General features: G+C 53.2%; 87 protein-coding genes (2 of these 87 running past the window's edge). 33 read left to right on the top strand and 54 right to left on the bottom strand.

Annotated features, from left to right (window positions below):
* A protein-coding gene (locus DCC81_RS07785) for a S8 family serine peptidase (protein ID WP_165806480.1) crosses the window boundary here: on the top strand, positions 1-149 show its 3' end. It extends 1,534 nt beyond the left edge of the window; 149 of the gene's 1,683 nt are visible here — the last part of the coding sequence; the start codon falls outside the window, past its left edge; the stop codon is at positions 147-149.
* A gap of 63 nt (positions 150-212) precedes the next feature.
* The gene (locus DCC81_RS07780) at positions 213-1,427 is read left to right on the top strand and encodes an MFS transporter (protein WP_108685984.1); all 1,215 of its coding nucleotides are present in this window, start codon (positions 213-215) and stop codon (positions 1,425-1,427) included.
* On the opposite strand, the gene DCC81_RS07775 is transcribed toward DCC81_RS07780, so the two are convergent.
* The 3 genes from DCC81_RS07775 to DCC81_RS07765 all read right to left on the bottom strand — a co-directional run bounded on the left by DCC81_RS07775 (position 1,417) and on the right by DCC81_RS07765 (position 7,035).
* Complete coding sequence (locus tag DCC81_RS07775) at positions 1,417-2,574, bottom strand: RsmB/NOP family class I SAM-dependent RNA methyltransferase (RefSeq protein WP_108685983.1); 1,158 nt, start codon at positions 2,572-2,574, stop codon at positions 1,417-1,419. The two genes, DCC81_RS07780 and DCC81_RS07775, sit on opposite strands and share 11 nt — an antisense overlap.
* A 96-nt stretch (positions 2,575-2,670) precedes the next feature.
* Positions 2,671-4,230, bottom strand: a complete 1,560-nt coding sequence (gene odhB, locus DCC81_RS07770) for a 2-oxoglutarate dehydrogenase complex dihydrolipoyllysine-residue succinyltransferase (protein WP_108685982.1) — start codon at positions 4,228-4,230, stop codon at positions 2,671-2,673.
* A gap of 54 nt (positions 4,231-4,284) precedes the next feature.
* Positions 4,285-7,035, bottom strand: coding sequence for a 2-oxoglutarate dehydrogenase E1 component (locus tag DCC81_RS07765; protein ID WP_108685981.1), 2,751 nt, complete (start codon positions 7,033-7,035; stop codon positions 4,285-4,287).
* Between the two features lie 361 nt (positions 7,036-7,396).
* On the opposite strand from DCC81_RS07765, the gene rpsT reads away from it, so the two are divergent.
* Both rpsT and DCC81_RS07755 read left to right on the top strand, forming a co-directional pair.
* Positions 7,397-7,651 carry a 30S ribosomal protein S20 gene (gene rpsT / locus DCC81_RS07760; protein ID WP_108686511.1) on the top strand — a complete coding sequence of 85 codons (255 nt, stop codon included), beginning with the start codon at positions 7,397-7,399 and terminating at the stop codon, positions 7,649-7,651.
* 128 nt (positions 7,652-7,779) lie between these two features.
* Positions 7,780-9,546, top strand: a complete 1,767-nt coding sequence (locus DCC81_RS07755; RefSeq protein ID WP_108685980.1) for a M14 family zinc carboxypeptidase — start codon at positions 7,780-7,782, stop codon at positions 9,544-9,546.
* Here the strand turns inward: DCC81_RS07755 and DCC81_RS07750 are convergent, their stop codons facing one another.
* The 12 genes from DCC81_RS07750 to DCC81_RS07695 all read right to left on the bottom strand — a co-directional run bounded on the left by DCC81_RS07750 (position 9,547) and on the right by DCC81_RS07695 (position 20,932).
* A complete protein-coding gene (locus DCC81_RS07750) occupies positions 9,547-10,818 on the bottom strand; it encodes an RNA polymerase sigma factor (RefSeq protein ID WP_240612927.1) in 1,272 nt (423 codons plus the stop codon).
* A 15-nt stretch (positions 10,819-10,833) separates the two neighbouring features.
* On the bottom strand, positions 10,834-11,181 hold the full coding sequence (locus DCC81_RS07745; protein WP_108685979.1) for a YciI family protein: 348 nt from the start codon (positions 11,179-11,181) through the stop codon (positions 10,834-10,836).
* A gap of 82 nt (positions 11,182-11,263) precedes the next feature.
* Positions 11,264-12,322, bottom strand: coding sequence for a beta-ketoacyl synthase chain length factor (locus DCC81_RS07740; RefSeq protein ID WP_108685978.1), 1,059 nt, complete (start codon positions 12,320-12,322; stop codon positions 11,264-11,266).
* A gap of 9 nt (positions 12,323-12,331) precedes the next feature.
* Positions 12,332-13,537, bottom strand: a complete 1,206-nt coding sequence (locus tag DCC81_RS07735) for a beta-ketoacyl-[acyl-carrier-protein] synthase family protein (protein WP_108685977.1) — start codon at positions 13,535-13,537, stop codon at positions 12,332-12,334.
* Between the two features lie 5 nt (positions 13,538-13,542).
* On the bottom strand, positions 13,543-13,806 hold the full coding sequence (locus DCC81_RS07730) for a phosphopantetheine-binding protein (RefSeq protein ID WP_205686267.1): 264 nt from the start codon (positions 13,804-13,806) through the stop codon (positions 13,543-13,545).
* Positions 13,807-13,894: 88 nt separating this feature from the next.
* Positions 13,895-15,181 (bottom strand): ABC transporter permease, encoded by a 1,287-nt coding sequence (locus DCC81_RS07725; protein WP_108685976.1) that lies wholly within the window; start codon positions 15,179-15,181, stop codon positions 13,895-13,897.
* A 111-nt stretch (positions 15,182-15,292) separates the two neighbouring features.
* Complete coding sequence (locus DCC81_RS07720) at positions 15,293-16,042, bottom strand: ABC transporter ATP-binding protein (protein WP_240612926.1); 750 nt, start codon at positions 16,040-16,042, stop codon at positions 15,293-15,295.
* A gap of 6 nt (positions 16,043-16,048) precedes the next feature.
* Entirely contained in the window at positions 16,049-17,056 is a 1,008-nt protein-coding gene (locus DCC81_RS07715; protein WP_165806479.1) for a BtrH N-terminal domain-containing protein, read from the bottom strand.
* Between the two features lie 64 nt (positions 17,057-17,120).
* Complete coding sequence (locus tag DCC81_RS07710; RefSeq protein ID WP_108685974.1) at positions 17,121-17,522, bottom strand: hypothetical protein; 402 nt, start codon at positions 17,520-17,522, stop codon at positions 17,121-17,123.
* Between the two features lie 141 nt (positions 17,523-17,663).
* Entirely contained in the window at positions 17,664-18,806 is a 1,143-nt protein-coding gene (locus DCC81_RS07705) for a beta-ketoacyl-ACP synthase III (protein ID WP_108685973.1), read from the bottom strand.
* 142 nt (positions 18,807-18,948) lie between these two features.
* Positions 18,949-19,869, bottom strand: coding sequence for a hypothetical protein (locus DCC81_RS07700; RefSeq protein ID WP_108685972.1), 921 nt, complete (start codon positions 19,867-19,869; stop codon positions 18,949-18,951).
* 349 nt (positions 19,870-20,218) lie between these two features.
* Positions 20,219-20,932 (bottom strand): head GIN domain-containing protein, encoded by a 714-nt coding sequence (locus tag DCC81_RS07695; RefSeq protein ID WP_108685971.1) that lies wholly within the window; start codon positions 20,930-20,932, stop codon positions 20,219-20,221.
* A gap of 136 nt (positions 20,933-21,068) precedes the next feature.
* On the opposite strand from DCC81_RS07695, the gene guaA reads away from it, so the two are divergent.
* The 5 genes from guaA to DCC81_RS07670 all read left to right on the top strand — a co-directional run bounded on the left by guaA (position 21,069) and on the right by DCC81_RS07670 (position 27,546).
* Positions 21,069-22,607: a glutamine-hydrolyzing GMP synthase gene (gene guaA, locus DCC81_RS07690; RefSeq protein WP_108686507.1), complete on the top strand. Its 1,539-nt coding sequence runs from the start codon at positions 21,069-21,071 to the stop codon at positions 22,605-22,607.
* A gap of 117 nt (positions 22,608-22,724) precedes the next feature.
* Positions 22,725-24,023 (top strand): ABC transporter substrate-binding protein, encoded by a 1,299-nt coding sequence (locus tag DCC81_RS07685; RefSeq protein ID WP_133177597.1) that lies wholly within the window; start codon positions 22,725-22,727, stop codon positions 24,021-24,023.
* A gap of 82 nt (positions 24,024-24,105) precedes the next feature.
* Complete coding sequence (locus DCC81_RS07680; protein ID WP_108685969.1) at positions 24,106-25,194, top strand: ligase-associated DNA damage response exonuclease; 1,089 nt, start codon at positions 24,106-24,108, stop codon at positions 25,192-25,194.
* Positions 25,195-25,220: 26 nt separating this feature from the next.
* Positions 25,221-26,816, top strand: coding sequence for an ATP-dependent DNA ligase (locus DCC81_RS07675; RefSeq protein ID WP_108685968.1), 1,596 nt, complete (start codon positions 25,221-25,223; stop codon positions 26,814-26,816).
* A 52-nt stretch (positions 26,817-26,868) separates the two neighbouring features.
* Positions 26,869-27,546, top strand: coding sequence for a hypothetical protein (locus DCC81_RS07670; RefSeq protein ID WP_133177595.1), 678 nt, complete (start codon positions 26,869-26,871; stop codon positions 27,544-27,546).
* A gap of 87 nt (positions 27,547-27,633) precedes the next feature.
* Here the strand turns inward: DCC81_RS07670 and DCC81_RS25520 are convergent, their stop codons facing one another.
* Positions 27,634-27,771 carry a hypothetical protein gene (locus DCC81_RS25520; protein WP_165806478.1) on the bottom strand — a complete coding sequence of 46 codons (138 nt, stop codon included), beginning with the start codon at positions 27,769-27,771 and terminating at the stop codon, positions 27,634-27,636.
* 29 nt (positions 27,772-27,800) lie between these two features.
* On the bottom strand, positions 27,801-28,220 hold the full coding sequence (locus DCC81_RS07665) for a hypothetical protein (RefSeq protein ID WP_108685966.1): 420 nt from the start codon (positions 28,218-28,220) through the stop codon (positions 27,801-27,803).
* 151 nt (positions 28,221-28,371) lie between these two features.
* Here DCC81_RS07665 and DCC81_RS07660 point away from each other — a divergent pair, with 151 nt between their 5' ends.
* The 6 genes from DCC81_RS07660 to DCC81_RS07635 all read left to right on the top strand — a co-directional run bounded on the left by DCC81_RS07660 (position 28,372) and on the right by DCC81_RS07635 (position 35,589).
* Positions 28,372-29,445, top strand: coding sequence for an LD-carboxypeptidase (locus DCC81_RS07660; protein WP_108685965.1), 1,074 nt, complete (start codon positions 28,372-28,374; stop codon positions 29,443-29,445).
* A gap of 1 nt (position 29,446) precedes the next feature.
* Complete coding sequence (locus tag DCC81_RS07655; RefSeq protein WP_165806477.1) at positions 29,447-30,316, top strand: AraC family transcriptional regulator; 870 nt, start codon at positions 29,447-29,449, stop codon at positions 30,314-30,316.
* 75 nt (positions 30,317-30,391) lie between these two features.
* Positions 30,392-31,264, top strand: a complete 873-nt coding sequence (locus DCC81_RS07650) for an SMP-30/gluconolactonase/LRE family protein (RefSeq protein ID WP_108685963.1) — start codon at positions 30,392-30,394, stop codon at positions 31,262-31,264.
* 46 nt (positions 31,265-31,310) lie between these two features.
* Positions 31,311-33,965: a ligase-associated DNA damage response DEXH box helicase gene (locus DCC81_RS07645; RefSeq protein ID WP_108685962.1), complete on the top strand. Its 2,655-nt coding sequence runs from the start codon at positions 31,311-31,313 to the stop codon at positions 33,963-33,965.
* A 48-nt stretch (positions 33,966-34,013) separates the two neighbouring features.
* Positions 34,014-34,661 (top strand): ligase-associated DNA damage response endonuclease PdeM, encoded by a 648-nt coding sequence (gene pdeM, locus DCC81_RS07640; RefSeq protein ID WP_165806476.1) that lies wholly within the window; start codon positions 34,014-34,016, stop codon positions 34,659-34,661.
* Between the two features lie 25 nt (positions 34,662-34,686).
* The gene (locus tag DCC81_RS07635) at positions 34,687-35,589 is read left to right on the top strand and encodes a histone deacetylase family protein (protein ID WP_108685960.1); all 903 of its coding nucleotides are present in this window, start codon (positions 34,687-34,689) and stop codon (positions 35,587-35,589) included.
* 40 nt (positions 35,590-35,629) lie between these two features.
* Here DCC81_RS07635 and DCC81_RS07630 read toward each other — a convergent pair whose 3' ends face one another.
* A complete protein-coding gene (locus tag DCC81_RS07630) occupies positions 35,630-38,593 on the bottom strand; it encodes a DNA polymerase III subunit alpha (RefSeq protein ID WP_108685959.1) in 2,964 nt (987 codons plus the stop codon).
* Complete coding sequence (dinB, locus tag DCC81_RS07625) at positions 38,583-39,836, bottom strand: DNA polymerase IV (RefSeq protein ID WP_108685958.1); 1,254 nt, start codon at positions 39,834-39,836, stop codon at positions 38,583-38,585. Before dinB ends, DCC81_RS07630 begins: the two co-directional genes overlap by 11 nt.
* A gap of 198 nt (positions 39,837-40,034) precedes the next feature.
* Here dinB and DCC81_RS07620 point away from each other — a divergent pair, with 198 nt between their 5' ends.
* Positions 40,035-40,700 (top strand): SdpI family protein, encoded by a 666-nt coding sequence (locus DCC81_RS07620; RefSeq protein ID WP_165806475.1) that lies wholly within the window; start codon positions 40,035-40,037, stop codon positions 40,698-40,700.
* A gap of 90 nt (positions 40,701-40,790) precedes the next feature.
* On the opposite strand, the gene DCC81_RS07615 is transcribed toward DCC81_RS07620, so the two are convergent.
* Positions 40,791-41,243, bottom strand: coding sequence for a hypothetical protein (locus tag DCC81_RS07615; RefSeq protein WP_108685956.1), 453 nt, complete (start codon positions 41,241-41,243; stop codon positions 40,791-40,793).
* A gap of 150 nt (positions 41,244-41,393) precedes the next feature.
* On the opposite strand from DCC81_RS07615, the gene DCC81_RS07610 reads away from it, so the two are divergent.
* The gene (locus DCC81_RS07610) at positions 41,394-42,146 is read left to right on the top strand and encodes an XRE family transcriptional regulator (protein WP_108685955.1); all 753 of its coding nucleotides are present in this window, start codon (positions 41,394-41,396) and stop codon (positions 42,144-42,146) included.
* 287 nt (positions 42,147-42,433) lie between these two features.
* Here DCC81_RS07610 and DCC81_RS07605 read toward each other — a convergent pair whose 3' ends face one another.
* The 11 genes from DCC81_RS07605 to trpS all read right to left on the bottom strand — a co-directional run bounded on the left by DCC81_RS07605 (position 42,434) and on the right by trpS (position 60,710).
* Complete coding sequence (locus DCC81_RS07605; protein WP_108685954.1) at positions 42,434-43,756, bottom strand: aspartate kinase; 1,323 nt, start codon at positions 43,754-43,756, stop codon at positions 42,434-42,436.
* 21 nt (positions 43,757-43,777) lie between these two features.
* Positions 43,778-44,854, bottom strand: a complete 1,077-nt coding sequence (locus DCC81_RS07600) for an Ldh family oxidoreductase (protein WP_108685953.1) — start codon at positions 44,852-44,854, stop codon at positions 43,778-43,780.
* A gap of 62 nt (positions 44,855-44,916) precedes the next feature.
* Positions 44,917-45,231, bottom strand: coding sequence for a DUF3467 domain-containing protein (locus DCC81_RS07595; RefSeq protein ID WP_108685952.1), 315 nt, complete (start codon positions 45,229-45,231; stop codon positions 44,917-44,919).
* Positions 45,232-45,315: 84 nt separating this feature from the next.
* Complete coding sequence (locus DCC81_RS07590; RefSeq protein ID WP_108685951.1) at positions 45,316-46,650, bottom strand: SusD/RagB family nutrient-binding outer membrane lipoprotein; 1,335 nt, start codon at positions 46,648-46,650, stop codon at positions 45,316-45,318.
* 20 nt (positions 46,651-46,670) lie between these two features.
* Positions 46,671-49,928 (bottom strand): SusC/RagA family TonB-linked outer membrane protein, encoded by a 3,258-nt coding sequence (locus DCC81_RS07585; RefSeq protein ID WP_108685950.1) that lies wholly within the window; start codon positions 49,926-49,928, stop codon positions 46,671-46,673.
* A 361-nt stretch (positions 49,929-50,289) separates the two neighbouring features.
* Positions 50,290-51,678 carry a SusD/RagB family nutrient-binding outer membrane lipoprotein gene (locus DCC81_RS07580; protein ID WP_165806474.1) on the bottom strand — a complete coding sequence of 463 codons (1,389 nt, stop codon included), beginning with the start codon at positions 51,676-51,678 and terminating at the stop codon, positions 50,290-50,292.
* Between the two features lie 105 nt (positions 51,679-51,783).
* Complete coding sequence (locus tag DCC81_RS07575; RefSeq protein ID WP_108685948.1) at positions 51,784-55,053, bottom strand: SusC/RagA family TonB-linked outer membrane protein; 3,270 nt, start codon at positions 55,051-55,053, stop codon at positions 51,784-51,786.
* A gap of 683 nt (positions 55,054-55,736) precedes the next feature.
* Entirely contained in the window at positions 55,737-57,773 is a 2,037-nt protein-coding gene (locus tag DCC81_RS07570; protein WP_165806473.1) for a ComEA family DNA-binding protein, read from the bottom strand.
* Positions 57,774-58,014: 241 nt separating this feature from the next.
* Entirely contained in the window at positions 58,015-58,827 is an 813-nt protein-coding gene (locus tag DCC81_RS07565) for a hypothetical protein (protein WP_133177593.1), read from the bottom strand.
* 202 nt (positions 58,828-59,029) lie between these two features.
* The gene (locus DCC81_RS07560) at positions 59,030-59,665 is read right to left on the bottom strand and encodes a deoxynucleoside kinase (protein ID WP_108685945.1); all 636 of its coding nucleotides are present in this window, start codon (positions 59,663-59,665) and stop codon (positions 59,030-59,032) included.
* 46 nt (positions 59,666-59,711) lie between these two features.
* Positions 59,712-60,710, bottom strand: a complete 999-nt coding sequence (trpS, locus tag DCC81_RS07555) for a tryptophan--tRNA ligase (protein ID WP_108685944.1) — start codon at positions 60,708-60,710, stop codon at positions 59,712-59,714.
* 166 nt (positions 60,711-60,876) lie between these two features.
* Here trpS and gatC point away from each other — a divergent pair, with 166 nt between their 5' ends.
* The 3 genes from gatC to DCC81_RS07540 are packed head-to-tail and all read left to right on the top strand — an operon-like array spanning position 60,877 to position 62,459.
* Positions 60,877-61,167: an Asp-tRNA(Asn)/Glu-tRNA(Gln) amidotransferase subunit GatC gene (gene gatC, locus DCC81_RS07550; protein WP_108685943.1), complete on the top strand. Its 291-nt coding sequence runs from the start codon at positions 60,877-60,879 to the stop codon at positions 61,165-61,167.
* 3 nt (positions 61,168-61,170) lie between these two features.
* Entirely contained in the window at positions 61,171-61,872 is a 702-nt protein-coding gene (locus DCC81_RS07545; RefSeq protein WP_108685942.1) for an ABC transporter ATP-binding protein, read from the top strand.
* Between the two features lie 14 nt (positions 61,873-61,886).
* Entirely contained in the window at positions 61,887-62,459 is a 573-nt protein-coding gene (locus DCC81_RS07540) for a cob(I)yrinic acid a,c-diamide adenosyltransferase (RefSeq protein WP_108685941.1), read from the top strand.
* A gap of 75 nt (positions 62,460-62,534) precedes the next feature.
* Here the strand turns inward: DCC81_RS07540 and DCC81_RS07535 are convergent, their stop codons facing one another.
* Positions 62,535-63,209: an ABC transporter ATP-binding protein gene (locus tag DCC81_RS07535; protein WP_108685940.1), complete on the bottom strand. Its 675-nt coding sequence runs from the start codon at positions 63,207-63,209 to the stop codon at positions 62,535-62,537.
* Positions 63,210-63,306: 97 nt separating this feature from the next.
* Here DCC81_RS07535 and DCC81_RS07530 point away from each other — a divergent pair, with 97 nt between their 5' ends.
* Positions 63,307-63,528 carry a DUF2795 domain-containing protein gene (locus DCC81_RS07530; RefSeq protein WP_012794455.1) on the top strand — a complete coding sequence of 74 codons (222 nt, stop codon included), beginning with the start codon at positions 63,307-63,309 and terminating at the stop codon, positions 63,526-63,528.
* 138 nt (positions 63,529-63,666) lie between these two features.
* On the opposite strand, the gene DCC81_RS07525 is transcribed toward DCC81_RS07530, so the two are convergent.
* From DCC81_RS07525 to DCC81_RS07505, 5 genes are all read right to left on the bottom strand, one after another.
* Positions 63,667-64,479, bottom strand: a complete 813-nt coding sequence (locus tag DCC81_RS07525) for an enoyl-ACP reductase FabI (protein ID WP_108685939.1) — start codon at positions 64,477-64,479, stop codon at positions 63,667-63,669.
* Between the two features lie 61 nt (positions 64,480-64,540).
* Positions 64,541-66,193, bottom strand: a complete 1,653-nt coding sequence (recN, locus tag DCC81_RS07520; protein ID WP_108685938.1) for a DNA repair protein RecN — start codon at positions 66,191-66,193, stop codon at positions 64,541-64,543.
* A gap of 155 nt (positions 66,194-66,348) precedes the next feature.
* Positions 66,349-67,833, bottom strand: coding sequence for a tetratricopeptide repeat protein (locus DCC81_RS07515; protein ID WP_165806472.1), 1,485 nt, complete (start codon positions 67,831-67,833; stop codon positions 66,349-66,351).
* Positions 67,834-68,109: 276 nt separating this feature from the next.
* On the bottom strand, positions 68,110-68,862 hold the full coding sequence (locus DCC81_RS07510; RefSeq protein ID WP_108685936.1) for a zinc ribbon domain-containing protein: 753 nt from the start codon (positions 68,860-68,862) through the stop codon (positions 68,110-68,112).
* A 3-nt stretch (positions 68,863-68,865) separates the two neighbouring features.
* Complete coding sequence (locus DCC81_RS07505; protein WP_108685935.1) at positions 68,866-69,960, bottom strand: Nif3-like dinuclear metal center hexameric protein; 1,095 nt, start codon at positions 69,958-69,960, stop codon at positions 68,866-68,868.
* 172 nt (positions 69,961-70,132) lie between these two features.
* On the opposite strand from DCC81_RS07505, the gene DCC81_RS07500 reads away from it, so the two are divergent.
* The 8 genes from DCC81_RS07500 to DCC81_RS07465 all read left to right on the top strand — a co-directional run bounded on the left by DCC81_RS07500 (position 70,133) and on the right by DCC81_RS07465 (position 84,144).
* Entirely contained in the window at positions 70,133-71,635 is a 1,503-nt protein-coding gene (locus tag DCC81_RS07500; RefSeq protein WP_108685934.1) for a carboxypeptidase M32, read from the top strand.
* A 259-nt stretch (positions 71,636-71,894) separates the two neighbouring features.
* The gene (locus DCC81_RS07495; RefSeq protein ID WP_165806471.1) at positions 71,895-76,793 is read left to right on the top strand and encodes a PKD domain-containing protein; all 4,899 of its coding nucleotides are present in this window, start codon (positions 71,895-71,897) and stop codon (positions 76,791-76,793) included.
* A 151-nt stretch (positions 76,794-76,944) separates the two neighbouring features.
* Complete coding sequence (locus DCC81_RS07490) at positions 76,945-79,836, top strand: gliding motility-associated C-terminal domain-containing protein (protein WP_108685932.1); 2,892 nt, start codon at positions 76,945-76,947, stop codon at positions 79,834-79,836.
* Between the two features lie 25 nt (positions 79,837-79,861).
* Positions 79,862-80,878 carry a PorP/SprF family type IX secretion system membrane protein gene (locus DCC81_RS07485; protein ID WP_108685931.1) on the top strand — a complete coding sequence of 339 codons (1,017 nt, stop codon included), beginning with the start codon at positions 79,862-79,864 and terminating at the stop codon, positions 80,876-80,878.
* A 77-nt stretch (positions 80,879-80,955) separates the two neighbouring features.
* Entirely contained in the window at positions 80,956-81,957 is a 1,002-nt protein-coding gene (locus DCC81_RS07480) for a hypothetical protein (RefSeq protein WP_133177591.1), read from the top strand.
* A gap of 62 nt (positions 81,958-82,019) precedes the next feature.
* Complete coding sequence (locus tag DCC81_RS07475; RefSeq protein ID WP_108685929.1) at positions 82,020-83,021, top strand: hypothetical protein; 1,002 nt, start codon at positions 82,020-82,022, stop codon at positions 83,019-83,021.
* 158 nt (positions 83,022-83,179) lie between these two features.
* Positions 83,180-83,647, top strand: coding sequence for a redoxin domain-containing protein (locus DCC81_RS07470; RefSeq protein WP_108685928.1), 468 nt, complete (start codon positions 83,180-83,182; stop codon positions 83,645-83,647).
* A gap of 146 nt (positions 83,648-83,793) precedes the next feature.
* Complete coding sequence (locus DCC81_RS07465) at positions 83,794-84,144, top strand: T9SS type A sorting domain-containing protein (protein ID WP_108685927.1); 351 nt, start codon at positions 83,794-83,796, stop codon at positions 84,142-84,144.
* A 236-nt stretch (positions 84,145-84,380) separates the two neighbouring features.
* On the opposite strand, the gene DCC81_RS07460 is transcribed toward DCC81_RS07465, so the two are convergent.
* From DCC81_RS07460 to DCC81_RS07400, 13 genes are all read right to left on the bottom strand, one after another.
* Entirely contained in the window at positions 84,381-84,911 is a 531-nt protein-coding gene (locus DCC81_RS07460) for a flavodoxin domain-containing protein (protein WP_108685926.1), read from the bottom strand.
* Positions 84,912-85,083: 172 nt separating this feature from the next.
* A complete protein-coding gene (locus DCC81_RS07455) occupies positions 85,084-87,189 on the bottom strand; it encodes a formylglycine-generating enzyme family protein (RefSeq protein ID WP_205686266.1) in 2,106 nt (701 codons plus the stop codon).
* Between the two features lie 57 nt (positions 87,190-87,246).
* The gene (locus DCC81_RS07450) at positions 87,247-88,647 is read right to left on the bottom strand and encodes a sugar porter family MFS transporter (protein WP_108685925.1); all 1,401 of its coding nucleotides are present in this window, start codon (positions 88,645-88,647) and stop codon (positions 87,247-87,249) included.
* 8 nt (positions 88,648-88,655) lie between these two features.
* Positions 88,656-89,741: a DUF4434 domain-containing protein gene (locus DCC81_RS07445; protein ID WP_108686505.1), complete on the bottom strand. Its 1,086-nt coding sequence runs from the start codon at positions 89,739-89,741 to the stop codon at positions 88,656-88,658.
* A gap of 34 nt (positions 89,742-89,775) precedes the next feature.
* Positions 89,776-90,726, bottom strand: coding sequence for a GRP family sugar transporter (locus DCC81_RS07440; protein WP_240612925.1), 951 nt, complete (start codon positions 90,724-90,726; stop codon positions 89,776-89,778).
* Positions 90,727-90,848: 122 nt separating this feature from the next.
* Positions 90,849-91,793 (bottom strand): ribokinase, encoded by a 945-nt coding sequence (gene rbsK / locus DCC81_RS07435; RefSeq protein WP_240612924.1) that lies wholly within the window; start codon positions 91,791-91,793, stop codon positions 90,849-90,851.
* A gap of 13 nt (positions 91,794-91,806) precedes the next feature.
* The gene (locus DCC81_RS07430; RefSeq protein ID WP_108685922.1) at positions 91,807-94,134 is read right to left on the bottom strand and encodes a DUF4434 domain-containing protein; all 2,328 of its coding nucleotides are present in this window, start codon (positions 94,132-94,134) and stop codon (positions 91,807-91,809) included.
* The gene (locus tag DCC81_RS07425; protein ID WP_108685921.1) at positions 94,131-96,458 is read right to left on the bottom strand and encodes a sialate O-acetylesterase; all 2,328 of its coding nucleotides are present in this window, start codon (positions 96,456-96,458) and stop codon (positions 94,131-94,133) included. The genes DCC81_RS07430 and DCC81_RS07425 overlap by 4 nt, the downstream gene beginning before the upstream one ends.
* A 50-nt stretch (positions 96,459-96,508) precedes the next feature.
* Positions 96,509-97,567 (bottom strand): DUF4434 domain-containing protein, encoded by a 1,059-nt coding sequence (locus DCC81_RS07420; protein WP_108685920.1) that lies wholly within the window; start codon positions 97,565-97,567, stop codon positions 96,509-96,511.
* Positions 97,568-97,601: 34 nt separating this feature from the next.
* Positions 97,602-99,560, bottom strand: a complete 1,959-nt coding sequence (locus DCC81_RS07415; RefSeq protein WP_108685919.1) for an NPCBM/NEW2 domain-containing protein — start codon at positions 99,558-99,560, stop codon at positions 97,602-97,604.
* 26 nt (positions 99,561-99,586) lie between these two features.
* Positions 99,587-101,209, bottom strand: coding sequence for a RagB/SusD family nutrient uptake outer membrane protein (locus tag DCC81_RS07410; RefSeq protein WP_108685918.1), 1,623 nt, complete (start codon positions 101,207-101,209; stop codon positions 99,587-99,589).
* Positions 101,210-101,229: 20 nt separating this feature from the next.
* Complete coding sequence (locus DCC81_RS07405; protein WP_108685917.1) at positions 101,230-104,406, bottom strand: SusC/RagA family TonB-linked outer membrane protein; 3,177 nt, start codon at positions 104,404-104,406, stop codon at positions 101,230-101,232.
* Positions 104,407-104,457: 51 nt separating this feature from the next.
* Complete coding sequence (locus DCC81_RS07400; RefSeq protein ID WP_108685916.1) at positions 104,458-105,681, bottom strand: AGE family epimerase/isomerase; 1,224 nt, start codon at positions 105,679-105,681, stop codon at positions 104,458-104,460.
* A gap of 155 nt (positions 105,682-105,836) precedes the next feature.
* Here DCC81_RS07400 and DCC81_RS07395 point away from each other — a divergent pair, with 155 nt between their 5' ends.
* Positions 105,837-107,078, top strand: coding sequence for an ROK family protein (locus tag DCC81_RS07395; RefSeq protein WP_108685915.1), 1,242 nt, complete (start codon positions 105,837-105,839; stop codon positions 107,076-107,078).
* Between the two features lie 17 nt (positions 107,079-107,095).
* Here the strand turns inward: DCC81_RS07395 and DCC81_RS07390 are convergent, their stop codons facing one another.
* Positions 107,096-108,268 carry a class I SAM-dependent rRNA methyltransferase gene (locus DCC81_RS07390; RefSeq protein WP_108685914.1) on the bottom strand — a complete coding sequence of 391 codons (1,173 nt, stop codon included), beginning with the start codon at positions 108,266-108,268 and terminating at the stop codon, positions 107,096-107,098.
* A gap of 187 nt (positions 108,269-108,455) precedes the next feature.
* Between DCC81_RS07390 and DCC81_RS07385 the strand changes: the two genes are divergently transcribed.
* From DCC81_RS07385 to DCC81_RS07375, 3 genes are all read left to right on the top strand, one after another.
* Positions 108,456-109,013, top strand: a complete 558-nt coding sequence (locus DCC81_RS07385; RefSeq protein ID WP_108686504.1) for a nucleotide exchange factor GrpE — start codon at positions 108,456-108,458, stop codon at positions 109,011-109,013.
* A gap of 19 nt (positions 109,014-109,032) precedes the next feature.
* Positions 109,033-110,190 carry a molecular chaperone DnaJ gene (gene dnaJ / locus DCC81_RS07380; protein WP_108685913.1) on the top strand — a complete coding sequence of 386 codons (1,158 nt, stop codon included), beginning with the start codon at positions 109,033-109,035 and terminating at the stop codon, positions 110,188-110,190.
* A 90-nt stretch (positions 110,191-110,280) separates the two neighbouring features.
* Positions 110,281-111,228: a class I SAM-dependent methyltransferase gene (locus DCC81_RS07375; RefSeq protein WP_240612923.1), complete on the top strand. Its 948-nt coding sequence runs from the start codon at positions 110,281-110,283 to the stop codon at positions 111,226-111,228.
* On the opposite strand, the gene DCC81_RS07370 is transcribed toward DCC81_RS07375, so the two are convergent.
* From DCC81_RS07370 to DCC81_RS07360, 3 genes are all read right to left on the bottom strand, one after another.
* The gene (locus DCC81_RS07370) at positions 111,229-113,010 is read right to left on the bottom strand and encodes a vWA domain-containing protein (RefSeq protein WP_108685912.1); all 1,782 of its coding nucleotides are present in this window, start codon (positions 113,008-113,010) and stop codon (positions 111,229-111,231) included.
* 187 nt (positions 113,011-113,197) lie between these two features.
* Positions 113,198-113,734, bottom strand: coding sequence for a hypoxanthine phosphoribosyltransferase (gene hpt / locus DCC81_RS07365; RefSeq protein ID WP_108685911.1), 537 nt, complete (start codon positions 113,732-113,734; stop codon positions 113,198-113,200).
* Between the two features lie 161 nt (positions 113,735-113,895).
* Positions 113,896-115,343, bottom strand: the 3' portion of a protein-coding gene (locus DCC81_RS07360; RefSeq protein WP_165806470.1) for a glucosaminidase domain-containing protein. The gene runs 100 nt beyond the window's last position; the window shows 1,448 of its 1,548 coding nt (coding positions 101-1,548); its start codon lies beyond the right edge, outside the window; the stop codon is at positions 113,896-113,898.

Here is a 115,343-nt window from a genome sequence, read left to right as displayed (position 1 = left end):
TACGCCGGCAAACGGTGGCCGCACCTGCAAATGGCCTGGGCACCACGGAGTGGAACGATACCGGTAGCCTGGCTCCTGGCCCGTATTTCCTGCACTACGTGCAAGGCTCTGCGAGGGCCGGCACTAAACTCATCAAGCTAAATCAATAACACTGCGCTGACAAATAGCAATCCCGCCCACCGTAACTTTGCGGCCTCGATCAACGTAAGGACATGAACGCACCAAAAAGATTCAAGGAAGAACATAAGACGATTGCCACCCTGCTTGCCTTTGCCCTCATTCCATTGTCGGGCTTTGCCATAGACATTTATATTCCTTCCCTGCCCAGCATGGCCGCGGATATGGGCGTGAGCAACATCCAGGTACAACTTACCATCAGTATATTTTTGATCAGCTATGGCCTGTCCCAATTGTTTGTGGGCAGCCTGGTAGATAGTTTTGGCAGGTTCCGGCTCAGCATGTGGGGGCTGGCCCTCTTTGCGCTTGCCAGCCTGGTGATTGCCAATACACACAACATCTACGTGGTGTACGGCATGCGCGCCATTCACGGCCTCACCGTGGCCCTGGTGGTAGTAGCCAAACGCGCGTTTTTCGTGGATGAATACAAGGGGGAAAAACTCACCCATTACCTCAGCATTTTTACCATTATCTGGTCTACCGGCCCTATCCTGGCGCCCTTCCTGGGCGGGCACCTGCAAACGGTGTGGGGCTGGCAGTCTAACTTTTATTTCCTGGCCGGCTTTGCCACGGTGATAGGCGTGCTGGAATATATTTACAGTGGGGAAACGCTTAAAATATTTGCGCCATTCAAACTGGCCGCTATCCTGGATACCTATGCGCGCATGGTGCGCACCGCCAGTTTTACCATGGGCGTGTTGATGCTGGGGGTATCTTACTCCATGGTGATGATCTACAACATGACCGGCGCCTTCATCATCCAGCACCACTTTAATGGCAGCCCGGTAATGTCTGGCAATGCGTCCCTGATACTCGGCATGGCGTGGATGACCGGCGGCTTCATTGGTAAGGCCACCATCCATTATCCCTTCTTTGAAAAACTGGTGTACAACCTCGGTATACAGATCCTGCTGGTCATTGCCATGATCGTGAGCATCCACTACATGGAGAACCTGTACACCATGATCGGCTTTGCGTTCCTCATCCACGTAACAGCGGGCTTCACTTACACCAACTACTTTTCCTACTGCCTCAGCAAGTTTCCGGAAAATGCCGGCATCGCCAGCGGCCTTTGTGGTGGCATCAACTACATGGTAGTATCGCTCATGAGTTACCTCATCGTCACCGGCCTCCCGGCAAAAGATGAGCGCAACCTGGGTTTCAGCTATGCAATGCTGATCTTCCTGGCCGCGCTCATTATGTTTGGCGTATATCGCTTCAATAAAAGAAAGTTAGTTGTTACCCCTTAACAAACCTCACGGCAAACATACTATCCGCTCCCAGCGTCATGCCCTGTATCAGGCCACCTTCCCGGGCACGCAGGGAAGTATTGGTTTCCAGCCAGCGCACCATGTTCTCATTTTCTGAAGCAAATACGGAGCAGGTGATGTAGACCAGCTGGCCGCCCTTTTTCAGGTAAGGCACTACGTTGGTAGTAATGTTGCGCTGCAGCATTTCATACTTGCGCAACTGGCCTTCCTGGAAGAAGAACAAATTCTCCGGGGAGCGCGCCCAGGTGCCGGCCCCGCTGCACGGTGCATCCACGATGATCCCATCAAACATCTGGGGACGGAAATCATCATGCTTAAACGGATTGGAGAGGTCCATCACGTACCCCCGGTAGCCATCTATGCGGGCGTCGCGGAAGCGGTGGGCCAGGTTGTCCAGGATAGATCTGCGTATATCCGATACCGTTAGTTCCACATCGGGAAATTTATCCCGCAGCAGGATGGACTTGCCGCCACTGGCAGCGCAGGCATCCCACCAGGACTCACCATTGTGTGCTTTGAACAGGTGGCCGGTTTGCTGGGAAGCGGCGTCCTGCACTACATACCAGCTCTTCTCTGTGATGATGTTTTCAATACGGGTGCCATTAGGCATGGCTATGCAACCCTCAAAAGGAATCTCAAACGGCACTTCGTTTTGTTGCAGCAGTTGCACGATGGCAGCCTGCTTGCCCCGCCGTGCCCGGATAAACACTTTGGGCTGGCTCAGGAAAGAGCGCACAAAGGCCTGCACATCCAGCCCCTCGGAAAGATATTCCGGAAAGGGGAATATATCACCGGCTGTAATGCCCGCCAGTTGCAGCTTTTCATCGATGGGCAGTGCTGTTTTTTCATTCCACTCCGGCTTCAGTAAGGCCAGGATGTCATTGGGTGTCTGCTCGCAGATAAAAGTGCCGGCCAGTAATCTTTCTTCCACGCGCAGGCCTGGCTTGTTCCAATGCCCCAGGCGATAATAATGATATACCAGCTGGGAGATCCAGCGCCGGTCACGGCTGCCCATCTGGGGATTTACTTTGAAAAAATCTTTGAGGTAATGGTGCAGGGGCAGCTTCCCGTCGTACGACGTGATCACTTTTTCTGCGGATAAGATATAAGATTCCCAACGGGTCATGTGCTCACAGTTTTAATACAGCGCAAGGAGCGCTAAAAACGCGAAAGGTAAAATGCGCCTGCATTTTACCTTTCACAAATATGGGAAGGGCAGTTACTACAGCTTCAGCAGGGCCTTTACGGGGTCCTTGCCAAAAAGCAACTGTTCCGGGTTTTCCAGCAGTTCCTTCACTTTTACCAGGAAGCTTACCGACTCACGGCCGTCAATGATGCGGTGGTCGTAGCTGAGTGCCAGGTACATCATGGGGCGGATCACCACCTGGCCGTTGATGGCCATGGGGCGGTCCTGGATCTTGTGCATACCCAGGATGGCGGATTGCGGCAGGTTAATGATCGGGGTGCTCATGAGGGAACCAAACACACCACCATTAGTGATGGTGAAGGTACCACCGGTCATTTCATCCATGGTCAGTTTATTCTCACGGGCCTTGGTGGCCAGTTCTACTACTTTCTTTTCAATATCTGCCATACCCAGGCTTTCCGCGTTCCGGATCACCGGTACCACCAGGCCTTTGGGGGCAGATACCGCGATGGAGATATCGCAATACTCATGGTACACCAGTTCTTCCCCGTCAATATAGGCATTCACGGCAGGGAATTCCTGCAGGGCGTAGCACACGGCTTTGGTAAAGAAGCTCATGAAGCCCAGGTTCACTTCGTGGGCTTTCTTGAACACCTCCTTGTATTTGGCGCGGATGTCCATGATAGCGGTCATGTCCACTTCGTTGAACGTGGTGAGCATGGCCGTGGTATTCTTGGCTTCCACCAGGCGGCGGCTCACGGTTTTACGCAGGTTGCTCATGCGCTCGCGACGGTCTGTGCGGCTGAAGAGCTCCTGCCCGATGGCCACACCCGGGTTTTGCAGGGCGGCAAATACGTCGTCCTTCATGATCTTCCCATGGGCGCCGGAACCGGTGATGCTCTTGGGATCTACGTGCTTATCCGCTATCACGGCGGCAGCTACCGGGGAGGCTTTAATATCGTTGGGGATGGCCGTTACAGGCGCCTGCTGTGCCTGGGGCTGTGCAGCCGGTGCGGCGGTGGCGGCGGGAGCAGCTGCAGGAGCGGCTTTGCCGGCCGGGCGAGCTGCAGCAGTATCGATCTTGCCTACAATGTCGCCGATCTTCAGCACGTCACCTTCCTTGGCTACGCGTTGCAGGGCGCCGGCTTCTTCGGCATTGAGCTCAAAGGTTGCTTTTTCAGATTCGAGCTCGCACACAACTTCGTCGCGCTCTACATATTCATTATCGGCCTTTATCCAGCGCACGAGGGTCACCTCGCTGATGGATTCGCCAACGGTGGGCACCTTCAGGTCTACCACGCCTTTGTTCACCGCGGGTGCAGCGGGTGCCGGGGTGGGCGCGGGCGCAGCAGCAGCGGGGGCCGGGGCGGGTGCAGGCTCACTGCCTGCCGGAGCGGCGGCATCGGTGTCTATGCTGCCCACTACATCGCCTATCTTCATCGTGGCACCTTCTACGGCCACAATGTGAATGCGGCCTGCTTTTTCTGCATTCAGCTCAAAAGTGGCTTTCTCAGATTCCAGTTCACACAGCACCTCGTCCTGCTTCACATAATCACCATCCTTCTTCAGCCATTTCGCAATTGTTACCTCGCTAATAGATTCTCCTACCGTCGGAACTTTGATTTCGATAATCATATGTCAATAGTTGTTAAACGGCCTGCAACGTATGCTGCAGGCCTGATAGCTTCCTTAAATATTAAATGCTGTTTCGATGATCTCCTGTTGTTCACGGGTATGCACTTTGCCGTAACCGGTGGCCGTGGCGGCGCTGGGGTTGCGGCTGATCACGCCGTAATTGAGCTGCTTCAGGTTCATTTGCAGGAAAGAGGCAGCGCCCATGTTCAGCGGCTCTTCCTGTACCCAGAAGCAGGTGGCACCTTTATATTTCTGGTGGATGGCCTCCAGCTGTTTCACCGGCAGCGGGTACAGCTGCTCTACGCGCACAATAGCCACATCCTTACGGTTGTCCTTCGCCTGTTTTTCACTCAGGTCAAAATACATTTTACCGGTGCACAGCAGCACTTTCTTCACAGCGGCAGCATCGGTGATGAACGGATCGTCCAGTACTTCCCTGAAGCCACCGGTGGTAAACTCACTCATGGAAGAGTAAGCACCCACGTGGCGCAGGTTAGCCTTGGGCGAGAAATTCACCAGCGGTTTGCGGAACGGCCAGGTGAGCTGGCGGCGCAGCGCGTGGAAGAAGTTTGCAGCTGTAGTGATATTGGTAACAATGATATTGTCTTCGGCACAGCACTGCAGGAAGCGCTCGGGGCGGGCATTGGAGTGGTCCGGGCCACCGCCTTCGTAGCCGTGCGGCAGCAGCAGCACCAGGCCGTTCTGCGTGCCCCACTTGGTTTCTGCACTGGTAATATATTGGTCAATGATGGTCTGCGCACCGTTGGCAAAGTCGCCATACTGCGCTTCCCACAACACCAGGCTATTGGGCGTGGCCATGGCATAACCATACTCGTAACCCATTACACCAAATTCGCTGAGCAGGGAATTGTAGATCCGGAACTTGTTGGTGCCGTTGCCAATATTGCCCAGGCGGTTGTAAGTGGCGTTGGTGTTCTCATCAAACAATACGGCGTGGCGGTGGGAGAAAGTACCGCGCTTCACGTCTTCACCGCTCATGCGCACGTCCTTGCCTTCCGCCAGCAGGCTGGCGTAAGCCATCAGTTCACCGGTGGCCCAGTCTACCTTGCCTTCTGCTTCATATAATTTGATCTTGTCCTGGAGCAGCTTTTCTACTTTGCGCAGGGGCACAAAGTCGGAAGGCCAGCTCATTAACTGGGAGAATAATTTTTTGAATTCTTCTTCTTTGATGGCAGTGGCCGGGGAAGCGTCAAAATCACCGGGCTGGCTTTTGCGCAGGGCAGCCCACCATTGTTCCGGCTTTTGCGGGGTGTAGGGCAGCGGGTGCTGTTTCACTTCATCCAGGCGTGCCTGCAGGTCGGCCCAGAACTTCTGTTCCATTTCCTTGGCCAGGGCCTGTGCATCGGGCTCACCATTATTGAGCAGGTATTGCACGTACACCTCGCGGGGATTGGGATGTTTTTCAATGAGGGCGTACAGGCTGGGCTGGGTAAACTTGGGCTCATCGCCTTCGTTGTGGCCATGCTTGCGGTAGCACACCATATCTACAAACACATCGCTGTTAAATTCCTGGCGGAAGCGGGTGGCTATCTCAGATACTTTCACCACCGCTTCGGCGTCATCGCCATTCACATGAAATACCGGCGCCTGGATCATGGATGCCACGCTGGTACAGTAATCGGAAGAGCGAGCGTCGTCAAAATCAGTGGTGAAGCCGATCTGGTTATTGATCACCAGGTGCATGGTGCCACCGGTGTAATAACCTTTCAGGTTGGCCATCTGGGCTATTTCGTAGATGATGCCCTGCCCGGCCACGGCGGCGTCGCCATGGATGAGGATGGGCATTACCTTATCGTAATCGGAGTTGTAGATCACATCTGCCTTGCTGCGGGCAAAACCCAGTACCACGGGGTCTACCGCTTCCAGGTGGGAAGGGTTGGGGGCCAGCTGCAGGTTCACTTTTTTGCCACCGGGGGTGGTATGCTCCGCACGGAAGCCCAGGTGGTACTTCACGTCACCACTGCCCATGGTGCTGTCGGGGATCACCTTACCTTCAAACTCGGAGAAGATCTGCTCATAGGTTTTGCCCATGATATTTGCCAGCACATTAAGGCGGCCGCGGTGGGCCATCCCGATCACCACTTCCTGTACCCCGTCATCGCCGGCTACATTGATCATGGCATCGAGGGAAGGGATGGTGGATTCGCCACCTTCCAGGCCAAAGCGTTTCTGGCCGATATACTTGGTATGCAGGAATTTTTCAAAGATCACCCCCTGGTTCAGTTTCTGCAGGATACGGCGTTTTTGCTCCACGCTGGCGGGCTTTTGCATGGCCGTTTCAAAGGCCTGCTGCAGCCACTCCACTTTTTTGGCGTCATTAATATACGTGTACTCCATACCTACGGAGCCGGTGTAGATCTTTTTCAGGAAAGCCAGGATGTTTTCCAGGGACATTTTACCCAGGCCCAGTACCTGTGCGCTGTAGAACTCTGTTTTGAGATCGGCATCCGTAAGGCCGAAGAAAGAGATGTCCAGGTTAGCGTGGCGGTCTTTTCTTTCGCGGATGGGGTTGGTCTTGGCAACCAGGTGGCCCCGCTTGCGGTAAGCATGGATAAGGCGGTACACGCCCAGCTCTTTCACCAATTGTTCGTTGGACACCAGTGCCCCGTTGCTGCTGGCAGCGCCAGGCCCTGCTTTACCGTTTACCTGTGATACTGCGAAATCAAACCCCTCGAAAAATTTAACCCATTCAGGATCCACCGACGCCGGGTTCTTGGTAAAATCCTGGTATAACGATTCAATGTAAGCAGGATGTGAGTTAGTGACAAATGAAAAATCCTTCATTTCCAACGTGTTTTTCTTGATCTACGGTTCTAAAGCTAAGCGTGAAATGCCCCGTAATAATAGTGTACGGGATGCAAATATCCGCTCTTTTTTGTGATATTCTGTCAAAAAAAATGCTGCAATTTTGCATTATTTATTTTAAAATATGAATAGCCTTTCCCTCGTGCCGACCGGCCATGAACGGGCAATTTTCGGTTAAAATCGGGCAAGGCAGTTTGGGAAATTTAACTTAATTTTGTGCCTGGCCCCGGCTGGCAAAATCGGGGTTTCCAAGGTAGCCGGCCAGGATTTTTTGAGAAAAGATTTTTTTGAACCGGGAAAAGGATTACCTTTGCCGTCCCATAACAAGAATACAAAACTAATGGCAAACCATAAAGCAACAAAAAAGGACGTACGTCAGAGCAGAAAGCGTAATGAGCGTAACCGTTACTACGGTAAGACGACGCGTAATGCCATCCGTGATTTGAAAGCAATTACCGACAAAGCTGAAGCAGGTAAAGAACTGCCGGAAGTGATCGCTATGATCGACAAACTGGCCAAACGCAATGTTATTCACAAGAACAAAGCATCTAACCTGAAGAGCAAACTGGCTAAAAAAGTAAACGCTTTAGCTTAAGTTCCTTAAACGGTATAAACCATACTACAGCTCCTTCTGGAAACGGAAGGGGCTTTTTTTGTGCTGCGCAAACCGCTATCTTCGACCCTTCTATTTGCTCATCAACCAAAAACCTGTATAACATTACCATGCGCAAACGCTACCCTGCACGCCTCCTTGGCACCATTGCCCTGGCTGCACTGCTGGCCCTCGGCCACAGCCACCAGGCAAAGGCACAAGACCTGATCACCGTATTTGAAAAGACCAAAGGCGAAGCTACCGTGACCTATGCCCAGTGCATTGCTTACTACCAAACCCTGGTAAAACGCTTCCCCACCAAAATGAAGCTGCTCACCATGGGCGAAACAGACGCCGGCCTTCCCCTCCACCTCCTGGTGTATAGCAACGACGGCGACTTCAACTTTACCAGCCTCCACAAAAAGAACCGGCGCATTATCCTTATCAATAACGGCATCCACCCCGGCGAACCGGACGGGATAGACGCCAGCATGCTGCTGCTCCGCGACATAGCCCAGGGTAAGAAAACCCTCCCTGCCAATGTAACGCTCGCCGTCATCCCCATCTACAACATCGGTGGCGCCCTGAACCGCAGCACCGATTTCCGGGTAGACCAGAACGGCCCTGCCGCCTTTGGCAGCCGGGGCAATGGCCAGAACCTGGACCTGAACCGGGATTTCATCAAGTCCGATTCAAAGAACGCCCTGGCCTTCCAGCAGATCTACCAGCTCACAGACCCGGACGTGTTTGTAGACAACCACGTGAGCAACGGGGCCGATTACCAGCACATCATGACCCTGCTCACCACCCAGCCGGACAAGCTGGGCGGCGTCATGGGCGATTTTATCCGCAACCGGTTTGAGCCCGGCCTCTTTACCCAGATGAAGGAAAAAGGCTATGACCTGGTACCTTACGTAAACCATACCGGCGACCTGCCAGACAGTGGCTGGGTGGCCTACCAGGACAGTCCCCGCTATTCCAGCGGCTACACCACCCTGTTCCACACCTTTGGCTTTGTGCCGGAAACCCACATGCTTAAGTCGTACGACCTGCGTGTGAAGGCCACCTATGCGCTCATGGAATGCTTCATCAGCTTCACCAGCCAGCATAGCGATGAAATAGCGCGCCTGCGCGCCCAGACCAAAAAAGAAGTGCTCACCCAAACTTCTTTCCCCCTGGAATGGACCGTGGACAAGCAGCGCGATACGCTTATCCCCTTCAAAGGCTTCCAGGCAGGATATAAGCCCAGCGCCATTTCCGGCCTGCCCCGCCTCTGGTACGACCGCAGCCAGCCCTTTACCAGACCCGTGAAATTCTACAACCACTTTACACCCGGTAACTACGTGACCCGGCCCCAGGCTTACATCATCCCCCAGGGCTGGTGGAAAGTGATCCGTATCCTGCAGAACAACAACGTGCATATGCAGCGCCTGGCCCAGGATACCACGATAGCAGTGGAGGTATACCACATAGACCAGTATAAATCTCTGCCACGCCCCTACGAAGGCCACTTCCTGCACAGCGGCGTAAAAACCAGCACCAGCGTGCAAAAGATCGCCTTCCGCAAAGGCGATTACCTCATTCCCATGAACCAGGTGGCTAACCGCTACCTCATGGAAACACTGGAACCTGCCGCGGGAGATTCTTTCTTTGCATGGAACTTCTTTGATAGTGTGCTGGGGCAGAAAGAGGGGTATTCTGATTACGTGTTTGAAGATATTGCCGCAGATTACCTGAGCAAACACCCGGAGCTGCAGGATGCCCTGGCTAAGCAAAGGACCGCCGACACTGCATTTGCAAAAAGTGCGGATGCACAGTTGAATTTCGTGTACAAGCACTCCCCGTATGCAGAACCTGCATTCCTGCGTTACCCGGTGTTCCGGTTAATGGGGAAATAATTATGCAGATAACGATGCTATCTTTTTCGTGAGCAACGCCTTATCACCCGCCGCAGTGGCCAGTGATAAGGCTTTTTCCAAATGATGCCTTGCCTGCTGCACCTGCACGGTCATGTACAGCTCTCCCAGCAAACTGTGATACCCCAGGCTTCCTTCCAGCCCTAATTTCTCCGCTTCGGCAATGGCTGCTTCCGGCCCAGCCGTTTTAGACAAGGCATATGTCCTGTTCAAAGCCGCTATGGGAGAGTATTCCAGGATGAGCAGGCGGTTGTATAACTGCAACACGTTTTCCCATTTCTCCGTCGTATTGGCCTTAATGGTATGCCAGTAAGCAATGCCCGCTTCCAGGTGGTAGCGCGATAGTTCCGTGCCACGGGAGGCCCGCTCCATGAAATAATGGCCTTGCGCTATCAGCTTCATATCCCACAGGCTTTCATCCTGGTCGTCGTAGCGCACAGCGTGCCCCATGTCATCAAAGCGGGCATCAAAGCGGGAGGTCTGGAAGCTCATGAGGGCCAGCAAGGCATTCACCGGCGGCAGGTCTGTAGGCCCATGCTGCACCAGCAGGTGGGTGAGGCGCATGGCCTCTCCACAAAGATCGCGGCGGATAGCGCCATTCTGGTGGGCGGAGTAATAGCCTTTGTTAAACAACAGGTACAACGTAGTGAGCACCCGGGAAAGCCGTGCCGTGAGCAGCTCCGGGGGCGGGCATTCCATGCCTACATTTTCCGTGCGCAGCTTTTCCCTGGCGCGGAACAAACGTTTGTTGATCGTTTCCTTATTACTCAGGAAAGCATCCGCAATTTCTTCTATCCCAAAACCGCACAGTACCCGCAACGCCAGCCCCACCTGGGCTTCCGGCGGGATGCAGGGATGGCACACGGCAAACATCATCTGCAACTGGCTGTCTGCAATATTAGGCCCGGAAAGGTCTATTTCAAACACATCGCCCGCCTGCTGCTGGCGCAGGGCGGGACTGATCTTCTCGGCAAACAACCGGTTGCGGCGCAGGTAGTTCAGTGTCTTGTGCTTGGCCACCGTGTATAACCAGGCTGCCGGGTTTTCCGGTAAGCCTTGCTGGGGCCAGCTTTCAGAGGCCTGCAAAAAAGTATCGCTGGCTATGTCCTCTGCAATTTCCATGTGGGCCAGGCCAAAGCGCTTGCAGAGCACTGCCGTGATCTTGCTGTACTCCGTACGGAAAAGATGGGGAAGGAGGCTCTTGTTTTCCATAAATACCAAAAGCCCCTGTGGTGCTACCACAAAGGCTTTCATGGGTTTTAGAATGGTTTAGGAAACGGGCGAGAAGGCACGCACTTCCACGGTGCCGGCACCGCCCAGCAGCACGGGGCAACCGGATGCGATCTGGCAGGCCTCTTCATAACTTGCGGCCTTGATCACGGAATAACCCAGCACGGATTCCTTTACTTCCGTGTAAGGCCCGTCGGTGATCACACCCTGCGGGCGTACCACTTTGCCTTCCGGCGCCAGGCGGTTGCCTACGCTGGCCAGTTTGTTCTGTGCGGCAATACCGCCTATCCAGTCCATCCAGGACTTGGTGCGGGCCTGCATTACTTCGGGGGAAGCGGTGGCCAGGGCTGCCTGGTCTCCACGGTAGATCATGATGTACTCTTCCATTGCTTAATGTTTTTGGGTGATGGTATAAGCAAATGACAAACGGCATTTGCCAAATTGGACAAATGCCGTTAAAAATTTTTTTCTACGCCATCTTTTGCAACAGGATAAAGGCGTGTTGCTCCCCGTAATACTGATTGTAAAGTAAGACGTTTTCCAGTTTAGAAGGCCATGGCGTATCCGCCGGGAACCACTGCTGTGGCGCCTTTCCGGCCTTTATCATTTCCGCGCCCAGCCACATACCAAACGCATGCGCCGTTTCATACTCCCCGCTCAGCGGTTTAAAAGACACTTCCGGCACACCAGGCAGTGCTGCGCTTATCTGCTCATAAAAATGCTGGTAGTTGCTATCCCCGTTCCGGCCGCTGAGCAGCAGGTCTGGCTGCACCTGGTGCGTAGCCAGCAGCGTTTGCAATGCCCCTTCCAGCTTTGCCGCGCCGGGGCGGTTCAGCAGGCGTATGCCCGCAATCTTTGCATAGCTATTGGCCGCAGGCTGATCCCCTAATAAAAAGAAGGCGGCCCCCTCCCCTGCAATGGTACCGGGCGATACGTGTTGCAGCAGGTCTGCGCTGTGGATCTTCTCTTTCTTCCACCAGCCGCTGTGGCTTTTGATCTGGAACTGGTCCGCTGTTACTTCATCAAAACCACCCAGCAGCACCAGTTGTTTGCCTTCCGCCAGTTGCAGCATGGCATCCAGCAGGGCGCTTTCAAAAGACAGGCCGCGGTGTACAAACGTGTTGTTATAGCGGGTGTTTTGTTGCTGCAGGGCGATGAGCCCGTTCACCGCATTGAAGGTGGATTGTATGAACTGCGTTGGGTTCAGCGCGGTTTCCTGGTAGGTTACAATGTCTTTGATAAACTTTTCCATGTCCTGCAGGCTGCCCTTGCCGGTGCCGGTAATGATGGCATCGGGCTGTGGATGACCGGCATCTGCCAGGCATTGCACCGCCGTGGCCAGGCCCATTTTCAGCACCTTGCTCATGCGGCGCAGCGCATTGGGCGGAATGAGGCCCGCATAATCGGGTGGCAGCACCTGCAGCATATTGTCATCCGTGGTAACAAGGGGTGCGGAAAAGATGTCCGCCTTAAAGGTGTGTTGCGGAGAAATGGCGCACTGGTGCTGTATGTAACATGGAAAGTTCATGGCTTCTCCTTAAAATTTACTGATCACCAGCGATGCATTGTTCCCTCCAAAACCAAAGGAATTGGAGATCACGTTTTCTACCGGTGCGGTGCGTAGTTCCGTATTGGGAACAATGTCCAGCTCCTCCATTTTTTCAGAAAAATTGAGGTTGGGGAACAATACCTGCTGGCGAATGGCCAGCACGGAAAAAATGGCTTCCACGGCGCCGGCGGCGGCCAGGGTATGGCCGGTGAAGGGCTTGGTAGAACTGAAGGGCGGTACCGCCTGGCCAAAGAGGCGTTGCAGGGCCTTGCCTTCTGCGGCATCATTGGTGAGTGTGGCGGTGCCGTGCACATTGATATACTGCACCTGGTCCAGGCTTCTGCCGCTCATTTGCAGGGCGTCCCGCATGGCGGCAAAAGCGCCATCGCCCTCCGGTGAAGGCGCCGTGGCGTGGAAAGCCTCGTTGGTATTGGCGTAGCCCGTAAGCTCCGCCAGCACGTGGGCCTGGCGCTGCTGCACCAGTGCCTCGCTTTCCAGCACCAGGTAAGCTGCCCCTTCCCCCAGGTTCAGGCCATTGCGCTGCTGGTCAAAAGGGCGGCAGGGCTGCCGGTCCATATTTTTAAGGGAATTAAATCCGTTGATCGTAAAGCGGGTAAGGGCTTCTGTGCCCCCGCAGATGGCGCGGTCTAGCAGGCCCTGTTTGATCATGCGTGCGCCCAGCATCAGTGCATTGGCCGCAGAAGAGCAGGCAGTACTGATGGTGGTCACAAACTCATCGATGTGCACTGCGGCGGCTATGTGCTGGGTGCAATCCCCACAGTCCAGCAGGTCTGCACTGGCCACGTACTCCCCTTCCCGGGCAGGATCGGTGAGATCAAAGTACACGCGCTCTGTTTCCACCATACCCCCCACCGTGGTGGCGTTGATAAAGCCAGTGCGGGCGTTCTGCACATCCGGGCTGCCGGCGCTGCGCAGGGCTTCCTGCATGGCCACCAGGCCCAGTAAGGTGGTGCGGGTGTACCCGTCTGTACCAGGCAAACCGGCCATGGTGGCCAGCGCTGCGTCTGTATGCTTTACCTCGGCCACGGGCAGCACGTGCTGGTGCACGGTGTTCACATAATCGGTAAAGCCAAGCCCACTCCGGACATTCAGCAGGCGTTCCAGGTGCTGCTGCACATCATCGCCCATGGCGGTGATTATCCCCACTCCTGTGATCAGCACGCGTTGCCCCATAACGTTTAGGCGGGTTGTTTGGAAAGAATGAATTCAGCCATGGACTGTACGGATTGCAGGATCTTGCGGCCTTCGCGCGGATCTTCTACTTTAATGTGGTAGCTTCTTTCCAGCAGCACCATCAGTTCCAGGGAATCAATGCTGTCCAGGCCCAGTCCTTCACCGAAGAGCGCTGCCTGGTCGTCAATATCTGCCGGTTTGATGTCCTGTAGGTTCAGGGCCTCAATGATCTGTTCTTTCAGTTGCTGTTTTAATGCTTCTATTGTCATAATGTGCAGGTTTTTAGCGCTGTAGGTGACGCGGGCAAACCGTAGCCCTTGCTTGTATGAATTGGGTAAAAATAATGTTTTGTACGGACTAATTGATCCTCCTTTTCTCCGCCCACGCGGCAATACCCAATAGGGCGCCGGCAAAGGCCAGGAGCAGCCCCACCTGCTTCCACACGCTGCCCATGCCGCCGTGGCGCAGGTAAATATTATTGATGGCATCCAGCCCCCAGCTGAGGGGCGACAGGTGCCCGATGGTCTGCATGTGGCGGGGCATTACTTCCAGCGGGATCCAGATGCCGCCAATGGCAGACAGGATGACGATGGAAATGGCCCCGAAGTTCAGTGCCTGGTTCGGTGTTTTAAAAACCGTGCCGATCAGGATGCCATAGGCCGTGGCGGCCAGCCCTATACAGGTGGCTATTACAAACGTGGGCAGGTACAGGCTGCCCATTTCCAGCCGGGGCAGGCCCAGCAAAGGCAGCAGGTACACCCCTACCAGCATCATCAGGTAAAACTGCACTACGCAGATGGACACAAAGAACAACATCTTGCCCGCCAGGATGGCCAGGTAAGAACCAGGGATCAGTTTCATGCGCAGCAGGCTGCCATCTTCCCGCTCGCGGATCATATTACCCGCAATGGGGATCACGATGAAGAACATGGCAAAGATGCTCCACGCCGGCACATTGTGCTGCACGGAGTTGGAGATCACGTCCGGCCCGGCATCTGCCGCGGTGGTCTGCTCCTGCAGCCCGATGGCTTTCAGTTGTATGTTCAGTGAGTCCTGTTCCGGCGCTCCCTTGGCTTTGAGTTGCTGCTGGATGCGCTCTATCAGCAGGTCTGTTTCCACCTGGGTGAGGAAATTATCCAGGGCCTGGTGGATGGCGCTTTTAAAAGCTTTCTTGGCCGCGGGATCAAAGTAGATCACCACGTTCAGCGAATCATCATGCAGCTTTACCGGGGCCGTGACCGGCAGTCCCATGCGGCGGCTCAGGTCATTGGTGATCTTATTGGCATTGCTCACAATGGCGCCCGTGGCGCCGTGTGGAATAATGATGCTGATCTTATAATCACCTTTGTTCACCAGTTCCTTGGCCCGCTCCTGCGTAAGCGCCTGCCCGTCCAGGGTGTCTATCACGCGGAACTGGCCGCTGTGTGCCAGCCCTTCCCTGATGTAACGTGCCAGGCGCCCGTGATCATTGTCTACCGTAAGGATATCAAACTTCAGTTCCTGGTAGTCCTTGAACGGTGCATCCTGTATGAGCGCCATCACCGTGATCAGGATCACCGGCATGAGGAATAGCAGGCTAAGCCCCATCTTATCTCTGAACAGGAGCCGGTACTCTTTGCGGATGGTGGAGAAAAGTCTTAACATCTGTACAATGTACAACGTACAGTGTACAACGTACCTGCACGTGTAAGATTTATTGCGTTTGGTTCAAACAGCGGTACGTTGTACGTTGTACGCAGTACGCTGTACAATTTCTTAATCCCTCAGCGCGTGTCCTGTATAATGTAAGAACACATCTTCCAGGTGGCGGCAGCCGGGGTTGGCGCTGACCAGGGTTTGCGGGTTGCCCTGCAGCACTTGTTTGCCTTCATCCATGATCACCACTTCTTCGCAAAGATGCTGGGCTTCTTCCAGCAGGTGGGACGTATAGAGAATGCTCACGCCTTCCGCGCGGTTATAGTCTTTGAGGAATTGAAGGATCATGGTGCGGGACTGTACATCCACGCCGGCCGTAGGCTCATCCAGGATGAGGAGGCGGGGGCGGTGTAAAATAGCGGCGATGATATTGGTGCGGCGTTTCATGCCGCCGGAAAATTTGCCGGTTTCCTTGTGGGCGGCCTTTTCCAGGCCAAACTGCTCCAGCAGGGACAGGATCTGGCTTTTAAGGCCGGGGCCTTTGAAGCCATACAGGTTGCCAAAATATTCCAGGTTTTCATAGGCGGTGAGCTGCGGGAACAAGGCTATCTGCTGTGGCACTACGCCCAGTGCGGACTTGATCTTTTCCCGGTGCACGGCATCCTGGGTAAGGCCCATCACTTCCACGCTGCCACTGCCGGCTTTTACCAGCCCGCAGAGGATGGAAATAGTGGTGGTCTTGCCGGCACCATTGGGCCCCAGCAGGCCGGCTATCTTCCCTTCGTGAAAGCGGAAGGAAAGGCCGCGCAGCGTAGTTTCCAGGCTACCCGGGTAGGTTTTGTGCAGGTCCTGCACCGCTATACTGTACATGGTCACTTAAAATTTTACCTGGGCCAGTTTGCGGAACAGTACTTCTTCCGCGGCGGAACATTGTATCATCATTTCGCCCAGTTCCTGGTAAGAGCCGGTATCGCCCGCGCGGCTCTTGCACACGCGGCCCGCCTGGAAAGCGAAGTTGCGCCACAGGTCGCCCACGGACGTGAGCTCCGCGCCCAGCCTGGAAAGCTCCGGCTTATTCAGCTTCAGCGCGGCTTCCTGCAGGAAGGCGGCATACATGAAGCGGAAGCCGGCCCCACCGGTGCCTATTTCTTCCTGCATGCGGATCACATTGCCCAGGAACAACCCTGCCTTGCGCTCCCCCACTTTTTCCGGGTAGCGCTGTATGCGTTTGGCCAGGAAGCGCATGCCTTTTACGCCAAACAGGGGTACGGGAATTTTCAGCATATAATGGCAGGCCTGCTCAATGCCTTGTTTAATGGGCGTTTCCCAGGATACACTGTCCGGCATGGACACGGGGTAATACATTTTCCCCTTGGGCTCCGGGAAGCCTTTGGCAAAGCGGGCCTGGGCCAGGCTTTCCGGATCTATCTCGGTGGCAACGTCCATGATCGGGTCGCTCACCAGGTAGTTGCCTTCTTCACTCTTTCCATACACCACGAGGTTGTGCGCATTGAAATGAAAACGGTATGCGGGCGGAAAATAAGGCAGGTAGTATACGCTGGAAAGCAACCCCACGGGCGTACCCTGGGCTATTTTTTCATCCAGCGCCTCCATGGCCCTTTCCACGTTGCGGAAAGATTCCGATCTAACGGTAACGCCTAAACGCTGACTGGCTTTATTAAAAATGGCTCCCGGGAAAATACGGTAAGTAGTACCCGGTACGCCGTTCACTTTCACAAAAGGCAGGTGGCCAAAGAAGATGCCGGCCCCAATGCCAAACGCCATCGGCTCACTGATCTCCAGGCCATGATGACGGAACAGGCTGGACACCACGCCACTTTCACAGTGCGCGGACTGTGAATGCCGGAAATCGATATTACTCATAGTTGTAGTTGCGGACATCTGCTTAAATTGTCAGATTGTAGAATTGGTAAGTTGCCCGGACAATTTAACGTCCAAACTGCTTCAGCTCCTGCACACTGATCTTAAATACAGCGGCATATTTCTGCAGTAGTGTATCGGGTAAGGTTTTGAAAACGGAAGGTTTCAGGTGGCGTTTCACCTGCCACTGGAACTTGCCCACGTAGCCGGCCAGGATCTCGGGCGTCATCAGCTCCTTTTCCATGAAATAGGCAATGGGGCTCAGTTTCCCGTCCTTCACGGCCTGCAGGGTAGCTTCGGTTTTCTGGTGAATCTCATCCCAGGCCTGGGCCATGGCCACGTTCTCCGGTTCCCAGCCTATGCTGGATACCTGCACGTATTCCCCTTCCTTGTTCACGGCATAAAATAGCTGGCTGAATTTGCCTCCGGTGAGGCCGTTGCCATCCTGGGGTACTTCTTCCTGTTTCATGCTTGCTGTATTTTAACATTAATGGTTAAAGGGTAAAAGTTAACCGCCGTTTTGTTCCGGTTATACAGTGCCGGAAACACTACGATATACGATTAACAATCAGCCTTTAACCATCTAACAATTTGACGATCCATCACTCCCCTATACCACCGTAATATGCGCGTAGGCATACGTGAAGCGGGCACTTTCCGGCACCATCATTACAATGGTCTGGCCTTTTTTCAGGCGGCCGGTATTCAGCAGCTCTTCCAGCATCAGGTAGGGAGAGGCGGTGCCGATGTTGCCCACGTTCACCAGGTTGGTGAACCATTTTTCCTGCGGGATGGGAACACCCAGGCGCGCAATCTCTTCATCGATCTTGAAGCGGAAAAATTCGGAGGACAGGTGGGGCAAAAAGAAATCAATCTCATCAAGGTGGATGTTATGCTTTTCCACCATTTCTTTCCACATCTGTGAGCCTACCGGTACAATATTCTTGCCGAGCAGGCGGGTATCCTGTTTAAAGGAGAACACCGAGTGCTGCGCCCATTCTTCCGGTGTCATATCTATCCAGCCTTTCGTAGTGCCATCAGCATTCTTGATAGCGCCGGCATACATACAGGTTTCCAGTTCATTGGCGTAAGAGGCCAGCTCTACCCAGTTCACGCGGAGTGACAAGCCTTCTTCATTGGGCTTGTCCTGGAAAAGGGCTGCGGATGCGCCATCAGAGAGCATCCAGCGGAGGAAGTCCTTTTCAAAGGCAATGATAGGATTTTCATCCAGGCTCTTGAGGTTCTCCGCTTCCGGCTGGAATTTCTGTGCCAGCAGCCAGCTGGAAAATTTTTCAGACCCGGTGCTCACCGCGTTGGTGCTGTTGCCGGATTTGATAGACATGAAAGCATATTTGAAAGCCTGCATGCCGGCAGCGCAGGCGCCGGTAGCAGAGATCAGTTCTACAGGTTTGCATTCCAGCAGGCCGTGCACCATGGCGGCGTGGCCGGGCAGCAGCTGGTCCGGCGAGGTAGTGCCACAGGCCAGGAGCTGCATATTTTCGATCGGGAACTTTTCGTCAAACAGGCCGCGCACCGCGTTGGCCGTCATTTCTGCATTAGAGTGCGTGCTGGCTCCGCTGCCATTCCGGTCCAGGGAATAATAGCGGGTGGTGATCTTGTTGTTTCCGAGAATTTTAAGACGGGCGCGGGACGGCTTTCCATCCACCTTACCCAGTATGGTTTCCATTTCGTCGTTGCTCACAGGCTCATTTGGCAAAAACTTCGATAACCTCGTTATATAAACTTCTTTCATGAGAATTATAAATGCTTGGTTTAGTTGTCATTCACATTACCGCACAGGAAACAATACAAATTAAGTGGTGGCCTGGTAGGTCGATATCTGGAATGTGAAAATAATACATCTTTTATTAAGTGGCATCATTCCCCCTGCTGACTTAACGTTTTGCCAACCCTAAATAATATTCCACTTCTTTGAGCAGGTGGCGCTTCTTAAAGGTGAGCTGGTACCAGGATGAGATCATGGTAATGGGGGTGAGCACAAAGATACCCAGCAGGAGTAAGCGGCGGTACATGAGCACGCGGATCTGGCGTGGTTTTGCGCCGGGACCGCCTTTGGCACTGATAAACCTGGCCCAGAAACGGAAAGCGCGGATGCCGCGGTCTTCCAGGACTACCAGGTTAGGTTTCAGCGTCACGGCGTTTTCTGCCATCAGGTTGGGGTAGAGGTTGTCAAAGTTGCGCGCCTGCAGGGCCTGGCCAATGACAGGGCCAAAACGTTTGGCAGCCTCAATGTCTTGCTGCTGCACGCCGGCGGGCGGGAATATAAAGAATGCGTCCTTCTTGCCTTTGAACTGCCAGCGCAGTACGGTGATCACGGAAGGGATATTGGGCGAGTTATCTACCAGCACAATATTACCCACCAGGCGGGCGCCCATGCCCTCCAGGTGGCCCTTCACTTTTTCCTGCGCATTCAGCCACATGTTGCGTGCGCCCATGAGGGTGAGCACAGGCTTCCCTTTGAGCAAGCGGGCTGCTTCCGGGCTTTGCAGGAAAGCGGCAGTGGGCTGGGATGGAGACAGGAACCAGGGCTGGTAGGCCAGGATAACCAGATCGAAATGAGCGTCCGGGTCAACTTTCAGGGGTTTGATGCCGCGGGGTGTACCTTGTACGGTTTCGGGCATGGTGTCGTAAAACGTTTGCTTGTTCCAGGGAAATTCCCAGGGTGTTACGGGCTCCAGTTGCTCGTACGTGATCTCCGCCTGGCCTTGCAGGGGCGACAGCACCGAATCTATAATGGTTTTGAGTTGCCCTGTCTGCGTGTAATATACAACCAGGACTTTAGGTAGTTCGCTCATAATCAATAAAAATAGGAATAGGACCCAGCCAAGAAAGGTGTAAACTTACAAAAAATCCCTTCAAAAAAAAGAAGACCGGCCGGGGCGCTGGCATGCACGCGGGGTGCAGGTGGCGGGTGTATTGCTGGCGTTGATATAAAGATCGGGATGTGTTACTTGTGCCTAAGCGCAGGCACGGCTATAAATCTCTGGTCGCCTATAACCGTACCTGTGCTAAAGGACTTTAATTTTTTCTTCTTAAGAACGGTTTGATAAAAACGTTGGTATAAAAGGATTGTTAAAATACCGTTATAGCTTTTCTCAAAACGTCACAAACGGATGATGGCTTTCAAACAGCGTGCCATTGTGATCAGCCTTTGCGCACGGAACCTGATCCGCCAATGCTGGAACTTACTTCGGGAGAGCCCTTATAACGCACGTCCCCACTGCCCGCAATATCGGCGCGCAGCGTTCTGCTGGCGGTTACATGTACATTGCCACTGCCGGCAATATTGGCCTGGGTATCCTCGGTAAGCAGGTCGTACCCGTTAAAGTCGCCACTGCCCATCACGGAGATGCTGGCCTTACGCGTCTGGCCTGCTATATTATACGTACCGGCGCCGGCAATTTCTGCATCAAATTCCGGCACATCTATTTTTCCGGAAATGCTCCCAGCCCCTGCTATGGCGGTTTTCAGCCGGTGGTCACCTTTGAAGTCATTCATGAACCGCATATGACCGCTACCGGCAAGATTCATTTCTTCCAGCTGGGCTGAGCTTACTTTGATCGTGAAATTTTTGTGGATATCAAACCACCCCCCTTTCCTCATTTTGATGGATAATTCACCACCGTCATTGCTGATCTCCACATATTTCATCAGGTTGTCGTCCCCGCTGATCTCCAGGTTGCCGGCAGGCGCCTGGGTATATTCCACATCAAACTGGCCTCCTACAGACAGGCGGGTAAATTCGGTGATGGAATGATTTTCTGTGACAATGTGGCCGCTGCCACGATGGTGCTCACAGGAAGAGAAGGTCACTACAGCCGACAGGGCGAGGCAAACGGAAACAAGTTGTTTGATCATGGGAAACAGGTGATGGTTGACGACGTAAGGTAAAGATTTGTTTCAACACACGGAAGTCCGGCGTCCTGTTTTTTACGGCGTTTTGATCTTGATGGGCCTTTGGCCGTGGCTGTTTTCCGCTTATCTTTGCACCACCATGACAGAAAAGATCATTATTCTCGATTTTGGTTCCCAGTACACCCAGTTGATCGCGCGTTGCGTGCGCGAGCTGAACACCTACTGCGAGATCCAGCCGTGCCTGAAGCCCATCCAGTGGGACGCTTCCATCAAAGGCATCATCCTTTCCGGTAGTCCTTTTTCCGTGAACGACGCGGGTGCGCCCGATGTAGACATTGCCGCCATGGCAGCCAAAGTACCCGTACTGGGTGTTTGCTACGGCGCCCAGCTCATGGCCCGCAATTTTGGGGGTGAAGTAGGCAAGAGCCATGTACGGGAATACGGCCGCGCCTTCATGGAACATTCCAACAAATCTGCAAAATTATTATACGACATCAGTCCCCGCAGCCAGGTGTGGATGAGCCATTCCGATACCATTAAAAAAGTACCGGAAGGTTTTGAGATCATCGCGGTAACGGACAATATCCCCGTGGCAGCCTTCCAGAGCACTACCCTGGCGGCTCATCCTATCCTGGGCATCCAGTTCCACCCGGAAGTGACCCACTCCGTGGAAGGAAAGATGATCCTGCGCAACTTCCTCGTACACATCTGCGGCATGAGCCAGGACTGGACACCGGCTGCCTTCGTGGAAGAAACCATTGCCCGCATTAAAGCACAGGTGGGCAACAAGAAAGTGATCATGGCCCTCAGCGGCGGGGTAGATTCCACCGTGGCGGCAGAGCTGGTGCACAAAGCCATTGGCAGCAACCTGTATTGCATTTTTGTAGACAATGGCCTGCTGCGCAAGGATGAATTTGAACTGGTACTGGATTCTTACAAACACATGGGCCTGAACGTAAAAGGAGTGAATGCAAAGGACCTCTTTTACAACGCACTGGATGGTGTATCCGATCCGGAGCGCAAGCGCAAGATCATTGGTGGCCTGTTCATCGATGTATTTACCAGCGAGGCCGCCCAGCTGCAGGACATTGCCTTCCTGGGCCAGGGCACCATTTACCCGGACGTGATCGAGTCTGTATCTGTAAATGGCCCCAGCGCTACCATCAAATCCCACCACAATGTAGGCGGCCTGCCGGAGAAGATGAATATGCAGCTGGTAGAGCCCCTGCGCTTCCTCTTCAAAGACGAAGTACGCCGCGTAGGCCGGGAGATCGGCATTTCCGAAGTGTTCCTGGGCCGTCACCCTTTCCCCGGTCCGGGCCTGGCCATCCGCATCCTGGGCGCCATCACGGCAGACAAGGTGAAGATGCTGCAGGAAGCGGACGCCATTTACATTGAAGCACTGAAAGATGATAACCTCTATGATAAAGTATGGCAGGCAGGCACCATCCTGCTGCCGGTACAGAGCGTGGGCGTGATGGGCGATGAAAGGACCTACGAATTTACCGTGGCCCTCCGTGCCGTGACCAGCACCGACGGCATGACCGCCGACTGGGCACACCTCCCCTACGAGTTCCTGGCCAAGGTCTCCAACGAGATCATCAACCGCGTCCGCGGCATTAACCGTGTGGTGTACGACATCAGCTCCAAGCCACCGGCCACGATCGAGTGGGAATAGAAATTGTACCATGTATGACGTACAGGAATAGCGAATGACCAGTCTGGCTTACTTTCATGCCTCGCATTGCCTTGTACGTTGTACAATTTTTGCACTTTATTGAAAACTATGATCCAAATGAAAAAGGTATGGCTGCCCGTCACCATCGCTTGTGCGCTGCTGGTGTATGCCTGCTCCTCTGCCAAAAAGACCACCACGCCATCGCCGGTGACCGCGGTGCCGGCCAAGCCGGCCGCTCCCAAAGAGGAAGCCCGGAAACCCGCGGTGAAAGCGCCTTTCAACGTACCGGCCTTTGCCCGCGATGAAAGAAAACCTGCCTATAATGTGGCTGTGTTTGCGCCCTTCTACACGGATTCTGCCTTTGCCGGCGCCGCCGACCTGCCTGCGGGTAAAAGTCTTCCCCGCTACACCCTGCCAGGCCTCGAGTTTTACGAAGGCGTGCAGCTGGCGGCCGACAGCCTGCTGATGCACGGCATTCCCCTGAAATTATTTGTATACGATACCAAGTCGCGCCAGGGCGTGAACTCCCTGGTCCGCAACGGCTCCCTGGACTCCATGGACCTGATCATCGGCGCCCTGAATGCGCCGGAGCTGAAAGACCTGAGCGAGTTTGCGCGCAGCAAAGAGATCAACCTGCTTTCTGCCACTTACCCGAACGATGCAGGTATCAGCAACAATCCTTTCCTGCTGCTGGCCAACAGTACCCTGCGTACCCACTGCGAGGCCCTGCAGAACTTTGCCCAGAAAGGATTTGCCACCCGCAACGTGCTGGTATTCCACCGCAACACCGCCCTGGAAAACAAGCTGGCAGCGGATTTCAAGACGGCTTATACCAATATGGACTACGATAAGAAATCCCGTATCCGCGACGTGGTATTTGAAGAGAATATGACGGATCAGCAACTGGAATCTTTCCTGCTCACAGACCGCCCCAACGTGTGCATTGTGACCGCACTGGACGAAGCCGGCGCCAAAGCCGTGCTGCGCAAGCTGGCCACCAAGGCAGACGCCTATCCCCTGCACATCTTTGGCATGCCCACGTGGGACGTGATGAAGTTTAAGGAGCCGGAATTCAGGTCCCTGCAGATCTACTACTCCACCCCGTACTTCAATGAGAAGAATGATACGTACAGCCGTTACCTGGTGGATTACTTCCGGCGCGTGTACAAATCCCGCCCGTCTGACATGGCGTTCAAAGGATTTGAGCTTACCTACTACTTTGGCACCTTGCTGCATGACCAGGGGGTGTACTTTACCCCTGAAGTGAACCAAAGCGCCAAACTGTACACGAACTATAATTTCCAACCTGTGTATGCCCATGATGGCGATGCCACCCCGGCCTATTTCGAGAACAAGAACATTTACATTGTGCAGAAGAGTGACAGCACGGCGGATGTGAGGGTGAGTGCCAACTAGGCCTAAAATCTTAAATATGCAATGCCGGGCCCAGGTCCGGCATTTTTTATGTGTGTACCTTTCCTGTAACTGAACCTTCCCCATGTTATTGCACTTCACAGATAAAGGTATCTACTGCCCTGCCGGCGATTTTTACATCGATCCCTGGCAGCCCGTGGAGCGGGCGGTGATCACGCATGCGCATAGTGACCACGCCCGCTGGGGCAGCAGGCGTTACCTGTGCCAGGACTTCAGTGTGCCCCTGCTAAAACTGCGGCTGGGCGCTGACCTGCAGGTGCAGGGTGTGCCTTACGGGGAAAGTATCTATTTCAATGGGGTAAGCGTTTCCTTTCACCCCGCGGGGCATATCATCGGCTCCGCGCAGGTGCGCATTGAGGCAGGCGGGGAAGTATGGGTGGTAAGCGGAGACTACAAGGTGGAGCACGATGGTATCAGCACCCCGTTTGAACCGGTGCGCTGCCATACTTTCATTACCGAGTCCACCTTTGGCCTGCCCATTTACCGCTGGCAGCCGCAGGCGCACATCGGGGAGGAGATCAAAAGCTGGATAGCCGGTAACCAGGCTGCCGGCAAAGCCAGTGTACTGGCGGCTTACAGCCTGGGCAAAGCACAGCGCCTGCTGCGTCTGCTGCAAGGGGTTACGCCCCGCTTCCTGGCGCATGGGGCCATTGCCATTACCCAGCAGGTGATCGTGGATGCAGGCTGGCCCCTGCCCATGGTAGAGCGTATTACCCCGGATACCCCCAGGGAAACGCTGCGCAATGCCGTGATCATCTGCCCACCCAGCGCGGTAGGCTCTTCCTGGATGCGGCGTTTCCATCCTTACTCCCTGGGCGTGTGCAGCGGGTGGATGCAGGTACGTGGCCACATGCGCCGCCGCAATGCAGACGCGGGGTTCGCCCTCTCTGATCATGCGGACTGGGATGGATTACTACAGGCCGTACAGGCCACCGGTGCAGCACGGGTGTTTGCCACCCATGGCTTCAGCAGCGTATTTGCGCGCTACCTTACGGAAAAACTGGGCCTGGAAGCGGCGGAAATAAAAACACAGTTTGGCGATGAGGATGAAGACAGCGGCGATACCGGCAATGAACCGGAAGCAACGCCCACAGCAGCATCAGACGAAGCGCCGGGTATTCATAACGATGAAACGCTCCCCGCGGAAGAGTAACTAACGCTAACGGATAAACGCCATTTATGACGGACTTTGTAAACCTGGTAAAAGTAGTGAGCAACAGCACCAAGACCAATGAAAAGCTGGAGGCGCTGAGCCAGTACTTTGCCCAGGCGGATGTGAAGGACAAGCCCTGGGTACTGGCCCTGTTTTCCGGGCGCAGGCCCAGGCGCACCGTGAATGCGGCACAGCTGAAAGCCTGGTGCATGCAGGTGACAGGGCTGGAAGAATGGCTGTTTGAAGAATGCTACCATACCGTGGGTGACCTGGCGGAAACCATTTCCCTGCTCCTGCCGGAACCGGCGGTAGTAGCGGCTTCCCGGCCACTGCACTACTGGCTGGAGCAACTGAGCGGGCTGGAAAAAGCCGAAGAGCCCGTGAAGCGGGAGTTTGTGCTGCAAGCCTGGGCCCAGCTGCCCAATGCGGAAAAGTTTGTGTTCAATAAACTGATCACCGGCGGTTTCCGCATCGGGGTGTCACAACAAACCATGGTGAATGCACTGGCCAAAACCTACACCATTCCCGCCGCCACGCTTTCCCACCGCATCAGCGGGGAGTGGAACCCGCGGAGCATTACATTGGAAGAACTGCTCCGGGATGATGGCGATAGTACGCCTATCTCCCGCCCCTACCCTTTTTACCTGGCTTACCCGCTGGAAACGACACCAGATGCACTGGGCGCCCCTGCACACTGGCAGGCGGAGTGGAAGTGGGATGGCATACGCGGGCAGGTGATCAAACGGGCAGGCACCCTGTTTGTCTGGAGCCGGGGTGAGGAATTGCTCACGGAAAAGTTTCCCGAGTTTACGTCCCTGCTGCCATCCCTGCCGGATGGCACGGTGATAGACGGTGAGATCCTCACCTGGCAGCAGGAAGCCCCTTTGCCCTTTGCCGCATTGCAAACCCGCATAGGCCGCAAGAACGTAACAAAGAAACAATTGCAGGAAGCGCCGGTGGTCTTACTTAGTTATGACCTGCTGGAATGGAATGGCCAGGACCTGCGCCAGCAGCCACTTTCCGCCCGCAGGGCATTGCTGGAAAAGTTAGTGGCGGATGCCGATAATCCTGTATTGAAAATATCCCCGCTGATAGCGTTCCCCAACTGGGATGCGCTGGCCCGGCTGCGCGAAGCTTCCCGTGAAAATGGCAGCGAAGGGCTGATGTTGAAACGCGCTGACTCAATTTATCAAGTGGGCCGCAAGCGGGGCGACTGGTGGAAGTGGAAGATAGAGCCCTTCCACGTGGACGCTGTGATGATCTACGCGCAGAAAGGCCATGGGCGCAGGTCTAACCTGTACACTGATTACACCTTTGCCGTAAAGGACGGGGACGCGCTGGTGCCTTTTGCCAAAGCATATTCCGGCCTTACGGATAAAGAGATCAATGAGGTGGACCGCTGGGTGAAGGCCAACTCCATTGAAAAATTTGGCCCGGTGCGCACCGTGAAGCCCGAACTTGTTTTTGAAATTGCGTTTGAAGGTATTGCAGCTTCTAACCGGCACAAATCCGGCATAGCGCTGCGTTTCCCGCGCATTAACCGCTGGCGGCGCGATAAGCCGGTAGCGGAAATCAACACGTTGGAAGATCTGAAACAATTGTTGGCACAATACCGGGTATGATTTGTGGAAAATTGCGCCTATCTTGGCGGGCAAAACCCAAACCTCTAAACCTATGTACAAGCGTATTATTGCAGCATTGTTTGCCCTGTTCCTCTGTAGCACACAGGCATTCTCCCAGGACAATGGACGGCAGATGTTTTCCCAGGCAGCCGGTGTCACTTTCTTTGGCGGTGTGATGCAGGACAGCAGCCTGGCCGGCCATTACTATGGTTATGGCCTTACGTATTCTCCCCGGTTCAACTTTGCCGTGTTCAGCCCCACTTCCAGCCTGTCACTGGCCACCCATGTTACGCTGGGGCTCAGCCTGAGCACCAACCAGGATGGAGAATTTGTATCTAATGATGGTACAGACATCCAGATCGGTTATATGGCAGACCTGCCTTTGCTGGTGGAATACAATTTTGGCGCGGCGGCCACCCGCGATGCCTTTAAACGCTGGGGCTTCTTTGTAGGCGCCGGTTACGGCTGGCACCTCACCCAATCTAAGATTGAAGTGTATGATTACAACTCCGGTGATTATGGCTACCTGAAAGAAAACATCCAGGCACATGGCCCTGTGTTTGATGCAGGCTTCCGCTTCCCGGCAGGCCCGGCCTCCCTGGGCGTACGTTTCCAGTACCAGTCTGTCAGCAACCCGGGTTATGTAGCCCGTATGGATGGGATCTTCAGCTGCGGCGTGGAATATAACTTTGGCGCCCGCACCCGTCCCAAAGGCACCAGAAGGCACTAATTAGAACGCGCTATAAAAAAGCCCGTCCCGGTAATGCCAGGACGGGCTTTTGCTATTTAAAGCAAATACACGGTACGTTGTACAACCTTACTGCACCTTCTTCATCCGTTCATTCCCCGGTACCGTAAGATAGGTGCCTGCAATGGTCTTCGTGGTATCATGCACGGTAATGGCGGTGCAGGCATTGTTAGTCCCACTGATCTCAAAAGCTATCCCCTGGTGCACGGCATCGTAGAGGTAATAGCGTGTATGCGTTACCGTATCCTGGTAAATGCCGGCGCGCGCAGCAGGTTGGGAAAGTTTGCACGGATCTTGGCCAGCGAAACGCCTACTTTCACATCGTTATTGGCGCGGAAAGAAGGTGTGTTCACGCGGATCTGGCGTACCCGCATGCCTACAGGTTCATCGCGGGTGAGGTACACGGCCAGGAAGCGGCTGGAATCGCGGATATGCTTGTGGGCGTCTTTATTGTAATACACGGCCCACGCCTTGCCCATGGCGGCATCGCCCCCGTCAGCATTGCCCAGTATTTTAGCAAGGGAATCGGCCGGCTGACCGAGGTAAGTGAGCCCGATAGACTTGCCCGGCAGGATGCGCCAGGCCTGCTGGGCGGCCGTTTTTTGTAGTAAGCCTGTTACGCAAAGCAACAGGGTGATGATCACTTTTTGACACATGACAACAAAGATTAGGTTTTGGCAATAAGGCGGTGCGAATTTAAATGTTGCAGCAGATTAAAGTGTTTGTAAATTGTTAATGAACGCTGTAAACTTATAGCTGGTAAAAATTGTACCATAAATTCAGGGAAGTATCCAATACACGCATGGCATGAACCGCAAGCATTTTTTATCAGGCTTATTCGGATTGGGCGCCAGCCTGCCCTGGTGGCCGGTCCGGGCAGCCGGGCAGGCTGCGCACACGGAGGCACATTGGCCGCAGGCCGCCCCCCCTTTGCAACCTGCATTGGCCGCAGGCCCCATCCCTCCATACCTGAAACCGGGCGATCTCATCGGCATTACCTGCCCGGCAGGTTATATCAGCCGCGTGGACATAATGCCCGCCGTACAGCTGATGCAGCAATGGGGTTTCAGGATCCGTATGGGCAAAACCGTGGATGCCCGTGATTACTCCTTTGGCGGCACGGACCCGTTGCGCTGTGCAGACCTGCAGGCCATGCTGGACGATCCGGACATCAAGGCCATCATGTGCGCCCGCGGGGGCTACGGGGCGGCGCGCATTGTGGATGGGCTGGACTTCACCAAATTCCGGCGCAGGCCCAAATGGGTCATTGGATTCAGCGATATTACGGTGCTGCATTGCCACATCAGCCGGCATTTCAGCATTGCCACCCTGCACTCCAAGATGTGCAACAGTTTCCCGGACGATTTCCGCAAGGCTGAGCCCATTGTGCAGGAAACCATTGAATCCATCCGCCAGGCACTCACCGGCCAGCGCATGCACTACAGCGCCGATGCAGACGCCAATAACCGCAACGGTACCGCCAGCGGCGTGCTCACCGGTGGCAACCTGTCTATGATACAAAGCGTAATGGCCACCGATTCCGAAATAGATACGCAAGGCAAGATCCTTTTCCTGGAAGAAGTGGGTGAATACCTGTACAGCCTGGACCGCATGTTCAACAACCTGCAGCGCGCCAGGAAGCTGGATAACCTGGCAGGCCTGGTCATTGGCGGCTTTAACCGCCTGAAGTCCGATGACCCCGGGGAAGAATTTGGCAGGACCGTATACGATATTGTAATGGAAAAGGTGAAGGACAAACACTACCCCGTGTGCTTCAATTTCCCGGTTGGCCACCAAAAGAATAACTTTGCCCTGAAATGCGGCGTCATGCACCGTTTGCAGGTGAGCCCCACGGGGGTACTGCTGGATGAAATTGAATGATATGGCAACACCACTGATACTCGAAGATGCGGCAGGCATGGTCTTTCTCAAGGCCAAAGGCGTGCCCTATGCCCTGTACCGCCAGCAGTATGAAAGCAGCCGCCGTAGCGTATTCCTGGCCCAGCACAAGTTTATTTTTATCATCCGCGGGGAGAAGCACCTGCACCTGCCGGACCAGGATATTATTGTGCGGGGCAATGATGTATTGCTGCTCAAGCGCGGGCAGTATGCCATGTCTGATTGCATCCCGGACGATACCTATTATGAAGCGCTGATCATCTTTTTTGACGATAACTTCCTGCAGAAATTCTTCCGCCAGTATGGTGCGGAACATGCACATTTGCAGGCGCCCCCGTCGGACCACCACGTGGTGCTCTTCACCCAAAACCCGCTCCTGCACAGCTTCCGTGAGCAATACAAACAATACTTTGAAACCGTGCTGGAAAATCCTGAGCCCCTGCTGCAACTGAAACTGCAGGAGTTATTCCTGCTGCTGCTGGCCGGTCCGCAAAAGGAAGCGGTGTGGAGTTATGTAAAAAGCGTGGTGCAGCAACAGCCGGCAGACATTGAATACATTGTGCGCCACCACTTGCTACAGCCCCTTACCATTGAAGAACTGGCGCAGCTTTCCGGGCGCAGCCTGGCTTCTTTTAAACGGGACTTCCAGCAGCGCTACCAGTGCCCGCCCAAGAAATGGATCAATGAGCAAAGACTGGCGCATGCACACATGCTCCTGAACAACAGTAATAAAAATGTATCGGAAATAGCACTGGAATGCGGTTTTGAAAACGTGCCCCACTTCATCCGCATCTTCAAGACCCACTACGGGTGCACGCCCAACGCCGTGCGCACTAAAAAAGCAATTATGTGAGCCGATCCCGTTACCCCTGCGCCGGCATCCTGCTGTAGCTTTGCCATTGTAAACATACCCTAAATCAAAACTCTTATGCATTCCAGTTTCAAACACTTGCTGCTGGCCGGCGCCAGCCTGCTGTGCCTTAGCGCCAGCGCCCAGGACCAGGGCCTTACCTTTCCTGAAAGCGTAATTTCCGATGGTAAATACCTGTATGTAGACAATATAGGTGAAGGCATGAACCCCGGCGCCAAAGACGGTAACGGTTATATTTCCAAACTGTCTTTAGACGGACAACTCATCACCAAAAGCATCACCACGGAAAAGCTGGATGCCCCCAAGGGCAGCGCTATCGTGGGCGGCGTGCTGTATGTGGCAGACATTGACCGCATCGTGGGCATTGACCTCCAAACGGGTAAGAAAACAGCGGAGCTCAGCTTCGCCCGTGAGAAGACCAGCTTCCTGAACGATGTGGTGGCCAAAGACGCCCACACCCTTTTTGTATCTGCCACGGATGTAGGCAAGGTGTACGAAGTAACGCTGGGCAAAGGATTGTCTTACAAAGCGCTGCCGGTAGCGGTAGCAGGGGCCAATGGCATTGTGTACGACCCCCAGGCCCATAAACTGTACACCTGCGGCTTTGAAGGAGGTGCAGCACCTACCGGCATACTGGGCGAGATCAGCTGGAAGAACAGGCAGGCTTCTTTCCGCCGCATTGGCACCGAAGTGGGCTACTTTGACGGCCTGCAGCTGCTGGACGCCCATACCCTCCTGGTATCTGACTGGGCCAACATGGCCAGTCCCGCCGGCGCCGGTATCTTCAAAAAAGTGAACGTGCAAAGCGGGCAGGCTACCGAAGTACTGAAAGGCGTATCCGGCCCCGCAGATTTCTACTACGATGCCGCCAAACATATTGTTGTCACGCCCGCTATGCTGGAGTCCAAGATCTTGTTCAAACCGCTGTAGGGAAGGTGAATGGTTAACCCCGGTTTTTGATTAACTTCATATCCTCATGGAAGAACAAATTTCGCGCGGATGGATAGTGATCAAAGACTGGCTGGCGGCAAAAGAGCAGCAGCCTTTCGTATTCCAGGAGGAAGCCTGGGAGCAGTACCTGCAAGGCCGCTCTGGCATTGTGAATGCGCCTACCGGCTACGGTAAAACCTTCTCCCTTTTCCTGGCAGTGCTGATTGCCTGGATAGACCAACATCCCGATAATTTCAGGAAGAAAAGCAAGAACGGTCTGCAGTTGCTGTGGATCACCCCGCTGCGTGCCCTGGCCAAAGACCTGGCCCGCGCCATGCAGGAAGTGATCAACGAACTGGGCATGGCCTGGCAGGTGGGCATCCGCAGTGGTGATACCTCCACCAGCGTGCGCGCCGCCCAGAAAAAGCAAATGCCGGAAGTGCTCATCATCACCCCGGAAAGCCTGCACCTGCTGCTGGGACAGAAACATTACCCCGCCGTGTTTGCCCAGCTGCAATGCATTGTTACGGATGAGTGGCACGAACTGCTGGGCACCAAGCGCGGTGTGCTGGTGGAGCTGGCCCTGAGCCGCATTAAACACCTGGTCCGTAATAATTTTCACAACGACCTGCGCATCTGGGGCATCTCTGCTACCATTGGTAACCTGGAAGAGGCCCTGGACGTGCTGCTGGGCAGCGATGCGGCCCACGGCGTGATCGTGCGGGCGGTCATCCACAAAAAAATAGCGCTTAAAAGCATACTCCCCGATGGCATTGAAGAACTACCATGGGCGGGGCACCTGGGCATACGCCTGCTGCACAAGGCCATGCCTGTGATTGAGCAGAGCCGCACTACGCTGATCTTTACCAATACCCGCTCCCAGTCTGAAATATGGTACCAGGAGATCCTGCGCCAGCACCCGGAATATGCGGGGGCACTGGCATTGCACCATGGATCGCTGGATATGGAACTGCGTATCTGGGTAGAAGAAGCCCTGCATACCGGCCAGCTCAAAGCGGTGGTGTGTACCTCCAGCCTGGACCTGGGCGTGGACTTCCGCCCGGTAGACACCGTGATACAAGTGGGCAGCCCCAAAGGTGTGGCGCGCTTCCTGCAGAGAGCAGGCCGCAGCGGCCACCAACCGGGCGCCGTGAGCAAGATCTTTTTCCTGCCCACCCACTCCCTGGAACTGGTGGAGGCGGCGGCCCTCAAAGAGGCCATGGAAGCCAATCTCATTGAAAGCCGCACCCCGGTGGTACTGGCCTATGATGTGCTGCTGCAATACCTGATGACCCTGGGCATTTCCGACGGCTTTCATGCAGACGAGATCTGGCAGGAAGTGGCCGGTACCTTCTGTTTCCGCGATATTACCCCCGAAGACTGGCAATGGGCGCTGGCGTTCCTGAGCACCGGGGGCGATGCGCTGCACAGTTATGATGAATTCCGCAAGCTGGAGCGGGAAGGCAATTTTTACATTTGCCGCAGCCGGCAGCTGGCCCTGCGCCACCGCCTGCACATTGGCACCATTGTGAGCGACGCCATGCTGAAAGTAAAATTCCTCAGCGGAGGCTATGTGGGCGTGGTGGAAGAGTCTTTCCTGTCGCGGCTTACACCGGGCGATGCCTTTAGCCTGGGCGGGCATAACCTGGAGTTCGTGATGATCAAGGACATGACGGCGCTGGTGCGCAAGTCAAACGCTAAAAAGACCATTGTGCCCAGCTGGATGGGTGGCCGCATCCCGCTTTCGGCCAACCTGGGTAAGATGCTGCGCAAGAAATTCCAGGAAGCCATTGCCGGCAATTCCACGGACCCGGAACTGGTAGCGCTGCAGCCGCTTTTTGCCCTGCAGGCCCACCTCTCCCACATCCCGGCGGAAAATGAACTGCTGATTGAAAAGATTGAGACCAAAGATGGCCACCATCTTTTCGTATACCCGTTTGAGGGGCGGCTCGTGCACCAGGTCATGGCAGCATTGCTGGCTTACCGCATCGCCCTGCACCATCCCATCACCTTTTCCATCGCTATGAATGATTACGGGTTTGAGCTGCTCAGTGACCAGCCCATTCCTATTGACAACAGCAATGTGAAAGCCCTCTTCTCCCTGGATGGTTTGAACATAGACCTGCAAAGCAGCGTGAACGCCACAGAAATGGCGCGGCGCAAGTTCCGCGACATTGCTGTAATAGCCGGCCTCGTGTTCCAGGGCTACCCCGGCAAACACAAGACCAACCGGCATTTGCAGTCATCCGCCTCTTTGCTGTTCAATGTATTCCGGGATTATGATGCCCAGAATTTATTACTGCGCCAGTCGTACAATGAGGCTTATTTTTACCAGATAGAGGAGCCGCGTCTGCGGGAAATGCTGGAGCGCATTGCCATCCAGCGCATCGTGATCACGGAGCCGGAAAAGCTCACGCCGTTCTGCTTCCCCATCAAGGTGGACAGTCTCCGGGAAAATCTTACCAGCGAAAAATTATCCGACCGCATTAAAAAGCTGCAGCAACAGCATTTCAGCCCGGTGGATGATGGTCCTATCAAGGCTCCCAAAACGAAGGGTAAGGGACGCGCACCGGTGTCGCGCCAGGCAGGTGTACCGGTGGATGCGCACAATGTGGAGGAGGCGGTAAAGGAAGCGGGTAAGCAGGCGGCAGCAAAATTTCCTTCCAAAGGGCGGGTGGGCACAACGCGGAAGTTATCCTAATTTTGAGACCAGATAGCGCGCCGCGCTAAAAAGAAGTACGCAATCACCTTGGACGATCTAATATTTCAACATCAATCACAACACTGGGTCCTCTCTTCCTACAAAGCCATTTTCTGGCAGGAAGAGCAATCGCTCATCGTGTCTGACCTGCACCTGGGCAAGTCCGCCCATTTCAGGAAGGCGGGCATTGCGGTGCCGGCCCACCTGGTGCAGGAAGACCTGTTCTGTTTACAAAAACTCATTACCCGCTACCATCCCGTGCGCATCATCATTGTAGGGGACATGTTCCATAGCGTGGCCAATAACGATATTGAATACTTCCGCCTCTGGCGCCAGCAGTTCTCCCGGGTGGAGTTTATCCTGGTGCAGGGTAACCACGATATCCTGGAACCTATGGTGTATGCGGGTTTGCAGGTAAAAGTGGAAAAGCATTTGCAACTGCGCAATATTTACTTTGCCCATGATGCGGCGGATGCCGTGGCGCAGAAAAGTTACGTGATCTCCGGCCATCTCCATCCTGGCGTGGTGATCTCCGGCATGGGGCGCCAGTCCATGCGCCTGCCGTGTTTCTATTTTGGGGAGCAATATGCCGTATTGCCCGCCTTCGGCAAATTCACGGGCCTGGCCAGCGTGGCGCCCGCGCCGCATGAAGCGGTGTTTGTGATCGCGGATAAGCAGGTAATGCAATGGCAATAGCAGAACAACGAATCAATAATCCAGGATGAAGATCGCTTTCGATGCATGTTACATACACCCGCTGCCACAGGAGCACCGCTTCCCGATGGTGAAATACGAGCTGATCCCCGCACAGCTCCTCCGCGAGGGTGTGATCAGTCCCTCCCAGTTATTCCACCCCGCGCCGGCACCGGAAGCAGACATCCTCCGCGCCCACACGGTCACCTACTGGCATAAGCTCCGGGACCAAACCCTTACGCCCAGGGAGCAGCGCCCCACCGGCTTTGTACAAAGCCCTGCCCTCACCCACCGAGAGATCGTGATTGCACAGGGCAGTATAGACTGCGCCCGCTTTGCCCTGCAGGACGGCATTGCCATGAACGTGGCCGGGGGCACCCATCACGCCTTTGCAGACCGGGGCGAGGGCTTTTGCCTGCTCAATGACTTTGCCATTGCCGCCCTGCACCTGCTGCACCATGGCCTGGCAAAGCAGATCCTGGTCATAGACCTGGATGTGCACCAGGGCAATGGCACGGCAGCCATCTTTGCCCACGAGCCGCGCGTCTTTACCTTCAGCATGCACGGGCAGCACAATTATCCTTTTCACAAAGAAACCTCTGACCTGGACATCCCCCTGCCGGATGGCCTGGACGATGCCGGCTATCTCCGCCTGCTGTATGACACACTTCCCCACCTCCTGGCTACTGTACGGCCGGATTTTGTGTTTTACCTTTCCGGCGTGGATGTACTGGCCACAGACCGTTTTGGCAAATTGCACCTCACACCCGCCGGCTGCCGTGCCCGTGATGTGTTTGTGCTGGAAACCATCAAGTGCGCCGGCCTTCCTTGCGTAGTGGCCATGGGCGGCGGCTATTCCCCGTTGGTAAAAGACGTGGTGAACGCGCATTGCGAAACCTTCCGCGCCGCCATGGATATCTGGGGGTTTTAACATTTAATAATGCACCGCCCCGGGGGGAACTTAACAACCTTCAATAATGCACCACCTCGGGGAATTTATCTTCCATCCACCCTACTTTCCGCATGTACTGGACGTCTACAGACACTACGCCAAATTCCTTTACCACCTTGCCTTCCAGCACATAGAACCCACCTTTCTGGAACGGATAGCGCTGTAAACTGACCGGGAAATGCACCGTATCCAGGAAAGCGCCTTCCCGGTCGAGGAAAGTGCCAAAGCACATCGGCTCCCCTTTCGCGGTGCGCCGCAGTTTGGTGCACACCAGGTAGCCCAGCATCACCACCGTTTCCCCTTCTTTATCATCCAGCGCCCGCACCGGCAGGTAGTGATCCTGCTCATGCGCCAGCACGGTAAAAGGCGAGTCCACGCTGAAGCCCAGCAACGCTATTTCTTCAAATGCCTCTTCATGCGGATGATAGGCCAACTGGGGCAGGGGCGCATCCAGCGGTGGATCTTTGAACAACGCAATGAGCTGGTCTGCATGCGCCGGGCGCGTTCTTACCAGGGGGCTGCTTTTCCATAACAATTCCTTGCGGGTAAGCCCTGTGAAATTAAACGCGCCAATGCGGATGAGCAGTTCCAGCTGGGCCGGCGCAGGGCTGATGCGCGCCACAAAATCTTCCAGGCTTTCAAACGGGCCGTGATGATGGCGCGACCGCAGGAGCTGTGCCACCAGCTTTGTTTCCAGCCCTTCTACGTGGATGAACCCAATGTGCACATCCTCGCCGCTGATATTCGTATACTCGTCACTGTTATTTACACAAGGCGGGTGCACCCTGGCCCCGCATCGCTGTAATTCCCGGAAGTACAGTTCCCGGTTATAAAAGCCCCCGAAATTATTGATCACCGCCACCATAAACTCCGCCGGGAAGTAGGTTTTCAGGAACAGGCTCTGGTAGCTTTCCACGGCAAAACTCGCGGAGTGCGCCTTGGAAAAAGAAAAGTTGGCAAAGCTGGCAATCTGCCGCCACACCTCTGCGATCACCTCCTCCTGGTGACCTTTGCGCCGGCAGTTGTCGAAAAACTGGTGCCGGATCTTTTCAAATTCCTCCATCCCCCGGTACTTGCCTGCCATGGCCCTTCTCAGCACATCTGCATCGGCCAGTTCCAGGTCTGCAAAGTAGTGCGCCACTTTGATCACATCTTCCTGGTACACCATTACTCCATAGGTTTCCTGTAGCAGTGCTTTGAGCATGGGATGCAGGTAGTGCACCATGTCGGGGTGGTGATAATTCCAGATGTACTGGCGCATCATCCCGGACTGTGCCACGCCCGGGCGGATGATGGAGCTGGCTGCCACCAGCGTCAGGTAGTTATCGCAGGCCAGCTTCTTCAGCAACTGGCGCATAGCCGGCGACTCGATGTAAAAGCAGCCAATGGTGTTCACGTTGCGCAGGGCATCCTGCACATGGGGATCGGCCATGAAGCGCTTCACATCATGGATGTCTATTTCCACCCCGCGGTTATGCCGGATCAGCTCCACCGCATCGCGGATGTGACCCAGGCCCCGCTGGCTCAGGATATCAAACTTATGCAGGCCAATGGCTTCCGCCTGGTGCATGTCCAGTTGTGCAGTCACAAAGCCTTTGGGTGGCAGGTGGGTGCCGCAATACTGGCGGATGGGCGCTTCGCTGATCAGAATACCGCCGGCATGGATGCTGAGGTGGTTGGGAAAATCTTCCATCTCCTGGCTGTATTGCCAGATCTTGCGGTGAATATCATCATCCGCCCGGAGCTTTGTCTGGTAAGGGTTTGCCAGGATCTTGTCTATCTCGCCCTTGGGCAGCCCGTATACTTTGCCCAGCTCCCGGATAGTGGCATTGCGTTGAAAAGTGCTTACCGTGCCCAGTAATGCGGTATGCTCCGGGCCATATTTTTCAAACACGTAGCGGATCACATCGTCCCGGTCTTTCCAGGAAAAATCAATATCAAAATCCGGGGGGCTGCTCCGGTAAGGATTGAGGAAACGCTCAAAGTAAAGGTCCAGCACCACGGGGTCCACATCGGTAATATCCAGGCAGTAGGCCACGATGGAATTGGCCCCGGAGCCCCGCCCCACGTGGAAATAGCCGCGCCGGTTGCGCGCATAATCTATAATATCCCAGGTGATGAGGAAGTACCCGTTAAAATCCTGCTGGTCAATGATGCGCAACTCCTTTTCCACCCTTTCCAGCGCCACGGCATGGTCTGCGCCATACCGGCGCTGCATCCCTTCCATGGCCAGTTGCCGTAGTTTGGTACGGTCTCCTTCCCGGCTGCCGGTGAAGAAAAGTTTATTGCGGTTCACCCTGAAATCCACGTGCACATCGCAGGCCTGTATAATACGCAGGGTGTTCTGTATAATATGCGGATAGGCTGCAAACCGCTCCAGGAGCAGGGCGGGCGGCAACATCACTTCATCCGGCCGGGCCAGGCTTTCCGGCGGCAACTGGGTGATGAGCAGGTTCTGGTCAATGGCCCGCAGCAGGGTATGCAGCTCATACTGGCTGGCATCGCACAGTGTTACCGGCTGCAGGATCACCAGCCTGTCCGCATAGGCTGCTGTATTTACCCGGAACAATTTATTCAGCTCGCGCGGCCGCACGCCCAGCAGCTCGTGCGCCTGCAAAGCTTCCATGGGCAAGCTTCCCCAGGGATAGATCACAAATACATCTTCCAGCACAGGGGCCCGTTGTGGGAATGGCACATCATGCTCCAGGTGGCGGGAGAGGAAACTATTCATCTGCAACAACCCCTGCATGCTGCGGGCCAGCATAATGTAGCAGCAATGGTGCCCGTTGCGGAACTCAATGCCCATAATGGGCTGAATGCCGCACTGCTGGCAGCTTTGTACAAAGTCCCATATATCCGCGGTCATATTGATATTGGTCAGTGCCAGTGCTGTAACACCGGTTGCCTTTGCCTGCTCCACCAGTGTTTTGGTTTGCATGGTACCGTACCGCAGGCTGAAACTGGTTTTGCAATTAAGATACATAGGGCCTGGTTTTAGCCACCTCTTTCAGGTACCGTTCCGGTTTGTAAAATGGCAGCACGCCTGCTTTCCGGTGTTTGCGCTCGTTGTGCTGCTCCACGTTCACCCCGCGCATCAGCGCATCGCCCCCAAAGCGGTTCTTAATCCCGTCTATCGCCTGGTACAGGGCTATTTTTTCCTGGGTATCTTCAAATAAACTGATCTGGTAATTGCCCTGCACCAGGTGGCTGAAACGCACGCCGATCAAGCGGATCAGCTGACGCCGGTCGTTCAGTTTTGTAAAGAGCTCCTTCACCTTTTCCAGCAACACGTGGTCTGCACAGCTGTAAGGAATGGTCATCTGCCGGCTCACGGTTTGAAAATCAGCGTAGCGGATCTTCACGGTAATGCAGCCGGCCAGTTTGTTCTGCTGGCGCAATTCAAAGGCGATCTTCTCCGTCATACGCACCAGCTCTCCATGCAGGAAATGCAGGTCAATGGTGTCTGCATGGAAAGTATTTTCCGTGGAAATGGATTTTTGTTCATGAAAAGGGACCACCGGTGTTTCATCAATGCCATTGGCCTTGTTCCACAGCGCTATGCCATGCTTGCCCAGCCAGGCTTCCAGCAGTTGTACGGGAACTTCGCTCAGGGTCTGTACCGTTTCCACGCCGCGGCGGCGCAGCTGTGCGGCCGTTTCCTTACCCACCATGGGTAGTTTTTCCACCTTCATGGGCGCCAGGAAAGCACGCTCCAGGCCATAAGGTACTACCAGCTGCCCATTGGGCTTGGCCTCGTTGGTGGCTACTTTGGATACCAGTTTATTAGACGCCAGCCCAAAGGAAATGGGGAGGGATGTTTCCAGGATAATGCGTTCCCGCAAGGCTTTGGTCCATTTTTCCGCGCCAAAGAATTTGTCCATGCCGGTGAGGTCCAGGTAAAATTCATCGATGGAAGATTGCTCATAGAGCGGGGCCTGTCTGCTAATAATATCGGTGACCCAGCGGGAGTACATGCTGTATTTTTCCATATCGCCGCTGCGCACTATCGCGTGCGGGCAAAGGCGCATGGCGGTTTTCATGGGCATGGCGGAATGAATGCCATAACGCCGGGCTTCATAACTGCACGCTGCCACCACGCCACGGTCGCTCTGGCCGCCTACCAGCAAGGGTTTGCCAATGAGGCTGCGGTCTTTCAGGCATTCTACGGATACAAAAAAGCAATCCAGGTCGAAGTGCGCAATGGAACGTTGTTGTAATGTGATCATACCGCCGGGGGTTTTGTCCCGCGGTAAAAATACTAAATATTTTAGCTTTACTAATAAAATTAGCTGCCGGATACTAATTTCTTTCGAGATTGAGGATCAATGGAATATGCGTAAATTCGGGGTGGCATTGAATTAGCCATGAAGGGAAAAAGAGCGTACGACCGGTTATATTTCGTTCATCTTTTAAAACTGATCAGCATGAAACAGTCTGATTTCCCGAAAGAAGTGCTCATTATTCTATTGTTGCTGGTGCCCATGGCCTACCTGGGCATTATCTGGCCCACTATTCCAGAGATGGTAGGCACCAATTATACGGTGCAGGGTACGCCCGGCCGTATCGGTGATAAAAATGAGCTGTTGCTGCTCATGATCTTCCTCTTCCTGACCAACTTTTTATTGTACTGCCTGTTCCGCTACATTCCCAAAACGGATGAGGTACCAGACCATACCTCCGGCTACTGGCGTTCCTACTACCGCACCCGTTTTCTCATGCACCTGTACCTGGCGGTATTTACCAGCGTACTGATCTTCATGATCCATATTGGCAAGGAGTTCCTGCTGGAGCGCTGGGCCTTTGTGGGAGTGGGATTGCTGGTGGTGATCCTGGGTGTGTACCTGGGTGGGCTGCAGCCCAATTATTTCATCGGGGTACGCACGCCCTGGACGCTCATGAGCTCACAGATCTGGCAGGAGACCCACCGCATGGCCAGCAGGCTCTGGATCATTGCGGGCATCGTGATCATGTCATGCGGCTTTTTTATGCAGGCCGTATCGGCCGTGTTTGTGGTGATTGTTATTGCGGCGCTCATTGCCTTCCTGCCCTACATCTATTCCTTCCGCCTGTACAACACAGACAAGGGATGACATTGCATTAAAAAGCGAAAGCGCTACGTACGGGACGCAGCGCTTTCGCTTTTATTTTCGGTAACTACTAACGGTTACGGCTATACGTTATTAGAACCAGCCCTGCATGGCGCCTACCGCGCGGAAGGGCCAGGGTACCAGGGCCAGTACCAGCAGGAAGGCCAGGCCAAAGAAGATCAGCGCGGCTTTATGGCGCTGTGCATCCGTACCTTTCTTGGTCTTGGCGCGGCCAATGTGCACCAGCACAAAAGCAATAATGGCCATGGTCTCATGCTCCACCGTGTAAAAGCGCATGATGGGGTCTTTCATGGCGGCGCCCATATCATGGATGCCTACCAGCGGGCTGAAAACGAAGAACAGGAGCAGGCCTACCAATAGCTGGAGGTCAAAGAAGATCATATAGAACAATCCTGCTTTACCGTCGCCGGAAGTGTAGGCCTTCTTACCGGCCAGGCCGCCCAGGGAGCGCAGCACCACAAAAACGCCTGACAGCAGGATCAGCCAGCGCAGGAGGGAGTGAATAATCTTAAGCGTATCGTACATAGAAGTTCAGATTTGACTGCTGGCAAAAGTAAGGCGGGATTTCCGAATACCAAATCGGGCTGAAATAAAAAAAACGGCCTTTTTTCTTCATTTTTTTGGTTAATTCAAATTAATTGCTAATTTTGTTAGCAACGAACTAAATTATTTAGGATGTCTATCGTTTGTCGTAATTTAAAATACCTGCGGAAGCAAAAGGGCTGGACCCAGCAGGAGTTTGCCGATAAATTAGGGATCAAGCGTTCCCTGCTCGGCGCCTACGAGGAGGAACGTGCGGAGCCCCGCACCGAGGTGCTGGAGATGGTCAGCGATATGTTCCGCGTGTCTATCGATGACATGTTGCGCCGCGACCTGGGCGACCAGAAAGAGAACTTCCTGGAAAAACGCCGGCAGCTTAAGATGGGCAACAGCCGCCAGCAGATCGAGTTTGTGCCGGTAAAAGCGGCCGCCGGTTACCTGGCAGGTTACAACGATGATGAGTTCATCGAGGAGCTGAACACCTTTACCCTGCCCATGCTGGGCGCAGGCAGTTACCGGGCCTTTGAAATTGCGGGAGATTCCATGCTGCCCACTCCCTCCGGCTCCGTAATTGTTTGCCACAAAGTAGGTGGCTGGGATGACCTGCGCAACAATGAGACCTACATCGTGATGACCAACCGCGAAGGCATCGTGTACAAACGCCTGGTGAAAAGCAACCGGGCCAAGACCAAGGTCACCCTCGTATCAGACAATCCCCAGTACGAGCCTTACTCCGTGAACATGGATGACATCCTGGAGATCTGGCAAACCGATGCCGTGATCAGCAAGACCAACAGTCAAAGCCGCATGAGTGTAACGCACCTGGCGGACATGGTAAGCCATTTGCAGGACCAGGTGAGTTTATTGAAGAAGAAGATCAAGGAGTAGATTCCCCTTGTTAACGTGATATGTTTTGAATGACAGCGTGAGTGCGGATGCACTTGCGTATAAGGGGCATATTTACCCGCAAAAGTTATATATAATGGCCCAGGCACACCGTTGCCCGGGCCATGCCTGTTATAGGCCTGTTATGTTTCACGGGCGTAACACCTGGCCGGCGGCATTCCTACATGGGTTAGACCACGTGCCCGCGCTGCTGCACCGGTTACATCGCTCCGGGCCTCAACAAAAAGCCCGGGCATCACTGCCCGGGCCACGCTCTGAAATTATATTTCCTACTCCAGGTTGAACAATCCCTTGTTCAATACCTGCAGGGTCTTATCCTTGTATTGTGCTGCCACCAGGATAGAAATGTTATGGCGGCTGCCACCATAAGAGATCATCCTCACGGGGATCTCTGCGATAGAGTCAAACAGTTTCTGGATGATGGACGGTGTAGCCGCCACCTCGTTACCCACAATAGATACGATGGTCTGGTGATGATCCAGTTCTACGGTACCAAAAGGCTGCAGTTCCTTGAGGATCTGCTCCAGGTGGGCAGTGCTGTCGATGGTGATGGAAACCGCCACCTCAGAAGTGGTGATCATATCAATAGGCGTGCGGTATTTTTCAAATACCTCGAAGATCTTCCGCAGGAAACCATATGCCAGCAGCATTCGGCTGGATTTGATCTTGATGGCAATGATACCGTCTTTTGCTGCTACTGCTTTCACCCCGTTGCCGTTAGGCAGTTCGGTAATGATGGTGCCTTTTGCTTCCGGTTGCATGGTATTGAGCAGTTTCACAGGAATATTGAAATGCTGTGCAGGCCAGATGGAGGCGGGATGCAGGATCTTGGCGCCAAAGTAGGCCAGTTCCGCGGCTTCATCGAAAGACAACTGGTCGATCGGGAAGGTTTTCTTCACCACGCGGGGATCATTGTTGTGCATCCCATCAATGTCTGTCCAGATCTGTATTTCAGAAGCCTGGATGGCTGCACCGATCAGGGACGCAGAGTAATCACTGCCACCCCGTTTCAGGTTGTCCACCTCGCCTTTGGCATTGCGGCAGATGTAACCCTGGGTGATGAAAATGTGCTCGCTTTTCTGCTGGTCAATGAGGGCCGTGAGGCGGGTCTTGATGCGGGGAATTTCCGGTTCTTCAAACTCGTCTATGCTCATGAAGTCCAGCGCGGGGAGCAACACGGCCTTGATGCCGGCTTCCTGCAGGTACACGGTAAACAGTTTGGTAGACAGCAATTCACCCTGCGCGAGGATATCTTTATTCAGTGCTTCATTGAAAGAGATCTTCAGGATGATATTAAGGAACTCAAAATGTTCATCCACGATGGCTTTGGCTTCAGCGCGGGCTGCGTCTGTCTTGACGAGCGCTTCACAGAAAGACCGGTAATGTGCTTCCAGCTTGTCGATCTGTTGTTTGGCCTGTGCCTTATTGCCGTCCGCCAGTGACTGGGCGATCTCCACCAGGGAATTGGTGGTCCCGGATAAGGCAGACAGTACCACGATCTTGGCATCCTGATCTGCGGTGATCAGTTGGGCCACCGAATGCATGCGTTCCGGTTTTCCTACCGAAGTACCGCCAAATTTTAAAACTTTCATGCTCGTTTATATATGAAGTGACTAAAAGTTAAGGTTGAATTTCTGTGCCACGGCCTGCAGGTCTTTCACTACGGGCAGTAGCACGGGGATGCCTTTCTCCAGGCGCAGGGCCTGCATTTCCCGTTCGGGATCGCCGGGGATCAGCACGGGCTGGTCATCGTTCACCGGCGTGGTGGCCCTGAAGCGGCTTATCCAGTTGTCCATGTGGTCCTTAAATTCTTCCGCGGGACGGAATGCATCTACCCGCATGGCGCCAAAAAAGTGGCCCAGCCCCTCGCCCACCGGGTGTGCCGGTGGTGCCAGGAAGCTCACGAAAGGGGGCGCCCAGGGGCCGTAATTGGCGCCGGAAAGCACCGCCGAAAATATATCCACTATGGCACCCAGGCAATACCCCTTGTGGCTCCCGTGGTCACGGTCGCCGCCCAGGGGCAGCAAAGCGCCGCCTTCTTTCAGTTCATGGGGGTTGGTGCTGCTGTTACCAGCTTTGTCCTGGATCCAGCCCGTGGGTGCTGCCTCTTCCTTGCGCTGGAGGATCTCCAGCTTACCGTTTGCCGCCGTGGTGGTGGCAAAATCGGCTACAAAAGCAGGTTGCTTATTGGCCGGGATGGCCACGGCAATAGGGTTGGTACCCAGCATGCGCTCCTTCCCGAAGGTGGGGGCCACCAGGGGGCTGGCATTGGTCATGGCCATGCCTATCATGTCACGGTCCAGCGCCTTCATAGCGTGATAGCCGGCTATACCAAAGTGGTTGGAATGCTTTACGCTCACCCAGCCGGTGCCGGCCAGGGCGGCTTTATCGATGGCTACCTGCATGGCAAAGGGTGCCACTACCAGGCCCAGGCCACCATCACCGTCCACCACGGCGGTAGAGGGGGTTTCGTGTACAATGCGGATGTTGGGTGTGGCATTGATGCGACCAGCCTCCCATAAACGCACGTAGCCCGAGAGCCGGGCTACGCCATGGGAATCTATCCCCCTGAGATCCGCGCTCAGTAATACTTCGCTGGCCAATGTGGCCTGGCTGGCGGGGCAGCCCATGGCAAGAAAAACATCCCGGGTAAAGTCCCGCAGATGGGAATAAGCATATGTTTGCTCCATAAGGCGTGTCTCAGGTAAAAGTGAGAAGGGGCGGCGGCGCCCCTGATGCTACTTCCGCGGGCTTAGGCCTGGGCGGTAGGTCCTCCAAAGTTCATGGGTACGGAAACCGGCTCCTGGTCCTGGATTGGGCCGTGGGCGGCTTCATATTTCTTGATATTATCCAGCATGGCCTTCATGAAGCGCTTGGCATGCTGGGGTGTGAGGATGATACGGGATTTCACTCTGGCCTTGGGCATGCCGGGCAGGATGTTCACAAAATCCACCACAAATTCTGCATTGGAATGGGTGATCACCGCCAGGTTTGCATAGGTACCTTCCGCCATTTCTTCCGTGAGTTCGATGTTCAGTTGTTGCTGCTCTTCTTCCTGTATATCCATATCAGTTTTTTTTAACGCGGTACAAAAATAAAAAAAGAGACTTCAAAAGAAGCCTCTTTTTTTATTACAGGTGTTTTTGCCAGTTTATTGAACATCCCACCAGAGCCTTGCCAGGATAGTGTGCTGCTTGGTATTGCTGTTGTAACGGATCTCACCGCTGGGATACAACAGGCTGCGGGGGATCACGTTGTTTGTCACATTGTTCGGAAAAGCGCTGATGGCGGGGAACCCGGTTCTGCGCCAGTCTGTCCAGCACTCAGCGTTCAGGAATTCGGCAATGTACTTCTGGGTGATGATCTGCTGCAACGTAATGTTGCCTGCCGTTCTGGCCACTGTAGTAGCGTAGCTGGAATCGCCCAGGGAACGGAACAGGTTATATGCAACTGCATGATTGTAGTTATTAGCCGCATCCAGCGTGTTGCCCAGTTTCAGGGATGCTTCAGACAAAATGAACAGTACTTCATCATGCGTCACAAAGTATACCGGTGAGTTGGGAGAACCATACAAAGACCCCAGTGTTGTGGGATCATCGGAGAAATACACGTCATGCCGCGGATCGCCGGCGTTCTTGGTCAGTGTATTCAGATAGCCATTGAAAGAATAGTCGCCTACGCGCTGGGTAACCATCTGTGACCAGGGGTTTTCAGATGTTACAGCTTTCCCTTCAAATACGATACCGGCGTTTTCTCCAAACTTGAGGCCCTGGGCTGCTTCACTTGCCGCTTTGGCCAGGGTGGCCGGTTGCACCTTGGAAGTATGCAGGTAATAGCGGGCTTTCAGGGAGTGGGCAAAGCGGGTCCACATTGCCAGGTCGCCGTGGAATATCAGGTCATCGTCCGCTGGTTGCGCTGTATTGTCGTCTGCTGCCAGGTCTGCAATAGCATGGTCCAGCAGGGCATGCAGGGTATCATAGATCTGTTGCTGACTGTCAAATTTAGGTTGCAGTTCGTCCAGCCCACGGAAGGCGTCAGAATAAGGCGCATCCCCCCAGAAGTCTGTTACGGAAGCCAGGGAGTTAGCCATCATAATACGTGCAATGCCGGCATAGTGGCGGGCTCCCAGGGAGTCAGACAGCTGGATCATCACGTGCTCATCATTCATTACTGCGCCATACCAGCCAAACGTCCAGAGGTTGTCTACGTCATCGGTAGAAACGTTGTAGCGGGAGTAGTTGGCCGGCTGGTTACCATTACCCGTTACCTGCTGCGTGAAAATAGCCGCAAAGCGGGATTGGTCCCCACCATAAAGATAGGCGGATTTCACTTCGATGCCAGGTAGCAGCAACGTGGGTGTGTTGTCATGTAATTGTGTGGGATCATCATTGATGCCACTGTAGAAGTAGGCTTTCTTACAGGAAGTAACTGCCAGTGCAGCCAGCACCAGTGCGCCCCCTACGATATATTTAAGACGATGTAACATAAAGATCTTTTTTGGAATGATTAAAACTTAAACTTCAACGCGGCACCAAAACTTTCTGTACCGGGCACGTTGAAATAGTCTATACCCTGGGCGCTGGTAGCACCGGTCAGGCTCGTTTCAGGATCAATGCCTTTGTAAGGAGTCCATAGAATGATGTTGCGGGCGAACAGGGATACATTCAGACCTTTAATGAAGCGGGAATCTGTAAAAGCTTTGGAGTGAATGTCATATGCCAGGGTCACTTCCCTCAGTTTTACATAAGATCCGTCGTCTGTGAAAGATTCGATCTGGGCGCCAAAACCGCCACCATTACCCTGGTACCAGTTTTCATCAATGTAGAAGGGGGTCGTGTTTGCACCACCTGCACCGGGCTTTTCAGCACCGCCTTCATTATGCACCAGGTTATTGTTTGCATCCAGGTGGCCCATCACGCCTTTAAATACCTTGCTGGTGTGGCGGTCCATGGTGTAAGCAGAAGTACCGATCGCCATGAGGGAACCACGGGTACCGTTCCAGACATCGCCTTTATGTTTCCAGTCTATCAAAGCATAAAGGGAAAATCCTTTATAAGAGAAGGTGTTGCCTACACCCAGCAGGAATTTAGGATTGGGGTTACCTATCTGCTTCTGATCAGGTCCTACTACCGGTTCGCCGGGATTGGAATCCTGGTCGCTGATCACCATATTGCCTTTGTCATCCCTCAGCCAGCCCTGGCCGTAGATCACACCAGCGGGATGGCCCGGGATATGCGCGATCACTGCACCAGTGAAACCATTAAGGGTGATCTGGCTTACATTGGGCGCCAGTGCCAGTACCTTGTTCACGTTCTTGCTGAAGTTTACCGTTACATCCCAGTTAAAGTTACTGGTACGGATCGGGGAGCCCGTCAGCTGTATTTCCACACCCTGGTTGCGGATGGAACCTGCATTCAGCGTTACCTGCTGGTAGCCGGTAGTAGCCGCGATGGGTGCCGTTACCAGCAGATCGGTGCCTTTGCTGTAGTAGTAAGTTGCATCGATACCCAGCCGGTTGTTGAAGAACTGCAGTTGCAAGCCACCTTCATAAGAGACGGTCTTTTCAGGCTTCAGATCCGCATTACCCAGTGTAGTATTTACCTGGAAGCTACCCAGCCCAGCATATGGGAAGGAAATACCGCTGGTAGAGCCATCACTCACCAGGGAAGGCAGGTAGAATGATTTAGTAAGGAACGCACCCGGATCTTTACCTACCTGCGCCGCAGATACGCGGACCTTACCGAAACTCAATACAGAGTTGCCTTTCAGGGAAGGAAGCTCAGTGAACACCCAGCTCAGGTTAGCTGCAGGATAGAAGAAATGGTTCTTGCTGGAAGGCAGGGAAGAAGACCAGTCATTACGGCCGGTGATTTCCAGGAACAACATAGAAGCGTAATCCAGGTTCACATCAAAGTAACCGGATACCCTGCGGTAAGGCACTACAGAGGTTTGCGCCTTCACTACAGATGCATTGTTCATGTTGTCAAAATTCTGCGCCACGAGGCCATCACCCTGCACATACATTTCAGTGATCTTGCGGGAGAAATAGTTGTTACCCAGTTTAGCATCCAGGCGGAACTTATCGGTAAAGCGTTTGGTATAAGACAGGATCAGGTCAGAGTTCACGGAGCGGAAGTTGAACTGATCGTCAAACACGCGGCCTGTGGGATAAGCACCGGATTGCAGGTCGTAGTACTGGTGGTGGTTTTCACCATATACGTCTGTACCAATGCGATAGGTAGCGGAAAGTCCTTTATAAATATCCAGGTCTGCCTGTACGTTACCCAGTATACGGTTCACAGAGGAGGTATACGGATTGCGGTTGATGGTCCAGAACGGGTTGTCGTAAGAAACCGCGTTACGGTAGTTACGTTGTGTACCGTCCGGATTAAGGAAGGCCTTGGGATCATCCCCCTTCTTAGTGCCATTGGCATTATCAAAGGAGATCGGGGTTCTTGTCAGCGGCAGCATGATACCGGAAGTATTGCTACCATTTTGCGGCATGTTCCCACCATCATTGGTGTAGTTCATATTGGCAGACATCTTCAGCTTTTCAGACACTTTCAACGTACCGGCCATGGAGATCGTAGTACGGTCGTAGGTCTGCAGCGGAACGATGGAAGAAGAGTGAAGATTAGATACGCCCAGCCTGTAGGTAGCCTGGTCTGTACCGCCACTGAAGGAAACGGAATTATTCAGGGTAATACCCGGGCGGAAGAAGTTCTTCAGGTTGTCGTATGCTTTGAATGGGATCTTAGCGCGGGGATCGGATTTACCCACAATATCACCGTGCACGTCATAATCATTTGGTACGCCGGTCCAGAACAGGGTATCCTTATTGGCGCCCCAGGAATAACGGGTGTGGTTATCGCTGTTGGCAATGAGGTCAGCCGGATCACCGGTGTTCTCATCACCCCTTACATACTGGTTCTGCAGCTTGGGATAGCGGTTCACCACATCTACAGAAAGGCTGGTGCTGAAGTCCACGGCCATTTTGCCGGCCTTACCTTTTTTAGTAGTGATGATGATCGCACCATTGGCCGCATCAATACCATAGATAGCCGCAGCAGCCGGGCCTTTCAGCACGGTCATGCTTTCAATATCATCCGGGTTGATGTCCGCACCACGGTTGGTGTTGGTTGCACCAAATAACAAGGCGTTGGTACCATCAGAGGGATCGCCGGAAAAGTTCTGGCCGTTATCGATGGGAATACCATCTACCACAAACAGTGGTTGGTTGTTACCCGTAAGGGAGTTGGTACCACGCAGCTTGATGTAGGTGGCTGCACCCGGTGTGCCGCTGGAAGCCGTTACCTGCACCCCCGCGATCTTACCAGACATGGCGCGCAAGGCGTCTCCCTGGTTAGCTTTGGTGAGTTCATCGGCCTTCAGGTCCTGGGCGGAATACCCCAGCGCTTTCTTTTCGCGCTTGATGCCCAAACCGGTTACGATCACTTCCTGCAGGTTGGTTTTGTCCGGCTGCAAGGTCAGCGCTAATGTGTTGCTGGTGCCAACGGGAAATTCTGCAGAAATGAAGCCTACACTTCTCACCTGCAGAATGGCATTGGTACCATCCACATTCAGTTTGAAATTGCCGTTCTGGTCCGCAGAGGCACCTTGGGTCGTGCCTTTGACCTGGACGGTGGCAAACGGAATGGGAGTCCCGTCGCTTCCGGTCACTTTGCCGGAAATAGTGCGCTGTTGAGCGTTAGCCACTGAAAAAAACATCAGCAGCCAGCTAATACATAGTAAAGCATGTTTCATAAATAGCAGTTTGACTTAGATTTTGATGGTTCTTTCTCTAAGACGGGTCATGTTGATCTGAAGCAAACTTACTTAAAAATCTAATTTTCCAAGTTATTTGGGATAAATTTTTGTTAAAAGTGCAACCTTACAGAAGAAAACGGTATAGTCAGAAGTAAACAGTTGCTGGAGCGGCCATATAGTAAAAAGGGCAGTATGCTAAACGAAAAGGATACAGAATTAAAAAATGAAAGGCCTCCTTACATAAACCCAATATGCTTAATAAGGTAAATACCCTTACATAAAACAAACATTCTTACCATAAAAAAAGCAGGCCCTGGCAAAAATGCCGGGCCTGCTGCTATACTTGTTCGAATAATAATTACTGTACGTTGGTACGTTTGTCCCAGAACATCTGCTGTCCCCAGAAGTTGTCCTTCACTTTAGCCAGGAAGGGCGCCAGGTTTGCACCATTCAGCGTATTTTCCTTGGTAGTGTAAGGATAACGGAAAGGCGGACGGGTATGGCCGGTGTAGGCAGAGCCCGGAGCAGCCGGCAGCAAAGGAATATCGGTGCGGCGCTCTTCCGCCCAGGCCTCGTGACCATCTTTAAACAGGGCTACCCATTTCTGCATGTGGATGTCTGCTTCTGTTTTGTAAGGATTAAGGGTCAGGAAGGCTTGTGCATCCCCGGTTGTCAGACCATTTTCTGTCATGGATGCGCTCACAGCAGCATCATAGGCAGCGGCAGCACCCATGGGTACTGTCCAGCCCTTGGCAGCAGCTTCTGCTTCAATGAACAGTACTTCTGACCAGCGCTGCAGCGGCGTGAAGCCGGACGGGTTTTCGCGGAAGCGAGCACCAATGCGGGAGAAGCGGCCAATGTTAGGCAAAGAACCTGCCGGGCCGATGGGAGCACCTGTGTAGGCGCCATCTGTGGCGGCCGGCTGGGCATATACTTCCAGGCGGGGATCGCTGGTAGATTTCAGCTGGTTGATCAGCACGTCGGAAACCGCATGGTCATCACGACCCTGATAATCATCATACCAGGGCTCAAAGTAAGGGTCGGAACCGGGCCATACAATGAACGCGTTGTCATCGTTGCCTGCAAATACCGGATAGTCTGTAGGATTAGCGAAAATGCTTTCAATGATGGGCTTTGCTTTTTCCGGGGCGGCATTTGCCATACGGATCGCTACTCTCAGGCGCAGGGAGTTGCAGAATTTCTGCCATTTCTCCACTTTACCATTGTACAGCAGGTCGCCATCACCCAGGTCATCTGTACCGCCTGATTTGAACAGGTCGGCTGCCATCTGCAGGTGGGCGGTCAGCGTGTCATACAGCGCTTCCTGGGTATCGTAGGCGGGGGCGATGAAACCACCGGAGCCTTTGATAGCCTGTGTCCAGGGCACATCCCGCCAGGTATCGGTAACGATCTGCAATACCAGGGATTGCAGGGTGAGGGCAGCGGCCTTCATGTTGGGCGTTGCACTACCATTGTCGATCACGCCCTGCAGGTCATGCAGGATGCGGTAATCATACGTCCAGTCGTTCTCTACGGTACCGGTACGGAAACTGTAGCGGGCCTCGTCGATGTACTGGATCTTGGCCAGGTGACCTGCGTAGGTTTCCGGCTCGTTCATGTTAGCCCATACATCGTAGATGTTGGCGCCCACATTCTGGATCGCGTTTGCCAGCACGTTAGTGGCAGGAGCGTCCGTAGGACTGTTCGGGTTTGTATTTATGCTTTCAAACTTTTTCGTGCAGGACATTATGGATACCGCCATCAGACCTGTTGCGAAAAGAGCAATTTTTTTATTGCGTTTCATAAACCGAGTTTCTTTTTTTAGAACTAAAATCTCTTTCAATCAATCGACTTAGAAAGTCACGCCCAGACGCACACCCAGGCTTCTGTTAGACGGGATCTGGTATTGTTCAATACCCAGACCGGTGTTGCCGGCGCCCATGCCTGTTTCAGGATCGATGTGCGCTTTGTTGCTCTTGTCTGTGTACATCAGCCACAGGTTTCTGCCCACGAGGGAGATGTTAGCAGCTTTCAGCCAGTTAACACGGTCCAGCACTTTGGCAGGCAGGCTATAGCCGAGGGTCAGTTCGCGGAACTTGATATAGCTACCGTCGATGATCGCAGATTCAGCACCACCGTAAGTGTTGTGGAAGTAGTCCTCGGGGTTTACACGGATATCGTTGGCAACCAGTTTGCCATCTTTCATGTAGCCCACTTTCTGGCCCTGCAGTACGTCTTTACCTACGATCATACCGTTCTTACGGATATCGCCGGCAGCAGTGTAAGCCAGTACACCGGTGTAACCGCTGAACCAGTCGGTTACGCTCCAGATGTCGCCACCTTTACGGAAGTCGATCAGGAAGCTCAGGTTGAAGTTCTTATAAGAGAAGCTGTTGCTGATACCACCTACCCAATCAGGAGTGATGTTACCAATGATCTTTACACCAGGAGTGAACTGGGGCAGACCGGTGCTCGGATCCACCAGGATAGTGTTCGTAGCGGAATCACGTTTGAAGCCAATACCGCGGATGGCACCAAAAGCCTGACCGGGAACAGCGTCCACGGTAGCTTTCCAGGCAGAGGTCAGCGTGAGTGCTTTCAGCTCCTGGCCAGTGGTGGGGCTTTTATACAGGTCAATAACCTTGCTGGTGTTCTTAGCCCAGTTGATGTTCATATCCCAGTTGAAGCCACCCGGCGTGCGCAGCAGGCCGAGGGACAGCTGGATTTCAACGCCTTTGTTGCTGATGTTACCGGCATTGATCGCCATTTTATCATAACCGGTGGAGCCGGGTACGTCTACGTTTACGATCTGGTTGTAAGAACGTTTTTCATAGTAGGTAGCATCCAGTGCCAGGCGGTCTTTCAGGAAGCGCAGTTCCAGACCGGCTTCTTTACTTTTTGCCTGTTCAGGTTTCAGGTTGGCATTGGGAATAGTGCGGTTTTCATGGTAAAGCACCACGCCTTTATAGGGAGTTTCAGCCGTGAAGGTGGGCTCCAGCTGGTAAGTAGAACCGTCTTTACCTACCTGTGCCCAGCTGGCGCGCAGTTTACCGTAGGTGAATACGTCGCTGTGTATTTTCAAAGCGTCTGTGAATACCCAGCCCAAGCTTACAGAGGGATAGAAGTAAGACCAGTTAGTGCTGGGCAGCGTGGAAGACCAGTCGTTACGGCCGGTAACGTCCACGAACAACCAGTTCTTAAAGCCCAGTGAAGCCTGTCCGTACACGCTGTTAGAGCGGCCGGTGTAGGTTTGCATCACAGTAACCGGTGTACCCTTTACGTTCTGGATAGTGAACAGGTTGGGAACGGTCAGTTGGTTTGCAGCAAATTCTTCGTTCTGGTCTTTGTAGTTGCGGTAGTTGGCACCTGCGGTATAGCTCAGGGAGAAGTCAGCGCCCAGTTTACCATTACCGGTCAGGAATACGTCGGCGTTCAGCTCATTGTGGTACAGGGTCCACTGGGAGAAGCTACCACCGCTCCAGGAGCCAGGTCCCTGCAGGGTTGCATTGGACTTGTTCCAGTAGTTACGTTTACGGTTCTCGTAAGAGATATCTTCACCCACGCGGCCGGTCAGGTTCAACCAGTTGCTGAAGCTGTAGCTCATATTCACGTTACCGAAGATGCGGTCACGCTGGCGGGGGTTCAGGTTTTTGTATACGTTGAAGTAAGGGTTATCGTGGTAGTTGCTGTTCCAGTTATAAGGATAACCGTTTTCAAACTCCGTGTTCCAGTTCTTCTTCAGGTCCTTCACATCTACCTGGCGGCCAAACCAGCTGCCGATAGATTCCATTACGTTATTGGTGGTATAACCGTCACCTGCCAGGTTCTTATTTTCTGTACGCACATAGTTCACGATCACGTTAGCGGTCAGCTTATCGGTGAGGTGGCTCAGGCTGTTCAGGTTTACGGTGTAGCGGGTCTGGTCCGTGTTGGGAATAGTACCGGTCTGGCGTTGGTTGCTCAGTGCCAGGCGGGTTTCATTCTTATCGGTAGTGGAGGTCAGCGCCACGCTGTTGTCCAGGGTATGACCGGTTACAAAGAAGTCGTTGAAGGTGTTCGGGTGGGAGATCCAGGGAGTAGCCTGGCGTACACCGTTGGTTACCGGGCTATTGTACTGGGGCAGTTTCAGGCCTGCATCCAGGCGGGGGCCCCAGCTTTCGTCCGCACCATCATTCACACCGTTACCATTACCATCCAGGTAAGAGAAGCTCTGGGTCTGGGCGTAGTCCTGGTAAGAACCGGTATTGCCGTCGTTCAGCCATTGCTGGTACTGGTATTCACCACCACCATAACCCTGGCCGTATTGGTTCTGCATTTTAGGCAGGATGTAGGGCTTTTCAAAAGTGAAGCCACCGTTGTATTGCACACCAATGCCTTTGCCTTTGCGTTTGCCGGATTTGGTAGTGATCAGGATCACACCGTTCATACCGCGGGAACCATACAATGCCGCAGCGTTTGCACCTTTCAGTACAGATACGCTTTCAATATTGTTAGGATCAATATCAGACATAGCGTTACCGTAGTCCACGCTACCCATGGCGGTTACGTCATTGGAGGCGTTGTTTACAGGCACACCGTCAATTACGAACAGGGGCTGGTTTTCAGACAGGGAGTTGTTACCTCTCAATACGATACGGGAAGAGGCGCCTACCGCACCGCTGGAAGCAGTTACCTGCACACCGGCTATGCGGCCGGACAGTGTATTTACAACGTTCTGTTCCGTGGTTTTGGAAAGCTCATCACCCTTTACTTCCTGGATAGCGTAACCCAGTGCTTTTTTCTCACGTTTGATGTTCAAAGCGGTTACTACTACTTCATCGAGGTTTTTGTTGTCGGGTGTTACTGTGATCTGCAGGTTATCAGAAGTGGCGGTCACCGCTACTTCTTTGGGAAGATAACCCACGCTGCGGATTACCAGCACAGCATTTCCTTTTACATTGATCTTAAAGTTACCTTCCTGGTCGGCAGCGGTGCCGGTGTTGGTACCTTTAATCTGGATGGTAGCCAGCGGTACAGCGGCTCCATCACTTCCGACGATCTTACCGGTGACAGCATGTTGCTGAGCAAATGCCATACTCACGGTCATCATCAGCATTCCTAAAAAGAGTAAGGCTCTTTTCATAAAACGATCTAGATTTTAGTTGAGAAAGATTGAGAGAAAGTAGATAAATGTTGTTGCAATGTCGATCTGGCTCAGGCATAGGAATACCTATCTCACGGGTACTTTGATACCCGTAAATACATAAATGCGAACAAGCCGTGCTTACTTTGGCACAGAACTGAATCGATTTTTTGTTAAATAGGAATACACGCCGTGGTGCCCTGCTTGTGTTTTAACATAGAGAATTAAGATTTTGGTCGATAATATCTTCAAACCGCGGCATGGCGGTGCGCAGTTGTCAGGCTAAACAAAAATTAAGTGCTAAATGCTGTTTGTTAGTTTACACTTTCCCTGATACTAAACTTTGTTGACAAACACAGGTAACTGCCGAGATACGTGGCGGCCATATCTCAACTAGAGATTTGCAGTGATGCTTGTTGCGTTGCCAGGTTCTTCTGTTTTGTTGTTGTTGATCGAGTCGGAATTTCGCTTTGTTGATCCAGCCAAAATACAGGCAAATAAATCATTTCGAGAGCTTCCTAGATTTTGGTACTGCTTGCAAGATATAAAAAAACATTGTCCCACCAAATAAAAATTAACACCAGGTTAACATTAATTTATTTTAAATATATATAACCGATAAAACACACGCCGGAAGAAGGGTGTTTTGCTTCAACTGCACCACTGGAGGACTTCCGGGCCTGTTACCAATGATACTCCAATTGTACCTGCACCGCTGTTTTATGCGCACCCGTTATTTGATCCCACCCGCTGCCTGTTTGCACAACATCCCTGTAACGTGCCTGCCGCATGCGGCACCAGCAGGTGATATGACGGGTCTTGCAGCGCACCTGCACATACCAGCTATAGCCATGCCCGTACAACTGTGCAATATCATAACTATACAACATACTGGTTTCATTGATGTATAAACGCGCATCATCGTTGCTCGTTCCAAAGAGGGTAAAGCGGCCTGTAAGCGTGAACCACTTCCACTGGCGGGAGGCTTCTTCATAGCACATCCAGCCGTGGGCCTGCTCCCCACCCTGCCGGTATGCAGCCGTTTGCACCCGTGCGCGCAGGGTCAATACCTTACTGCACGCCACCTGCCCCTGGCACCGCCATCCGCTCTCCGTTACCGGCAATACGGTATGCAATCCTTCCTCCCCTGCCGCGGCATTGCGCCCATGCACCTTACTATGATATCCCATATAAATACTGTGCTGCTTCGAGAGCATGTATAACGCATTCGCCTGTACGTCGTGCCCACCGGAAGGCGCATCTACCCGGTACTTCAGCCAGGGAAAACGGAAGCTGTCAAAGTAGGCGTTCAGGGTGAGTGGTTTTAACAGCCTCCAGGTAATGGCGCTGTAAAAACCACTTTCGTTGGCAGGCCTGAATGATTCGCCTATGGCATTGGCATAAAGACTTTGATAGGCCTTATCGTAATGACGGTACACGAGGGCCAGGTCTATGGCAGGTGCCACGGCGGCCAGCATACCATGCAGCATGGCCAGGTGATGATTGTCACTCATGGCGGTTTCTCCAAAGAAGTGCAGGTTGCGCCAGTTGCCGCTGTAGTCTATGCTGGCGTTGCCAAGCGCCTGTCCTGAAAATTCAAATTGATTATACGGGTGAAAGGTCTTTTGCAAGGGCTGTGAAAGGTGCTGGTAGAGCACATTCAGGCCCCATTGCCAGCTATGGTAGTGCAGGCTTACATTACCGCCCGCCGTATGCTGCTGCACCGTGCCCCGCTGCGCCAGTTCCGTTTCCGACCGGTGGTAACCACTGGCACCCAGGGCTGAAATATAAGAACCATCCAGGGTGTCCGGTACAGCTGTGGCATCCAGCTTCCTGGCAGCAGCAAACCCGGTATATCGCCAGTTGCCTGCACGCAGGGTCACGGCGGCACCCCGGTAAAAATAGATCTCTCCTGCCGATGCGTAGGGCCGCAGCAGATCTCCCTGGCGTTCCATGTTCATCACACCCGCACTCTTGCCAAAGGCCTGCGCCTGCCAGTTTACAAGCCCCTGGCCCATGTTCACTGTGTAGTCGCCCAGGATCAATGCTGCCAGGGCGCCTTTGTTGCGGATGGCCGCATGCATGCTGTAGAAATCAAAGCCTTGCTTTTCATGCCCGCGGAACCATTCTTCCCCCGCATCCTTCTGCATCACCACGCCGTAGCTGGCATAGCCCGGGTAATTATAACGGTAGCGGAGTTGTAGCCCGTCGGGACTGCCCAGGTAGTGGGGCGCCGTACTGTCTGTACGCTGGTAGCCACGTGCTGTCTCCAGCGTGCGGCTGTACCGGGCCATGACGCGGGAGTCACCATGGGAAAAACGGTCCTTCCAGCCAGGCTGCGGATCAAGGCCGGCAGCTACCTGGACAAAGGGCAACAGGCGCATGATCGTGGCGGCATCAAAACCTGGCACGGCCTGTAATTCATAGATGCTGATGAAGGCGCCCAGGGTATCGCGGTAACGCACCAGGGAGGCTATCTGCACGGGTGTGAGCACGCCCAGGGTAGCCAGGTCTGTGGCGGTGGCTTTATTGAGCGACAGGGGCCGGTGCCGGAAGGCTTCCTGGTCCTGCCACTGACCATCGTCCTGCGCATTGGTTTCCGTGCGGGCACTTTCATCTTCCAGCTGGGTTTCCGTGATGTAGGGTTGTGATCCGGGTTGCTGCGCATGGGCCAGGATGCTGCACACGAAGCATACAAAAAGAAGTAAGCAGTGTTTCATGATGTTTTTTTTGGAGGGAAAAGGAGCAGGAGATATTTCATGTAGCATGATTGCCGTTTTTGGGGAAAAGGAACAGGAGATGTTTCATGTAGCATGATTGCCGTTTTTGGGGAAAAGGAGCAGGAGATATTTCATGTAGCATGATTGCCGTTTTGGAGGGAAAAGGAGCAGGAGATGTTTCATGTAGCATGATTGCCTTTTTTGGGGGAAACAGGTTGCTGGGGGAAGTGTTGTGCAGTTGTTACTGCCCCTTCTCCGTACCTTTCCAGATCACCGCTGCGCCGGGTGTAATGCCCAGTTGCGGATGATAGCTCCCGGCCAGGTCTACGCGCAGGTGGCCCAGGCGGAAGGACACGCCGGCAAAGTTGTACTGCGCCTGGGTAGCTACGCCGGCCTGCAGGGCAAACTGTTTGACCAGTACATACTCACAAAGCACGCGTGTGAGCAGGGGCCGGCCGGCTTGCATGGTGGCAGCGGCACTTACGTAAAACTGGCTGCCAGCGTAGCCTGCGCCCAGCGTGTACAAACTATTGAGCTGCTCCTCCCCCAGCTTGGCCAGGCGCCGCTGCACAGGGTTGAACACATCCATACCCACGCATACACGGGAAGTTACTTTCCAGAGCAGGCCCCCGTTAAATGTGGTCACTGCCGCACGCCCGTAACCGGCGATATACTTTTCAAAGTAATCTGCCTGCAGCCCGATATCCACGCGGCTTCCCAGGGACCGGCCGTAGCCAAGGCCCAGCGCCTGCTCATGGTAATCGCCAAAGCCCAGGCGTTGCACATTCAGCCCAAAGGCCCCTGGCCCTGCCGGCAGCGCCAGGGCCGCCACGCAGGCATTAGTGGCCTTCAGCGTAAACCGCCGCTCCATGTAAGTGCCGGCCGTAAAAGCACCCTGCTCCGCCAGCGCCGCAGGGTGTTGCAGCGTGGTAAATGCCTGTTGAAAAGCATGACTGTAAACGCCCAGCCCGGGATCTTTACCAACGGGCCATACAGACTGTGCGCACAGGGGTACGTGCAGCATTACACAAACAACAGTTAACAAGTGTTTCATGCCAGATCACAATAAAGGGTTACAAAATCCGAGGTTTCCAAAACCGATGGAAGGGTTAACCTTTGCTTCTCATGCGGACCTGCAATTACCACATTGTTAGGATGTCGAATGTTTATAAATTGTTAACGGGGAAATATTTTTTTTAAGGGCACAAAAAAGCCCGGGATGTTACACCCGGGCTTTATTATCGTATTAAAACCGCCTAGAACAGGCCATGGATCTGGGATTCTATCCTGGAAATGATCTCTCCCAGGTCCTCTTCCTTCTCGGCAAATTTGTTCTTGTCAATGTCGACGATCAGCAACGGACCTTCCTTGTACTTATCGATCCAGTTGTTATAATATTCGTTCAGGCGCTTCAGGTAGTCCAGGCGGATGTTCTCTTCGTACTCACGGCCACGCTTCTGGATCTGCGCCACCAGGGTGGGCACGGAAGCCTGCAGGTAAATGAGCAGGTCCGGCGGTTTCACCATGGACTTCAGCGTTTCAAAGAAATTGAAGTAGTTATCAAAATCACGCTTGGTCATCAGGCCCATCTCGTACAGGTTGGGCGCAAAGATGTGCGCATCTTCATAGATCGTGCGGTCCTGGATCACGATGTCTTTCCCGTTCTGGATGTCCAGCAGCTGGCGCAGACGGCTGTTCAGGAAATAGATCTGCAGGTTGAAAGACCAGCGGGGCATGTCCTCGTAAAAATCATTCAGGTAAGGATTATGCTCCACATCCTCAAACTGCGGCTCCCACTTGTAATGCTTGGACAGCATGGAGGTGAGGGTCGTTTTCCCGGCGCCAATATTGCCGGCTACTGCTATATGTTTGATCTTCGCCTGTTTTGCCATTTCGGTTCTGTACTAACGGATACGGATATACGTAACGGTCAGGGTTTTAGTAATAGTTAATGCCGATCAGTTTGCGAACCTCCACCAGGGTAGCAGAGGCGCTGGCACGGGCCTTTTCAGCACCTGCCCTCATGATCTTGTTAAGATACACTTTATCTTTTTGCAATTCCAGCGTTTTTTCGCGGATAGGGCCAATGAATGCCACCATATCTTCCGCCAGTTGCTTCTTCATATCGCCGTAACGGATGGTACCCGCGTTGAAGTCTTCGCGGAACTTAGCCACGGTAGCTGCATGGCCCACAAGGCTCATAAGCTGGAAGAGGTTCGCCACAGATTCGGGCATTTCACCCCCTGCAGCACTGTCGCTCTTGGCCTTCATCACTTTCTTGCGGATCAGGTCATCGTCATCTGCCAGGTACAGGGTGGCCATCTGGTTCTCGCTCTTGCTCATCTTACCCGCACCATCCAGGCTGGGTATGCGCACCAGGTTATCCCCATAGTTGAAAGCCTGTGGTCCCGGGAAGAAGTCTGCACCATAACGCGTGTTGAAACGGTGTGCAAAATTGCGGGCCATTTCCAGGTGTTGCTCCTGGTCCTTGCCCACCGGCACTTTGGTGGCACGGTGCACCAGGATGTCTGATGCCATGAGCACGGGATAAGTCAGCAATCCTGCATTTACATTATCCGGGTTAAGCCTTACCTTTTCCTTGAACGTAGGCACTTTCTCCAGTTCACCTTTATAAGCAAGGGTATTGAGCAGCATGTATAGTTCTGCAATTTCAGGCACATCGCTCTGTGCAAACAGCGCTACTTTTTCCGGGTCCAGGCCGGCGGCAACATTTTCTGCCACCATGCGCAATACGTTGCCTGCAAGGTCTTTCGGGTCCGGGTGCGTGGTGAGGGAATGCCAGTCTGCAATGAAGAAATAACAGTTAAACTCATCCTGCATCCGCACATAATTGCGGATCGCCCCGAAATAATTACCGAGGTGCAAAAAACCAGTGGAACGGATACCACTGACCACAATTTCTTTTTCTGTTGCCATAATCGGGTTGCAAGGTAAGAAAAATAGCTTTGCACCCGCCCCGCTTTTGCAGGGCCAGGCCCGGCTACATGATGCATTTAGCCACTGGTCGCGGATATCCCGCAGGCCATCCGCTATTTTATTTACCTTTGGCCAACAATTCTTATATTTAATTAACTTTTTATTTATGGAAGTAAACGATGCACTGGTACAGCAGCTGGCCACTCTTTCCCGCCTGGAGTTCAGCCCGGAGGAAAGTACCGCCATCCAGCAGGACCTGCAACGCATGATCACCTTTGTAGAAAAACTCAGCACACTCGATACCACTGGCGTAGCACCCCTCCTCCATATGACGGAAGATGCGAATGTACTGCGGGAAGACAAAGTAGTTCCCTCCATCAGCCGTGAAACTGCACTGCAGAATGCACCGGCGGCCAACGATCAATATTTCAAAGTACCCAAAGTAATCAAGAAATAACACATGGCTCCTGCTGTTATCCACCTGGAAGATATCCGGAAAAGCTATATCACCGGCAAACAAGCCCTGCCCGTGCTCAAAGGCGTATCCCTGGAGATCCGTAAGAATGAATACGTAGCCCTCATGGGCCCCTCCGGTTCCGGCAAATCCACGCTGATGAACATACTTGGATGCCTGGACACGCCCACCGGCGGACGTTACGTGCTGAGTGGACAGGATGTGAGCCAGATGGAAGAAAATGACCTTGCCACCGTACGTAATAAGCAGATCGGCTTCGTGTTCCAGCAGTTCAACCTCATGCCCCGCCTTACCGCGTGGGAAAATGTAGCCGTACCCCTTATCTACGCCGGCATAGCCCTGCCGGAAAGAAAGGAGCGCGCCATGGCCATGCTGGAAAAAGTAGGCCTGTCCGAACGCGCCAAACACAAGCCCAACGAGCTTTCCGGTGGCCAATCGCAACGCGTGGCCATCGCCCGCGCCCTCATTAATAACCCTTCCCTGATCCTGGCAGACGAACCTACGGGTAACCTGGATACCAAGACCTCCATCGAGATCATGGACATCTTTGGCAGCCTGCAGGCCACCGGCAATACGGTGGTACTGGTAACACACGAAGAAGACATTGCCGCCCACGCCCACCGCGTAGTGCGCCTGCGCGACGGCGTGATCGAGTCTGACCGGGTCAATGAAAGGATCATCGTTTAAAACCTGCTCTCCACATGGCATTTAAGATCTACACCAAAACCGGCGACAAGGGCAAAACCGCCCTCATAGGCGGCACCCGGGTGTCCAAAAGCCATGTCCGCATAGACGCCTATGGCACCGTGGACGAACTCAATTCCTTCCTTGGCCTGGTGATCGACTACCAGACCAGCCCCGCCATTAAGGACCTGGTGCAGACCATCCAGGACCGCCTTTTTGTAGTAGGCGCCGCCCTGGCCTGCGACCCGGAAAAGGAAAAGAAAATGAGCATTCCTGACCTGCATGCAGCAGACATTGAGCAGCTGGAAAAGGCCATCGATGAAATGAATGAAGTACTGCCGCCCATGAAATACTTCATCCTCCCGGGCGGGCATGTGGCCATCTCCACCTGCCACCTGGCCCGTACCGTATGCCGCCGCGCAGAGCGCCTGTGCGTGGCACTCCAGGAAGAAGGACAGGAACTGGTGCCGGAAATACTGCAATACCTGAACCGTCTCAGCGATTATCTTTTTGTGCTGGCACGCTACACCGGCTTACAGCTGGGTGTTGCAGAAATTCCATGGAGGCCCAGGAAAGCAAACGAGGAATAAACGATACGACCACGCATAAAAAAACGCGCAAAGGCCATCCCCCTTGCGCGTTTCGCTTTGTATGCACCGGCAGCTTTACGGGCGGGCTGAGAGGATCTCGTCTACGATCTTACCATCTTTCATGACCAGTTGGCGGTCACTGAGCGGGGCCAGTTCTTCATTGTGGGTCACGATCACAAAGGTCTGGCTAAACTGGTCGCGCAGGGTGAAGAACAGTTGGTGCAGTTCCCTTGCATTCTGCGAGTCCAGGTTGCCCGTGGGCTCATCCGCCATCACGATGGCCGGGGTGTTGATGAGGGCGCGGGCCACTGCCACGCGCTGCTGCTCCCCGCCGGAAAGGGCATTGGGCTTGTGGTCATAGCGCTGGGAAAGCCCCAGGGTATCCAACAGGAAAGCAGCCCGTTCCCGGACCGCCTTGCGCGAAACGCCGGCGATAAAACCGGGGATGCACACGTTTTCCAGCGCGGTAAACTCCGGCAGCAGGTGGTGGAACTGGAAGATGAAGCCAATGTTCCGGTTGCGAAAATCCGCCAGGGACCGGCCCTTCAGCCGGGTTACCTCCTGGCCCATCAGGCTTATCTGCCCGGTGGTAGGGGTATCCAGGGTACCCAGTAAATGCAGCAATGTACTTTTCCCTGCGCCTGAAGAGCCGACAATAGTAACGATTTCCCCCTTATTCACTTGGATATCAACACCTTTCAGTACAGGCAGGTTGGAATAATTTTTGGTTAAATTGCGGGCTATAAGCATATCTGGAAAAGTAATTGACCGTTAAAATACTAGATGTTGTTTATTTGAAATTAAATAATACTTTTGCGAAAATTTAAAAAGTAAAACTTTTGATAACATGTACTGGACACTTGAATTAGCTTCATACCTGGAGGACGCTCCCTGGCCAGCTACGAAGGACGAACTTATTGATTATGCCATCCGCTCCGGTGCGCCCATCGAAGTTATCGAAAACCTGCAGGAGCTGGAGGATGAAGGCGAGATCTACGAAGGCATTGAAGACATCTGGTCTGACTATCCTTCCCAGGACGACTTCTTCTTTAACGAAGATGAGTATTGATGAACCTTAAGCAAAGACGGTTTTGGTATCCCCACCATTACACCCCTATGCGAAAAAAATTTAGCCGTTCTGGACCAGAACGGCTTTTATTTTTTTATACCCACCACCCCGTGGGCCCGGCCCACGGAGCAGCTGTATTTATTTTTCCATTTGTTCAATCACGGAAGCAGATACACCGGTGAAGGAGAAACCGCCATCGTGGAAGAGGTTCTGCATGGTGACCATGCGGGTAAAATCGGAGAACAGGGTTACGCAGTAGTCAGCGCACTGGTCGCCGGAAGCATTGCCCAGGGGGCTCATTTTTTCTGCGTAACTGATAAAGCCGTCAAAGCCTTTCACGCCGCTGCCGGCAGTGGTACGGGTGGGCGACTGTGATACCGTGTTGATGCGCACTTTATTCTTCACACCATACTGGTAGCCAAAGCTGCGGGCAATAGATTCCAGCAGGGACTTGGCATCCGCCATATCATTATAATCCGGGAACACGCGCTGTGCAGCAATGTAGGTCAGTGCTACCACGGAACCCCACTCACTGATGGCATTCATGCCCAAAGCAGTCTGCAGCACACGGTGCAGTGACAGGGCGGAGATATCCAGTGTTTTGTGGAAGAAGTCGTAATCCAGGTCCGTGTAATGTTTGCCTTTACGCACGTTCAAGCTCATACCTACGGAATGCAGCACAAAGTCCACCTGGCCGCCAAAGTGCTCCATGGATTTTGTGAACAGGTTCTTCAGGTCATCCATATTGGTAACGTCTGCGGGGATCACCGGGGCTTTGCAAAGCTCCGCCAGTTTGTTGATCTCACCCATACGCAGCGCGATCGGGGCATTGGTCAATACGATTTCAGCACCTTCTTCTACGCAACGCAAGGCCGTTTTCCACGCGATAGACTTTTCATCCAGGGCGCCGAAGATGATACCTTTTTTTCCTTTTAATAAGTTATGAGACATTGGTTAAATGTTAATTTCAGCAAAATAATTATAATAAGTTCATATTTCCAAAGTTCACATACTAACCCAGCACCATTTCACGGGCATTTTCCAGCGCGGCAGCCGTAGGCCGTTCACCACTCAGCATTTGTGCAATGCTGTGGATACGCTCTTCCTGTGTAAGTATTTTTACACCGGTGGTTACGCGGGCTGCACCGGCATTCTTGTATACGAAGTAGTGGGTATCTGCTTTGCCGGCTATCTGGGGCTGGTGGGTAATGCAGATCACCTGGTGGTCTGCTGCCAGCTCTTTCATAATGATGCCAACCTGGCGGGCGGCTTCGCCGGAAATGCCGGTGTCAATTTCATCAAAGATCAGCGTGGGCAGGTGCACGGACTTGGCCACCAGTGACTTGATACAAAGCATCAGGCGGCTCAGCTCCCCGCCGGAAGCCACTTTGCCTACCGGCGCAAAGTTGTTGCTGCGGTTTGCATCAAAGAGCAGGTCTATCACATCCTGCCCGTAAGGTTGCAGCGGGCCTTGTGTAAGGCCCACTTTGAGGCGTGCATTGGGCATGCCCACCTGCGCCAGCAGGGCATTTACCTTTCCTTCAAAAGGCGCTGCCATGGCTTGTCTATGCTGGCTGATCTCATCGGCGGCGGCCTGTAACCGGGCATGCAGCTCATCGCGCTGCTGCTCCAGCGTGGCAATGCGCTCATCCAGGTTCAACACGCCCTGCAGGCTTTGATCCAGTTGTTGCTGCACGGCCAGCAGACCGTTGGTATCTGTTACGCTGTGTTTTTTGAAAAGGCGGTAACCCAGCGCCAGCCTTTCATTCAGCAGGGCAATGCGTTCCCCGTCGTAGTTCACCTGGTCATTGAGGCGGGATACTTCCTGGGCAATGTCCTGCAATTCCAGGTAGGTGCTTTGCATGCGATCCGCCAGGGCCGGCACCGCAGTATGAAATGCGGCCAGGCTTTGCAGCGACGATTGCAGCTGCTTGAGCTGCTGTACCACCGGTTGCTCGTCTTCCCGGAGCTGGAAGTAAATGCGGCTCAGGGTATTTTTTATTTCCTCGCTATGGCTGAGCAGCTTCAGTTCTGCATCGGCGGCTTCCACTTCCCCTTCGGTAAAATTGGCGTCCAGCAGCTCATCCAGCAGGAATTTATTGTAATCAAGTTCTTTATTGGCCTGGTCGCGCTGCGCTATCAGCTGGGTAAGTTCTTTGAGCACCTGGCTGTATTGCGCGTAGCGGGCACGGTAGGCCTGCACACGGCTGGCATTGCCCGCCAGGGCATCCACCACTTCCCGTTGAAAGGCGGCGCTGCTTAGTTCCAGCGTATCAAACTGCTGGTGCAGGTCTACCAGCATGTTGCTCAGTTCTGCCAGTTGGCCCAGGTTCACCGGTGTATCGTTGATGAATGCACGGCTTTTACCTGCAATGCTGATCTCGCGGCGGATAAGTAATTGCGGCTCCAGGTCCAGTTCATGTTTGGCAAAGAAATCCGCCACCTGTGCCGCCTCAATGTTAAAGCTGCCTTCGATCACGCATTTGTTCTGCTTATCAAACAGCACCTGCGGGTCGGCCCTTTCGCCCAGGATCAGGGAGAGCGCGCCCAGCAGGATGGACTTACCGGCACCGGTTTCCCCGGTGATCACGTTGAAATGCCCGGAGAAATCCACTTCCAGGTTTTCAATGATGGCGTAGTTCTGGATCGTTAAACGTTGTAGCATAATGGCGGCACAATTCCGGCAGCAAATTACGGGAAAAGTTCATTTGCGCGGGATATTAAAAAAAGGGTGTCGGATAATTTCAGTTCACGGTATTAGCAGTAACATTCACGCCGTAAACATACCCGCCCGTTACGCATTGTATGTGCGCACGCGCCCTAATCCATGCCAAGGCGCTCCAAACCTGCTTTGGCGCGGTGGTCCAGCGAATTTTTATAATCATGGTCCGGCATGGATATGCAGGTGCGGTAGCACTCCGCCGCCTTGCTCTTATCATTGCGCCGCTCGTAGATATAGCCCATTTGCAGGGCCGCCCGCGCCGCGTAGTATTCCGGCCGGTTTGCACCCACACGGATGGTGGCGGTATACATGGCAATGGCTTTGTCCTCCTGCCCCATTTCATCCAGCACACGGCCCATGCGGTATGCATATTCCAGCTTGTCCTCCATGGCCGGAAAGTCGGCCGCATGCACGGTCAGCAACACTTTCATGGCTTCGTTGAAAAAGCCGCCATCGCTGAGCAGGCGGGCTTTGAGCAGGGCCGGGTGCGGCCAGTGACCGGACTTTGCATCCTTCTGTGCCTGTTTGTCTGCATCGGTTTCCGTATTGCCATGCGTGAGCACTGCTTCCCGGTAGCGCTTTGCCTGGTCCATACGGCCTTGCAGCAGGTAGGCCCAGCTGAGGCGCTGGTAAGCTTCTTTCACATAGAATTTCCCTTTGAACTGGGTGACGAACTTCTCCAGGTATGCCGCTGCATCCGTATCCTGGCGCTCCAGTTTCATGACGCCCATGAGATAATTGGTGTAAGGCAGTTCCAGGTAGCTGGCGTGGTCATCCCGGTTTTCCAGCACCCGGATGCCCATATCCGCCCGCTGGTTGTTCATAGAAAGATTGGCCACCATGAGGGCAAACAGGAAGTTGTTGCGCGTATCCAGCTGCCGTTGCTGCATGAAGGCAAACGCCTCGTCCGGCTTGTTTTCAATGAATACTTTGAGGTAGCAATAATAGTAGTAGGATTCTTCTTTGAACAGTTGTGCATTGGGATCTGTACTGCTCACAAACCGCTGCACCATGGCCATGCCCTGTTGTATATTACCGCGCATGCCCAGGATATTCGTGATCCATTTGTACCCGTCGGGAATGGTGCCAAACACCGCCTGCATAGCACCCAGCAGCAAGCTATTGGGTGTAAAACCGGGAAACCTGCGCTGGTTGTCTTTCAGCATCACGTAGGCTTTGCGTATATCCCAAACCGCATCCCACTTCTCACCAAACTTCAGCTTCACAAAGGCCCACTGGAAGCGGATAGCCGCCTGTGTAAACAAATAATAAGGAGAGCTGGAAGGCCCGGCAGCCATCAGGTCCAGCCGCTCACTGCGGTGGCCTTTGGATGCATTGTACAGTGCAGGATCTTCATTGAAGAATAAGGGGAAAAAGTCGCGGTAGTTATCAATGTAGTAAGGAATGAGGTTATCAGGATGTTCCTGCTTTTCCGCATCCAGCAAGGCTTTGGCGTCATTCATACGCAGCTGCATCACCGCATCATATGCCTGCTGGCAGCGGGCGTTGAAGTCAAATACTTTCTCCGCTGCAAAGGAGAAGAAAGGCAGTAAACAAAGGAAAACGGTCACAAATAATCGCATGCTGATAGAATTTCCAAATCCACAATTTCCCATATCAAGGAGATCACAAACTCAACTTCCAAATTCCAAAAAAGGGATTGAACTAGTGTCTTTATGCAAATTACGCTCCACGCAGTCATTTTCCAATAAACCAGCGTGCCTGCCATTTACAGGTACCACAGCAGCAATTTCCAGTCCATTATCTGTCTATGGCCATTAGCATCCCGTTATAACCGGGGCATAAAAAAAGGACAACCATGAAAACCGGTTGTCCTTTCCATATCAAAAAGAAGCTGATTAAATAGTAACAGATGCTTCCAGGTCGTTGTCTACCAGGATACGTCCGCAATGCTCGCAAACGATGATCTTTTTGCGCTGGCGGATCTCAGCCTGGCGCTGGGGCGGGATGGCGTTAAAGCAACCGCCGCAGGCATCGCGGGATACGGTCACTACGGCCAGGCCGTTGCGGTAATTGGTGCGGATCTTTTCGTAAGCGGCCAGCAGGCGGGGCTCCACCTTGGTACGGGCTTCTTCGCTTTCCTTGCGGATGGCGTTTTCTTCCTTCTCTGTTTCGGCTACGATCTTTTCCAGTTCGCCCTTTTTGTGCTTCAGGTTCGTTTCCTTGTCAGCAATCGCTTTGCGGGCGTTTTCCAGGACACGGCCCTTGTCACGGATCTCTTCGTTGGCGTCCTTGATATGCTTTTCAGACAGTTTGATTTCCAGCTGCTGCATTTCCACCTCTTTGGTGATGGCTTCAAACTCGCGACTGTTCTTCACGTTGTCCTGCTGCTTCTCGTATTTCTTGATCAGGGCTTCTGATTCCTTGATCGCGTTCCTTTTGCTGGTAATGAAGTCCTGCATGCCGGCCACTTCGTCTTCAATGTGGTGGAGGCGGGTGTTCAATCCTGCGATCTCGTCTTCCAGGTCTTTTACTTCAATTGGCAACTCACCCTTCAGCACCTGGATCCCATCCAGTTTGGAATCGATCTTCTGTAACCGCAGCACAGAGGATAATTTTTCTTCTACGGAGAATTCTTTTACAGTAGCCATGCTTTATAAATAATTTACCGGGTTTGTACGAATGCTAGATTTAAGAGGCGCAAAATTACGGAAATTCTGTGTTAATATATGATAAAATAATTCCACTGTAAACTGCTCGCTCTCAAAATGCCCTACATCAGCAATAACTAGCTGATTATCAGCATCAAAAAATTCATGGTATTTAAAATCGGCGGAGATATAGGCATCCGCGCCCGCGGCAATGGCCTTCTTCAGCAGGAAGCTGCCGGCCCCGCCGCACAGGGCCACCTTGTGCACGGGCTTGCCCCGGAGGGGAGTGTAGCGCACACAGCCGGTCCTGAACTGCTCCTTCACCAAGTGCAGGAAAGCCATCTCGTCCATGGGTTCCGGCAGCCAGCCTACCATGCCGGCGCCCGCCTCGCCCCAGCTGTTATCCAGCGATACGAGGTCGTACGCCACTTCCTCATAAGGGTGGGCAGCCAGCAAAGCCTTTACCACGGCGCCTTCCAGGTAGCGGGGCAGTACCACTTCCAGTTTGGCCTCCGGCTCCGTATGCCGGAGGCCGGGCTGGCCCACGAAGGGGCTGGTACTGTCATCGCCCTTAAAAGTGCCCTGGCCATCGGCCTGGAAACTGCACTCGCTGTAATGCCCGATGTGGCCTGCGCCTGCGGCGAATACCGCCGCCCGCACCTGCTCCAACTGGGCCATGGGCACAAAAGTGTACAACTTTTTAAGCAGGGAAGGCTTGGGATCCAGGATGCGGCAATCCCGGAGGGCCAGCTGCTCCGCCATGCGGGCATTGACCCCGGCCAGCACATTGTCCAGGTTTGTATGTGCCGCATACACGGCTATGTCATGCTTGATAGCCAGGATGGCCACCCGCTCCACGTAGCTATTGCCATTGATCTTTTTCAGCCCGCCAAACACGATGGGATGGTGGGCCACCACCAGGTTACAGCCCTTGTCTACCGCCTCCCGGATCACGTCTTCCGTGGCATCCAGCGTGAGCAGCACGTTGGAGACCTCCCAGTCCGGGTTCCCGAAAATAAGCCCCGCATTATCGTACCCCTCCTGCAGCGACGGCGGCGCAAAAGCCGCGATGGTGTTGATGATTTCCCTGATCTTCATTCGTTAATTGTTAGTGGTTAAATCGTTCATGGTGCACCGTCAACGATAGTAACCGGCGTAAACCGTAAATGGTTAATACATTCAACGACCTCAAATATAATCCAAGACCTTATACGCCTCGCAAACGATTTGTTACTTTTGCTTTACTCCTATTCACGCTTAACAATTCACCATGTCCAACACACAGGCCCTCTACGACGATTTCAAAGCCAAAATGCAAAAGATCACAGATGTGCGCATGGCCACGGCCGTGCTGGGCTGGGACCAGGAAACCTATCTGCCGGAAAAGGGGGCGGGCTTCCGCGGACAGCAGATCACTACCCTGTCGTCCATTGCGCATGAACTGAGCACTGAAAAAGCCCTGGGCGACCTGCTGCGCGAACTGCACCAGCGCCATGACCTGGACGCGGTGCCCAAACGCAACGTGGACCTGGCCCTGGAAGATTATGAAAAACACCTGAAATACCCGGCGCCCTTTGTGGCGGCCCTGAGCCAGGCCACCAATGCCAGCTACCACGCCTGGATAAAGGCCCGCAAGGCCAACGATTACCAGCTTTTTGCCCCCGAACTGGCCAACATGATCTCCCTGAAAAAACAGGAAGCAGACCTGCTGGGCTACACCGGTCATCCTTACAATGCCCTGCTGGATGAATATGAAAAAGGCGCCACGGTAGCCATGCTGGACACCATTTTCGGGGAAGTGAAAACCGCCCTTACACCGCTGCTGCAGCAGATCGCGGGCCGGCCCCAGGTGGATAAATCCGTATTGTTCAAAACCTATCCCCGCGATAAACAATGGGCCTTTGGAATGGACCTGCTGGCCGCCATGGGCTATGACCTGGAAGCAGGCCGCCAGGACCTTTCCGAGCATCCCTTTACTACCAGCTTCAGCCCGGAAGATGTGCGTGTAACCACCCGCGTGGATGAAAATGATTTTGGCAACATGACCTGGAGCTGCATCCACGAAGGGGGCCATGCCCTCTACGAGCAGGGGCTGCCTGCCAGCCAGTATGGCCTGCCCTGCGGGGAAGCCGCCAGCCTGGGCATCCATGAATCACAATCGCGCCTGTGGGAGAACAACATTGGCCGCAGCCAGGCATTCTGGGAGCACCACTACCCGTTGCTCCAGGCCCTCTTCCCGGAAAACCTGCAGGACGTGCCCCTCACGGCGTTTTACCATGCCATCAACCAGGTGCAGCCTTCCCTGGTGCGCACGGAGGCCGATGAGCTGACCTATCACTCGCACGTAATGATCCGTTATGAAATTGAAAAGGCCCTGCTGGAGGGCAGCCTGGATACCAAAGACCTTTCTGCGGTATGGAACCAGCACTACCAGCAGTTCCTGGGCGTAAAAGTGCCGGACGATGTACAGGGCGTGCTGCAGGATATTCACTGGTCGCATGGCAGCTTTGGCTACTTCCCCACCTACTCCCTGGGCAGCTTTTATGCCGCCCAGTTCATGGCCGCCGCCCAGCAGCAGGTGCCGGGCCTGGATGCCGGCATCCGGGCTGGTAACTATACCGGCCTTTTACAGTGGCTGCGCAGGGAAATACACGCCCATGGCCGGTTTTACACCTCCAATGAACTGTGTAAAAAAGTAACCGGCGCAGAATTACAGTTCAGCTATTTCCTGGATTATGCCAAAGCGAAGTACGGGGAGATCTACAAATTTTAGCCCGGGACAAACCCCGGAGATGCCTGCGGAGCATAAACTTAACATTGGCCCTCTTCATCAATATTTAATTTGTTGCCAGTGGCATGTATTTTGTAAATTTGAGCACCTGCCAATTTTCGGTTCGGAAAATTGAAGATCGCCGTGTCTGACTGATAAACCAGATGAAAAACCGCCTGGCCCGATGTGCCAGGTATAGCCTTATTTTTAAAACCACTGTTCCGGTGCGCTATCAAACCGCCCCGGGATCATGCCTATCCTCATGAAAACTCGCCAACTTCAACGTATGGCCAGCCGCCTGCTGCTCTTTTTGTGCGGACTTGCTTCACTGCCGGCTGCTGCCCAAACTGTGTCCTTCACGCTGGATAACGATCATGGTTGTGGTAGTTTGGCTGTAAATGCCACCAATACTTCCACGGCCGGCGCTACCGCGTGGGACTGGTATTTTGGGGAAGGCACCGGCCACTCCTCCCTGCCCAATGCCTCGCATGTGTACACCAAACCCGGCACCTACACGGTGACCCTCACGGCCACTTACGGCGGTACCAAAAAAACAGCCACGCAAACCGTAACGGTGTACAACCTGCCCACAGCGGCCTTTACGCCCTCCGTTACGGAAGGCTGCTCGCCGCTCACGGTGCACTTTACCAACCAAAGCACCGCCGGCGATGGTACCATTGCCAGCGCAGCCTGGGACTATGGCGATAAATTCGGGGAAGACCAGAATGCCAATACCAGCCACACTTACACGATAGATCCTACCGTGCCGGCCAACCACCCGGATGGTGTTACCTACCCGGTATCGCTGGTGATCACCAACAGCTTTGGGTGTAAAAGTGCGCCCTTTACGGGTAATGCTTCCATCCATGTGGACGTGGCCCCGCTGATCACCATTACCAGTGATATTACCGGTGCCTGCTCCGTACCGCAGACCGTGCACTTCAGCAATGCCGCCCAGGCAGATCCGGGTGAAACTTACCTGTGGGACTATGGCGATGGTACCAAAGACAATACCGGCACCCACACCTACACCCAGCAAGGCGATTTCAAGGTAGTGTGCACCGCCACTTCCGCCAAGGGCTGTACCACGGTCAGTGAACCTGCTACTTTTTCCATCCATCCCATTAAGGCAGATTTTACGGTGTCCAATACCTGCGCAGGCAGGATGGTCACCTTTACCAATAATTCATCGCCCGCTACGGGTGGCGCCCAATGGGACTTTGGCGATGGCACCACGGGATATGGCAACCAGGTGCAACACCAGTTTAACACCGCCGGCACTTACAACATTACCATGACCGCCGTGGGCACCGTGGGCTGCTCCAGCAGTCCCATCACCAAGGCTGTGAATATTTCCAGCATGGCCACCATCAGCAACGTGCCCACGCGCATCGGCAGCTGCGCCGCGCCTTACACGGCTACCTTCACTGCCAACACTTCCGGCGCTGTAAGATGGGACTGGGTGTTTGGCGACGGCACCACCGGCTCCGGGCAAACGGTGACCCACACCTTCAAAAACCAGGGCACTTTCCTGGTGAGCGTTTCTGCTACCAATGCCGATGGTTGCTATGTGACCAAAGTGGTGGACACCGTAGCACTGGAGCAGCCTGTGGCCCAGCTGGACATGCTTTCCGGCTGCTTGCCGCTGGCCGCCACCTTTGCACCCACCATTACTTCCAAAGACCCCGTGACAAGCCTTGACTGGGACTTTGGCGACGGCACCACCGGTACCGGTAACCCCGCTACCCACACCTACACGAAACAGGGCGACTTTGATATAAAACTGACCATGCACACTGCCGGCGGGTGTGTGAAGGATACTGTGTTCAAAGGAGCTGTGCAAACGGGCACCCCGCTCACCGTGGATTTCAGCGCCGACCCGCTGGTGGCCTGCGCCAAAACACCGATCGCTTTTAAGAACCTGACCACGCCCGTGCCCCTGAATGATTCCATCGTGTGGCTCTGGCAGTTTGGCAACGATGGTGCTTCTACAGAACAAACGCCTTCCCATTCCTTCCTTATACCGGGCAAACAGACCATTACCCTCACCGCTACCAACAATGGCTGCGTGACCAGGGCACAGAAAGTGGATTACCTGACCATCCGCACCCCGGTGGCCATCTTTACCCTGAAGCAGGACTGCGACCACCCCTACGTGGCCGCAGTGACCAATACTTCCAGGGTGGACCCGGCCGGCAGCCCCTCCTACGCCTGGGATTTTGGTGATGGATCTCCCGTGGTGACGGATAAAGACCCGGCCCCCCACACGTACGCCAAAACAGGCCGCGACACCATCCGCCTCACCGTGGCAGATGGTGGCTGCCAAACCGATACCATGCTGGTGAAAACCGTGATGGACCCGCATCCGCTGCTCACCTCCGATAAGGATACGGTGTGTATGAACAATGATATTACCTACCACCTGTCTAACTTTACGCCGGAAGAAATTGCCAGCGGCACCTGGGACATTAACCCTGCATCGCCGTACGGAAATGGTACCAATGACTTTTCCATGCATTACACCCAGCCCGCTAACTTCACGGCCACCTTCCGCTACACGGATGGCGTGGGCTGCGCCCGTGTGACCAACCAGATCCCCATTGCCATCAATGGTGCGGTGGCCAGGGTGGCGGTGACCTCTACGGCCAATTGCGTGGGCAAAGAGATCACCTTCTCCGACAAAAGCATTGCCGTGCCCAGCGACCCTATTACCAGCTGGCGCTTCGACTGGGGAGATGATAGCCCCAGCACCGGCAAGCTGACCACCAGGCCCGTCGATTACGGCCACACCTTTGCCGGCGACAACCTGAGTTTTAATGTTACCTACTCCGTCACAGACAGCGCGGGCTGCGGGCCTTACGGGGTAACGCTGCCGGTGAACCTGAACCAGCCCAAGGCCGACTTCACCCTCGGATCGCCTTACGGCTGCCCGGGTGCGCCCATTAGCCTGGCCAATGCATCCAAAGACATTGGCAACAATCCCCAGCCTTTCAGCCAGGTAAACTGGACCTTCAGCGATGGCACCACTGCCACCGGCGAAACGCCTTACAAAGCTTTCAGCGCCGCCGGCACTTACGACATTACGCTGAATGTGATGGATGCCATTGGCTGTACAGCCTCCATCACCAAGACGCAGGCCGTGACGGTGCACGATCCAAAAGCTGTCTTCAGCCTGCCGGATATCTCCAATACCTGCCCGCCGGTGCTGGCCAAGTTTGAAAATAACTCTACCGATACCAAGTCCTCTTCCTGGGATTTCGGGGATGGCGGCACCAGCGACCTGGCCACACCCACCCACATTTACAACCGGCCGGGCACCTATGACATTGTGCTCACGGTAACCTCCCTGGGCGAGTGCACAGCGCAGGCCACCGAAACCGTGAAAGTGAAAGGCCCTGATGGCACCCTGTCCATGTCATCCAAGCTGGGATGCCCGCCCCTGGCACTCACCGCCCGGGTGAACGATGCCACCAACACGGTGCGCTACACTTATGACTTTGACGATGGTACTACCAATGTGGTTACCGCTTCCTCCGAGCCCCACACCTACACGCAGCCCGGCGTGTACCATCCCCGCCTGCTGCTGGAAGATGCAGACGGCTGTAAGGTGCCGGCCATGGGCGATAATGAGGTGGTGGTGGACAGCATTGGCACCAACCTGGTCGTGGATGCAACCCTTGCCTGTAACGGCGGCCCGGTGACCTTCATTGCCAATTCAGCATCCGTGGCACAACAGGTGCTGGGCCTGCCCAACGAGGTAACCTGGGACTTTGGTACTACGGGCCCGGATAATACGGCCTCCGGCGATACGGCCACCCACAACTACTCCGTGGGCAAGTATACCGCCACCATGCGGGTAACTTCTCCCGGTGGCTGCGTGGCGCCCCCGGTCACGTACGACGTGGATGTAAAGGCCAAGGCACAACCGGTGATAGACGTGATCCCCACGCTTTGCATTGGCAACACTTACCAGCCGGTGGGCCACGACCAGGCCAACCTGGCCAACGCCAAATGGACCTGGCAGATCAAAGGCAGCACCTACACGACCCAGCAGCCACCTTCCATCCTGTTTGACAACGCAGGCACCTTCCCCGTAAAACTGAAAGTGGAAAACTCGGATGGCAGTTGCCCGGACAGCACCACGGCCAACGTGATCGTGAACCCGCCACCTGCAGTGACGGTAACACCGCGCGAGGCGGGCGTTTGCGAGGGCAGCTCCACCACGCTTACCGCTATGGTGGCACCTGGCAACACGGTAACCTGGACAGACTATCACACCAGCAATATCAATGCACTTAGTACCCAGGTATCGCCGGATATCGATACCCTTTACCGCGTACAGGTACAGGACGCAGCCGGTTGTATCAATTACGACTCTGCCCGCGTGAGCGTGGTGCGCAAATTCACGCTGGACGCCATTCCCGCGGTAGCGGTGTGCGAGGGCCAGAGCACGCAGTTGCTGGCCAGCGGGGCAGACCTTTACAGCTGGTCGCCGGCTACAGGACTGAACAGCGCTTCCATACCTAATCCCATGGCTACGCCCGCCACCAGCACGGTGTACACGGTAACGGCAAAAGACAAGACCGGCTGCTTTACCGAAACAGCGGATGTGAACGTAACCGTGAACCCGGCCCCGGTACTGAAAGTGGTAAAAGACCAAACGGTAATGGCCGGGGAGTCAGTACCGGTACAGGTGCAGGGAAGCAGTGATATCACCACCGTATCCTGGTACCCCACCGATGGGCTGAGCTGCACGGACTGCCTCACCCCCACGATAACGCCCACCCACAGCGGCGCTTATAACATTACGGCCACTAACCAATACGGCTGTACGACCATAGAACAGGTTAACTTTAAAGTGGTGTGCAATGGCGCTGCCTTTGTGCCCAACACCTTTACGCCAAACGGGGATGGCATGAACGATATCTTTTACATCCGAGGCCGGGGCGTAAAGGTGGTGACCACTTTCCGTATTTATAACCGGTGGGGACAGGTGATGTTCCAGCGTGACAACTTCCCGATAGAGGATATTGCTTATGGCTGGGATGGGCGCGTGGGCGGCCAGCCGGCGCCTCCCGATGCATTTGTGTACTACGCAGAGCTGATCTGCGAAACCGGGGAACACTTTACGCTGAAAGGCAGCATTATGCTGCTGCGGTAAAAAATACCAGGTTGCGGAAAAAGGCAGGAAGCTCACCGGGCTTCCTGCCTTTTTTGTACCGGGCACTCCTTAACACATATACGACAATTATTTTACATGTAAATCAATTAATTAATATTAACTTTGGTTAATCTGTACCCAATCCGCCTGTGTGAAAAATGTAGACCCGGAAGGCGGCATTAAAACAAGGAACATACCTATGAAAGACTTCCTGGCCTATTGTGGCTCCAGGTACAAGACCCTGGGCCTGTTTACAGCCGGACTGCTGGCGGGTGCTGCATTACACGCCCAACAAGCTTCATTCTCTACTACCGCTACCCCGGCCAGCGCCTGCACGCCGGCGGTGATCTCGTTCCATAACAATTCTTCCTCCGGTGCACTTTCCTATAACTGGGATTTTGGCAACGGGCGCCAGTCGCAGGTGGCCGACCCACAGGTAACCTACACCGTGGCCGGCACTTACCACGTGGTGCTGACCAGCTACTACGGCAGCGGGCCGGTAACCTTCAGCAAGGACCTGGTGATCAATGCACTGCCCACGCCCGATTTTAGTGTAAGCGATGCCGTGAGCTGCAAACCTTATACGCCCACCTTCACAGACCTTACGCCTGCTGCCACCATCCGCGTGTGGGATTTTGGCGATGGTACCGGCACGGTATCCACTACCAATGCCACGGTAAACCACAATTATCAAAAGGCGGGCACTTACGATGTGACCTTATCCGTTACTAACGGTAACGGCTGTACGAATACAATCGTTAAAAAACAATTCATCCAGGTGGCCCTGCCAGTGCTCACCGGCCCTGCCGGCGTGGCGGGCTGCGCCCCGCTGGATGCGGTGTTGTCTGCCTCCATGAGCAACATCAAGAACGATCCCATAGTAAGCTATGCCTGGCAGTTTGGAGACGGTCAAAGCCAGACCGTGGCCACCCCGGCAGTGCTGCATACTTACAATGGTACCGGCCGTTTTGATGTAACCCTCACGGTAACCACACAAAGTGGCTGTACCGCCAGTGCCGCTTACAATGACCTGGTGTGGGCCGGCAAAGCCCCGGCCACAGCCAACTTTGGCGTAACACCCAATCCCGTATGCGCGGGTGATGCGGTGCGCCTGGTAGCCACTTCCTCCGGGGCAGATACGTATAACTGGAACTTTGGTGATGGTACCGCACAAAGCGGCGCCGCCACGGACATTACCCACAACTTCCAGAACAATGGCAGTATTACGGTGAATATGAGCGCCGGCTCAAATGGCTGCTTCACCGCCGCCACACCGGTAACCGTGCAGGTGAACGGGCCCGTGGCCTCCTTTGATTTCATCCGTGACTGTACCAACAAGCACCAGTTCATTTTCACCAATACTTCCAAAGAAATTCCAGGTAACACGTATGAATGGGCTTATGGGGATAATGCTACCGGCAATGCGCAAAACGAAACACATACGTACGCCAGCACGGGTAAATATTTTGTGCGCCTTACCCTCACTTCCGGGGGCTGCAGCAGCACCGCCATTGATACGCTCTATGATTTTACGCCGGACTTCAGTACCGGTGTAAACACCGTGTGCCGCGGCACTTCCGCCACCTACTCCGTGCTGAATGTACCGGGCCCCCTGGTGTCCAACTACAGCTGGCGCTTTGACGACGGCACCCAGCAGGATGGCCCTGCGCTTACAGACGTAACCAAAGTGCTGAACCAGACCGGTGTAAAATCAGACTGGCTGGTGATTTCGTATAATGATCCCCGTTATTGCAACGATACGGTGCGCAAGGCCAATCACATCAGCGTAATAGCGCCCACGGCCGATTTTACACTGGCCAATGCAGGCTGTGTAAGCCAGCAGGTAAATTTTTCCAACACCTCCGTGCCGGCTTCCAACATTCCCATCATTACCTGGGCCTGGAACCTGGGCAACGGGGTTTCCTCCACCCAGCAGGCACCTGCGGGCATTACATATTCCGCTTCCGGCACCTACCCTGTGAAGCTGGTGATCACGGATGCACGCAACTGCATGGACTCTACACTCAGGAACATCACCATCAATCCCACCCCTTACCTCTTTACCAGCCGCTCTGCACCCAAGCTTTGTGAAGGTACGTCCGTAACGCTGACGGCCAATTCCGACGCCCCCGTGCAATGGCTGACCAACTATAACCTGAGCTGCACCAACTGCACCAGTACCACGGCTGCACCCGCCATGGACACGCTTTACCACGTGCAGGCTACCAACACCTTTGGCTGCTCCGTGGAGGACAGCCTGCGCCTGCAGGTAGTGCCCACCGTACAGCTGACCATCAGCAATGACACCGCGCTTTGCGAGGGCACCGCCGCCCAGCTGAAAAGCACTGGGGCCAAGAGTTACAGCTGGAGCCCCACCACTAATCTTACAGATCCCGGCATAGGCAACCCGGTGGCCACGCCCAATACCACCACCACTTACACGGTAACCGGCAGCAACGACCCTGCCTGCCCCACAGACAGCAAGTCCGTGACCATCACGGTGAACCCGCTGCCTGCCGTGAGCACACCCCAGCGGGAAATTGTAACCGTGGGTAGCGTGGTACCGCTCAATGCCACCGGCACACCCGACGTGATCAGCTGGCAATGGAGCCCGGCAGATTATATAGACTGCACCACGTGCCCCAGCACCATGGCGGCGGTGCGCAAGCCTATTACTTACAGCATCACCGGCACTAACAGTTACGGCTGTACGGCCACCGCGGTTACAGAAGTTGTGCTGGTGTGCGATGAGAACGTGGTATTTATCCCGAACACCTTTACGCCCAATGGCGATGGGATGAATGACATCTTCTACATCCGCGGCAAGGGCATTGCCACCGTGAAGTACTTCCGCATCTTTAACCGCAACGGGGCACTGATGTTTGAACGCAACAACTTTAACGTAGACGATATCACCGCCGGCTGGGATGGCACCGTGAAAGGCCACCCCGCCGGCTCGGATGTGTACGTGTACGTAGCGGATATGGTCTGCGACAACAGCCAGCCCTTCCAGCTGAAGGGCAACGTGACTTTATTGAGATAACCGAAAAACCGAAATAAAACACAACATGAAAACGTTGTTGAAAATAAGCTTGTTCCTGGCCGCCTTCGGGTGTGCATCCGCAGTGGCGCAGGACATCCACCTGTCGCAATTCTCTGAAACGCCCATCCTGCGCAATCCCGCGCTGATAGGCATTTTCAATGGGGACGTGCGTGTGCAGGCGGTGTACCGCAACCAGTGGAACAGCGTGACCATTCCGTATGAAACCGGTACCCTCAGCGCGGAGCTGAAATACCCGGTGGGCCTCACGGACTTTGTGACCGTGGGCATGCAGCTCAGCTACGACCGGGCCGGCACCTCAAAGCTGCAATCCACCCAGATCCTGCCTGCGCTCAACTATCACAAATCACTGAGCGATGATAAAAGCACCTTCCTTTCCCTGGGCGCCACGGGCGGGGTGGTGCAGCGCCAGTTTGACGTCACCCACCTCACGTTTGACAACCAGTATACCAATGGCCGCTTTGACCCCACTGCCCCCACCGGGGAAGACGGGCGGTTGGCGCTGCGGGGCTACACCTACATAGATGCCGGCGTGGGCCTGAGTTTCAACAGCGTGATCGGGGAAAATACCAACTACTACCTGGGCGCGGCCCTTTACCATTTTAACCGCCCCGCGGTGTCTTTCATGGGAGATAAAAAAGCCACGCTGCAACCCAAGTTTACCATAAATGCAGGCATCACCATCCCCGCTTCTGAAAATGTGAAAGTGATAGCCCAGTACAATGAAGTGCACCAGGGCTCCTATTCCGAATATATAGGTGGGGCCATGATAGGCTACGGCCTGCTGAGCCAGGGCCTCGAATCGGACCATGGTGTGTATGGCGGCATTTACTACCGCTACAAAGACGCTATCATCCCGGTAGTAAGGCTGGATATGGGTAAGTATGAGATCGGCTTCAGCTACGATTCCAACATTTCTTCCCTTACGCCTGCAAGCCACGGCCAGGGCGGGTTTGAGATCTCCCTGGTGTTCAAGGCATTCCGCAACGAGGATGTGGCCAATATGTCGTGCCCGCGTTTTTAACCATTTTTAACACTTTACAAGACCTTCAAGGTGCAGGGGCATGCCCGCTGCACCTTTTTTATTTTTACATTAGTAGTATGATACGTTGTACCCTGATACTGACCTTTGTTCTCTGCTGTAGCCTGCCTGCCCTGAGCCAGAAAATGCAATTGTACAGGGCTTACGTCAATTACCAGAAACCGCCTACCAATAAACTGCCGCCAGATTGTGCTACTTTCCAGGTGTATGTGAGCAGCAAGCTGCCGGAAGCCTATCACATTTACCCCGGCTCCCTGGCCCTGCAGGTAAAGATGTCGCCCCTGAAACGGGTGCTGAATGACAGTGCTGATCTGCGTATATCCGTTACCGTAGGAGACACTTCCAGCCCGGCAGTGATAGATCCCTACACGTTTTCAGACGGAGAGCGGCATATTGTTACCGGCTCCATTTACCTGCCGGTCTACTACAAGCTTACAGATAAGAAGGGCATGATCTACGAAGACGACTCTTCCATGGCATCGTCCCAGCTGGCTTACACGATCGCTTATCCCATGAACGGGCCTCCACCATCGATGGAAGAATATTCGCAGGCTATCATTGATCATAGCTGGGAAATGGCGCTGGACCAGAATATTTCCTGGATGAACTACCGGCTCACGGAAATGTTCTTCGGGGCCAGTCATAAGATCAACGTGGTCTTTTTTGGCTTTGAGAAAAATGAAAAGTTTGGACTGGATGGCACGGACAAACCCATTATCAACGGTGTATATACGGTGCTGCACCGGTTTGGCCAGGACCAGCAATGGGAGCCCGTGGCAGATGCCTGCCACCAGGCCATAGGCTACTGGAAGCGGGCCCTGGAAAAAACACAGGCCGCCTGGCAGGCCCTGAAAGACCACAAGTCTAAAGAGCGGCTGAGCGTTATCCAGTACGACATTTATCACAACCTGGCCCAATGCGCCATCTGGGCGCGGGATACAGACCAGGCCCTCTACTTCCTGGACCAGTGTTTTAAGATGAAAGAACGCGATACTGATACCCAGGAGCTGGTGACCATCATGCAGGAACTGGGTGTGGCGCCCAAGCCCCGGCGTTTTTAATGGGTGTTTAATATTTCAAACGGGGGAATGCTCGTAAATTGCCAGATGTGAAACGATATACTATGAAAAAGTACATTTGCTGCCTGCTTGCGGGAATGGGCCTGCTGACTGGTTATGGTGCCAAGGCACAGATAGATGGCGTAGTGGAAACCACCGTAACCTACCTGAAACCTGCGTCGCGCAGGCTGCCGGATAGCATTAAAACCTACGATGTACGCGTGTTCAGCAATTACGACCTGGGCAAATACGGCCTCACCGAAGGCCAGATAGGCGCCTCCGTAGCGCTGGACAGCCTGCAGCGCATGCCCATGGATGGCGACCTGCACCTGGTGCTGACCATAGGCACCGCCGCCGGCCCACACACCATACAACCCAAAATGGTGAACACCGGCGATTACGTGATGAGCATTGAAGCCCCTATTTATACCCCGGTGTATTTCAAGCTGATGGACAACAAAGGCCTCACGTACGAAGAAGACTCCGCCCTCTCCTCCTCTTACCAGAAATTCAGTGTAGCCTTCCGCAGCCGCACCAACGTGGAGCCTCCGGTAAGTGCCTATGCGAATAATGCACTGCTGGAAACCCAAACCCCCAGTGCCTTGCAGACCAATATAGACTGGATAAACTTCCTGCTCAATGAAGAATTCTTTGGCAGCACCAAGCATATAAACGTGCACCTGTTCTTCCTGAGAAAATCTTCCAAATTTGGCCTGGACGGCCTGGATAAAGGCATTGCAGATACCGCGCTGCTGGCCCTCGGCCAGTTTAGCCGCGACCAGCAGTGGGCGCCCCTGGAAGCCGTGATGGAACACGCCGCCGCCTACTGGGAAGTGGAACTGGCCCACCTGGACCAGGTAACACCTACCCTGAAAACCCACGACGACCGCTACAATATGCTGTTCCTGAAGTACGACCTGTATTATAACCTGGCCCAGGCTTATATGTGGCTGAAAGACGGGCGCCGCGTGGATTACTACCTGGACCGCTGCCACCTGCTGAAGGAGCGCGATGGATACAGTGCGGATGCAGACCATAACTTCCAGGAGATCTTCCCGGCCCGCTAGGAGATGCAATAACTCAGGGCAGTAGCCACGTTCCGGGCGAGCGCAATGGGGTGGCATGGCCTGCCGGCATAAATTCAGGACAAGGTCTATGTTCCGGTCAAGATATGCCGTACCTTTCGGCCGCAGTATAAGCACTCACCACTTAAAATTTGATTACTATGAGCTTAGCAATTGGTACGCCCGCTCCGGCATTCTCGCTGTATGATACTGAAAAGAAACTCACGTCCCTGGCGGATTTCAAAGGCAAGAAGGTATTGATCCTTTTCTTCCCGATGGCCTTCACCAGCGTGTGCACCGCAGAACTGTGCAGCATGCGCGACAGCCTGGCGGTATACAACGGGCTGAACGCGGAAATACTGGGCATTTCCGTGGATTCGCCCTTTACCCTGAAAAAATTCAAGGAAGAAAACGGTCTTAACTTCGCGCTGCTGAGTGATTTTAACAAGGAAGTATCCCCCGCTTACGGTGCTTTTTATGAAACATTTGCCCTGGACCTGAAAGGCGTGTCCAAGCGTGCGGCCTTCGTGGTGGATGGCAATGGCAACATCCAGTATGCAGAAGTGAAAGAATCTGCCGGCGATCTGCCTGATTTTGAGAAGATCAAGGAGGTTTTAGCGAAAATCTAAGCGTTGTTAATATTTTGAAAAAAAGACGGCAGGCACACAATAATTGGCCTGCCGTTTGTTATTTTTTATATAGCTTTATATAACGTGCGAAAATTTAATCCTCCCCGAACGCAAATATTCAAAAAATATTATATCTTTGATTTACTATGATCAAAACCTATACACTCTTCTTACTTATGGCTTTGTGTACCTTGTCCTTCGGGGCCAGGGCGCAGTATGCCCCGGGTAATGATGGTGGATCGGTGAAGATCTTTAAACCGCCTTACCCCAACCCCGCTACCAGTCGCATTACCTTTGAACTCCAGAAAAACAGCGATAAGCACTATGCCCTTATTGTCTATAACTTCCTTGGCAAGAAGATGGAAGAGATCAAGGACATTCCCTACCGTACAGAGTTAAACCTCGACAACTACTACACGGGAATTTACATTTACCAGCTCCGTGACCAGACCGGCAACATCGCCGAATCCGGTAAATTTAACGTCATCAAGAACTAGTTCCCTTTCTTTTATTTCCGTTTTACGTGCAGCGAAGCAATTTGCGCGGCATTGGCATGCCTGGCATCAGGTACTGCTGATAAACGCGGGATAGGTATGTTTTATTTTGGCGTAGTTAAATAAAAAGGGATTGGGTCCTCTTTTTAGCCAGGCCGCAGGTGCTCCCACGGAAACTTAACCCACCATCCTGGTGGCGGCCGGTTCCCTGTGTATTTCAGAAAGAAGCTATAGGGCAATTACATGGAGGAGGGATTTCCCGGAATGATTATGGCCCTGGCCGCACTGGCCAATTCGTCCAGTGCGGCGCGGTCCAGCCGGTCGAAGCCGGACCTCATGGCTGCTTTCTGCACAGGGTCTTTGGCCGCCAGCGCACCAAACCGCAGCAACAGCCGGTCCTTCCAGGATAAATTTTTTATAATGCACCGTCCCGGCAGGAAAAACACCCTGGTTGTTTTGCGCAATGCAGGCTCCAGGTTGTTCTCCAGGACCTTGCGCTGTTCCGGCGGGTCCTGGTAGGTGGAGCCGCAGACAATGAATAACAACAGTTTTTTTGACAGAAGTGCCACCTGGTGCGCTTGCAGCCAGGTACGGATCACGAGCTGCCCTACATAGACAGAACTACCCAGTATAACCAGGTCGTAACCTGCCAGTGCCGCTGCGTTAGCGTCATCAGCTTTCAACACAGGGAGCTGCAGTCGCTCTGCCAGCCATTGGGCGTATTGTTCGGTGGCACCGTATTTACCAGCATAGATAATGACCGCTTTCATTGCAGATTCGTTTGGGTACGGCCGCAAAATAGCCTGTCCCGCGGGCCTTGAAAATGACCACCGTCACTACAATTGAAAGCATTTAGTACCAACAGTGAAAGGTTCCATTATCTGGCAAGAGGTCTTCCCGGCCCAGGCTTCTTCCGGTTGTATTTAAATATCAGGGGCCGCCTTATTTATCCGCCACACACCTGAATCCCACGCTGCCCGACCGGTCCATCGAAGGGCTCATTAAAAGATACTTGCCATATTTGAATAAGGCGGTTGCCTCCGGGAAATACCAATCAGACCCTTTGGGACGGTAATAGCCACCTCCCTTCAGCACGGCATAACGGGTGTGCAGGTCGGTGTACTCATCCGTCCATTGCCAGACATTGCCCACCATATCCATCACACCAAACGGGCTTGCCCCGCGTGTAAATGCATTTACAGCGGCAGGTCCCCGCATTACCCGGCCGGTGTCGCGCGCAGGAAGCAGGGTGCTATCCATGATGTTACCCCAGGGATAGGCACGATCATCCGTTCCCTGCCCGGCATATTGCCATTCCCATTCGTGTGGTAACCGCTTGCCGGCCCAGCTGGCATAGGCACGGGCATCTTCCAGGGATACCCAGGTAACAGGCTTATCATCCCAGCCCTCCTGGTACGTGCCATTTTTCCAGTCCTTTAAGTAGTTGTGCTCATCTGCCGGACGGTAATGGGTGGCATCCAGGAAAGCCTTGAACTGCTTATTGGTGACCGGGTATTTGTCCATATAGAACGGATCGATATCCATCCCATGCGTTTGTGAACGGGCGGGATGCGCTTCCCAGGGATGTTGCACCCCTATTCCGTCTGGCAGGTCATTCCCTTCGATCATTACGCCTTGTGTTTTGAACTGGTAATTTTTTACGCCCGGTATGGCCACCATTCCTTTGGGCGCTGCCGCATAGCGTACCGTCTTTTTGACCTGCGTTATAGATTGCTGCAGTGGCGTCCACCGGTCGGAAAGGCTCTTAAGCGGTTTTGCACTCAGTTGCCGCATTTCGGCCAGCACGTTCATCAGCCTTTTGTCCACGAGGGATGACTTCATTTGTAATACCGCCCCAAACCCATTGGCTTCTACCGGGAAGTCCAGGTACACCAGGTCCCCTTCCTTCGCCGCGTGCAGTTCCCGGCCGTTATAGATATCAAAGTAACGCAAGCCGCTCTGATAAGGTAATTGCAGTTGCCGGCCTGTTTTGTCCACACTGTCGCGGTTCACCAAAGTGTACATGGTATAACCCTGCTGCGGAAACCGTGAAACAAAAACACCGGAAGATTGTGCGGGGAAATGGGGCTGCCATTCCGCACTGCTCCATGCACCGGGGAATGCCCGGTAAATATGGCCAATTCTCTTGATAGCGGCTGCATAACGTTCGGTGATCCCATTCCAGATACCCCAAATATTTTCCCAGGTGTTGTAGCCAACCCCGTTAAAGAACGCATATTGCAGGTCATCGGTCCTGTCAATGATCCACCGGTTGGTGATATGTACCTGGTGTTTGGGCTCCAGCCATTTATACACACTGACACCCGGAACATGATCATACTTCCAGTAATATCCCCAGCTCATCGTGTTCCATTTCACCATATTCAGGTCATCGATAGCCACTTCCGGCTGCAGGGCAACCGGGTATCCTATACTATCGCACGCCTGCTGGAAGTCCTCCGTAACACCAAACATGGTATCGCCATTCAACCCGTCTGCACCAACAGCCTGCATCTCTGCAATCAAAGCAGCGGCCATCGGGTTGCTTATGGCCCTGGTACCGGTATCCCAGATCATGATCGGGAAAAACACCCTCACACCCCGCTGCTTAAAATCCCGCACCATTTCTCTTACACCATCCCGTCCGCCGGGCATGGATGCCAGCCAGTCAAACTGGTTACGGTTGTCTATGCCGATGTTGGGATAGGTAGGCCAGATCAATACAGCTTCCAGGCCGCCATAACGATGCTTTACATCCGCCAGGTAGCGGTCTACGGTGTAACGTTTGTGAACCGGGTCATAAAGAAACCGGTCGCATGCCATTACCTGGGCGTACATAAATACCCGCGACGTCCATCCCTGATGGAACTTGCGATAGACAGTATCTTTATATTGCAGGCGCAGTTTTTCCGCGGTCCTCCACTGCAACATATGCTGCCACCAGTCTGCCTGCATAGCCGGCGTTTGAGGGCCTTTGAATAACTCTTTAAGATCTCCCTGCCGTTCGGGTGTCTGTGCCTGGGCGGCACAAACAAGCCACAACGGCATAAAAAGCAAACAGTATATTTTCTTCATTGTTATCATCATTTATAACCTGGTATTGCTTCAAACCCAAAGCCGTTCGATTTCTTCGAGCGATTTCCCGGTGGTTTCCGGTACCAGCTTCCATACGATCCATATATAAGGCACGCACATAAAAGCGAAGAGGAAAAAAGTGCCGGCGGATGTAAGGTTCGTCAGCATCCAGGGGGTGAGCTGCCCGATGAGATAAGTACCAACCCACAACGCAAATCCTGCAATAGACATGGCAATCCCTCTTACGGTTGTTGGATACATTTCAGAAAGCAGTACCCACACCACCGCACAGACAGATACTGCGCAGCAAAAAATATAAGCCAGGAAAAAGGCCAGTAGTACAAAAGGAGAAATGTGCCAGGCATCGCCTTTCAGGAAATAGAGGCCTATCAGCACCAGTGATACGACCATGCCGGACACGCCGTAGTAGACCAGTTTTTTCCGGCCTACCCGGTCGATCACCACCAGGGCCAACACTGTTGTCAGCGCATTCACCAGCCCAACCAACACCTGATAAAACAAAGAATCCCCGCTGGACAACCCGCTGTTCCGGAAAATGGTGGGGCCATAATAAAGCACTGCATTCACTCCCATGAACTGCCCCAGTATGGCAATAGACACGCCTATCAGCAATGCCTTCAGGAACGGCTGTTTCAGCAGCAAATGCCAGTTCCTGCTGCTTTCTGTAAGCAGCTGTTCTTTTACGGCTGCTACCTCCTGCAATGCGTGTTCCTGGTTCCCATAAATACGGGTCAGTATAATGTTAGCCTGGTATTCCTTTGCCCGGGTTACCAGCCAGCGTGGGCTTTCCGGGATAAAGAAGATCACGATAAAAAAAAGAACGGCTGGTAATGATTCCATTCCCAGCATGGCCCGCCAGGGTTCCTGTACAAAGATCTTCAGCCAGAAAGGATTAGCAGTGGGTATGCCAGCCTGCGCGATATGCAGCAACTGGTAATTGACAAGATAGGCGCCCAGGAAACCAATGGTAATGGCCAGCTGGTATAGAGACACCAGCCGTCCCCTGAACTTTGTAATGGCTACTTCTGAAATATAGAGGGGAGATATGATCGATACCACGCCAATGGCCACCCCTCCCACGATCCGGTAAAATACCAGCTGATTGATGCCTGCTGATGCCGCACAACCAAATCCGGATATGGAAAACAGCACCGCTGCAATAATGAGTGTTTTTTTCCTTCCAAACCGGTCACTGATCACACCAGCCACCAGTACTCCGGCAATAGATCCCACTAAAGCGCAGCCTACATACCATCCCTGTTCAATCGCTGACAGGTGATACTGGGCGCTTACCTGGTCGATAGTACCGGAAATAACAGCCGTATCATAGCCGAAAAGAAAACCGCCGAGTGCCGCCACCACAGACAGGAATATAACATAGCCAATATTTTGTTCGGAAGACTGAGTCATAAGTTAGATTATAGGTTGAAATATTCTTTATACCGGTTATATAAATGACCTGCCTGCAGGTAGGCAGACTGTGGACTCATAAAATGGGAGAATTCAAAAGTGATGGCTTTATCATAACCGGCGCGTTTCGCCGCCTCCAGTTTCAGGCGCAGCTTGTCGAACTTAATCGGCAGGAAGCGGATGGGCATATCCCTGTCAAAAGTTTCGGCATTGGTCCAGCATTCCATTTTATACTTATCTGCCAGTTTTTTATTCACAGAAAAAAAAGCATCCAGTTCATCATAATCGATATGGCCATCCTGGAAGGCGCAGGCATCTACCACATCATGTATGCCGTCAAATATTTCATTCCATTCCTTTTCATGTTCTGCAACGGAAATGGCATTGGTCTTGGTAAGATTTCCTGACGCTGCTTCTACTGCCTTTTTACCGTCTATCCACGGCGAAATAAAAGTGGGCAGCCCACCCGAAACGTCCTTGCATTGTTTACCCATGGTATGAAAAGATGCAATTGCGCCCTTGGTTTTCCGGCTGATCTCACTGCTGATATACCATCCCCGGAAACTCTTAAAACGTTTTCCATAGGTATTCCAGACTTCATCGATGATCCATTTATTATCTTCTACCTCCCAGCTCAGGTCACCGGTGTCCCAGTACTTACCGGAATCGTACAACCCAAAGTAAAATTTCATACCATACTTATCCGCCAATTTGAGAAAGAGTTCCAGCAGATCCTGGGACGGCCGGTAACATCCTTTTTTCAACAGGTACGGGGAAGGGTAAGTGATAAATTTACGGTAGCCACAGCGTATCATAATTACGGTATCTATGCCGATGGCTTTCATCAGGGAAAAATCCCTGTCCCATTCTTTTTCACCCCAGTTCTGATGGGGAATATCCATGGAAATCTCGTCCAGGAATGTGGCACTGATGGGCAAGGCCTGTAAGGGATCCGGCAGGGCCCCCGAGAAGGGCTGGCTGGATAACTCGAGGGATCTTCCATCTGGCAGGTGGCCACCTGCCAGGGAAAATACGCTGGCAGACAGCCCCGTCAGGGATGTCTTCTTCAGAAATGTGCGGCGATCATATTGCATATACCTCTTATTAAAAATGGAATAAATTACGGGCTTACTTACCCGCATAGATCAGCAAACCCAGCCCGATGAGGAACATAAAGAACATGGCAACATTGAAGCGGCGCGCGGCAGGCGGGGCGCCATCAAACTCCTTCCAAACGAATATGCCCCACAAGGCAGAAACGAGTGTGGCGCCCTGTCCAAGGCCATAGGAAATAGCGGCTCCTGCCTTGGCGGAAGCCAATAAGCTGAAAAGCGTACCCAGACACCAGATGCACCCTCCGGCTATTCCCACCAGGTGGGATTTGGCGGATCCTTTAAAATAAGCCATTAATGGAATATGGGTTCCCGAAACGGGCTTTGAGCGTGCAATAAAGCTGAAAGGGAAATTGCTGACAAGAACGCCCACCGCAAAAATAAACAAGGCCGTATAGGGCGTCATCTTACCAGGTGCCGGTTGTGCAAAATTATCCATATCCATTGCAGCCGCGATAAAACGGTAGAAGCAGGACATAATGATCCCCGCCAGTATGGAAAGCAGCAATCCCTTTGCAGGCAGCCGCGTATGCTGCCTGGCAGCACTTCTGTATGCCAAACCACTGAACACAATTGCCAGTGTTATGAAAGCAGCGCCGGCAAATAACAGCAAAGGATCTCCTTTTGATGCGCCTATGTAATTAATCAGCACGCCCAGTACCAGCGCCAGCCCAATACCCACGGGGAAGGCCACCGCCATACCGCATATCGAAATGGCCCCGGCAAGCAGGATATTTGCGGCATTGAATACTATTCCACCGGTAAAGGCAAGCGCCAGGTTAGTGCAGGTTGCCTGCTGCAGGTCTGTAAAGAAACTTCTGCCCTCACTACCAATGCTCCCCAGTGTAAGCGCCCCCAGTAAGGAAAAGAGCAGTACGCCGATCACATAGTCCCAATAAAAATATTCATAACGCCAGTTGCGCTGTGCCAGTTTCTGTGTATTTCCCCATGATCCCCAACACAGCATCGTAACAACACAGAATATTACTGCAACAGCGTAGTGATAAACAATAAACATAGAAAAAGATTGATGTACAGTTTAGCCCCGCGGGGCATTGTTAATGGATCAGCGAGCCGGTTTCCCACCTGTTAGCGTTCCGCATCACGGGCGGCAATTTCCTCCCGGTAGGGCGCGGAAGTGAGTGCACCCTGGCGGGTAACTGAAATAGCGGCGGCACTTGCGGCAAAAAGCGCAGCGCTCAAAAGTGAGCTGCCTTCTGCCAGTCTCACCGCCAATGCGCCTGTGAATACGTCTCCCGCTGCAGTAGTGTCTACTGCTTTAACGGGAACAGGGGCTATCCATTCAAACACGCCACCGCTGTAGATCAGCGCGCCCTTACCCCCCCGGGTGATAATCACATGCTCGCTACCCATATCAGCCAACTTGCGGGCCGCTGCAAGTACCCCCTCCTCACCGGCGGTATCTATGCCGCTGATCACCTGGGCCTCCGTTTCATTGGGCGTAATAAGAAATACAAAAGGAAGCAGCCCCGGAGGCAGCACGCGCGCCGGAGCAGGATTAAGGATCACCTTTTTCCCCATTCGGGACGCTTCTTTTGCCACATATATCACCGTCTCCAATGGAATCTCCAGTTGTAACACTACAATGTCACAAGCCTCCAGCACCGTTCGGATATCCGGCATGTCTTCCGGCATCAGGTTACCATTGGCGCCGGAAGCCACCACAATACAATTTTCACCGGCAGCATTGACGGTAATCAATGCTACGCCCGAAGGAAGAACCGGGTCTGTCAGTAAGTGGCGGGTGTCAATGCCTTCTTTAGAAAGCAATTGTCTTGTTTGTTCACCAAAAACATCGTTGCCTGTTTTGCCGATAAAGGTCACGGAGGCGCCCAGTCTTGCAGCGGCAACGGCCTGGTTAGCACCTTTGCCACCCGCGTTCATAAAGAAGGCTCCTCCCAGCAGGGTCTCTCCTGCCGCGGGCAGCCTTTCTGTTTTTACAACCATATCAGTGTTGCTGCTGCCTACCACCAGCACCTTTGCAAGAGGGCCCGCATTTTGCTTCATTAGCATATATCAAATGAGTTTATTTTCCTTGGTTGATCAACTGCAATAACAGCTCGGGCTCATTCGTGGTGATCATATCAATCCCTTTGCCCAGCAGGAATAGCATTTCTTCTTTAGTATCTACCGTCCAGGCATTCGTGCTGATGCCCCGTTCATGTGCCTGTGAGACAATATCACCGGAATGAAAACTGTAATAGGGATAATCCGCCCCATTCACGCCCCCATCCTGCAGCTGCTCCATGGTTTTGTCACCAGACAAATAGGCAACATCTGCCACCGGGTCCAGCTGCCGGATGTGCTCCAGCACACCGAAATTGAAACTTATATATTTTACCCAGGCCTGGGCTTTGTGCCGGCGCACCATCGCTACTACCCGGTCTGTAAGCGCCAGTGACCGCTCCTGGCTGACCAGGGAAGATTTAATCTCCAGGTATAAGCGCGTTTTGTTTTGCTGCTTTATTTCTTCCAGGTATTGATCCAGTGAGGGCACTTTCTCCCCGTTCTTCAATGCCACCTGCAACACGGCTGCTCCCGTTGAGGATTCAATATTTTTACCGCCTATGACAGGATCATGGGAGATCACCAGCACGCTGTCAAGCGACATCCAAACATCAAACTCAGATCCCTGGCATCCCATGGCGATGGCATTTCGCAGCGAACCTACAGAATTTTCACTGGCTCCCTGGTTTTTCCATGCACCGCGGTGGGCAATTACCTTGTTCTCGATAAACTGGTCTTTTACCAGTTCCACTGCTGCCGTATCGCCATCAACAGCGATCCGGATACCGTACCGGAACCCGGCCTGGTTGCTGTCAAGCCTTACCCCGTTCTTCAGCCGCAGCTGCTGCAACCTGTCAATCACAAAAAGCCCGGAGGTATCTGTCAGTAACCGGAAACGGCTGGGATGTGCAGTGCGGCCCACCGGGCTGGCGATCACGGCACCCCGGGTGCCAGGCGGAATGAGATAATTGCTCAATCCCGGTAGCTGCCTTGTGCTGCTGTCTTTCGTTCCGGTAAATGGCTGTACCCAATTCACCATGGCTCTGGGCCCCATTACTCCAGTACAGGTATAAGCGCAAACTTCGTAGCGGTAACTGCCTGCTGCCAGCGCTTCCTTTTCGGCATACGCGGTTACGCACTTGCCCTGGTGGTTATATTGCCGGTTGCCCACCAGCTGCCCGTTCCGGTAGATATAAAACCCGGCCAGTCCTTCTTTAAGTTTGGACTCCTGCCATTCCAGCATAGCAGCCCCCTTTTCATTGGTGCGGCAGTTAAGGTTTACCGGTGCCAGGGGAGCTGGCAAATGCGGCAACGTTCCATTATGTGCATAATACAAATAAGCCTGGTGATAAGCGGGATTTACTTTAAGAGGGCTGTAGTAATGACTGTAAGCAAAGCTGATCACCTCGCTGACATAGGGACGTACCAGCTTCATTTGCTGCACAAACCGGTCCAGGGTGGCAATAGACCAGAACCGCTGGTCAAACGTTTCTGCATCCGACCAGAACACCAAACCCGGTTTGGTGTCTACCGCTTCCTTAAGATCAGCATACCATTCCTCCAGTTTGTTAAGATCCAGGCCGCCTGCGCCTACGCCATCCTGCGGGGCAAAAATGTCGCCTGCTTTAAAATGTGTTCCGGCAAAAACAGATGTCCACATCTTTTTACAATCGGCCGGCGTTCCTACCCGGTAATTCATGAAAGGGCAGAGCATGACCGGCATCCCGGGAGTTAATGCATGCAGGTGGTCCAGGTTAATATTAAGCGCCTTGGTCAGCACTTCCGGTGCACCTGGCGCCGCACCATGTAAATTATCCACTTCCCATACCCAGTACCAGCCATATAATACGTCGCCATACCGCTGCTTGTAGCGTTTCACCAGTTCATCGGCCACCTGGTTGCCGGTTTCCATTTGCTGGTAGAGCCATTCAGGACTGAAGGATGCCGTCCACCAGCGTTCATCCAGGTTAAGCCCCAGGAACACCTTGAAACCGGCTTTTGCAGCATTGCGCAGGCAGTCCTCCACCAGGTCTCTTGCCTCCCCCTGCTTTACGCCGGGAAGGGTGCTGGGGTAACAGGCTTCAGGCATTTTTCCTTTATCCGTATTTAATGTGGGTGCCAGCACGAGGTAGCGCATGCCCACTTCCTTTAATGCCTTTAGCTCCTGCTGCCAGCGTTCATCGCTCCAGTTCCGGATCAACGATTGCTGGATAAAAGTACCATTGGCCAGTATTACGCTATCTGATCCCCCGGCACGCAGCGGGGAGGCGGATAAAAAAAGTGGCAATAAAAGCAATGACAGCTGACCTATAAATAAGATCCGGCGCCAGTAATGGGATATCCTCATTTTTTCGCTCGTTTAAAATGGAAATAATAGCTCCGACCGCTCAATGCAGTGATGTAAGTATTCAGGTCTCCATTATCATATAATTCAATGACCCTGGCGCCTCTTTCCAGTACTTCGTGATAGGGTGCATTGTAACCGGTTTTGCGGCCATAGGCCAGGCATATGCTATCCAGCACCCCAATGTAGTCATTGTTGTGATCGTGCCCTGCAAAAACACCTTCTACATCTTTCCGCTCCACAAAAGCGGCAAACAGGCCGGTGTTCAGGTAAGGTGCACAAACCGGCTCGTATGCATTGCCCACGGTTGACGGCTGATTGCGCACCAGTTCAAATTCAGGCAATGGTATGTGGAAAAAGGCCAATGAAGGCAGTGGCTTCCCGTTTTCCTTTTCATACTGCATGCTTTGCTCCCGGTACCACTGGATCTGCTCATTTTTAATCCAGTCATATCCTTTCACCGAACTATCGGCGCTGTACGCATGGGAGTCAAAAAAGAATAAAGCCGCCTTGCCGGTATGGTCTGCCCCGTCTTTGATCAACAGGCTGCAATTGCCCACCCCGGGCAAGTGATCCCCGGCGTTGTAAGTGAGGTTATACGGGTTGGTGTTGATAACACTCAGCGCCTGCTGCTTGGTAATATCCGTTTCTGTGTCGTGGTTGCCGAAGGTGACCACAAAAGGGATCTGCATGTCTGCCAGCGGTTGTGTTACTTCCTTCCAGGCCCCGGCAGCCCCGCCGGAAACCACGATATCCCCGGTAAACACCACCAGGTCCGGCTTTTCCTTTTCCAGGAGGGAGCGCATCAGCACCATAGCGCTGTCATCGCCCTTCCGGAAATCCCCGCCAACGATCCAGTGCAGGTCGGTAAACTGGAGGATCTTGAACCGGTGATCATGAAAAACGAGGTTACCATTGCAGGAAGGGGCTTTCCCGTCTGTACGGAAAGGCAACAACGGCAGGTCATATTCATTTTTCACTGCCGGGAGCGCGTCGTTGGTAAAGCAATATCTTATTGCAGCCGGTTTTGCTACCTGCGGGGCAGTTAACCAGATCTCCGATCCTTTATACACTTTCGCATTGGCGGTATAAAAAACGCCATCTGCCCCTGCCAGCTGGAATGGTTTAATATTTTTTGCTGCCGGCAGCAATTTTCCACTGGTGTTCACGTGTACGATAGCCTTATTACCCTGTACTTCAAACCCTGCAAAGCTGGGTGCATACGGGTGTAAGGTATCCACGCCGTATTGTTCTTTCAAGGCCAGGTCAGCGAGGCGTTCTCCTACTTTTCTTTTGGCAGGCGGATGAATGTTAGCCACATCCGTCACCAGGTCTGCCACCGGCACCATACCGGTTCCAGGAAGATCCAGTACCGTTGCCTGCTGCTCCCGGAGGACCGCTGCGTTTACGCCGGGATAACCGTTCCAGGGCGCGATCTGTGCAAAATAGAAAGGCAGGGATTGACCGAAGGCAGTGCGCCAGCTTTGGATCAACCCACGGAACAACGTTCCATACCGTTCGGCGCCTTCCCCTACATTGGCCTCTCCCTGGTACCAGATCACACCGGCCATTTTCAGCGGGGCAAATGGGTGGATCATCGCATTATACAGCAATGCGGGCGCTTCGGGAGCCCATCCATAAGCCTCCCTCCGGGCATTACTGCTGTTAAAGGAAGTGTCTTTGTCAAAGAAGCTTTGCGGCATCCAGGTTTGGATGCAGGTGCCACCCCAGTAAGCACCGATCAGCCCTACCGGCCGCTTCGTTGTTTCCTGCAGCCGGCGGCCAAAAAAATAGCCTACACTGCTGAAGTCAGGCATGGTCCGGGCGTCACAAACTTTCCATTCACCCTGGCAATCCACGGCCGGGTAAGGCTGGTAAGCCTGGGCTACCTGGAAAAAACGGATAGACGGATTTTCAACGGGTCCAATGGGCTTGTCACCGTCCGCCAGTCCCCATCGGGCATTGAATTCCATATTTGATTGCCCGGAGCACAACCATACTTCCCCGAAGAGCACATCTTCAATTTTCCGGTGGTCTTTCCCGCAGATAAAATCGATAGTAAAGGGGCCGTTGCCCACTGCAGGAGCGGGCAGTTCCACACTCCAGGCACAATCTGCGCCAATGCGCGCACGAATGGTATCTGATGTGCGCCAGCTGCCTACAATGCAAACAGTACTGCCCCCCGGGCCCCATCCCCACAACCGCACGTGGTCACCCCGCTGCAAAACAGCGTGATCACTTAAAACAGCGGGTAGCCGCAGGGGCAACTGGCCGTAAACACTGCCCGTGATAAGCAGTAGCAACAGTACAAGTGTCTTATTCTTCATTTTTATGCGGTCCGGGTATTTCGCTGCCCGGCGTTTGATAGATAAAAAGATTACGCTTTCTGATTACCCAACCATTTCTTGTATTGATTGTACAACCTGGTGGTTTCCTTAACGCCGGCAAATGCAGTGGAGCCGGGCTTATTCATGATACCGATGTACTGGTAACACAGGATCTTATCAACAAAGGGAGACAGGTCTTCCATTTGCTTCAGGATGCGGGTATTAAAGTCTGCCGGCAACAGGTTGCCTTTGGTTTTATCTTCAAAGTAGAACAGTTCCATGTCTGCCCATATCCTGGAGCGGGCGGCTTTCTCGTGTGCGGCATGCAGGTGCTCAAAATACCTGGCGGGCTCGCCCAGCTTGGTTGAATTAACGCCCACGCCATCCTGGTAAGCCACGATTTCAATGTTCATCCTTTCCAGTTGTTTTACATATCCATCATCACTTTTCTCCGCTTTAATATTATAGGGCGCTATCAGGTTCACGCAATCCGGCGTCAGTTGCTTGGCACTGCGGGCACAATCATTAACGTAGTCAACAAAGAACTCGTCCAGGTAAGGATGCAGGTAAGCTTCATTGGGGAAATACCATCCATAAAAACTTTTATGATGGCTGTACCTGGCGGCTACTTCCTCCATAGCCTGCTGCCTTATTTTGCGGATTTCCGGATCACGCATCATTTTTTCAGGATTCCGGCCGTCTCCCCAGAAATCATTGCTCACAAAGAACTTGATGCCCGCTTCATCGGCAGCGGACAATACAGCTTCCAGGGGATCTTCACAATTCAGCTCAAACTTCGGCGCCAGCTTGGTGGGATAAAATGCCTTGCCGAAAGCCGCTATGCCCATCAGCACCAGGTACTCCATACCTATCTCCTTGATCTCCCAGACCTTGGCCTTCCATTGTTCCGCTGTAAAGCTTTTAAGGGCGGGGTCCCAATACAGGCCCTCTTCAATGTTGAGATGTTGAAATTCAAACCAGGAACCTGCGATCGGTTTTATTTTCGTGTTCTTCCGGGCTTCGTTTATAAGCGCTCCCTGGGTTTTACCGGCGGTTAGTAATCCGGCGGCAGTAAGGCCTCCCAGGGTTAAAAAATGACGTCTGTTCATGTAGCAATTTTTTTGGATTATTAACGATCACCTGTTATTTCACCGGGGTGAGCTTAACGAGGCATACTCCATGGTAAGGCACCTGGGCCGAGAAATGATTTTCAAAACTACCGATGTCCTGCTGCCGCCAGAGATCGCGCACCGCAAACTTTCCCTTCAGACCCAGTTGCGAAAGATCCAGCGTCATCGTTTGTTTGCGGGTCTGTATGCTTTCCGCCTGGCCCTTATCCCACAGGATAAAATAGGGATCCACATTAAATAAGCCTACAGCAACGGAACCATCTTCCAGGTACTTGTACCATATCTGTCCTTCCGGCGTTACCAGTTTTTTAACCGGCATTACAAGCGGATCCTGGTCTACGGCGATCACTTCATCATTTGTGAGCAATCCCAAAGTGAAATCATCGATCTCCGAGAGGTCGCAACCGATCAGCAGGGGCGCTGATTGCAGGCACCACAAGCTTACATGGGAATATTGTTCATCCGGTGTCAAATGCGAGTTATGCACTTTTTCACCCCAGCCAAGCCCCAGTTTTCCCACTACCAGCATGTCCGGGTCATTGTAGCAGCCGGGCCTTATTACCGGTGCACACACGTCCTGGAAGCAGCCGATCGCTGTAACAATATTCCAGTCATCCGTAATATCGCGGGTGGTCCGCCAGAGATTTCCACCGGCTTCCTGGCCCCAATACCATACGCGGGGGGCACCGTAGCCAACACAGTATACGATATCCCGCGGCACTTTGTCCAGTGCGTGGCGCATCACTTCATAGGGTTGCTTAATGAGTTCTTCTGTTGGAACAGGTGCAATTTTTGAATAGTAACAGTAGTCATATTTCAGAAAGTCAACACCCCAGGCAGCCCAGGTATCTGCATCTTTTTGTTCAAACCCATAGCTTCCCAGGTGACCGCCACAAGTGGCAGGCCCGGGTGAAGAATAGATACCAAACCGGAGCCCTTTGTCATGTACGTAGGAACAGAGCCTGCCGAAGTCCGGGAACTTTTCGTTGCCATTAAGGGTGCTGTCTGCAGTACGCTTTGCGGCCTCCCATCCATCATCAATGTTTATGTAAGACCATCCGTGATTGCGTAGCTTGTCTGCCATGAAATCTGCCGCATCCTTCACTTTCTGTTCATCCACTTTTAATCCCCAGCAATTCCAGCTGTTCCATCCCATGGGGGGCGTAAGGCAAATGCGGTCGCCCACTTCCAGCCGCAGTATCCGGCTGTCACTCCCCCGTTGGTTCGTAGCGGTCAACCGGATATTGTACGTACCCGGTTGGGCTACAGCGCCCCGGATGATCCCGTTCATGGAATCAAGCACGAGGCCCGTTGGCATATTTTCAGCTGCAAAATGGAGCGGTCTTTCCCCGGTAGCCGGGATAGAGAAGAGCACCGGGTTCCCGGGCCTGGCGCCCAATACCTTTGCACCATTGATCTTAGGTGCAGCCGCTGGCGGCGGGGTAAGGATATAGGGAGCTGCCGGTACAGGCGCGGGCCACACGTCCTCGGTGCCAACGATGCCGGCCGTTTCAAATTTTGCCTCCAGCCAGTCTGCATGGTCATACATGATCCCATCCCCGGCTTCTGCTACCACCAAGGCCAGTTTTTGTACACCGTCCAGTTTTATATGAAATGCCTTTGCCGGCATTCCCTTATGCATTACACCGCTTGTCCACACGAGCCGCTGATCGGCAATGAGCCGGAATTCCATATTACCTGAAAAATCATTGGCATCATCAGCCCCTACCCAGCCGGAAAAAGACCGGGCCTTGCCACCCAGCGATACCAGCAGGCGGCTGATGGAATGGGTTCCCACCCCATGCTGGTAGCGGACGCCAGCTACGCTTAACCCCGTACCCAGCACAGACCTGTTCACCTGGGCCGCGCCCCAGTCTTGCAACATAGGGCGCAGGTCCAGCTCATGCAGGTAAATGGTCTTGGAAAACCCGATCAGCGGCAGGAAGATGCATAAAAGAAAAATACGCTTCATAACGAGTTATAAGTTTACTACCTGCACTACCAGCCCGGGTTGTTACCACCGATCAGTTTATTGGCATTGATTTCAGATTGCGGTATCGGGAACAGCAGGTTCTTTTTAGCGCGGGTTTTAATAACATTCTCCATCGTTCCTACCTGGTTCATTACCTGGGTAAAGATCCCCCACCTGATCAGGTCAAAACGGCGGTTATTTTCCTGGTATAGTTCTTTTCCTCTTTCTTCCAATACCAGGGAGCGGAATTGCTGCTGGTTCAAACCGGAAGTATCGCTTTCCTTAGCGCGGTTCCGGACCTTATTCAAGGCCGCATAAGCTGCTGCTGTAGGGCCGCCATTCGCCTCGCTTGCTGCCTCAGCATACATCAGGAGTACGTCTGCATAACGCAGCATTGGAAAGTTCACATCTCTCAGGCCCCCATTGGTAGAGGTAGCCCCACTGCCGGTCTCCGTGGCGGTACCGATCCAGTATTTCGTGGTAAAAGGGTGGGAATAGGAGGAATAAAATTTAGCGATATTGCCACCGGGTGCGTTTTTGTACAACGCGGAATCCCGTTCAGGATACAGCATCCACGCACCATACATGAAGTACTGGTGGAATATACCGTTCAGTGCCCTGTCATCCTGCTGCTGGTAGCTGTCATAGAGATTCTTAGCCATCCACATATAGGAGGTACCGCCATAGTAAGGAGCAGAGTACCAGTATTGCAGGTAAGTGCCATAATCGCTATTGTCCTGGGTCTGGAATTCCCATATCATCTCCGGGTTGTTTTTATTAGCACGGCCCCATACCGCCATATAATTCGGCTGGAGTGCATAATCCCCGCTATCGATCACTTCCTGTGCCTTATCCCTGGCCTTGGCAAACAATGCCTTACTATCCAAGCCTTCATACCCTGCCACCACGTCTTTGGTGTAGGTATACGCAGCATTGTCAGCTCCTCCTCTCACGGTTACGGTACCGGTAGCGGCGCCAGAAGCCATTGTCAGGTATACTTTTGCCAACATCGCTTTGGCTACGCCCTGGTTTACAGATCCGGTAGGCCCTGCAAAAGGAGATTTCTTACGCGGCAATAAGGATTCGGCTTTCGAAAGATCGGCGATCACCTGTGCATAAACATCCGCAACCGGTGAGCGGGCCTTGTCTGTAGCGCCGATGGATACATTTTCCAACCTCACCGGCACTGCACCCCAGAGGCGTACCAGGTTGAAATAAGACCAGCCACGGAAAAAGTAAGCTTCGCCCAATACCCGGTTCTTCGTTGAGTCTGCGGCAAACTTGATGGCAGGCACTTTTTCCAGAATAGTATTCACTTGTGCACAGATATTGTAATACCCCTGCCACATGCTTGCAACGCCCCAGTACTGGTCGTAGTTACCGGCACCCTGGCTGCTGAAGTTCCATACCGGGCCTACCACATGATCATGATCGGCATCTTCGCTAAAGAGAAAAGGTGCTTTAAAGAAGCTCCACCCGGACAGGGAGCCGTACAAACCGGTAACGGCCGCATTGGCATCTGCTTCTGTTTTATAGAGATTATTAGGTGAATAAAACGACTTAGGCGTTTCTTCCAGTGTTTTTTTACAGCCGGCTGCCAGCATCATCAAAAAACAGGCAGCAATAATAATATAATGATTACGTTTCATAACATCGCTGATTTGAAGGATTAGAATGAACAATTAACACCCAAAGCAAAGGTCCTGGAAGTGGGATAGTTACCGAGATCAACACCCCTGCGGGAAGGATCCTGTCCAAATCCGTTTACCTCGGGATCATACCCGCTGTAATGCGTAACCGTAAACACGTTGTTTACACTGAGGTAGGCGCGTAAACTTTTCAGTATTTCCGTGTTCTTTAAATTAAAGGTGTAGCCCAGGTTTATGTTTTTCAACCGCAGGTAAGAGCCATCCTCCACGTAGCGATCAGAGAATTTAAAACTACGCCACGAGTTCAGGATCGCTTTAGGGTTTGTTCCACCAGATCCTTCACCGGTCCAGCGTTTGTTGTAGGCATCCACAGTCGTATTGGAATAACTGCCAAGGTTGTCCGTCACATATTTGAGTGTGTTGATGATATTACCACCCTGGACACCCTGGAAGAATATGCTCAGGTCAAAATTGCCGTAGGAGAATTCTGAATTGAACCCGTAGTAAAATTTCGGATTTACATTACCAATAACGGTCCGGTCATTGTTATCAATTACACCATCGCCGTTGAGGTCTTTATAACGGATCTCACCCACCTCTCTTTTGATGATCGCATCTGGCTGGCCGCTGAAAAAGTTGCTTTTCCTTACTTCAGCCTCGTTCTGGAAAATGCCGTCTTCCTTCCAGCCCATGATCAAACCAATGGGCTGCCCCACGCGCTGTACAAATGGCTGGTAGTTTACCGGTTCTGTACCAATGGTCTGTACCCATTGTTCATTTACACCACCCAGGTCGAGGATCTTATTGGTGTTGGTAGAAATATTCGCAGCAACAGACCACCTGAATTTTTTACCTTCAATAACCCTTGCATTTACAGCTGCTTCAAAGCCCCTGTTCTGGATAGTGCCCACGTTTTCCAGCTGGGAGGCAAACCCGGTACTGGTAGGCAGGGTCACATACTGCAGGAGATTATACGTTTTCTTGTAGTAATAATCCAGCACAACACTGATCCTGTCATTCAGCAACCCGATATCCAGCCCACCGTCAAACTGCCGCGTGGTTTCCCATTTCAGCTTATCATTGCCCAGGTAAGAAATAACATACCCATTGGCAACTGTGCCTGAGTAAGGATAGTTAGCAGCGGAGATCTGGGAAAGTGAACTGTAGGAACCAATACCCTGGTTACCTGACTGGCCAAGGCTGGCGCGTGCTTTCAGGTTGTTCAGCCATTTAACGGATTTCAGGAATTTTTCTTCTGAGACCCTCCAGGCAAGCGCGCCGGAAGCAAAGCCTGCCCATTTATTATCAACGGCAAATTTGCTGGAGCCATCTCTCCTGTACGTACCGGTAACCAGGTACCTGTCGTGGAATATGTAATTAAGTCTTCCATAATAAGACACCAGGCGCCAGTCAGAATAGTTGCTGCTAGGTTGGTTATAAACCGCAGCTGCACCCAGGTTATTGTTCTGTAACGCGTCGTTCATGAATTTGCTCACGCCATCCAGTTGCGAACGCCAAACACCATTATTATAAGATATACCAGCGGTAGCATTCACAGCATGTACATCCCATTTCTTATCGTAGGTGAAGTAGTTTTCAGAACTAACGTTGCTGGAGTTGGTGGTACCTACATAGGCCCTGCCACCAGAAGCGCTGCCTTCATTGATGGTAGTGGGGTAATACTGGTCCCGACGGTCGGCAGATACATTCCATCCCAGCACGCTCCTGAAAGTAAGCCCTTTCACAAGCTTGGCTTCAACATAAGAAGAGCTGAACATCCTGGAACCAGAGACCTGGTCCAGCGCCTGCAGGGCATACTGGTAGGGATTAGATGTATAGAACAGTTGGGAGAACAGCCCGGTGGTGGTATCCACCAATGCTACCGTAGGCAGGAAGGTCAGCGCAGATTTGATCACACCACCTTCGGGCCCTACAACACTGGCGCCGGTTGTTACCATTTTGTTCACCGTATTGGAATAATTGAAGGAGGTACCCACCTGCAACCAGCTCTTCACCGCCCTGTCCAGGTTAGCTCTCAGGCTGTACCTGCGGAACCTGGAACCGATAACAATGCCTTTTTGATCCAGCAGATCCCCGCTTATCAGGTAAGTATTATGATTGGAACCGCCGGAGAGCGTCACCGTATAATCCTGTTTGGGGGCATTCTGGAACAGCATGTCCTGCCAGTTGGTGCCTCTGCCCCGGTAATCCTGGGGCCCTCTTAAATACCGCTGCTGTACAGAATCGTAGCGACCGGGATAAGGCAATGTCTGGGTGGCCTGGTAATTTGTACCAAGGTAAATGTCGGAATTGATGTAAGCTTCGTTCTGATAATTGGCAAACTGCTCCGCATTCAGCAGGTTGTACTTTTTGGTAATGGAGGAAACACTTGTTAATATATTAAAGTCAATCCTGTCCTGTTTATCTGCTCCTTTTTTGGTCGTGATAATTACCACGCCATTTGCACCGCGCGAACCATAGATCGCCGTGGCGGAAGCATCCTTGAGAATCTCTATGGATTCCACATCGGCTGGGTTCAGGAAGGATAAAGTATTCATTTTAGCCTCTTCATAAGAAGACCCCGAGGAGGGCGTATTACTGGCATTATCTGCATCCATGGGCACTCCGTCAATCACATACAGTGGCTCTGTTCCACCCAGGAAAGAGTTGGTACCACGTATCTGGATGCTCATGCCGGCACCAGGTGCGCCATCCGTTTGAGTAACAAATACACCGGCAGCTTTTCCCTGTATGCCCTGTTCGAGCGTTACGGGATTTGCTTTCATTAATTCGTCTGACTTAATGGAAACCACCGAACCTGTCAGGTCTTTTTTCTTTTGCTTGCCGTAGCCTACCACAATTACTTCATCAAGCTGCTTGTCTTTTTCCCGCAGGGTCACGTAAACCGGCACGCCGGGAGAAAATTCCATGTCAACCGGCTCATACCCGGTCATTGAAATATGTACCTTGCTGGCTGCGCTGGCCGGAAGTTCAAATTTACCCTGCGCATCGCTCATCGTGCCGGGTTTTCCCCCTTTAATAGTAACAGTGGCGCTTTGAACCGGGTGGCCTTTGCTATCCAGGATGATTCCGGATATTTTCTGACTCTGCGCATAAAGTAACGACTGCTGCAAACAGCAGAATACAAGCAACACCAGGTATCTAAACCTGGCAAGAGATAGTTGTGGCAGTTTCATGTACTTGTTTTTTTAAATGAGGGACTTAAAGTGAGAACTATAAATGAGAAACTATGTCGAAGCTTTATCGAGCGCGCTGAACGTGCTCCAGACCTGGTACAAAGCGCGCGGTACGTGAAAGGCGCCTTTCCATTTACCACCTTTCAGGTTCAGCAGTACTTCTCCCCTGCGGTTGAGATAACCAAACCACTCCCCATACGCCGGATCGCGGAAATGCTTCCAGGTATAATTGTGTACTTTTTCAAACCATTGCATGCATCTTGGGTCCCTGGTAAATGCAAACCCTTTGGAGAGTGCCACCAGTGCTTCCACGTGCACCCACCAGAGCTTCTGGTCCCACTCAAGCTGCAGCGGGGGATATCCCTTGCGGTCGAGGAAATAGAAAATGCCCCCATATTCCGTATCCCAGCCATATTCGAGTATGGCCAGCGTGATCTCTACCGCCTTTTCGATGAGGGCCTGATTATTAAACCGCTTGCCCAGGTCCATAATGAACCACATGGCTTCAATGCCGTGACCAGGATTGACCAGCCGGCCTTCAAAAGTGTCAGACAGCTCGCCATTCTCCTGGATGTTTTCCAGGATGATCCCAAGCTCAGGACGGTAAAAGCGGTCCATCACCTCATGGATCACTTCCGGGACCAGTTCATTCACCTTTTCCTTGCCCAGGAGGTGTTCCATTTCAAGAGAAAGATTGCACAGGATCATCGGGAGGGAAAAACTTTTCAAAGACCTTGTTCCCGGATAATTCTTATTATAAACACCCTTCCAGTTATCCTTTCTTTCTAAAATATTTTTGAAAGTATCGATCGCAACCTGTCCGTAACCTTTTCCAGGGTCTGCTTTGTCCAGCGATGCAAATCCCATGGCGGCAAAACAGTCACTAAAGATGTTGTAAGGCTGAACAAGGGGTTTTCCTTCTGCCGTAAGGGAGAAGTACCAGTTACCGGCAGCATCCCTTCCGTTGGCCAGCATAAAAGCAGCCCCATGACGGGCTAATTCCAACCATTCAGGCTTCTGTTCAACGTGATTATACATGTAGCTAAAACACCATACCTCCCGGCCCTGCAGCCACATGAATTTGTCGCTGTCGTACACGCAGCCTTCCCTGCTCAGGGCCGTATAGTAGCCTCCGTGCTTTTCATCCTTACTGAACCGCAGCCAGAAGGGCAATACATTGTCCAGCAGTTCCTTTTGGTATAGATTGGCGTAGTCACTAAATGTAAGTAATTGATTTTCATACAGTCTATTGCTTCCTGATTCAGTTTTTCCCATTTTGGTCGATATTTGATTGAAGTACCCTTCAAATATAAAAATTTATTTTTCTAATTCACCTATACTTAATAATATTTTTTATTTAATAATCTATCAAGTCGATATCTTATTAATTTAATAATATTGCCTACGGAAACTTCAAAAAAATTATTACTATGGACATTCCATCCGTTGTGCAATCCGTCTCTGATTTCTGGTTTGAAACCAGTTCTGCGGGGGTGGCCCTGAAAAACAAGGCACGGAAAAGAAATATTATCAACTACCTGGACGCGCACGAAGAAACCACCATACCGGACCTGGCCCTGGCATTAAACCTCAGTGTGCCCAAGGCTACCAGCCTGGTAGGAGAGCTCATTGCAACCGGCCTTATTAAAGATTACGGCAAAGTAGAATCCACCGGCGGAAGGCCGGCCAGTGTTTACGGCCTGGTAGCCGATTCCTGCTTTTTCCTGGGAATAGATGTAAAAGAGTATGCGGTTAATATAGGACTGCTGGACTTCAGGAAGAATCTGGTTCAGGTGGATATGAACGTGCCTTATCAATTGCAAAACACCAAGGAATCACTGGACGGCTTAATGCTGATCATCCAGCATTTCATAGACCAGGCACCTGTGCGGAGCGAGAGTATACTTTCTGCCTGCATTAACCTTGGCGGCAGGATCAATACCCGGACGGGCTATAGTTTCAGCTTCTTTCATTTCACCGAGGAACCGCTTACGGATTATGCAGAACGGAAGTTGGGCATCCGCGTGTTCCTGGAAAACGATACGAGGGCGATGTCTTATGGGGAATTCTCAAAAGGGATCGTAAAAAATGAAAAGAACGTGCTGTTCGTCAATATTGACTACGGCATCGGCCTGGGCATCCTGATAGACGGGAAGGCCTATTACGGTAAATCAGGATTCAGCGGGGAATTTGGCCACATCCCTATTTTTGACAATGAAATCCTTTGCCATTGCGGCAAGAAAGGATGTTTTGAAACAGAAGCATCCGGCAGGGCGCTTTTACGTCTTTTCAAAGAAAGGGCAGAACAGGGCTCAACCTCCTCTGTTATCAGCAACCTGGATGAGCTTCCGAGGCTGCGGCTGACCGATATCATTGAGGGGGCACAAAATGAGGATATGCTTTGCATAGAGCTGCTGGCGGAGATCGGCAGTAAAGTTGGTAAGGGAATAGCGCTCCTGATCAATATCTTCAATCCGGAACTGGTGGTCCTCGGCGGCCCGTTGATACAAACCGGTGATTACCTCTTCCTCCCGGTCAAAGGAGCCGTTAATAAATATTCCCTGAGCCTGGTAAACAACGACACGCAGCTTTGTCTTTCCCAACTGGGGGAAAAAGCCGGCCTGATAGGCGGGTGCTTAATAGCACGGGACTACCTGCTGGCCGGCCGGTAGCAACTACGGTATGGCCATCAGGATACTTCCACGATCAGGAACTTCAGGTAAGTGGTATTGTCCACGCTCCAGAGGATGGGGTGGTCCTGGGCCTGTGTCTGGAAGGTAACCTGGCGCAGCTTCTTCTTGGCATCTTTGGCCGCCAGGTCAATGGTTTCCAGGAAAACGGACGGGGATACCAGGTTGGTGCAGGAAGCAGTGACCAGGAAGCCACCCGGCTTCAGTAGCTTCATGCCGCGCAGGTTGATCTCCTTGTAGCCGGTAATGGCTTTCTGGATGTTCTCCCGGCTCTTGGTAAAGGCCGGGGGGTCCAGGATCACCACGTCAAACTTCTTGTCTTCCTTGGCCCACTGTTTCAGCACATCAAACGCGTTTACCGCCTGGAACTTACACACCTCCTGCAGGCCATTCAGCTCCGCATTGCGGCGGGCCGTGTTCACGGCGTGCTCGGAAATATCCAGCCCCAGTACGCTTTTGGCGCCGTAGTAGCCGGCGTGGCAGGAGAAAGTACCGGTATAGCAGAAGGCTTCCAGTACATCGGCGCCTTTTACGATATGCTGAATTTCACGGCGGTTGTCCTGCTGGTCCAGGAAGTAGCCGGTCTTTTGGCCATTTTCAATATCCACGTGGAAACGCAGGCCATTTTCATTGATAATCACATTGGTATCGAACGGGGCGCCCAGGAAGCCTTTCTGCTGAGGCAGGCCTTCCAGTTCGCGCACGGGTACGTCATTGCGCTCGTAAATGCCTTTGGGAGAAAAAATGCGGTGCAGGGCACTGATGATGGCGGGCTTCCATTTGTCCATGCCCAGGGCCAGGGTCTGGATCACGAAATAGTCGTTGAACTTATCGATGACCAGGGCCGGCATTTCATCGGCTTCGCCGAATACCAGGCGGCAGTTTTCCGTATAGCCCAGTTTCTTGCGGTATTCCCAGCACTTGAGCAGGCGGTGGTAAAAGAACTCTTCGGTGATCTGCTCTTCGCGGTTGCGGGTAAGCAGGCGTACCAGTATCTGGGACTGGGGGTTAATATATCCGCGGCCCACGAAGAAACCCTGGTGGGTGTACACTTCTACGGTATCGCCTGCGGTCACATCGCCTTCAATATTGTTTACTTCATTGCCAAAGATCCAGGGATGACCCATCATCACCCGGTTCTGTATTTTTTTCTTCAGAAAAACTTTCGTCATCGTAGTAGTTGAAGGGGCAAAGATACAATAAGCGCCGCAATCCGCTGCTATTCCCGACCTTGCTGGACACCCCGGCGAAAAGCCTTACCTTTGCAGCGATTTAACCGAAAAAAATGTCAATTTGTCCCGCTGGCACACGCTGGCAAAGAAATTGACCGTACTAACCAGCAGTAATTTAAACACATTTATGGCAGCAGAAAAAGAGCAAACCGGACAACCTGGCAACAATGCCGATTTTAATATCAATACCGACGAGAACCTGAGCGGCACTACGCACCTGAACGATGCCGTGACCGAGGGTGACGAACTGGAAAAAGCCCTGCAGCAGGCTGCAGAATATAAAGACAAATACATGCGCAGCGTGGCAGAGTTTGACAATTTCCGCAAACGTACCGCCAAGGAGCGCCTGGAACTGATACAAACAGCCAACAAAGAGACCGTGCTGGCCATGCTGGAGGTACTGGACGATGCTGAAAGAGCCGCCAAGCAGCTGGAAACCGCTGACAATATTGCAGCAGTAAAAGACGGCGTATCCCTGGTGTTCAACAAGTTAAAGAACACCCTGGTAAGCAAGGGCCTGAAAGCAATGGAAAGCATCGGGCAGGAATTTAACCCAGACCTGCATGAAGCCCTCACTGAAATCCCCGCCCCCGGCAAAGAAGGTAAAGTGATCGATGAAATGCAGAAAGGCTATTACCTCAATGATAAACTGATCCGCCATGCCCGCGTGGTGGTTGGAAAATAAGTTTTAAGTACACCACATCATGTCTACCAAAAGAGATTACTACGAAATACTGGGAGTGGCCAAATCCTGTTCACAGGACGAGCTGAAAAAAGCTTACCGCAAAGTGGCCATGCAGTATCATCCTGACCGTAACCCGGAGAACAAAGAAGCAGAAGAGAAATTTAAAGAGGCGGCAGAAGCCTTTGAAGTGTTGAGCAACCCGGACAAACGGGCCCAGTACGACCGCTTTGGTCACGCAGCCCAGAACCGTGGCGGCTTTGGTGGCGGTGGCATGAACATGGACGACATCTTCTCCAACTTCGGGGATATTTTCGGCAGCGATGATGTATTTGGCAGCTTCTTTGGCGGAGGCCGCAGCAGTGGCGGCAGAAGCCGTGGCCGTGGTGTACGCGGATCTAACCTGCGCGTGAAGATCAAGCTCACCTACGAAGAAATAGCAAAAGGCGCCAACAAAAAGATCAAGGTTAAAAAGCACGTTACCTGCACCACCTGTAATGGCAACGGCGCAAAAGATAAGAACAGCTTCCAGAGCTGCGGCACCTGCGGTGGCAGCGGGCAGGTAAGGCGCGTAAGCCAGACCTTCCTGGGCCAGATGCAAACCGTGACCACCTGCCCCACCTGTAACGGGGAAGGCCAGATCATTACCGCTAAATGTAGCAGCTGTAAAGGCGAAGGACGTGTGTACGGTGAAGAGACCGTAAGCATAGACATCCCGGCCGGCGTGGGCGAAGGCATGCAACTGAGCCTGAGCGGCAAAGGCAATGCCGGCGAACGCGGTGGCGCCCCCGGCGACCTGCTCATCCTCATTGAAGAAGAGCAGCACGCCGAGTTGCAACGCGATGGCCTGCATGTAGCCTACGACCTCCACATCTCCTTTACAGACGCCGTATTTGGCACCTCCCTGGAAGTACCCACCATTGACGGCAAGGCCAAGATCAAAGTACCACCTGGCACCCAGAGTGGCAAGATCTTCCGCCTCAAGGGCAAAGGCTTCCCGGCAGTGAACTCTTACGAACGCGGTGACCAGCTCATTCACGTGAACATCTGGACCCCGCAACACATCTCGTCCGATGAAAAGGCCATGCTGGAAAAACTCCAGGAGTCAGACAACTTCAAGCCCCAGCCGGAAAAATCCGAAAAAGGCTTCTTTGATAAAGTGAGGGATATTTTTGGTTAATGGTGTAGCCGCTACCCGTGAAAGATCTAAGATATGAACGGCCGGTCCAGCAATGGTCCGGCTGTTTTTTTTATTAATTAACTTCGCGCCATGAGCATGGATCCCGCAAAGCTGCAGATGTTTGAGAACCGGCTGCAGAAAGTGTATAAGCACGTCAGTAAAATTGCCCGCAGGCAAAACATCACCTGTTACCGGGTGTATGATGATGATATCCCCGAGTTTCCCTTCAGCATAGAGATCTACGAAGACCATATTTACGTGGCCGAATACCAGCGCCGCCATGGCATGGAGGAAGACGCCCATGAAGCCTGGCTGGACCAGTGCCTGCAAAAGATCACGGAGGTGCTGCAGTTCCCGCCGGAAGCCATTTTTGTGAAACAGCGCATGCGCAAAGAAGACCGCCAGGGCCAGTACCAGCGCGTAGCGCAGGAGAAGAATGAATTTATAGTGAACGAGGCAGGCCTCAAATTCAAAGTAAACCTCTCCGACTACCTGGACACCGGCCTTTTCCTGGACCACCGCATCACCCGTGCCATGGTGCGTGATGAAGCCGCCGGTAAAAAAGTGCTCAACCTCTTTTGCTACACCGGATCTTTCTCCGTGTATGCCGCCAGTGTGGGCGCGGAAGTAACGTCTGTAGACCTCTCCAAGACCTACCTGGCCTGGGCGGAAGAGAACATGGCCATCAATAACATAGATCCCCAAAAGCATCACTTCATACACGCAGATGTGCTGCAATACCTGGATACCCTGAAGCTCAACACCTTTGACCTGGTGATCCTGGACCCGCCCACTTTTTCCAACAGTAAGCGTATGAAGGAGCACCTGGACATCCAGCGAGACCATGTGGATATCCTCAACAGGGTATTACTGGCTACCAAAAAAGGGGGCGTGATCTACTTCAGTAATAACTACCGCCGCTTTGTGCTGGATGAAGCGCAGATCGAGGCATCTGCTATCAAGGACATCACTAACCAGACCATGCCCTTTGACTTCCAGCAGAAGATGATCCGCAAGTGTTACCGCATTACCCGGTAATCAATGCCTGGCCACGTTGGGGCCTATCCACAACGTACTTTCCTTTTTTACAGACTTCGCCATTTTCAGGAACTCCGCGCGGTATCCTTCCGGATCCTTGTCCAGCGCGGCTTTGGCGATACTCATCACCATATCAATATTTCCATTTCCTACAAAAGCGCTCTTGCGCAGCAACATGCCAAAGAGGCTCACGGCGCTGGCAAACCGGAAATCTGCCGGCGCTTCGGTGAAGTCTGCCAACGCGGGCTTCAGCTCCTGGTGCAGGCTGCGGGTAGTTGACTCCGCGGGCAGGCGGTAAGAAAGGTCTATGCTGGCGATGAGGCTATCAGCCGGCGACTGCCCACCAGCGGGCACTATCTCGTAAGTGGCCACCGCACAATGATCTGAGCCCACAATACCGCCGGAGAAAACGGGGGCGCTGCTGGTATCGTCCGTGAGCACTTTGTTTTCGTATCCAATGAGGCGGTAATGACTGACCAGGGCGGGGTTGAAGTTCACTTCGGCTTTCACATCCTTGGCCACGGTAAACATGGTACTGCCATATTCATGGGCAAAGATCTTGGTGGCTTCGTCCATGTTATCAATGTAGGCAAAGTTGCCGTTGCCTTTATTGGAGAGGGTTTGCAGCTTGGAATCTTTATAGTCTCCCATTCCAAAACCCAGGCAGGTGAGCCATACACCGGTTTCCCGCTTTTCTGTAATGAGATCCTGCATGGCCTGGTCACTGGTCATGCCCACGTTGAAATCCCCGTCTGTGGCCAGGATCACGCGGTTGTTACCATCTATCACGTAATTGAGCGTGGCCTGCTGGTAGGCCATTTTAATGGCCGCTTCGCCGGCGGTGGCGCCGCCCGCATTGAGGTTGTCAATAGCATTGAGGATCTTTTCTTTCTGGTCGCCGGGCGTGCTGGGTAGTACAATGCCCGGCGCGCCTGCATAGGCCACGATGGCTACTTTATCTACCGGGCGCAGGTTCATGACCAGGATGCGGAAGGCCGCCTGCAGGAGGGGCAGCTTGTTAGGCGCGCCCATGCTGCCCGATACGTCGATGAGAAATACCAGGTTGCTGGGAGGCAGGCTGTCGCAATTCACCTTGCGGGCCCTTACGATCACCTGCAGCAGGTGATGGCTACTATCCCAGGGGCAGGTGGCATACTGGCTAAAAACAGCCAGGGTACTGTCTTTAGGGGGTAATGGATAGTGATAATGGAAGTAATTCACCATTTCTTCTATGCGTACAGCATCATTGGGAATGCTTTCTTTCAGGCGGATAAAGCGGCGCACATTGCTATACGCGGCACGATCCACATCCACGGCAAAAAAAGACCGGGGATTGTTCCTGGTGGCAATGAAACGGTTTTCGTAAAGGGTGCTGTAGGTCTCGTTGTAAAAGGTGCGCACTCCCATCTGCACATTGCCGTAGTTGGGATTTACGCTGTGGGTGCGGCGGGCATTGATCTTGGCAATGGTGATGGCGTCCAGGGCGGGTGGCTTGGGCTTCAGGGCCACCAGCATGCGGTTTTCCGCCGCAATGTTCACGATACGCGCCACATACTTGCCGTGTTCAAAGCGCAGCTGCCTGGTACTAACGGGAACGGCTATACGGAAAAGCCCAAACTGGTTGGTCATTGTATGCGCGGTGTCCTGCATGGCTGTCACGACAATGCCGGGCAAAGGATTGTGGTTCACACTATCCTCCACCGCACCGGTGATCCACATTGTCTGGCAGTTGGCAATACGTGGAATGAACAGGAGATACACCCAAAGCACTAGCTGGCGCATACATAAATGTACGGTTTAAATTGTACAATGTACAGCGTACAACGTACAACGTACTAGCGGATTATGTATCGGAGCGGGTGTTATGTGTTTGGTAACGGGCGTTATGCACATGGGAGCATATGTCGCGTGGCAACTATACCACCCAGGGGAAAAGTACGTTGTACGCTGTACGTTGTACGTTGCACGATTACTCCACCAACTGGTAGATCTCCGGCAGGTTGCGGCCCAGGCCATCATAATCCAGGCCATAGCCGAGCAAGAATTTATTGGGAACCGAGAAGCCCAGGTAGTCAATTTTTACAGGGTATTGCAGGGCCTCGGGTTTGTGGAGCAGGGAAGCGATGAGCAATTGTTTGGGTTGCTGGTGTTCCAGCTGGGGAAGGAACTGGCTGAGGGTTTTGCCGGTATCCACAATGTCCTCCAGGATCACCACTGTGCGGTTAAAGAGGTCTTCGTCCAGGCCGATGGCGGTAACCACGTTGCCGGTGGACTTGGTGCCTTTGTAAGAGGCCAGCTTGATGAAGCAGATCTCCGCATCGATCTCCAGGCGCTTGAAAACGTCGGCAGCAAACATGAAGGAGCCGTTCAGGATGGCGATAAATAAGGGTTTGGTGCCTGCCAGGTCTTTATTGAGCTGGGCCGCCAGTTCTTTAATGCGGGTTTGCAGCTGCTCCTGGTTAATGTAAGGCTGGAATTGTTTGTCATGAACCTTTATGATCGGCATCCTCGTAAGCTTTTGGTTAAATTTAGCTGCAAATGTAAAGGAATTTCCAAGTTTCAATTTCCAACCTGCCGGGAAATTTCAATGCCCGTTTTCAAATGAGATCGATAGCAGGGCCATAAAAAAAAGCGCCGGGGAGATACCACCGGCGCTTTCTTTGCTGCTTATTGCAACTTATTACGGACCAGGATCTTCTGGCCTATTTTAATATCATAACCCGGCAGGTTGTTCCAGGACTGCAGGTCTGCAATGCTGACGTTGAAGCGCCGGGAAATGCCGAAAAGGGTTTCTTTGGGCATTACCTCGTGGTAGCCGTCGGTGTCAATATTATTGGCCTGGACCGGCGTTACCACGGGTGTAGTGGTGGGCGCGGGTGGGGTACCGGGTGCAGCCGGCGCCGGTTGCGCAGCCGCCGGTACCATCTTCACCGCATTGGAGGCCGTGCCGGTGGCCGCAGGTGAGGTGGTGGCGCCCATTTTCTTCAGGTCATCCTCCATCCCGGCGGGCAGTTTGTTCACCTGCTGCTGGGGCTGGGTGGTGGCAACGGGCTGGGAAGCATCGCTGGTGGTGCTTTTGGCGCCCCCGTTACGGATGCTGTTCACCCCGTTTTTAAGGTCGTTCCAGATCTTTTTGGGCTGCAGGTCCTTGGGCTGCTGGTCTTCTTCTTTCAAAGGGGCAGCGGCTACATCCCCCCGGATGGCGGGTTTGCTGGAGGCAAAGCCATTGAGCACCAGCTTGGCGCCGGGTGCGGGCTCCTGCCCTTCATCCATTTTATTACGGCGGCGCAGCCACCGCATTTGAATGCCTTCTGCCTGTGCTATGTCATGCATAGTTTCGCCGGGAGCTACCAGGTGGTAGTCGTCTTCCCCGTGTTTGCCTTTCTTTTGCAGGAATACCAGCATATCATTAGGCAGGGGCTGGTCATCTTCCAGGTCATTATCCTTCACCAGGTTGCTGAGGCGCACATCATATTTGCTGGCAATCTGGATGAGCGGCGTACCGCCTTTTACAAACACCGCTTTGCGCCCATTCACTTTGAATATGCCACTGGGATAGTTCTTTTTCCCGGTGCTGTAAGTAGTGTGGTTGCTTTTATCAACGGGGCTGTTGCCCAGCGCATAATCGCGGCCACGGGTGCCTTTGTCAGACGCGGGGGCCAGCGGGTCAGTGATCTCGCCATCGCCGGGGGCTTCATTGAGGGCTATCAGCGTATATTGGTTCAGGTTATTGTCTTCAATCACCTTGATGAGCTGCTGCGGGTAAGTGGGACTGGTGGCGTACCCGGCAGATTTGAGCCCGTAAGCCCATGACTTGTAGTCGTGCACATCAATGTTGAAAAGTGAGGCGTAGCGCGGGTTCCCGGTGAGGAAGGTGGAGTGGTCGCGATAGGAATCTGCGGCGCTTTCATATTTGCGGAAGCATTCTCCTTTGGCATCATCATCGTAGGTCACATAAGGACCGGTCCAGTTGTTCTTGCATTTGATACCAAAGTGGTTGTTGGAATTGAGCACCAGCCAGCAGTTGCCGGACTGGCTTTCCACCACGCCTTGTGCCAGGGTAATGGACGCAGGAATGCCGGTGCGGCGCTCCTCTTCTATTGCGATGTTCTTAT

The sequence above is a fragment of the Chitinophaga parva genome (assembly GCF_003071345.1).
GTDB lineage: Bacteria > Bacteroidota > Bacteroidia > Chitinophagales > Chitinophagaceae > Chitinophaga > Chitinophaga parva.
This window is presented reverse-complemented; position numbering and strand designations above follow the sequence as displayed.

Coding starts and splice junctions, on each gene's coding strand:
- DCC81_RS07620 (WP_165806475.1), top strand. CDS start 40,035: ATGAAACAGTCTGATTTCCCGAAAGAAGTGCTCATTATTCTATTGTTG.
- gatC (WP_108685943.1), top strand. CDS start 60,877: ATGGAAGTAAACGATGCACTGGTACAGCAGCTGGCCACTCTTTCCCGC.
- DCC81_RS07450 (WP_108685925.1), bottom strand. CDS start 88,647: ATGACTCAGTCTTCCGAACAAAATATTGGCTATGTTATATTCCTGTCT.
- DCC81_RS07720 (WP_240612926.1), bottom strand. CDS start 16,042: ATGTACAGTATAGCGGTGCAGGACCTGCACAAAACCTACCCGGGTAGC.
- DCC81_RS07750 (WP_240612927.1), bottom strand. CDS start 10,818: ATGAAAGCCTTTGTGGTAGCACCACAGGGGCTTTTGGTATTTATGGAA.
- DCC81_RS07605 (WP_108685954.1), bottom strand. CDS start 43,756: ATGAAAGTTTTAAAATTTGGCGGTACTTCGGTAGGAAAACCGGAACGC.
- DCC81_RS07510 (WP_108685936.1), bottom strand. CDS start 68,862: ATGGCTACTGTAAAAGAATTCTCCGTAGAAGAAAAATTATCCTCTGTG.
- DCC81_RS07495 (WP_165806471.1), top strand. CDS start 71,895: ATGAAAACTCGCCAACTTCAACGTATGGCCAGCCGCCTGCTGCTCTTT.
- DCC81_RS07390 (WP_108685914.1), bottom strand. CDS start 108,268: ATGACGAAAGTTTTTCTGAAGAAAAAAATACAGAACCGGGTGATGATG.
- DCC81_RS07695 (WP_108685971.1), bottom strand. CDS start 20,932: ATGATCAAACAACTTGTTTCCGTTTGCCTCGCCCTGTCGGCTGTAGTG.
- DCC81_RS07630 (WP_108685959.1), bottom strand. CDS start 38,593: ATGTATCTTAATTGCAAAACCAGTTTCAGCCTGCGGTACGGTACCATG.
- DCC81_RS07470 (WP_108685928.1), top strand. CDS start 83,180: ATGAGCTTAGCAATTGGTACGCCCGCTCCGGCATTCTCGCTGTATGAT.
- DCC81_RS07440 (WP_240612925.1), bottom strand. CDS start 90,726: ATGCTGTGTTGGGGATCATGGGGAAATACACAGAAACTGGCACAGCGC.
- guaA (WP_108686507.1), top strand. CDS start 21,069: ATGACAGAAAAGATCATTATTCTCGATTTTGGTTCCCAGTACACCCAG.
- rbsK (WP_240612924.1), bottom strand. CDS start 91,793: ATGCTAATGAAGCAAAATGCGGGCCCTCTTGCAAAGGTGCTGGTGGTA.
- DCC81_RS07680 (WP_108685969.1), top strand. CDS start 24,106: ATGTTATTGCACTTCACAGATAAAGGTATCTACTGCCCTGCCGGCGAT.
- DCC81_RS07395 (WP_108685915.1), top strand. CDS start 105,837: ATGGACATTCCATCCGTTGTGCAATCCGTCTCTGATTTCTGGTTTGAA.
- DCC81_RS07675 (WP_108685968.1), top strand. CDS start 25,221: ATGACGGACTTTGTAAACCTGGTAAAAGTAGTGAGCAACAGCACCAAG.
- DCC81_RS07665 (WP_108685966.1), bottom strand. CDS start 28,220: ATGTGTCAAAAAGTGATCATCACCCTGTTGCTTTGCGTAACAGGCTTA.
- DCC81_RS07480 (WP_133177591.1), top strand. CDS start 80,956: ATGATACGTTGTACCCTGATACTGACCTTTGTTCTCTGCTGTAGCCTG.
- DCC81_RS07715 (WP_165806479.1), bottom strand. CDS start 17,056: ATGAGTAATATCGATTTCCGGCATTCACAGTCCGCGCACTGTGAAAGT.
- DCC81_RS07540 (WP_108685941.1), top strand. CDS start 61,887: ATGGCATTTAAGATCTACACCAAAACCGGCGACAAGGGCAAAACCGCC.
- DCC81_RS07375 (WP_240612923.1), top strand. CDS start 110,281: ATGAGCATGGATCCCGCAAAGCTGCAGATGTTTGAGAACCGGCTGCAG.
- DCC81_RS07460 (WP_108685926.1), bottom strand. CDS start 84,911: ATGAAAGCGGTCATTATCTATGCTGGTAAATACGGTGCCACCGAACAA.
- DCC81_RS07775 (WP_108685983.1), bottom strand. CDS start 2,574: ATGACCCGTTGGGAATCTTATATCTTATCCGCAGAAAAAGTGATCACG.
- DCC81_RS07780 (WP_108685984.1), top strand. CDS start 213: ATGAACGCACCAAAAAGATTCAAGGAAGAACATAAGACGATTGCCACC.
- dinB (WP_108685958.1), bottom strand. CDS start 39,836: ATGATCACATTACAACAACGTTCCATTGCGCACTTCGACCTGGATTGC.
- DCC81_RS07545 (WP_108685942.1), top strand. CDS start 61,171: ATGGCTCCTGCTGTTATCCACCTGGAAGATATCCGGAAAAGCTATATC.
- dnaJ (WP_108685913.1), top strand. CDS start 109,033: ATGTCTACCAAAAGAGATTACTACGAAATACTGGGAGTGGCCAAATCC.
- DCC81_RS07475 (WP_108685929.1), top strand. CDS start 82,020: ATGAAAAAGTACATTTGCTGCCTGCTTGCGGGAATGGGCCTGCTGACT.
- DCC81_RS07500 (WP_108685934.1), top strand. CDS start 70,133: ATGTCCAACACACAGGCCCTCTACGACGATTTCAAAGCCAAAATGCAA.
- DCC81_RS07755 (WP_108685980.1), top strand. CDS start 7,780: ATGCGCAAACGCTACCCTGCACGCCTCCTTGGCACCATTGCCCTGGCT.
- DCC81_RS07705 (WP_108685973.1), bottom strand. CDS start 18,806: ATGAAAGAAGTTTATATAACGAGGTTATCGAAGTTTTTGCCAAATGAG.
- DCC81_RS07415 (WP_108685919.1), bottom strand. CDS start 99,560: ATGAAGCGTATTTTTCTTTTATGCATCTTCCTGCCGCTGATCGGGTTT.
- DCC81_RS07765 (WP_108685981.1), bottom strand. CDS start 7,035: ATGAAGGATTTTTCATTTGTCACTAACTCACATCCTGCTTACATTGAA.
- DCC81_RS07710 (WP_108685974.1), bottom strand. CDS start 17,522: ATGAAACAGGAAGAAGTACCCCAGGATGGCAACGGCCTCACCGGAGGC.
- DCC81_RS07535 (WP_108685940.1), bottom strand. CDS start 63,209: ATGCTTATAGCCCGCAATTTAACCAAAAATTATTCCAACCTGCCTGTA.
- DCC81_RS07685 (WP_133177597.1), top strand. CDS start 22,725: ATGAAAAAGGTATGGCTGCCCGTCACCATCGCTTGTGCGCTGCTGGTG.
- DCC81_RS07725 (WP_108685976.1), bottom strand. CDS start 15,181: ATGTTAAGACTTTTCTCCACCATCCGCAAAGAGTACCGGCTCCTGTTC.
- DCC81_RS07505 (WP_108685935.1), bottom strand. CDS start 69,960: ATGAAGATCAGGGAAATCATCAACACCATCGCGGCTTTTGCGCCGCCG.
- DCC81_RS07420 (WP_108685920.1), bottom strand. CDS start 97,567: ATGAACAGACGTCATTTTTTAACCCTGGGAGGCCTTACTGCCGCCGGA.
- DCC81_RS07385 (WP_108686504.1), top strand. CDS start 108,456: ATGGCAGCAGAAAAAGAGCAAACCGGACAACCTGGCAACAATGCCGAT.
- DCC81_RS07730 (WP_205686267.1), bottom strand. CDS start 13,806: ATGACAATAGAAGCATTAAAACAGCAACTGAAAGAACAGATCATTGAG.
- DCC81_RS07575 (WP_108685948.1), bottom strand. CDS start 55,053: ATGAAAAGAGCCTTACTCTTTTTAGGAATGCTGATGATGACCGTGAGT.
- DCC81_RS07400 (WP_108685916.1), bottom strand. CDS start 105,681: ATGGGAAAAACTGAATCAGGAAGCAATAGACTGTATGAAAATCAATTA.
- recN (WP_108685938.1), bottom strand. CDS start 66,193: ATGCTACAACGTTTAACGATCCAGAACTACGCCATCATTGAAAACCTG.
- DCC81_RS07740 (WP_108685978.1), bottom strand. CDS start 12,322: ATGAACTTTCCATGTTACATACAGCACCAGTGCGCCATTTCTCCGCAA.
- DCC81_RS07410 (WP_108685918.1), bottom strand. CDS start 101,209: ATGAAACGTAATCATTATATTATTATTGCTGCCTGTTTTTTGATGATG.
- DCC81_RS07700 (WP_108685972.1), bottom strand. CDS start 19,869: ATGAGCGAACTACCTAAAGTCCTGGTTGTATATTACACGCAGACAGGG.
- DCC81_RS07445 (WP_108686505.1), bottom strand. CDS start 89,741: ATGCAATATGATCGCCGCACATTTCTGAAGAAGACATCCCTGACGGGG.
- DCC81_RS07570 (WP_165806473.1), bottom strand. CDS start 57,773: ATGAAACACTGCTTACTTCTTTTTGTATGCTTCGTGTGCAGCATCCTG.
- DCC81_RS07595 (WP_108685952.1), bottom strand. CDS start 45,231: ATGGATATACAGGAAGAAGAGCAGCAACAACTGAACATCGAACTCACG.
- rpsT (WP_108686511.1), top strand. CDS start 7,397: ATGGCAAACCATAAAGCAACAAAAAAGGACGTACGTCAGAGCAGAAAG.
- DCC81_RS07580 (WP_165806474.1), bottom strand. CDS start 51,678: ATGTCCTGCACGAAAAAGTTTGAAAGCATAAATACAAACCCGAACAGT.
- DCC81_RS07430 (WP_108685922.1), bottom strand. CDS start 94,134: ATGAGGATATCCCATTACTGGCGCCGGATCTTATTTATAGGTCAGCTG.
- DCC81_RS07615 (WP_108685956.1), bottom strand. CDS start 41,243: ATGTACGATACGCTTAAGATTATTCACTCCCTCCTGCGCTGGCTGATC.
- trpS (WP_108685944.1), bottom strand. CDS start 60,710: ATGGCAACAGAAAAAGAAATTGTGGTCAGTGGTATCCGTTCCACTGGT.
- DCC81_RS07455 (WP_205686266.1), bottom strand. CDS start 87,189: ATGCCGTTGTGGCTTGTTTGTGCCGCCCAGGCACAGACACCCGAACGG.
- DCC81_RS07590 (WP_108685951.1), bottom strand. CDS start 46,650: ATGTTACATCGTCTTAAATATATCGTAGGGGGCGCACTGGTGCTGGCT.
- DCC81_RS07585 (WP_108685950.1), bottom strand. CDS start 49,928: ATGAAACATGCTTTACTATGTATTAGCTGGCTGCTGATGTTTTTTTCA.
- DCC81_RS07610 (WP_108685955.1), top strand. CDS start 41,394: ATGTCTATCGTTTGTCGTAATTTAAAATACCTGCGGAAGCAAAAGGGC.
- DCC81_RS07425 (WP_108685921.1), bottom strand. CDS start 96,458: ATGAAGAATAAGACACTTGTACTGTTGCTACTGCTTATCACGGGCAGT.
- DCC81_RS07465 (WP_108685927.1), top strand. CDS start 83,794: ATGATCAAAACCTATACACTCTTCTTACTTATGGCTTTGTGTACCTTG.
- DCC81_RS07660 (WP_108685965.1), top strand. CDS start 28,372: ATGAACCGCAAGCATTTTTTATCAGGCTTATTCGGATTGGGCGCCAGC.
- DCC81_RS07655 (WP_165806477.1), top strand. CDS start 29,447: ATGGCAACACCACTGATACTCGAAGATGCGGCAGGCATGGTCTTTCTC.
- DCC81_RS07485 (WP_108685931.1), top strand. CDS start 79,862: ATGAAAACGTTGTTGAAAATAAGCTTGTTCCTGGCCGCCTTCGGGTGT.
- hpt (WP_108685911.1), bottom strand. CDS start 113,734: ATGCCGATCATAAAGGTTCATGACAAACAATTCCAGCCTTACATTAAC.
- DCC81_RS07565 (WP_133177593.1), bottom strand. CDS start 58,827: ATGAAACACTTGTTAACTGTTGTTTGTGTAATGCTGCACGTACCCCTG.
- DCC81_RS07370 (WP_108685912.1), bottom strand. CDS start 113,010: ATGCGCCAGCTAGTGCTTTGGGTGTATCTCCTGTTCATTCCACGTATT.
- DCC81_RS07600 (WP_108685953.1), bottom strand. CDS start 44,854: ATGGAGCAAACATATGCTTATTCCCATCTGCGGGACTTTACCCGGGAT.
- DCC81_RS07560 (WP_108685945.1), bottom strand. CDS start 59,665: ATGGCAAAACAGGCGAAGATCAAACATATAGCAGTAGCCGGCAATATT.
- DCC81_RS07405 (WP_108685917.1), bottom strand. CDS start 104,406: ATGAAACTGCCACAACTATCTCTTGCCAGGTTTAGATACCTGGTGTTG.
- DCC81_RS07515 (WP_165806472.1), bottom strand. CDS start 67,833: ATGCGATTATTTGTGACCGTTTTCCTTTGTTTACTGCCTTTCTTCTCC.
- DCC81_RS07530 (WP_012794455.1), top strand. CDS start 63,307: ATGTACTGGACACTTGAATTAGCTTCATACCTGGAGGACGCTCCCTGG.
- DCC81_RS07670 (WP_133177595.1), top strand. CDS start 26,869: ATGTACAAGCGTATTATTGCAGCATTGTTTGCCCTGTTCCTCTGTAGC.
- DCC81_RS07735 (WP_108685977.1), bottom strand. CDS start 13,537: ATGGGGCAACGCGTGCTGATCACAGGAGTGGGGATAATCACCGCCATG.
- DCC81_RS07650 (WP_108685963.1), top strand. CDS start 30,392: ATGCATTCCAGTTTCAAACACTTGCTGCTGGCCGGCGCCAGCCTGCTG.
- DCC81_RS07745 (WP_108685979.1), bottom strand. CDS start 11,181: ATGGAAGAGTACATCATGATCTACCGTGGAGACCAGGCAGCCCTGGCC.
- DCC81_RS07645 (WP_108685962.1), top strand. CDS start 31,311: ATGGAAGAACAAATTTCGCGCGGATGGATAGTGATCAAAGACTGGCTG.
- DCC81_RS07525 (WP_108685939.1), bottom strand. CDS start 64,479: ATGTCTCATAACTTATTAAAAGGAAAAAAAGGTATCATCTTCGGCGCC.
- odhB (WP_108685982.1), bottom strand. CDS start 4,230: ATGATTATCGAAATCAAAGTTCCGACGGTAGGAGAATCTATTAGCGAG.
- DCC81_RS07635 (WP_108685960.1), top strand. CDS start 34,687: ATGAAGATCGCTTTCGATGCATGTTACATACACCCGCTGCCACAGGAG.